This window comes from Microbacterium sp. A93 (genome assembly GCF_051842835.1).
Window position 1 is genome coordinate 519,045 of sequence record NZ_JBPXMT010000003.1, and the last position, 115,039, is coordinate 634,083.

Consider the following 115,039-nt stretch of genomic DNA (forward strand, 5'->3'; position numbering starts at 1 on the left):
TCCCGGCGGACTGGGGCTGGTCCGGCATGGACCGCTACGTCACCCACCAGGTCTCCCGGCTGCACACCGATTCCATCACCGAGGCGACGGGGTTGGACCCGGCCCGATTCCCCGTCACCTACCCCGAACTGGGCAATGTGGGGCCCGCCTCCCTGCCGATCACCCTGGCCCGGGAGGCGGACACGCTGTCGCCCGGGGACAAGGTGTTGTGCATGGGCGTCGGCTCCGGCCTGAACACGGCCATGCTGGAGCTCGCCTGGTGAGGATCCCGGCCGCTCCCGCCACCCTTCCCACCGAGTCCTCACCGGTCCCCCTGCCCGGCTGGGACTCCGCCTGGAGCCGGCTCGTGCCGATCCAGACGGCCGGCGCCACCCGGACCCTGCACGTGCTGGACACCTCCGCGGTGTTGGCCGGCGAGGGGTTTCAGCCGGACGGCACCATCCTGGCGGTCCACGGCAACCCCACCTGGTCCTACCTGTGGCGTTCCCTCGCCAGCGCCACCCTGGACCTGGCCCGCGCCGGCGGGCCCGTATGGCGCCTGCTCGCCCCGGACCAGCTGGACATGGGCTTCTCCGAGCGGATCGCCCACCCCGCCCTGCCGCACCCGGACCGGTTGGACGACGCCGGCTACCGCACCCTGGGCGGGCGGCTCGCCGACCTCGACGCGTTGGTCTCCGCCCTCGGACTGGACACCGCGGCCCGCGCCGGCCACCCCCTGCTGACCCTCGGTCACGACTGGGGCGGCGTGGTCTCCCTGGGCTGGGCCGGACGGAACGAGGACCTCGTGGCGGGTGCCATCACGCTGAACACCGCGGTGCACCACCCCGGCTCAGCGGCGCTGCCCGTCCCCCTGCAGGCGGCCCTGGCCGGGCCCCTGCTGCCCGGGTCCACCGTGCTGACCGACGCCTTCCTGCGGGTCACCACGGCCCTGGGCCACCCCGGGCTCGCACCGGAGCTCAAGGCCGCCTACCGCGCGCCCTACCGCTCGGCGACCCGCCGCGGTGGGATCGGCGGCTTCGTGGCGGACATCCCCGTGGGCCCGGACCACGCCTCCCACCCCGAATTGCTGCGCGTGTCCTCCGCCCTGTCCGGGTTCAGCAAGCCCGCGCTGCTGCTGTGGGGACCGAAGGACCCGGTGTTCCTCGATACCTACCTGGCCGATCTGCTGCAGCGGCTGCCCCAGGCCGACCTGCACCGGTTCGAGACGGCCGGACACCTGCTGGCCGAGGACGTGGACATCGCCGAACCCATCCTCCAGTGGGCCGGACGGATCCTGGACGGCACCGCTCGGGACCGGGCCGCCGCATCGACTGCGCCCACGGACCGCGGCGGTTGGGAGGCCACCGGCCCGCAGCCCCTGTGGTCCTTCCTCGATACCTGGCGGGACAGCCCGGAACCGGCCCTGGTGGACATGGCCGGGCCGGACCGGGCGCCGTTGGGCTGGAACCGGTTGGCCGCCGTCGTGGACGCCATCGCCACCGGTCTGGTGGACCGCGGGGTACGCCCCGGGGACCGGATCTCGATGATGGTCACCCCCGGACGGGACCTGACCGCGGCGCTCTACGCGGCCCTGAAGATCGGCGCCGTCGTGGTCGTCGCCGATGCCGGCCTCGGCGTGGCGGGCATGACCCGCGCCGTCCGGGCGGCCCGCCCCGACTGGGTGATCGGCAAGGTCCCCGGGCTGACGGTGGCCCGCACCCAGGGCTGGCCGGGGCGGCGGCTGTCCGTCGAGACCCTGCCCGCGCCCTTGGCCCGGGCCCTCGGGGTCCAGGACAGCCTGTACCGGATGGCCCTCACCTTTGACGGGGAGGCCTTCACGGCCGTCCCCGGCCCCTCCGACCCGGCGGCGATCCTCTATACCTCCGGCTCCACCGGGCCGGCCAAGGGCGTGCTCTACACCCATGGGCGGCTGGCGGCGCTGGCGGGACTACTGCAGGAGGTCTTCGAGGTCCGCCCCGGGTCCTCCCTGCTGGCCGGGTTCGCGCCCTTCGCGCTGCTGGGTCCGGCCATCGGAGCCACCTCGATCACCCCGGACATGTCCGTGACCCGACCGGCCACCCTGACGGCCACCGCGGTCGCCGACGCCGCACGGACCGGACGCGCGACCATCCTCTTCGCCTCCCCGGCAGCCCTGCGGAACGTGGTGGAGACCGCTGCGGACCTCGGAGCCGAGGACCACACCGTCCTGGCGGGCATCGAGCTGGTGCTGTCCGCCGGGGCCCCCGTCCACCCACAGCTCATGAGAGAGGTCTCAGCGATCTTCCCGGCAGCGCGGTTCCACTCGCCCTACGGCATGACGGAGGCCCTGCTGCTGGCCGACATCGACGGCCAGACGGTCCTGGACCTCGATGAACGGGACGCAGCCGAGGACGGGGTCTGTGTGGGCCGGCCCGTCGGCCCCGTGCGTCTGGCCATCGCCCCGTTGGGCACCGACGGCACCGCCTCCGCCACCCTCCTCGAAGGGCCCGAGGCCTCGGGTGTCCTCGGTGAGGTCGTGGTCTCGGCGCCACACCAGAAGGCAGGCTACGACCGCCTCTGGCTCACGGACGTGCACAGCAAGCGGGACACCCTGCACGGCCGGCAGTGGCACCGCACGCAGGACGTGGGGCACCTCGATGCCGACGGCCGCCTATGGATCGAGGGGCGGCTGCAGCACGTGGCCACCACCCCGGACGGCCCGGTGGCCCCCGGCGGGCCGGAGGCACGCATCGATGCCATGCAGTCCGTCTCCCGGTCTGCCGTGGTGGGCGTGGGACCGCGGGGCACGCAGGCCGTGGTGGCCGTGGTCGAGGCCGCGCCGCAGCCCGGGACCCGCACTCCGCGTGCCGGGCTGGCCCCGACGGAGCTGACGGCACAGGTGCGCCGGGCGGCGGCACCGGTGCCCGTCGCCGCCGTGCTCGTGACGGACCGGGTCCCCGTGGACATCCGCCACAACTCGAAGATCGACCGCACCCGGCTGGCCCGCTGGGCGGACGGTGTCCTGTCGGGCGGCGCCGTAGGGACCCCATGAGCGCCCGGCAGGACCTGCGGGTGCTGGTCACCGGGGCCTCCGGCCTGCTCGGTGCCGGGGTGGCGCGCCGGCTGGTGGCCGAGGGCGCCGACGTCGTGACCTTGCAGCGCCGCCCCTCGCAGGTGCCCGGCGCGCGGGACGTGACCGGATCGGTGACCGATCGGGACGCCGTGGCCCGGGCCATGGCCGGGCGGAACACGGTGGTCCACGTGGCCGCGAAGGTCTCGGTGTCCGGGCCGGCCCCGGCCTACGAACAGGTCAACGTCGCCGGGACACGGCTGGTGCTGGAGGCGGCGCGCCGTGCCGGCGTGGAACGCCTCGTCCACCTCTCCTCCCCGTCCGTGGCCCATGTCGGCACCTCGATCGTCGGGGACGGGGCGGGACCCGCCGATCCGGGCCGGGCCCGCGGACACTACGCCCGGACCAAGGCCGCCGGTGAGCTGCTGGCCCTGGCGGCCGATGCACCGGACCTCCGCGTACTCGTGCTGCGGCCGCACCTGATGTGGGGCCCCGGGGACACCCAGCTGACCGAGCGGGTCATCGAGCGGGCCCGTGCCGGACGGATGCCCCTGCTGGGACCCTCGGCCGCACTCATCGACTCCCTGTACACAGAGAACGCCGTGGCCGCCGTGGTGGCCGCCGTGGACGCGGTGGACCGGGTGCACGGCGAGGCGCTCGTGGTGACCAACGGGGAGCCCCGCCCGGTCGGCGAGCTGGTCCGCGGGCTCGCCCTGGCGGGCGGGGCGCCCGAACCACGGCTGCGGATCCCCGCCGGGCTGGCCCGCGGGGCCGGCTCCCTCATCGAGCGTCTCTGGGAAGGGGGCGGCTTCGGACGGGATGGCGACGAACCTCCGCTGACGCGTTTTCTGGCCGAGCAGCTCTCCACCGCCCACTGGTTCGACCAGCGGCGCACGCGCGAGGTCCTGGACTGGAGGCCGGAGATCTCGATAGACCGTGGCCTGGAACTGCTGGCGGACCACTACCGGAACCGCTAGCCCCGCACCGCGCTGAGATGGCACTCGGGATAGGGGTGCTCGCCGTCAGGGCAGACGATCACCCGCCAGGTCTCGCCGAAGCCGGCCTCGTGCAGGACCCTGGCCAGTGATGAGGGGTTCCAGCGCCAGGCCGGTGCGGCCACGTGCTGGAACTCCTCGACGTCCCGATCGGATTCCAGCAGGGCCTGGAACGCCAGCAGGACCTGACACCCCGGCTCCGTGTGCGCCGCCCAGGAGGCCAGCACCGCAGGGACCTCCTGCGGCGGGACGTGGATCAGGCTGAACCGGGCCAGGATCCCGTGGACGGGTCCGCCCTCGCGGACCGCCGGCTCGGCCGCCGGGTAGTAGGCGTCCCCGGCGATCCAGGTGCGCCGCGGATACCGCCGGCGGGCGATCTGCAGCATCCCGGCCGAGGGATCCACGCCGATGGTGCGGAAGCCCCGGAAGGCCAGCTCCACCGTGACGTGCCCCGTCCCGCAGCCCAGATCGAGGATGGTCCCGCCCCGCGGCAGCCCGTCCATGAAGGCGTCCAGCGCGTGCCGGTCCAGGGGACGCTGCCACGGCCCGGGGAAGGTGCGGTCGTAGAGTTCCGCCAGGGCGTCGTAGCCGGGTTGCCCGGTGGGGGTCCGGTCAGGTGTCAATGCGCTCGAGGTCCAGGTCCTGGGCGCCGGAGATGATGAATTCCTTGCGCGGGGCGACGTTGGAGCCCATCAGCAGGTCGAAGACGTGCTCCGCCCGCTGCAGCGCGTCCTCGGCCTCCGGGATGGTCACCCGGCGCAGCATGCGCTGGCTCGGATCCATGGTGGTGTCCGCCAGCTGATCGGCATCCATCTCCCCCAGGCCTTTGTAACGCTGGATCGGCTCCTTGTAGTTCTTGCCGTCCTTCTCCAGCTTCGCCAGCAGTCGGTGCAGCTCCTGTTCCGAGTAGGTGTAGACCACCTCGTTGGCCTTGGAGCCGGCGTGGACGACCTCGACCCGGTGCAGCGGTGGCACGGCCGCGAAGACCCGTCCCTCCTCGACCATCGGGCGCATGTAGCGGAAGAACAGGGTGAGCAGCAGGGTGCGGATGTGTGCCCCGTCCACGTCCGCGTCCGTCATCAGGATGACTTTGCCGTAGCGCGCCGAGGACAGATCGAAGCTGCGCCCGGCCCCGCCGCCGACCACCTGGATGAGGGCGGCGCACTCGGCGTTGGAGAGCATGTCCCCCACGGAGGCCTTCTGCACATTGAGGATCTTGCCGCGGATCGGGAACAGGGCCTGGAAATCTGAGGAGCGGGCCAGCTTGGCGGTGCCGAGGGCGGAGTCGCCCTCCACGATGAACAGCTCGGAGGAGGCCACGTCCGTGGACCGGCAGTCCGCCAGTTTCGCCGGCATGGTGGAGGTCTCCAGCGCGTTCTTGCGCCGCTGGTTCTCCTTGTGCGTCCGGGCCGAGATGCGGGACTTCATCTCCGCGACGACCTTCTCCAGCAGCACCGAGACCTGCGTCTTGTCCTGCTTCTTGCTGGACTTGAAGATCGCCCCGAGTTGCTGTTCGACCACCTTGGCCACGATCTGGCGGACGGCCGAGGTGCCCAGCACCTCCTTGGTTTGGCCCTCGAACTGCGGCTCGGCCAGGCGCACCGTCAGCACCGCGGTCATGCCGGCCAGCACATCGTCCTTCTCCAGCTTGTCATTGCCGGCCTTGAGCTTGCGGGCGTTGGCCTCCACGGTCTTGCGGAAGGTCTTCAGCACGGACTGTTCGAAACCCGCCTGGTGGGTGCCGCCCTTCGGGGTGGCGATGATGTTCACGAAGGAGCGCAGATGGGTGTCGTAGCCCACGTCCCAGCGCAACGCGATGTCCACCACGCACTCGCGTTCCACGTCCTGCATGGCGGAGCGGCCATCCTCACCCAGGACCGGGACCCGCTCGGTGAAGGTGCCGGCGCCCTGCAGCCGCCACACGTCGGTCACGGGGCTGACGGAGGAGAGGTGGTCCACGAACTCGGAGATGCCGCCGTCATAGTGGAAGACCTCCTCATACGGGCCGGACTCCCCGGGTGTGCCGGGCAGCCCCCGATCGTCCCGCAGGGTGATCTTGAGACCCGGGATGAGGTAGGCCGTCTGGCGGGCCCGTTGCTGCAGGTCCTCATAGGAGAACTTCGCGTCCGGTGTGAAGATCTGCTCGTCGGCCCAGTACCGGACGCGGGTTCCGGTCAGGCCCCGCTTGGCCTTGCCGACGATCTCCATGGGTGACTGGTTGGCCGAGGCGGTGAAGGGCGCATCCGGCCGGGCCACGGTGCCGGTGTCCTGGAACTGTCCGGGCTCGCCCCGGTGGAAGGACAGCTGGTGGATCTTGCCGCCGCGGAAGACCTGGACGTCCAGCCGGGAGGACAGGGCGTTGACCACGGAGGCGCCGACGCCGTGCAGGCCGCCTGAGGCGCCGTAGGAGCCACCGCCGAACTTGCCGCCGGCGTGCAGCTTGGTGAAGACGACCTCGACGCCGGACAGTCCGGTCCTCGGCTCGATGTCCACCGGGATACCGCGGCCGTTGTCCTCCACCTCCACGGCGCCCCCGGCATGCAGGGTGACGGTGATCGACTGGCCGTACCCGCCCAGGGCCTCGTCCACGGAGTTGTCGATGATCTCCCACAGACAGTGCATGAGTCCGCGCGAGTCGGTGGACCCGATGTACATGCCGGGCCTCTTGCGGACGGCTTCGAGCCCTTCCAGCACGGAGAGGTGCCGGGCGTTGTACTCACTGCTGCTGGACATGCGTGTGCCTTACTTCCCTTCATGGCGGGCGATTGTCTTCGCCCCCTGCTCCGTCCCCGGCGCCGAGAGGCGGATCCTCGTCCTTCAGGTTATCGGCCGGGGAGACCAATCCGCCGGAACCCCGCCGGGCGGCCGGGGTGCCGACCACCGGGGCGGTGGTACGCAATCAGCGAACACGACGCACTTGCCCTCGCGGGTGCGAACAAAAATGACAAGATGGTGGTTCTCTAGATATATGCAGTACCCCGAACAGTTACCGACCCCCCGGTCACGAGCTACCGATCCTCAGGGATCAGGGGCGCCAGATGAGGAGGCCATCATGACCACCACCGCCACAACGATTGAATCGCCCGTGTTGACCGGTGCAGACCGTTGCGACCGTTGCGGGGCCCAGGCCTATGTGCGGGCCGTGCTGACGAGCGGCGGGGAGCTGCTCTTCTGCGGTCACCACGCCCGCTCCGTGGAAGACACCCTCCGTCCCCAGACCACCATCTGGCAGGACGAGACGGACAAGCTGCACGAGAAGCAGTCGGTCGACGTCGACTGAGACGTCCCGCAAGCCGAGAAGGCCCGGCCCCCCGCGAGGGGGCCGGGCCTTTGTCGTCCCACCTCGCGGCGGGCGGGCCGGCTCAGTCCAGGTAGTCCCGCAGAACCTGTGACCGGGAGGGGTGGCGCAGCTTCGACATGGTCTTGGACTCGATCTGGCGGATCCGTTCACGCGTCACGCCGTAGACCTTGCCGATCTCGTCCAGGGTCTTCGGCTGGCCATCCGTCAGCCCGTAGCGCATGGCCACCACGCCGGCCTCGCGCTCAGCCAGGGTGTCCAGCACCGAGTGCAGCTGCTCCTGCAGCAGGGTGAAGCTCACCGCGTCCGCGGGAACCACGGCCTCGGAGTCCTCGATCAGGTCGCCGAACTCGGAGTCGCCGTCCTCACCCAGCGGGGTGTGCAGCGAGATGGGCTCGCGGCCGTACTTCTGGACCTCGACCACCTTCTCCGGGGTCATGTCCAGCTCCTTGGCCAGTTCCTCCGGGGTGGGCTCGCGACCCAGGTCCTGGAGCATCTGACGCTGCACGCGGGCCAGTTTGTTGATGACCTCCACCATGTGCACGGGGATACGGATGGTCCGTGCCTGATCCGCCATGGCACGGGTGATGGCCTGACGGATCCACCAGGTCGCATAGGTCGAGAACTTGAAGCCCTTGGTGTAGTCGAACTTCTCCACGGCACGGATCAGACCCAGGTTGCCCTCCTGGATCAGGTCCAGGAACAGCATGCCGCGCCCGGTGTAGCGCTTGGCCAGGGACACCACGAGGCGCAGGTTGGCCTCGAGCAGGTGGTTCTTCGCCCGGCGACCGTCCGCCACCACGAGCTCCATGTCCCGGCGCAGGCGGGCGTCCTTGATGGGATCGTCCTTCATCTTCTGCTCGGCATAGAGTCCGGCCTCGATGCGCAGGGCGAGGTCGACCTCCTGTTCCGCGTTGAGGAGCGCCACCTTGCCGATCTGCTTCAGGTAGTCCTTGACCGGATCGGCGGTCGCCCCGGCCGAGACGACCTGCTGGACCGGTGCGTCGTCTTCGGCATCGGAGACGACGAAGCCACCGGAGGTGGATTCCTCCTCGGCCTTCTCGGCACCGGCTGTGGTCTCGGTGCCTTCCTCGTCCTCAGCCTCCGCCTCGATCTCACTCGAGGCCTTCACAGCCACCGATGGCGTGGCAGCGGCCTTGCCCACGGTCGGGCCGGACTTGGCTGCGGGCTTCTTGGCAGCCGCGGTCTTCTTGGTCGCCGTGGTCTTTGTGGCGCGCGACGTCGGGGTGGACTTCCGAGCGGACGTGGCGGCCGGTGCGACCGCCTGGTCCTCCGCGACGGCGTCCTCGACGACCGTGCTGCCGTGTGTCTCGGTCTTCTTGGAAGAAGTAGTCACTCATTACCTTTCGTACGGGCGTCCCGAGGGACCCCTGACGGTCAACACCACTATGACCCTGTCAAATCCGCGGGAACTGCACCCGGACGGCACGGGAGGTTCTCCCGTGGTTCTCCGGACCCGCGGACGCAGGGTCTTCTCTGTGGTCAACGACCCATCACGCGCATTTGTTCCCGCCTACCCGAGATCCACCGCCCGAAGGAGTACTTCGGTGGCGGCAGGCGGCGGGGCGGGAGACGGCAAGCGTCCGGGTCAGCCTCGCCGATTATGCCACGGACCGGGCCCGCCGGGTCCATCCTGGCCCGCGCGCCGACCACCGGGTGCTCAGCTGGTCCGGCGAGCGGTGGCGGACCATGCGGTTTCCCGCCTGCCCGCCCACCCGGAGAGCATCCCCCGGTCCACGATCTCGCCCAGCAGTTGCCCCAGGGGGTACTCGGGGTCGTCTCGGTGGTTCTCCTCCAGGATCCGTCCCGCGACCGAACCACGCCCCCGGGCCCACTCGACCCAGGCCACCAGACACCGCAGGGCGGCAGCCACCGGTCCGGCCGCCTCCGCCAACAGCTCGGTACACGCGGTCCGCAGGTGGGCGATCCGCTCCCAGTCCGGTCCGCGCTGACTGGCCGCCAGGATCACTGAGGTGAACAGCACGCCGTTGACCTCCCGCGGCACGGTGCCCAGCAGCTCGGCCACGGCCGGCGGGACGGTGCCCAGCCAGGCGGCGCCGGAGGCCGCTCGGTCCAGGGAGAAGCTGGCCGCGGCGAGGAGGCAGTCCCGCCACTGGACCCGTATCAGGCCCGCGGCCAACAGGGCCCGGGCAGAGGGGTCCTCCGGCAGGACACCGCAGCCCAGGACGTGGTCCCATCCCGACAGCCAGTCCACGAGGGCCATCGCCACCTCGTCCTGGAGTTCCTCCGCCGTGGACTGGTCATCGCCACCCCCACCGCCCCACCGGGGGCCGGCCACTCCCAGTTCGGCGATCTGCAGCACGGCGGCCAGGAGATCATGGGAGAAGTCCGTCGCGGGGGTCGGCAGGCCGCTGCCCACCGGTTCCTCCGAGACGAGGGAACCCTCCAGGATGAGGGAGGCGTTGATCACGGACGTCTCCACCCGGGATGCCGGTGAACCGTGACCGGAGCACGCGGTCGGGCGGGGACAGTCCACGTGCCACAGCCTCCCGCGGGCGACCAGCCACATCTCCATCAGCGGCAGTCCGGCCTCGGCGAACTCACGGCCCAGGGCCGTCGCGAGCAACCGGTCTGATTCCGTGATGGGCTCCGCGCCGGCCGGGTCAGCCAGGCCGGCACCGGCGTCCCGGAACAGCACGGCGACGCATCCATCCGCCCGACGATCGTTGGCCAGGTGCCCGGCGAACTGCCGGGCATAGGAGGTGTGCGCCGGCCAGGTGAGTACCGCGGCCGGGTCCCAGTCGCAGCGCAGGACCGCGCCGAGGCTGCGGCCCGCCAGACTGATCGCTGTGAGGCTGTTGCGGGGCGGGAAGCCCAGGGTGTGCTGGATGTAGCTGATCAGGTCCGCCACGTCCACGGCCCTGACCGTGGGACGGGTGGACGGGCTCGGAAGGACGGCGTCGCCGGGGAGATCTCTCTGCATGACCCCACGGTTCCGCCTCCGGTGCGGCCGCGGTACCGTCCAGTCCTCCGGCTGTGGGGCCGCAGACCCATCGGGTCACCTGTGGAGGAGGCCACCTCCCCCGATCCGCCCCCGGGGCTATCGGGCGTCCGGGTGCTCCCCGGAGTCCTCCGGTGCCTCGCCGGACTCGCCCTCAGCCGTCTCGTCGGTGGCCGTCTCGTCTGTGGAGGCTGCGCCGTCACTGCCGGCATCCAGCGCGTGCCGCGGTTGGCTCTGCAGGTATTCCTCGACGGCGGCACCCAGCTCCTCGGCGTCGGGCACCTGGTCGTCGGGCCCCACCAACAGGGACCTGCCGGCACCCGGGGAGTTCTGGTCGAAGTTCTTCTCCAGCCCTTCCACCATGGCGGTGACCTCGTGTGAGGCGCCGGTCTGGCGGTCCAGCTCACGGTCCACCTCACGGCCACGCTCCCGCAGCTCGTCGGTGGGCAGCATCAGACCGAGCGCGGCGCCCACGTATTCCAGGGCGGCGACGGCGGCCTGCGGGTAGGCGGCTTCGGCCAGGTAGTGCGGCACGTGCAGCGTGTAGCCGCTGGTTCCGTGGCCCTTCTCGTCCAGGCGCAGCTCCAGCAGTTGGCTGACACCGGAGACCATCCGTGCCCGCGGGCTCCACGTGGACAGGCCGGCGACCAGCTCCTCGCGGTTGCCGTGGGCGGTCACGCCCAGGGGGCGGGTGTGGGGCACGGGCATGGGCACGGCATCCACCAAGGCCACGAGCTTGACGTCGAGCTTCTCCACGAGGAACAGCACGGAGGCCACGAAACGCTCCCATTGGTAGTCCGGCTCGGGTCCGGACAGCAGGAGGAAGGGCCGGCCCAGGGAGTCGGAGACCAGGTGGAGCTGAAGGTGCGGGGACTGGTAGTCGCGGAAGCGTTCACCATCGAAGGTGATCTGTGGACGGCGGGCGCGGTAGTCGATCAGCTGGTCCGCGTCGAAGCTGGCCAGCAGTTTGTGTTCCAGCGAGTCGACCAGGGTGTCTCGGACCTGCTCGGCCAGATGCCCGGCATTCAGATGTCCGCCGAAGACCGCCAGCATGCCCAGTCCACGCAACGCGGTGGCGCCGTCGAATCCTCCGGCCAAGAGGTCACGGCCAGCCGGCTCGAGGGTGAACAGCGTGGTGGGGTCCTGCATGAAACGTCCTTCCGTGCCTTGCGGTGCTACCTGTCTTAGACAGTCCAACGTACTGTGGCCGCGGGCTATTCCATGGGAGGTCGGCAGGGGACGGCCCGCGGAGCCCACATGGATAGGATCGTGGCAGAGCGACAACGACCACGCACCACCCCGATCGAGGAGAACCACGCCCGTGCCCATGATCAATGACTTCAGCCCCGTCCTGACCGCTGTCAGCCAGACCCAGTCCCAGCACCGCAGTCAGACCTCCGCGGCCCTGGTGATCGGCGTCAGTTCCACGGACGATGGTCCCGTGCTGTTGCCCAACCCGCTGCCCGCGGCCGGCGCCCGCGCCCTGGCCGATTCCCTCGAGGCCTTGGGGGTCACCGGGGCCGCCGACGAGGTGGTGCGGATTCCGGGGCTGGATCCCCTGCCGTTCCCGCTCCTGGTGCTCACGGGAGTCGGGAAGATCACGGGTGAGCCCGGGGCCGGCGTCTCCCACGAGGCCTTGCGCCGTGCCGCCGGCGCGGCCGTGCGGCAGCTCTCCGGTACGCCGACCGTGACCCTCGGCCTGCCGGCCGAGACGCCCGAGCTGCTGGCCGCGGTCGCTGAAGGTGCCGCCCTGGCCGCCTACTCCTTCACCGCCTTCCGCTCAGCCGACGCCCGACAGAAGGCGAAGAACCCGGTCGAGGGCGCCGCCGTCGTGACCTCCCTGAAACCCAAGGTGACCGGGCCGGTCCTGAAGCGGGCCGCGGCCGTGGCCCGCGCGGTGCGGGCCACCCGGGACCTCGTCAACACGCCTCCGTCCCACCTGTTCCCCGCGTCCTTCGCCGAGGAGGTCACCCACACCATGCAGCCGCTGGCCGTGAAGGTCACCGTCTGGGATGAGAAGCGGTTGGAGAAGGACGGGTTCGGCGGCCTCCTCAACGTGGGCATGGGTTCCTCCCGTCCCCCGCGCCTGGTCAAGCTGGAGTACACGCCCGCCAAGGGTGGACGGCGCGCCCCGCACGTGGCGTTGGTCGGCAAGGGCATCACCTTCGACTCGGGAGGGCTCTCGCTGAAGCCGCCGACGTCCATGACCACGATGAAGTCGGACATGGCCGGTGCGGCCACCGTGGCCTCCGTGGTCGCGGCCGCAGCCGAGCTCGAGCTCCCCGTCAAGGTCACCGGCTGGTTGTGCATGGCCGAGAACATGCCCTCCGCCACGGCCCAGCGCCCCTCGGACGTCATCACGATCTACGGCGGCAAGACGGTCGAGGTCATGAACACGGATGCCGAGGGCCGGCTCGTCCTGGCCGACGGACTGGTCGCCGCCACAGACGAGATCCCTGATGCCGTCATCGACGTGGCCACCCTGACGGGGGCGCAGATGATCGCGCTGGGCAGCCGGACCACCGGGGTCATGGGCACCGAGGCCTTGCGGGACGAGCTCGTGAGCGCCTCGGACGCCAGCGGGGAGGCCGCGTGGGCCATGCCGATCCCCGAGAACCAGCGCGCCTCCCTGGACTCGTCCATCGCGGATATCTCCAACGTGGGCGACCGGTTCGGAGGCATGCTGACGGCTGCCGCCTTCCTGCGGGACTTCGTCGACGCCGGCCGCGCACCCGCCGAGGTCAAGGAGACACCGACGCCGTGGGCCCACCTGGACATCGCCGGTCCGTCCTTCAACGAGTCCGGCGCCTACGGGTACACGCCGAAGGACGCCACCGGCGTCATGGTCCGGACCCTGGTGACCTATCTGGAGGGCCGCGCTGACGAGACGCGCACAAAGTAGAAGCCAGCGGTGCCGTACGGCTAAGGTAAAACCGAGGCATCACCACCAACCCCCAGGGTGACGGAGAACCCGGCACCCGACTGTGAGGAGCACCATCGTGGCCGACACGGCAACCGCCCAGGAATTCGACGTACTCATCCTCGGCGGTGGATCCGCCGGATACGCAGCCGCCCTCCGCTCGGTCCAGTACGGGATGAGTGTCGGGTTGGTGGAGAAGGCCAAGCTGGGAGGCACCTGCCTGCACACCGGCTGCATCCCCACCAAGGCCTACCTGCACGCCGCCGAACTGGCCGACGAGGCCCGGACCTCCTCGAAGTACGGGATCCACACCACCCTCGACTCCATCGACATGGCCGGTGTCCGGGACTTCAAGGACGGCGTCGTCGCCGGCAAGTTCAAGGGCCTGACCGGCCTGCTCAAGATGAAGAAGGTCAACGTCATCGCGGGCGAGGGCAAGCTGGTCTCCCAGAACGAGATCGAGGTGGACGGGACCCGCTACACCGGTAAGAACATCATCCTGGCCTCCGGTTCCGAGTCCAAGACCTTCGGCCTGCCGATCGGCGGCAACATCATGACCTCCACGGAGGCCCTGCAGCTGGACCGCACCCCGAAGTCCGCGATCATCCTGGGCGGCGGGGTCATCGGCTCCGAGTTCGCCTCGGCCTGGCACTCCTTCGGCGTGGAGGTCACCATCATCGAGGGGCTCGACCACCTCGTGCCGAACGAGGATCCGGAGATCATCAAGGTCTTGGAGCGCGAGTTCAAGAAGAAGGGCATCAAGTCCAACCTCGGCACCTTCTTCGAGAAGGTCGAGGACACCGGGGACGGCGTCAAGGTCACCCTGGCCGACGGCAAGGAGTTCACGGCGGAGATCTGCCTCGTGGCCGTGGGCCGCGGGCCGGTCACCGCCGGACTGGGCTATGAGGAACAGGGCATCCCCCTGGACCGGGGCTTCGTGATCACCAACGAGCGCCTGCACACCGGGGTCGGCAACATCTACGCGATCGGCGACATCGTCCCCGGCGTGCAGTTGGCCCACCGCGGCTACCAGCAGGGGCACTTCGTGGCGGAGGAGATCGCCGGGAACAACCCCCTCATCGTCGAGGACATCAACATCCCGAAGGTCACCTTCACCGATCCGGAGATCATGTCCGTGGGCTACTCGGAGCCGAAGGCCAAGGAGAAGTTCGGCGAGTCCAACGTGGAGACCGTCACGTACAACCTCGCCGGCAACGGCAAGTCCTCCATCCTGGGCACGGGCGGCATCATCAAGATGGTGCGCCAGAAGAACGGCCCCATCGTCGGCGTGCACGGCGTCGGCAAGCGCATCAGCGAACAGATCGGCGAATCCCAGCTGATCGTCAATTGGGAGGCCTACCCGGAGGACGTGGCCGCCTTCGTCCACGCCCACCCCACCCAGAACGAGTCCCTCGGCGAAGCCGCGATGGCCCTCAACGGCCACCCGCTGCACGGCTGAGACCACCGAGACCACTACACAACCGTCAGGCCGGCGGGAAGCCGGCACGCACTTGAGGAGAAACGGGACGCCATGTCTGAAACCGTGAACCTGCCGGCCCTGGGTGAATCCGTCACCGAGGGCACCGTCACCCGCTGGCTGAAGGAGGTCGGCGACGAGGTCGCCGTCGACGAACCTTTGGTGGAGGTCTCCACCGACAAGGTGGACACCGAGATCCCGTCCCCCGTGGCCGGCATTCTCGAGGAGATCCTGGTCCAGGAGGATGAGACCGTCGAGGTCGACGCCCCTCTGGCCAGGATCGGCTCCGGCTCCGGAGGCTCGTCCGACGACGCCCCGGCTGCCGCCGAGGATGAGGCCGAAGCCGAGGAGGAACCGGCTGACGAGGAGCCCGCCGAGGCCTCGGCCAACGACGAGGCCGGCGACAGCAGCACGGACGGCCAGGAGCTGTCCTCCGAACAGGTGGCCGCCGAGGATGCCGAGGAGCAGGGCTCCGGCGAGTCCACCGAGGTCACCCTCCCGGCACTGGGTGAATCCGTGACCGAGGGGACTGTCACCCGCTGGCTCAAGGAGGTCGGCGACGACGTGGAGGTCGATGAGCCGCTGCTCGAGGTCTCCACGGACAAGGTCGACACCGAGATCCCGTCCCCCGTGGCCGGCAAGCTCGTGGAGATCAAGGTCCAGGAGGACGAGACCGTCGAGGTCGGCGCCGTGCTGGCCCTCGTCGGATCCGGTGCGGCTGCTCCGGCGAGCGAGGACCAGCCCGCCGAGAAGCCGGCAGAGAAGGCAGAGAAGAAGGACGAGCCGGCGGAGAAGCCGGCGGCCGAGGATCAGCCGGCTCAGGAGCCCGCAGAGAAGCCGTCTGAGAAGCCGGCTGAGAAGGCTGAGGAGGAGCCGGCCGCCGAGCAGCCGTCCTCCGCGCCGGCCCCCGCTCCCGCAGGAGCGGCCCCGGGCGAGGGCTATGTCACCCCGCTCGTGCGCCGTCTGGCCCAGCAGAACGACGTGGACCTGTCCACGGTGGTGGGCACCGGCGTCGGTGGCCGCATCCGCAAGCAGGACGTCCTGGTGGCCGCCGAAGCCGCCAAGGCGCGCCAGTCCGGCTCCGCCGCCCCGGCCGCGTCCGCCCCCGCAGCGGCTGCTACCCCCACGCCGGCCCCCACCTCCACGGTGGACCCGGGTAAGCGTGGCACCACGGAGAAGGCGCCGCGCATCCGGCAGACCATCGCCCGGCGCATGCGCGAGTCCCTGGACGTCTCGGCCCAGCTGACCCAGGTGCACGAGATCGACATGACCCGCGTGGTCGCACTGCGGGGCAAGGCCAAGACCGGCTTCCAGCAGAAGAACGGCGTCAAGCTGACCTACCTGCCGTTCATCACCCTCGCCGTGACCGAGGCCTTGAAGCAGCACCCGAAGCTGAACGCCGAGTTCAACGCCGAGACCTCGGAGATCACGTACCACGACTCCGAGGACATCGCGATCGCGGTGGACACCGAGAAGGGCCTGTTCGTCCCGGTCATCAAGGACACCGGTTCGCTGAACCTGTCCGGGATCGCCGCGAAGATCGCCGACGTGGCGGACCGGACCCGCAACAACAAGATCTCCCCGGACGAGCTGTCCGGTGGGACCTTCTCGATCACCAACTTCGGTTCGGTCGGTGCCCTGTTCGACACCCCGATCATCAACCAGCCGAATGTGGCGATCCTCGGGGTGGGCACCATCGTCAAGCGGCCCATGGTCATCACGGACCAGGACGGCAATGACACCATCGCCATCCGTCAGATGATGTACCTGAGCCTGACCTACGACCACCGTCTGGTGGACGGCGCGGACGCCGGCCGTTTCCTGCAGACCATCAAGGCGCGCCTGGAAGCCGGCGAGTTCGCACACGAGTTGGGGGTCTGATCCTTGGGAGTCGTCACCGCGATCATCGTTGCCATCCACATCATCTCCGCCGCCGCGATCGTCGGCGGGTGGCTGGCCCACTTCAAGAATCCAACCGTCACCACGTCTCAGTGGTTCGGCACCTGGGGCATGCTGGCCTCCGGTCTGCTGCTAGTCGGCCTCGCCGAGATGGCGGCGGCCAGCAGTGGTGATCCCGTGAATCACGTCAAGATCGGCGTCAAGCTGGTCATCGGCCTGTGCGTCTTCGTGACCGCACTGCTGGGACGACGCAAGGAGAACAAGGGTGAGCCGGTACCCACCGGCCTGGCCCATGCCACGGGCGGGATGGCGTTGGTCAACATCCTCGTGGCCGTGCTGTGGCAGGACTATTCCTGATCATCCTGACCACCCACCGCTGACGGCGGCCGACCGGATTCCGGTCGGCCGCCGTCTGGCGTCACGGCTCGATCTGACGCACCCGCCACCCCTTCCCCGTCTGCTGCAGGTGGACCGTGAAGCGTTCGACCGTGGCTCCCTCGGCGGCCGCCACGGTGTCACCGGCGGCGGTGACGGTCCGGTAGGGACCGATCCGCAGTTCCACCCGCGCCGAGGCCTGCTGCGGGTCCTGACGGGTGATGTCCCCCGTCACCCGGGTCTGCAGGTCGAGCCCCTCGAAGCGGAGGTCCTGGCCAGTCAGCTGCTCCTGCAGTGCCGCATCGGCTGCGAAGGCCGGTGAGTCAGGCAGGCTGTACGCCGCCAGCTGCCGTTGGTCCAGGGACGTGAGGGCCTCGGCGCGGGCCGGTCCCAAGGCCGCGACCGCCGCCCTCACCCGGTCCGCCTCCGGATCAGCCTCCGCATCCGCCGCGGTCGAGGCCACCGGTTCCGGCGTCGCACTGGATTCCCCGCCGGCCTGCTCGGGCGGCGTCGCCGGGTCATCACCGCCCAGGAACTCCAGGCCACCCCAGGCCAGGGCGGCGGCCAGGACAGCCGCTGCCCCGGTCAGCACCCAGCGGCGCCGTCCCGTGCGGCGCTGAGACACAGTGGGGGCCCGACGGCGGGTGGGCAGCTCCCGGGCGACCTCCGGGACGGCAGCGGGGTACAGGTCAAGGGGTTCCGGATCAGCCCAGCGGTAGGCGGCGACCGCGAAGTGCTCGGCGCCGGGCCTGCGTTGCGGATCCTCGTCCAGGCCCGCCTCCAGCAGGTCGATGACCTCACCCGAGATCTCGGGGAGGATCATCGGCAGGGGCGCCCGGGACGCTGTCCGGGACGGCGCCCTCCCGGTCAGGGCGTACCAGCCGACCGCCGCCAGGGAGTACAGGTCAGCCGCCGGGTTCAGACCCGCCGGCCCGCCGGCGTCGTACAGCTCCGGAGCCGAAAATCCCGGGGTCCCGAGCCGGTGCTCCGCGCCACCCAGGACCCGGGATGAGCCCAGATCTGCCAGCGCCGGACGGCCCTGGACCGTGAAGAGGATGTTGCCCGGTGAGACGTCGCCGTGGACCACCCCCCGGGCATGGAGGGCCTGCAGCGCCTGGGCCATCGGGACCAGGACCGTGATCACCTGCCCCAGCGGCAGGGGGCCGGCTGCGCGGACCAGCGAACCCAGGGATCCGCCCGGGTGGTACTCACTGAGCAGGCCGGGCCCGGCATCCGTCTCCACCACCCCCAGGGGGCGCACGACATGCTCATGGCGCAGATCTCCCACGGCCCGCATCTCGGTCTCCAGGACCGCCACCGGCCCCTCAGCCCGCTCCTGCGGGATCTTCAGGGCGGCCTGGGAACCGTGGGCATCGGTCACCAGCCATACGGTGGAGCTGGCGCCCCGGCCCAGTTCCCGCACCACGTCCCACCCCGGAACGACTGGCGGTGCTGCTGGCGTCTCCATCGGAACCCCTTCGGTAGCCTGTCCGTTCTCCCTGCCACCACCATCCTGCCGCTCCCGAGCCCGGGCCGCTGCGATTATCCACAGGCTCCGCCCGCAGGGCTAGAGTGAGGCCATGCCCGAAACGACCATGCCGCCGTTCCGAGTCCTGGGGCTCTCCCCGGACACCGTCAACTACCAAGCGGCGTGGGAACTCCAGCAGGACCTCCACGCCCGGGTCGTCGAGGGGTCCTCCCCGGGCGCGATCCTGTTCCTGGAGCACACGGCCGTGTACACCGCGGGGAAACGCACGGAGCCGGCGGACCTGCCGGACGACGGCTCCCCGGTGGTGAACGTGGACCGCGGTGGCAAGCTCACGTGGCATGGGCCGGGACAGCTGGTCTGCTACCCCGTGGTCCGGCTGGCTGATCCTGCGGCCGTGAAGGAGTACGTCTGGTTCCTGGAGGAGGCCCTCATCCGGACGCTGGTCGGCCTCGGCCTGAGCGGCGCACGCGTGGACGGACGCTCCGGCGTCTGGATCCTCGGCGGCACGGACGCCGAGGGCCGGATCACCCCGGACCGCAAGATCGCCGCCATCGGACTACGCGTCAACCACGGCGTCTCGATGCACGGTTTCGCCCTGAACTGCAGCAACTCCCTGGAGCCCTACGAGCACATCGTGGCCTGCGGCATCTCCGATGCCGGCTCCACCACCATCTCGGCCGAGCTCGGCCGCCTCGTCACCCCGGCTCAGACGCTGGCCTCGGTCCAGGGGCATCTGGCTGCACTGGCCCCGGGCCATCTCGCGCCGGTTGCACCCGCCCTGCTGGCAGCATCCGGCACCGGCTCCCCCACCACGATCCCCCAGCGGAAGGAAACACTTCAGTGAGCGCATCCCCCGACGGCCGCCGACTCCTGCGCGTCGAGGCCCGCAACGCCGAGGTACCGGTCGAACGCAAGCCGGACTGGATCAAGGCCAGGGTGGAGATCGGGCCCGAGTACATCAACCTCAAGAACAAGGTGAAGTCCTCGGGCCTGCACACCGTGTGTGAGGAGGCCGGCTGCCCCAACATCTTCGAATGCTGGGAGGACCGCGAGGCCACCTTCCTCATCGGCGGCGACACCTGTACCCGCCGCTGCGGATTCTGCGACATCGCCACCGGCAAGCCCGAACCCCTGGATCTGGATGAACCACGGCGCGTGGCCGAGAACATCCGGGAGATGAACCTGCGCTACACCACGGTCACGGGGGTGGCCCGGGATGACCAGAAGGACGGGGCGGCCTGGCTCTACGCCGAGACGATCCGCAAGGTCCATGAGCTGAACCCCAACACGGGCATCGAGATCCTGCCTCCGGACTTCGGTGCCGATCCCGAGCTGGTCCAGGTGGTCTTCGATGCCCGCCCCGAGGTCTTCGCGCACAACCTCGAGACCGTCCCGCGGATCTTCAAGGCCATCCGACCCGCCTTCACCTACGAGAAGTCCCTGCGGGTGCTGAACATGGCCAAGGCGGACGGGCTGGTCACGAAGTCCAACCTGATCCTGGGTATGGGTGAAGAGGACCACGAGATCGACCAGGCCCTGGTGGACCTGCACGAGGCCGGGTGCGACATCATCACGGTGACGCAGTACGTGCGTCCCTCCAAACTGCACCACCCGATCGACCGCTGGGTGAAGCCGGAGGAGTTCGTGCACTGGTCCGAGCGCGCCGACCAGATCGGCTTCGCCGGAGTCATGGCCGGACCACTCGTGCGCTCCTCCTACCGTGCCGGGCGCCTCTACGCCACGGCCATGCGCAAACTGGGCCGTGAGATGCCCGAGAACCTGTCCCACATCGAGGAGTCCGGCTCCACCCGGCAGGAGGCGGCCTCGCTGCTCGCTGGCCGGTAGACTGGAGGCACTATGGCCCAGAGTAAAGATTCCGCAGCATCCTCCTCCGCATCGACCCGTGCCAAGCTGAAGGCCGTCAAGGCCGAGCAGCGGGAACGGCGCCTCCAGGACAAGGCCCGGACCAAGGGGACCAAGGCCGAGACCAAGGCCCGTAAGAAGGCCACCAAGAAGCCCGGTGTCTTCAAGCAGCTGCGCGAGGTCTTCACCATGACCCGCGCCCACGACCCGAAGGTCGTGCTGTGGATGGCCTTGGCCTTCGTGGCCACCCTGGTCGTCGGACTCGTCGTCGGCCTGGTGCTGGACAACTGGATCACGTGGCTTCTCATCGCCATCCCGTTCGGGCTGCTGGCCGCGGTGGTCATCATGAACCGCATGGCCGAGAAGGCGGCGTTCGCGCGCATCGACGGGCGCCCCGGCGCCGCCGGTGCCGCCCTGTCCACCCTCCGCCGTGGTTGGATCATCCCCGAGCAGCCGGTGGCCGTCAGCCCCAAGACGCAGGACGCGGTCTTCCGCGCCGTGGGACGCCCCGGCGTCGTGCTGGTCACCGAAGGGCCCATCAGTCGGGTGCGGCCGCTCGTGGAGAAGGAGCGCAGGAACATGCAGCGCTTCCTGCCGAACGTGCCGATCCAGGTGCTCGCCACGGGACACGGCGATGACCAGGTCGAGCTGCATGACCTGTCCAAGACCTTGAAGCGGATGAAGAAGACCCTCACCAAGCAGGAGGTCCAGGCGGTCGACAAGCGGCTGAATTCCCTGGGTTCCACCAAGATGCCGATCCCCAAAGGCATCGACCCCTACCGCGCCCGCCCGGACCGCAAGGCCATGCGCGGCCGCTGAGGACCGCGCTACATCCGGATCAGCACGGTGCCGGCCGCCCGGTCGTGCAGTCCACGGCCGTCCGCGTCGATCATGAAGGGCGTCACCACCAGGCACCACAGGCCGGTGCGGATGAGCGTCTTCACCGGCCCGGCCATGGCACCGCCCACCCGGACCACCTGGATCCCGGCGACCCGCTTGCCGACCGTGGTGCCCAACAGGCTCACCAGCACCACCTGCACCAGGACGTAGACCCCGAGGGTCACGAGCGGATGCCCCTCGAAGAACACGTTGCTGATGAACAGGGCGATGAACCAGTCGATCACGACCGCGAGGACCCGCCGGCCCCATCCGGCCATGGAGGTCGGCCCGCTCTCGGCCAGTCCCAGTCGCTCGCCGGGCCACCGTCCGGCCGTGTCCGGCCGCGGGGTGCCGCCGACCCATCCGGCCATGTCCCGGCGGGTGACCAGGGGCTCCTCGGCCCCCCGCCTCCTGGAGCTGCGAGGGGAGGGGGACGCGCCGTCGTCGTCGGCGCCGGAGGGGTTCTGATGGGTTCGTGCCACCGCTCCACTCTACCGAGTCCGGGCCGGTCCCTTCGGCCGGGGACCGGACACGTTACACGCCGGAAACACGTCCGTCACCATCGGGTTACGGCACCTCGATAGAGTGGTCGCACTACCGAACCCCGAGGAGCACACCCGATGTTCACCACCGCCCAGGACGTCCTGCAGTTCATCAAGGACGAGGATGTCGTCTTCGTCGACGTCCGTTTCACCGACCTGCCAGGCGTCCAGCAGCACTTCAACCTTCCGGCGAAGGCGGTGGACGAGGACTTCTTCGTCGAGGGTCAGCTGTTCGACGGCTCCTCGATCCGCGGCTTCCAGGGGATCGCCGAGTCGGACATGCAGCTGATCCCGGACGTGGCCACCGCCTACCTGGACCCGTTCCGCGTGGAGAAGACGCTCGTCATGAGCTTCTCGATCGTCAACCCGCGGACCGGTGAGCCCTACCACCGCGATCCCCGCGGCGTGGCCCAGAAGGCGGAGGAATACCTCGCCTCCACCGGTATCGCCGACACCGCGAATTTCGCCTCCGAGGCCGAGTTCTTCATCTTCGAGGACGTCCGGTACCAGTCCACGCCGAACCACAGCTTCTACTCGGTCGATTCGGACGAGGCCTGGTGGAACACGGGCCGCGCGGAAGAGGGCGGCAACCTGGGCCACAAGACCCCCGTGAAGGGCGGCTACTTCCCCGTGTCCCCGGTGGACAAGCAGGCCGACCTGCGCGATGCGATCTGCGTGACCCTGGACGAGGTCGGCTTGGAGGTGGAACGCTCCCACCACGAGGTCGGCGCCGCCGGGCAGGCTGAGATCAACTACCGGTTCAACACGCTGACCCACGCGGCGGATGACCTGATGAAGTTCAAGTACGTGGTCAAGAACACCGCGGAGGCCTACGGCAAGACCGCCACCTTCATGCCGAAGCCGGTCTTCGGTGACAACGGCTCCGGCATGCACTGCCACCAGTCGCTGTGGAACGGCGGCGAACCGCTGTTCTATGACGAGAAGGGCTATGCCAACCTCTCGGACACGGCCCGCTGGTACATCGGCGGCCTGCTCAAGCACGCCTCCGCCGTCCTGGCGTTCACCAACCCCACGGTGAACTCCTACAAGCGCCTGGTGAAGCACTACGAGGCGCCGATCAACATGGTGTACTCCCAGGGCAACCGCTCCGCGGCCATCCGCATCCCGATCACCGGCTCGAATCCGAAGGCCAAGCGCCTGGAGTTCCGCGCCCCGGACCCGTCCGGCAACCCCTATCTGGCCTTCGCCGCCCAGCTGATGGCCGGCCTGGACGGTATCCGCAACCGGATCGAGCCGGCCGAGCCGATCGACAAGGACCTGTACGAGCTGCCCGCCGAGGAGGCCGCGTCCATCCAGAAGGCGCCGGCCTCCCTGGAGGAGGCCCTGCGCGCCCTGGAGGCGGACCACGAGTTCCTGCTGGCCGGGGATGTCTTCACCGAGGACCTCATCGAGGCGTGGATCGAGTACAAGCGGGAGAACGAGATCCTGCCGCTGTCCATCCGTCCGAACCCGTACGAGTTCGAGCTCTACTACGGCGTGTGACCGGGGCCGGCCGCACGGTCGGTGAGCACCACGGATTCTCCCGACGGCGGCGCCTCCGGTGACCTTGACAGGTCGCCGGAGGTGCCGCCGTCGTTCTAGGCCCTGCCCGTGCGGTACCACCGGCGAGCCGCCCGCCGGGAATAGAACGGGCCGGTCAGAGGCTGTGTCTGGTGCGAAGATCCCCTGCGTGAAAGGTGCCTTGTGAGCTACCCGTTGTCCGTCCTCGACCTGTCCACCGTGCTGCCGGGACAACCCGTCTCCCAGGCGGTGGCCGCCAGCGTCGAACTGGCCCAGAAGGCGGAGGAGCAGGGCTTCCGCCGGATCTGGTTCGCAGAGCATCACAACTTCCCCTCCATCGCCTCCTCAGCCACCTCGGTGCTGATCGGGCACGTGGCCGATCAGACCTCCACGATCCGGCTGGGCGCGGGCGGCATCATGCTGCCCAACCACTCCCCCCTGGTGATCGCCGAGCAGTTCGGCACGCTGGCCGAGATCCACCCGGGCCGGATCGATCTCGGTCTGGGGCGGGCCCCCGGGACCGACCAGCGCACCATGATGGCCCTGCGCCGGGATCCCTCCGCGGCGGACACCTTCCCACGGGACGTCAAGGAGCTCCAGGGCTACCTCAAGGGCCAGACGCTCATCCCCGGCGTCGAGGCCTTTCCCGGCAGCGGGACGGATGTCCCGCTGTACATACTCGGCTCCTCCCAGTACGGCGCCCAGCTCGCGGCGGCCCTGGGCCTGGGCTACTCCTTCGCCTCCCACTTCGCTCCGCAGATGCTGGAGCACGCCGCGCGCCTCTACCGCGAGTCCTTCGAGCCGTCCGAGGACTACCCGGAGCCCCATTTCATCGCCGCGCTCAACGTGATCGCCGCGGACACCGAGGCGGAGGCACACGCCCAGCTGGAGGTCTCCCGCCGGCACCGCATCCGGCAGATGCTCGGCCGGGGCCGTGATCTCAGCGAGGAGGACGTCACCATGCTGCTGCACTCCGCCGGTGGCGAGCAGGTGCTGTCCATGATGAAGTACACCGCCGTGGGCACCATCGACACGGTCCGGACCTACCTCGATGAATTCCGCGAACGCGTCAACGCGGATGAACTGATCATCACCAACGCCGCGCCGGACCTCGCGGCCCGGCACCGCACCCTCGAGCTGTTGGGCGAGCACGTCATCCGGCGGTGAGGTCGCGGACCGGCAGGTGACGATTCGATGACGATCCTGCTCCCGGCGGCCCGGGTGGTTCTCCGGTCCGGCGTCGCGGGGACAGGGTGGGTGCATGAGCCGTGCCCCGTTGCTGGTCGTGAGCCTGCTGTCCCTGACTGCCCTGTCGCTGGCCGGCTGCGCCGAGGGGCAGTCCCCTGCTGCCGAGAGCCACGTCCCAGCTCAGGGTTCAGAGCCCGGCATCGGAGAGCGGACCGAACCCACAGCGGAACCGGGCTGGGAGACGGTGGATCCGGGCGACTTCGCGCGGTCGGACGACTCCGGGGTCTACGTGTTCGAATCCCCCACCGGTAATCTGGCCTGTGGCATCGATCCGGAGGGGGCCACCGGGTTCCTGGCCGGATGCCACGCCCGTGACGTGGTGGAGAACCTCCCCTCCTGTGATGACCCCGACGCCAACGGGCCGTGGACGGCCATCACGCGTGACGGAACGGCGGAGGCCGGGTGTCAGCGCGAGGGGGTCTTCTTCGCGTCCGGGGCCCGGACGCTCGAGTACGGGCAGGCCCTGGAGGTCGGCGACGTCCACTGCGAGTCCTCCGAGGACGGCATGGCCTGTTCCCTGGCAGACGGCCCGGGTTTCACCGCGTCCCGTGCGGCGTTCACACCCACGCCATGAGGCGAACTGCCAGGGCCGCTCAGGCCCCGTAGAAGTGCTTCTCGAAGACCTGCCGGGCGTGACGGGTGGACCGGAGGTAGTCCTCCTCCAGCTGGGCGGCCTGGCCGAGCTCGTAGCCGCACCAGCGGGCCACCGCCTCGAGGTCCTGCCGCTTGGTCGGCAGCGTGTCCGAGGGCTTGCCGGACCAGACGATGTTCCCGGCGCGGATCCGGGTGGCCAGATGCCAGGCCCGGTCCAGCACCTCGGCGTCCTCGGCCGGCAGGATCCCCTCGTGGGCGAGGGCCTCCAGGGCGTCCATGCTGGAGGGGGTCCGGAGGGATGCATAGTCCGCCGCATGCTGCAGCTGCAGGGTCTGGATCAGCCATTCGACATCCGTCAGCCCGCCGCGGCCCAGTTTCAGATGCCGGGCCGGATCGGCGCCGCGGGGCAGCCGTTCGGCCTCCACCCGGGCCTTGATCCGCCGGATCTCCCGGATGGAGGCCGCCCCGGGGTCTCCCGCGTAGCGCACGGAGTCCGCCCAGGCGGTGAACTCCTCGGCCAGGTCCGCGCTGCCGGCCACTGGGCGAGCCTTCAGGAGGGCCTGGACCTCCCAGATCTCAGCCCAGCGGCGGTAGTACTCCCGGTAGGAGTCCAGCGACCGGACGAGCGGTCCCTTCTTGCCCTCCGGCCTGAGGTCCGCATCCATCACCAGCGGCCGTTCACCCAGCACCGGAGGCCTGCACGGTTTCGTCAGCAACGAGGTGACCAGCTTGGACAGGTCCACGGCCTGACGTTGGGCCGCATCCACGTCTGCTCCCGTCCGGGGCCGGTGCACGAACAGCACGTCCAGGTCGGAGCCGTAGCCGATCTCCCGCCCGCCCTGGCGTCCCATGGCCACCACCAGGACGTCCGTCAGCTCCTCGGCGCGGCCCGCCTCACCGGCTCCGCCCGGGCCCTGCATCCGCTGGTCCGGATGACCGAACAGCGAGTTCTCCGCCACGTGCAAGGCCCCGAGCACGGCGGCGCGGTCCGCATCCGAGAGCGCCCGCCCCACGGCGTCCTGGTCCAGCAGGCCCGCGGCGTCCGCAATGGCCGTGCGCAGGATCTCCCGCTGGCGGATCAACCGGATCTGGCGGATGGCCTCGTCCGGATCGGGGTGCCGCGACATCTTCGCCCGGATCTCCTGCCACTGCGTCTCGAAGGACATCGGCACCAGGTCCCGGTCCCGGCCCAACCACGCGGCCGCCTCCGGAAGGTGCTCCAGCATGTCCGAGATGTAGGAGGACAGGGAGAGGATCTGACAGAGTCGCTCAGCCGCCGCCGAAGAGTCCCGGAGCATGCCCAGGAACCACGGGGAGTTGCCCAGCGATTCCGAGAGCCGCCGGAAACCGAGCAGGCCGCCGTCGGGGTTGGGGCCGCTGGCCAGCCAGCCGAGCATCACCGGCAGCAGCTGGCGCTGCAGCGCAGAACGGCGGGAGACACCGGCGGTGAGCGCCTCGATGTGCTGGATCGCCCCGGCCGGATCGAGGTAGCCCAGGGCGGCGAGTCGCTGGCGGACCGCCTCCGGGGTCAGCCTCGCCTCATCCGCGGAGAGCGCGGCGGTGGTGGACAGCAGCGGGCGGTAGAAGATCCTCTCATGCAGCGAGCGGACCGTCTTGCGGGTGCGCTTCCACAGGGAGGTCAGCCCGGCGGCGTCCGAGGGGCCGAGCTCACCGGGGCCTTTCGCCGCCCGCGCCAGGACCCAGAGTGCCTGGGACGTGTCCGGCATGAGGTGGGTGCGCCGCAGGTGGACGAGCTGGATGCGGTGTTCCAGCAGCCGCAGGTACCGGTAGGCGGCCGAGAGGGTCTCGGCGTCCTTCCTCCCGATGAAGGACCGTTCCTCCAGGGCGCGGATCGCCCGAAGCGTGTTCCTCACCCGCACGGATTCCTCGGTCTTGCCGTGCACCAGTTGCAGCAGCTGGACGGTGAACTCCACGTCCCGCAGTCCGCCGGCCCCGAGCTTGATCTCCCGGTCCCGGTTCTGGTGGGCGATGTTCGCCAGGACCCGCCCGCGCATCTCCTGCACGGAGGCGACGAATCCCTCCCGCTCCGAACTGGTCCACACCAGGGGCCAGATGGTCTCGATGTACTCCGTGCCCAGGTCCGGATCGCCGGCGATGGGACGGGCCTTGAGCAGCGCCTGGAACTCCCAGGTGTGCGCCCAGCGCCGGTAGTACTCGGCGTGGGATTCCACCGTCCGGGACAATGCCCCGTCCTTGCCCTCCGGGCGCAGGTTGGCATCGATCTCCCACAACCCCTGTTCGGGTGCGGCGGCCGTGGCGTACTTCGAGATCCCCGAGGCCAGCGCGGAGGCGATCGACGCCGCCCGGTGGTCGTCTCCGAGGACGGAGTCGTGGACGAAGATGACGTCCACATCCGAGATGTAGTTCAGCTCCCGCGCCCCGCACTTGCCCATCCCGATGACGGACAGTCCCACCCGGTCGGTGTCCGGGCCGAACTGCTCGACGGCGTCCGCACGGGAGGCGGCCAGGCCCGCCTCGATCGCGGCGCCGGCCAGATCGGCCAACCAGGCGGACACCGCCGGCTCAGCCGCCCGCGGATCTGCGGCGGTCACGTCTCGGATGGCCAGCGCCGTGAGTTGGCGGCGGTAGGCGATCCGCAGCGCCGCGGCGGCCTCCTTGCCCCGCAGGGTGGCCACGGGGCGGGCTGCGGAGGGATCCGCGCCGACAGATTCCAACAGCAGCGAACGCAGGGGCGAGGAATCCGCTGCCAGTCCCCCCGGTCCGAGCACGGGGGCGGTGGCGGCGGCCGCGTCCGGATCGGTGAGCAGGTCCACGTGGTCCGGTCGGCGGATGAGGAACTCGCCCAGGGCCTCCGAGGTGCCCAGCAGGCGGGCCAGGGCGAGGGAGCCGTGGGCATCCCCGAGCACCCGGGCCACGGCGGGGGCCCGTTCCAGCAGCCGGATGAGCAGGATCAGCGCCTGGTCGGGGTCCGGTGCATGGGCCAGGGCCTCGACCAGACCGTCCCGGTCCAGGGCGTCGAGCTCAGGGGAGGCCAGGAGCTCGCGGGCCCTGGACCAGTCCGCGAAGCCGGCGCTGACGAGTGTCTTCCGCCCGGGACCGGCCTGATCCGCTGTGGAGGTCATGCCGCCTCAGAGGATGCCGAGGTTACGCTGCAGCTCGAACGGCGTGACCTCGACCCGGTACTCGTCCCACTCCTGGCGCTTGTTCCTCAGGAAGTTCTCGAAGACCGTCTCCCCCAGCACCTCCGCCACGAACTCGGACTCCTCCATGGCCCGCAGGGCGTCGTGGAGGGTTCCCGGCAGGGAATGATGGCCCAGCGCCCGGCGCTCCATGGAGGTCAGCGCGCTGATGTCCTCGGCGGCGGCCTCGGGCAGCTCGTACTCCTCCTCGATCCCCTTCAGCCCCGCGGCCAGGAGCACCGCGTAGGTCAGGTAGGGGTTGGCCGAGGCGTCGATCCCGCGGTATTCCACCCGGGCGGACCCGGCCTTGTCCGGCTTGTACAGGGGCACCCGGACCAGCGCCGAGCGGTTGTTGTGCCCCCAGGACACGTACGAGGGGGCCTCTCCCCCGCCCCAGAGGCGCTTGTAGGAGTTCACGAACTGGTTCGTGATGGCGGTGACCTCCACGCTGTGGTGCAGCAGCCCGGCGATGAACCGGCGGCCCGTCGTGGAGAGGTGGAACTCCGCACTGGGCTCGAAGAAGGCGTTCGAGTCCCCCTCGAACAGGGAGAAGTGGGTGTGCATGCCGGAGCCGGCATGCTGACCGAACGGCTTGGGCATGAAGGTGGCGTAGTTGCCCTGGAGCTGGGCCACCTCCTTGATGACCGTCCGGAAGGTCATGATGTTGTCCGCCGTCTGCAGGGCGTCCGCGTACCGCAGGTCGATCTCGTTCTGGCCCGGGCCGGACTCATGGTGGCTGAACTCCACCGAGATGCCGATGGCCTCCAGCATGTTGACGGCGTGCCGACGGAAGTCCGTGGCCACGCCGCCGGGCTCGTGGTCGAAGTAGCCGGCCTGATCCACGGGGATCGGCTGGCCGTCAGGCCCCAGGTCCTTGGACTTCAGCAGGTAGAACTCGATCTCGGGGTGCGTGTAGAACGTGAAGCCCATCTCCGCGGCCCGGGACAGCTGGCGCCGCAAGACCTGGCGGGGATCGGCCGCGGAGGGTTCACCGTCCGGGGTGAGCACGTCGCAGAACATCCGGGAGGTCGGTTCCTCCTCGCCACGCCACGGCAGGATCTGGAACGTCGAGGGATCGGGCTGCAGCAGCATGTCGGATTCGAAGATGCGGGTGTACCCGTCGATCGAGGACCCGTCGAACCCCAACCCCTCGGCAAAGGCCCCCTCGACTTCTGCCGGAGCCAGCGCCACGGACTTCAGGGTCCCGGTGACGTCGGTGAACCACAGTCGGACGAAGCGCACGTCCCGGTCCTCGATGGTCCTGAGGACAAACTCCTGTTGGCGATCCATGGTCTCTGGCGGCCTCCTGTTGGAACGTCTGGGCAACCGCATCGGAACTCGGCACCACCTGCGGTTGGCTCCACTGTAGTGCGACCGGCCCGGTCAGGGCTCCCGACGGGCCGCTAGACTGCGGCCATGGCTGAGAATGAAATCGCGCCCTACGCCGCCCCCGCCCCGGCCCGTTACCGCACCGTGCACCTGCAGCAGGCCAAGGACGAGGGCCGGAGGTTCGCCATGCTGACCGCCTACGATTTCCAGATGGCCCAGATCTTCGATGAGGCCGGCCTCGAGACCATCCTCGTGGGCGACTCGGCGGCCAACAACGTGATGGGTCACGCCACCACCCTGCCGATCACCATGGACGAGATGATCGTCTTCGCCGGCTCCGTGGTCCGCGGGACCCGCCGGGCCATGGTGCTGGCCGATCTGCCGTTCGGCTCCTACGAGCTCTCCGCCCAGCAGGCGACCGAGAGTGCCATCCGGCTGGTCAAGGAGGCCGGGGTGCACGCCGTGAAGATGGAGGGCGGGGAACGCTACGCCGAGCACGTGGGGATGATGACGGATGCCGGGGTACCCGTGATGGCGCACATCGGCTTCACCCCCCAATCGGAGAACGTCCTGGGCGGCTACCGCGTCCAGGGCCGTGGCGGTGACGCGGCCGAGTCCATGATCCACGAGGCCACCGTCCTCCAGGATGCCGGGGCCTTCGCGGTCCTGATGGAGATGGTCCCCGCCGACATCGCCCGCCGGGTGGATGAGGCCCTGCACGTGCCCACCGTGGGGATCGGCGCCGGGGGCGCCACCACGGGACAGGTCCTGGTGTGGCAGGACATGCTGGGGCTGCGGGCGGGGAAGATGCCGCGTTTCGTCAAGCAGTACGCCGATCTGCGCAGCGAGGTGTCCCAGGCCGTCACCGCCTACCGACGCGATGTCCTCGAGGGGACCTTCCCCGCCCCGGAGCACGGCTTCGAGTCCTGAGCCGGCAGCTCAGTCGTTGGCGTCCTCGTCGGCCTCGTCCCAGCGCTCGTTGTTGGCCTGGACCTGGGCGATCGCCTGTTCGGCCTCCACCCGGGAGGCATAGGGACCCAGCAGCTTCGACCAATCCGACTGCGGGCCCTCCTCGACCTGGTGGCTGATGACGTTGTACCAGTATTCGCTCATGGGCCCACCCTAACGGGAGGGGCCCACTGCGGCGATAGGATCGGACTATGTCCCAGAACGTCCAGCAGCAGTCCACCGTCCGTCCCACCAGCCACAACGGGCCGACCCCCGAAGGCCCGTCCCGCGGCGAGCCCGGCTCGAAGGCACCGCTGGGCACCCTGGTGCCGGGCGTCGTCGCCCCCCAGCTGTCGGTCCCCGCCCACATTCAGCGTCCGGAGTATGTCGGCCGGGCCACGGCCGATGAGGGCAACGGCTCTGATTTCTATGATGCCGAAGGCATCGAGAAGATCCGGGCGGCAGGGCGCATCGCGGCCCAGGCCATGGAGGAGGCGGCCCGGCACATCGCACCGGGCGTCACGACGGCGACCCTGGACCGGATCGCCCACGAGTTCATCTGCGACCACGGGGCGTACCCGTCCTGCCTGGGCTACAAGGGCTTCCCCAAGGCCATCTGCACCTCGCTGAACGAGGTGATCTGCCACGGCATCCCGGATGACACGGTCCTCGAGGACGGGGACATCATCAACCTGGACATCACCGCCTATCTGGACGGCCACCACGGCGACCACAACATGACCTACCTGGTCGGCACGGTGGACGAGGAGTCCCGCCTGCTGGTGGAACGCACCCACGAGGCCATGATGCGCGGGATCAAGGCGGTCAAGCCGGGGCGCGAGATCAACGTGATCGGCCGCGCGATCGAGTCCTACGCCAAGCGGTTCGGCTACGGCGTGGTCCGCGACTTCATCGGTCACGGCGTGGGCCGCGAGTTCCACTCCGGCCTGGTCATCCCGCACTACGACGCCGCGCCCGCGCACAACACGGTGATGGCCCCCGGCATGGTCTTCACGATCGAGCCGATGATCACCCTTGGCACCATCCGGTGGGACATGTGGGACGACGACTGGACCGTGGTGACGCGGGACCGCAAACGCACCGCCCAGTTCGAACACACCTTGGTGGTCACCGACGACGGCGCCGAGATCCTGACGCTGCCCTGATCCCGGCACCGAACCCACCCACCGACCCCATAACCCCGACCCCACACCCCGACCCCAGATCCCCGGAGCGCACCATGGCGAAGAAGACCACCGACCCGGCCACCGGCCTGTTCACGACCATCGGTGTGGACATCGGCGGCACCGGGATGAAGGGCGGGATCGTCCAGCTGGGAGAGGGCCCGAAGACCGGCCGCCTGGTGGGCGACCGCTTCCGCATCCCCACCCCGCAACCGGCCGTCCCCGAGGCCGTGGCCTCCGTGCTGACCGAGATCGTGGGGGAACTGGACCCCCGTCCGGGCGCCCCGTCCCGGACCCTGCCCGTGGGCATCGACTTCCCGGCCGTCATCCACCAGGGGGTCTGTCTGACGGCCACCAACATGGACGCCTCCTGGATCGACACCGACGTGGACGGCTTGTTCTCCGAGGCGTTGAAGCGCCCGGTGTCCACCGTGAACGACGCGGATGCGGCCGGCTTGGCCGAGGTGCGTCATGGCGCCGGCCGGGGCGTACAGGGAACGGTCCTGGTCATCACCCTGGGCACGGGCATCGGGGCTGGGCTGTTCCGAGACGGCGAACTGGTCCCCAACCTCGAGCTCGGCACGATCGAACTCGACGGGGCGGTCGCCGAGACCCGTGCCTCGGCCGCGGCGCGGGAACGGGATGGGTTGGACTGGCCGGCCTACGCCGAACGGCTCCAGCGGTACTTCTCCTACGTGGAGCGCATCTTCTACCCGGACCTGATCATCGTGGGCGGCGGCATCTCCAAGCGACCGGACGACTACCTGCCGCTCCTGGACCTCCGAGCCCCGATCGTCCCGGCCGCGTTGAAGAACAATGCCGGCATCGTGGGGGCCGCACTCTGGGCCACCGACACCTCGGCCGGCGCCGCGACCCGGCAGGCCCTGCTCGGCACCGCCCGGAAGGCCGCCGACCAGGCGATGGCGCAACGGTCGGTGGACGGTGGGATGGATCCGGTCGCGACCGAGAAGCAGTCCGACCAGAAGGCGGACCATCAGGCGGGCAAGAAGACTGACAAGAAGGCTGAGAAGAAGGCGGAGAAGGCTGGGAGGAAAGCGGCCCGGTAGGCCGCCCAGTTGGTAGACCACGCTGGAGTGGTGACCGATGGCGGCTCCGGCTTCCCCTCCGGAGCCGCCATCGGCAGTCTCAATGCCCCGTGGGGCCTTCCGCCTCAGCGGGTGAAGAGCCTCGGCTGCAGGGCTCTGACCGCGGCCTCCGGCTGGTTTCCAGCCGACCGCAGGTCCTCGACGGCACGCGCGAAGTCGTCCAGGGACTCGAACGCCTGGTAGACGGACGCGAACCGCAGGTAGGCCACCTGGTCCAGGCGGCGCAGCGGATCCAGGATCGCCAACCCCACCTCGTGGGCGTCCACCTCGGCATTACCCGTGGCCCGGATGGTCTCCTCGACCTCCTGCGCCAGCATGGCCAGGTCGTCGCTGGTGACCGGCCGGCCCTGACACGCCTTCCGGACGCCGTTGATGACCTTCGACCGCTCGAAGGGTTCTGCCACCCCGGAGCGCTTGACGACCGTCAACGCCGTGGTCTCCATGGTGGTGAAGCGCTTCCCGCAGGACTGGCACTGGCGGCGCCGGCGGATGGCCGAACCGTCATCCAGCGAGCGGGAGTCCACCACCCGGGAGTCCTCGTGCCGACAGAAGGGACAGTGCATCAGTCTCTGACGCTCCCTTCAGCCGATGTGCTCACGGTTCATCATAAACCCACATATGGCGTAATGACAATCGTGTGATTACCAGATGTAGTGGTTGCTCACTCCAGACAGGCCGGGCCCAGCAGCACCTTGAGATCACCGAAGAGCGCGGGGTTCGGGCTGACCCGGAAGTCCGCGCCCAACTGGATGATGTCCTTGGTCCGGGCCTTGGTGAGTTGGAGGCGCACCTCCGTGGTGCCGGGGTGCGTCTTGAGCACGTCGCCCAACGCGGTGACCATGGCCTCGGTGGCCTTGAACTCCGCCATGGTGAGGGAGACCGGACCGGAGTGGCCGTCCGAGAGGTCCGGGATGGTCAGCTCCTGGGCACTCAGGGAGATCGAACCGTCGTCGCGCCGCTGCACCCTGCCCTTGACGGCCACCACGAGGTCCTGGGCCAGCATCGTGGCGATCGGCGCATAGGCCTTGCCGAAGAACATCACGTCCATCGACGCCCCCAGGTCCTCGATCTCCGTCCGCGCATAGGCGTTGCCGGAACTCTTGGCGATGCGCCGCTCGAGGCTGGTGATGAGCCCCGCGATGGTGACCATGGCACCATCGGAGGGGCCGTCGTCGGACAGGATATGCGTGATGGAGATGTCCGCGTGCTGGGCCAGCACACCGTCCAGCCCCTGCAGCGGGTGGTCGGAGACGTAGAGGCCGAGCATCTCGCGTTCGAAGGTGAGCTTGTCGTTCTTGTCCCACTCCGGCATGTCCGGGACCTCGATGCCGAAGCCGGCGTCCCCGGCGTCTCCCCCTTCCTCCTCGAGCAGGGAGAAGAAGTCGAACTGGTTGTTGGCCTCCTGGCGCTTCTGCGCCACCGCCGCGTCCACGGCCTCCTCGTGCACCGCCAGCAACGCCCGGCGGGCGTCACCCAGGGAGTCGAAGCCGCCGGCCTTGATGAGCGACTCGATGGTGCGCTTGTTGCACACCACCGCCGGGACCTTCTTGAAGAAGTCCTGGAAGGAGGCGAAGGCCCCCTTCTCCTCGCGGGCGGCGACCATCCCGGCCACGGCGTTCGAGCCGACGTTGCGGACCGCGCCCATGCCGAAGCGGATGTCCTTGCCGACCGAGGTGAAGTACAGGGAGGACTCGTTGACGTCCGGCGGCAGCACGGAGATGCCCATCCGGCGGCACTCGTTCAGGTACAGGGCCATCTTGTCCTTGTCATCACCCACGGAGGTGAGCAGGGCGGCCATGTACTCGGCCGGGTAGTGGGCCTTTAGGTAGGCGGTCCAGTAGGACACGAGCCCGTAGGCGGCCGAGTGTGCCTTGTTGAAGGCATAGTCGGAGAACGGCAGCAGGATGTCCCAGAGTGCCTTGACGGCGGCCTCCGAGTACCCGTGGTCCACCATGCCCTGGTGGAACCCCGCGTACTGCTTGTCCAGCTCGGACTTCTTCTTCTTGCCCATGGCGCGGCGCAGGATGTCCGCCTGGCCCAGCGAGAATCCGGCGACCTTCTGGGCGATGGCCATGACCTGTTCCTGGTACACGATCAGGCCGTAGGTGGTGCCCAGGATCTCGGCCAGCGGCTCCTCGAGCTCCGGGTGGATCGGGGTGATCTCCTGCTGCCCGTTCTTGCGCAGCGCGTAGTTCGTGTGCGAGTTCGCGCCCATGGGCCCCGGCCGGTAGAGCGCGATGGTGGCCGAGATGTCCTCGAAGTTGTCCGGCTTCATCATCTTCAGCAGCGCCCGCATGGGGCCGCCGTCCAGCTGGAACACGCCCAGGGTGTCGCCCCGGGCCAGCAGTTCGTAGGAGGGCCTGTCATCGAACGTCAGCGATTCCAAGTCCAAGGTGAAGTCCTGGTTCATCTGGATGTTCTCGATGGCATCCGAGATGATCGTCAGGTTCCTCAACCCGAGGAAGTCCATCTTGATCAGCCCGAGCCCCTCGGCGGTGGGGTAGTCGAACTGGGTGATGACCTGCCCGTCCTGGAGGCGGCGCATGATCGGGATGACGTCGATGATCGGCTCGGAGGACATGATCACGCCGGCGGCGTGCACGCCCCACTGCCGCTTCAGCCCCTCCACGCCCTTGGCGGTCTCGAAGACCTTCCCGGCGTCTGGATCGGTGGAGACCAGCTCGCGGAACTCCCCGGCCTCGCCGTAGCGGGAGGACTTCTTGTCCTCGATCTCGTTGAGCGGGATGTCCTTGGCCATCACGGCCGGCGGCAGCGCCTTGGTGAGCGTCTCCCCCATGGAGAACGGGAAGCCCATCACCCGGGCGGAGTCCTTCAGTGCCTGCTTGGTCTTGATGGTGCCGTAGGTGACGATCATGGCCACGCGCTCATCGCCGTACTTCTCGGTGACGTAGTCGATCACCTCGGAGCGGCGGCGATCATCGAAGTCGACGTCGAAGTCAGGCATGGACACGCGGTCCGGGTTCAGGAACCGCTCGAAGATCAGCCCGTGCGCCAGGGGGTCCAACTCGGTGATCTTCAGGGCGTAGGCGACCATGGAGCCGGCGCCCGAGCCACGGCCGGGCCCTACTCGGATGCCGTGGTCCTTGGCCCAGTTGATGAAGTCGGCCACCACCAGGAAGTAGCCGGGGAACCCCATCGAGATGATGACGTCCAGCTCGTAGTCGGCCTGCTTGCGCACGTGGGAGGGGACGCCGTCCGGGTAGCGGAAGGCCAACCCGGTGGCGACCTCCTTGGTCAGCCAGCTCGTCTCGTCCTCGCCCGGCGGGCAGGGGAACTTCGGCATGTAGTTGGCCTGGGTGTCGAAGGACACCTCGCACTGCTCCGCGATCAGCAGCGTGTTGTCACAGGCCTCCGGGAACTCGGAGAACAGGTCCCGCATCTGCCGCGGGGACTTCAGGTAGAACTCGGTGCCGGAGAAGGCGAAGCGCGAGCCGCCCTGGTCATAGGTGGGCTCCAGCAGCGTGGAGCCGGACTGGATGGCCAGCAGCGCCTCGTGCGGCTTGGCGTCATGCTCATGGGTGTAGTGCAGGTCGTTGGTGGCCAGCAACGGCAGGTTCAGGTCCTTGGAGAGCTTGAGCAGGTCGTTCACCACCCGCTTCTCCAGGTCCAGGCCGTGGAACATCAGCTCGCAGTAGAAGTTCTCCTTGCCGAAGATGTCCTGGAACTCGGCCGCGGCCTGGCGTGCCTCGTTGTACTGGCCCAGCCGCAGACGGGTCTGGACCTCCCCCGAGGGGCAGCCCGTGGTGCCGATCAGCCCTTCGGAGTACGTGGAGAGCAGTTCCCGGTCGATCCGCGGCCACTTGGCGTACGCGGCGTCCAGGGAGGCGATGGACCCGGCCCGGAACAGGTTGTGCATGCCCGTGTTGTTCTTGGACAGCAAGGTCATGTGGGTGATGGCGCCGCCGCCCGAGACGTCGTCTCCACGCTGGTTCTGCTCACCCCACCGGACCTTGGTCTTGTCCGTGCGGTGCTGGTGTCCGGGGGCCAGGTAGGCCTCGAGACCGATGATCGGCTTGATGCCGGCGTCGGTGGCCTTCTTCCAGAAGTCGAAGGCCCCGAAGAGGTAGCCGTGGTCCGTGATGGCGATGGAGTCCATGCCAAGCCGCTCGGTCTCGTCGAACAACTCGGTCAGCTTGGCCGCGCCGTCCAGCATGGAATATTCCGTGTGGGTGTGGAGGTGGGCGAATCCGCCGTCCTTGGCTGCGTCCCGGGTACTCTGCGCTGTGGCGGTCATGCTCTGTTCTTCCCTACTGCTCGTTCTGCCGGTCAACCACCCTAGTCACTCGCCGCGCAACACGCCCAGCGCATAGACCAGGTCCTGCGGGTAGGGGCTCTCGTAGTGCACCCACTGCCCGGTGACCGGGTGGGGGAAGCCGAGGCGGTGGGCGTGCAGCCACTGCCGCGTCAGTCCGAGTTCGGCCGCCAGCCTCGGGTCGGCACCGTAGGTCAGGTCCCCGGCACAGGGGTGGCGCAGGGCGGAGAAGTGCACGCGGATCTGGTGCGTCCGCCCGGTCTCCAAGGTGACCTCCACCAGGGTCGCCCGGCCGAAGGCCTCCAGCGTCTGGTAATGGGTCACGGAGTTGCGGCCGCCGTCCAGGACCGCGAACCTCCAGTCGTGTCCCGGGTGACGGCCGATCGGCGCGTCGATGGTCCCGTTCAGTGGATCCGGCAGGCCCTGCACCACGGCGTGGTAGGTCTTCTGCGGGGTCCGGTCCCGGAAGGCGTCCTTAAGCGCGGTGTAGGCCCGTTCGGACTTGGCCACCACCATGATGCCGGAGGTCCCCACGTCCAGACGGTGCACGATCCCCTGCCGTTCGGCGGCGCCCGAGGTGGAGATCCGGTAGCCGGCGCCGGCCAGTCCCCCGACCACGGTGGGCCCGACCCACCCCGGTGACGGGTGCGCCGCCACCCCAACCGGTTTGTCCACGACTACGTAGTCCGGCTCATCGGCCAGGATTCTCAGGTCCTCCACGATCTCCACCTTCACGTCCAGCGGGTTGGGTTCCTCGGGGATGTCGACCACGAGTTCCGTGCCGGCCGCCACCCTTGCGGACTTCGCCACGGGCCGCCCGGGTGAGAGTGCGCCGGCCGGTCGCTGGCTCACCTGTCCCGCCGCACACCACGCCGCGGCCTTGGTACGGGAGACGCCGAGGGCGGTCGCCACCACGGCGTCCACTCGCCGGCCCAGGTCCGGGGGCTGGGGTACGACGACGGCCAGGCCGGGTTCAGGAGTCGAGGTCACGGCCCTGCCCGGTGGCTTGTCCGGCGGTCCTCTCCGTCACCTCTCGGGTGCCGTCGAGCCGGTATCCGGTGAACATGAGCAGCACGATGCCGCTCATGGAGCAGACGATCAGCGAGTCCGCGATGTTGAAGATGGCGAAGTTCGGCAGCGCGATGAAGTCCACCACGTGTCCCACGCCGAAGCCGGGCGGGCGGAAGAGCCGGTCCGTGAGGTTCCCGAGGACGCCGCCGAGGAGTCCGCCCAGGGCCACGGCCCAGACGGCGGAGCGGACCCGGAAGAGCAGGACCACCACGAAGATCCCGACGGCCGCCTGGATGATGGTGAAGACCCAGGTGTGTTCCTCGCCGATGGAGAAGGCCGCACCGGGGTTGCGGATGAAGTGCCAGCGCAGCACCGGCGCCAGGACATCCGTGATCTGCCCCTCCGTCATGGTGGTCTCCACCCAGCGCTTGGTCAGCTGGTCCGCGATGTATCCCACCGCGAACACCAGTCCGGCGATCCACGCCCGATGCCGTCTGCGTGCCGGACGGGGACCCGCGGGCTGCGCGTCGGGTCGGCTGGGCTCGGTAGGGATCACGCAGGCAGTCCTTCGGTGCAGTCCGGCTCCGGGCCGGGGTCGGTGGTAACAGCCCGGGCCGGCCATGGTGTCTCACCATGGCCGGCCCGGTTCTGTGATCGTGGGGTGTCGCGCGGCCCGCAGGCCGGTAACGATCAGTGCGAGGCGGTGGCCTCGTCCTGGATCGGACCCTGGTTCTGCAGGTCACGCAGCTGACCCTCGATGTAGGCCTTCAGACGGGCGCGGTAGTCACGCTCGAAGCCCTTGAGCTGCTCAACCTTGCGCTCGAGCACCGACTTCTTCTCCTCGAGCTCCGCCAGGGTCTTGCGGGACTTCTCCTGGGCGTCGTTGACCAGCCCGGTGGCCTCGCTCTCGGCCTCCTGGATGATGTGTTCCCGCTTGGTCTGACCCTCAGCCACATAGTCGTCATGCAGCTTCTGTGCCATGGCCAGCACACCGGCGGCCGAGGTGGCGGTGGCGCCGTGGGCGGCTCCGGGCTCCGGCGCGCCGGTTGCAGCCGGCTGGGTGACGGGCTGGGCCCCGGTGGCCGCTGCGGCCGGCGCGGGCTCGGTCACGACCGGCTCGGACTTCGCGGCCGGGACGGTGGTTCCAGCGGCGGTGGCCGGGGCCTGATCCGCCTCCTCCTCGTCCACGGGGGCCTCGGTGACGGAAGCAGACTCAGCGTCAGCCGCCACCGTCACGTCCTCCTGCGAGGCCGTGGACGGATCCCCGGAACCGTCGGCGGACACGGGTGCCGGGACGGCGGACTGACCGGTCTCACCGGACTGCAGCTCCGAGACCTTGCGGCGCAGTTCGTCGTTCTCCTGGTTCAGGCGACGCAGCTCGACCACGATTTCGTCGAGGAAATCGTCCACCTCGTCCTGATCGTAGCCTTCACGGAACTTGGTCGGCTGGAACCGCTTGTTGACAACATCTTCCGGCGTCAGAGCCATGTGGTCACCCCAATACGTATTCGATCTGCCCTTGACGGGCAACGGTCTTCTTTATGGCTCGGACCGGCCGAACGGCAGGCCCGGACCACACTGGTGATCAGGCTACCATCAGCCCAACGCGCCGACGGCAAGGGCCGCGACCACGGACTTGAGCAGAACGACCACGACGAACAGGATGAGGAACGCCACGTCGATGCCGATCCCCCCGAGGTTCACGGGGGGGATCTTGGAACGCAGCCACCGCAGGGGTGGGTCGGTGACGGTGTAGACGGTGGAGGCCACCATCAGCAGGATCCCCTGGGGGCGCCACGAGCGGGCGAAGGACTGCACCACATCGAAGACGATCCGGATCAGCAGCAGGAACTGGACCAGGGCCAGCACGAGGTAGATGAGGGAGAAGATCAGGGTCACGGCAGCCTATTCCACACCGGGTCCCGGGCGGGCTCTGCCCCGCCCGTCCGGTATCAGCTCTGGTTGAAGAAGTGCGCCTGGTCCTCGGCGCCCGAGGTGTCCTCGCCCAGGACCTGGACGGTGGCGGGGGTCAGCAGGAACACCTTGTTCGTGACGCGCTCGATGGCGCCGTGGAGCCCGAACACCAGGCCGGCGGAGAAGTCGACCAAGCGCTTGGCATCGGATTCACTCATGTCCGTCACGTTCATGATGACGGGGATGCCCCCGCGGAACGACTCACCGATGAGCTTGGCGTCGTTGTAGGAACGCGGGTGGACGGTGGTGATCTGGCGCACGGCGGAGGCCTCTTCCCGGGACTGGGTGGCCCGCTTGATGGGGGTGACGGGCGCACGGTACTCGCGCTCGGCAGACTGGGGCTGGGCCGCGCGCACCGGTTGGGGGCGCTCGTCTCGCGCCTCGTCCTCCCACTCGCCGGCCGGCTCGTCCGGCTCGGCTGCAGCGTGCCGTTCAGCGCGCTCCTGCCGGCGGTCGTGTTCAGCGACCCGCTGCTCTTCCTCGTACTGCTCATCGCCATCGGCGAGCCCGAGGTAGATCATGGTCTTCTTCAGTGCACCAGCCATCGAAAATCCTCACCGTGTGGAAAGCGCCCGGGGAACTCCCGGCCCTGCGTCATCCGCCTCGAAGCAGACACCTTCGAGGTTAACCCACGTCGGGGCGCGGCCCGAGGACATCGGTTCCGACCCGAAGGTGTGTCGCCCCCGCCGCCACCGCTTCCTCCAGGTCATGGCTCATACCCGCCGAGATCGAGGTGGCCTCCGGGTGCCGGGCCACCAGGGCGGCGGAGATCCCGCGGAGCCGCTGGAAGGCGGGCGCCGGCTCCAGCCCCAGGGGTGCAACGGCCATGAGGCCCCGTAGGTTCAGTCCCTCAGCACCGGCGATCTGCTCCGCCAGGGCCAGCACCCCGTCCGGCTGCACCCCTCCCCGGGCGCCGATGCCGTCCGGGCGCTCCTGCGGAGGACGGGTATCCAGGTCCACCTGGATGAGACAGTCCAGGTCCTGGCGGGCGGGACGTCCGGTCTCCTGGCGACGCGCCTGTTCACGGACCATGGCCGTTGACAGGGCCGTCACGAGCTGCTCCCGATCCACCGAGTGCACTGCGGTGGCGTAACGCACCACGTACTTGGCCTTGTTGGACTGCAGCTGGCCGATGAAATGCCAGTTCAGACCGGAGGCGTCGTCCACCTCGGCTGCCTTGGCACGCGCCTCCTGGTCTCGGTTCTCGCCGACGTCCTGGACGCCGAGCCCGACCAGCCGGCGTACATCTGCGGCCGGGTGGAACTTGGTGACGACCACGAGTCGTGGAGTGGTGGATCGTCCTGCCGCGGAGACGGCCCGGTCGATACGCTGCCGGACCTCCCCGAGCCGGCGCCCGAGTTCGGTCGTACGCTCGTCACCCATCGGTTCCTCCATCCCATCCATTCTCATCATTGACGCCACACCAGTCCCACGAACCGGCCGCGGCCGGGGTCCCGGCGGTGGGAGAACACGCGGTGGTCCTCCCGGGTGCAGACTCCGCTGAGGTGGACCGTGGCACCGAGCCCCGTCAGGACGGAGGCGGCACCGGCGGGCAGGTCCAGCGCCGGGGTACCCCACGAGGTGGTCGAGCCGGCGGCCGGGATCCGGGCGACCCCGTCCGCACGCATCTGCTCGGGCACCTCGTAGCAGCGGCCACAGATGCCGGGACCGATCCACGCCTGCAGGTCTCCGGGGCCGTCGCCCGCGCCGTCCTGCCGCAACCGGTACACCGTGTTCTGCAGCACCCCGTCCAGCAGTCCCTGCCGTCCGGCATGGGCCACGGCCGTGGGGCCGGTGTACTCCCGCTGCCCCTTTCGCCGGGAGACCATCACCACGGGGAGGCAGTCCGCCACCATGATGGCCAGAGGCTCCCGCCCCGAGGCGCTCACGAGCGCGTCGGCCTCTCGCGGTGCCTGGTCCACGTCCCAGCCGCGGCCCAGTGCCGGGACCACCCGCGCCGAATGGACCTGGGTCAGGTACTCGGTGCTGCCGCGTCGGACGCCCATGGCGTCCTCCAGGCCGTACCGCGCCGAGGAGGTGGCAGCGGCCCCTCCAGATCGGCCGCCGGTGACATGGAAGGCGAGGTTGCCGGCGTCGATCCCGGTGAAGGCCACGTTCAGGCCCGGGCCGGGGTCGGTGCGCCACAGGAACGGGGACTCCCCCGCCGGCTGGTTCAGCACGGGAGTGGTCCTGACCGCTACTTCAGGAAGTCCGGCACATCGAGATCATCCCTGCCGTCACGGCCGGGGCCGGAGCCGTCCGGCTCCACCACGGTCGGCAGGTCCTGCTGACCCGACTCGGCCTGGTAGCCCGAGGCCTCGGCGGCAGGTGCGGTCTCCGGACGCGCGGGGACCAGACGGTTCGGCACCGGCTGGTTCGGGATCTGCTGGTTCGGCACCTGCGCACCGCCCTGCTGTGAACCCGGCAGGCTGGCCTGCTGACCCTGCTGGCCCTGCGGCTTCGTACCGGTGTTGAACCCACCGGCCGGGGCCGAGGTCGCGTCCACCTGGTCGAAGCCAGCCGCGATCACGGTGATGCGGGCCTCGTCCCCGAGTGCGTCGTCGATGACCGCACCGAAGATGATGTTCGCCTCCGGGTGCGCCACCTCCTGGACGAGCCGGGCCGCCTCGTTGATCTCGAACAGGCCGAGGTCGGAGCCGCCCTGAATGGACAGCAGCACGCCATGGGCGCCGTCGATGGAGGCCTCCAGCAAGGGCGAGGCGATGGCGAGCTCGGCGGCCTTGACGGCGCGGTCCTCACCCTGTGCCGAGCCGATGCCCATCAGGGCCGAGCCCGCACCCTGCATGACGGACTTCACGTCCGCGAAGTCCAGGTTGATCAGGCCCGGGGTGGTGATCAGGTCGGTGATGCCCTGCACGCCGGACAGCAGCACCTGGTCCGCGGACTTGAAGGCATCCAGCACGGACACATTGCGGTCCGAGATGGACAGCAGACGGTCGTTCGGGATGACGATCAGGGTGTCGACCTCGTCGCGCAGGCCGTCGATGCCGGATTCGGCAGAGCTCGCGCGGCGGCGGCCCTCGAAGGTGAACGGACGGGTCACCACGCCGATGGTCAGCGCACCCAGCGAGCGGGCGATGCGGGCGACGACGGGCGCGCCGCCGGTGCCGGTGCCGCCACCCTCGCCCGCGGTCACGAAGACCATGTCCGCTCCGCGCAGGACCTCCTCGATCTCCTCGGCGTGGTCCTCGGCGGCCTGCCGCCCGACCTCGGGGTTCGCCCCGGCGCCCAGGCCGCGGGTGAGCTCGCGGCCCACGTCCAGCTTGACGTCGGCATCACTCATGAGCAGGGCTTGGGCGTCGGTGTTGATGGCGATGAACTCCACGCCACGCAGTCCGACGTCGATCATGCGGTTGACGGCGTTCACGCCGGCTCCGCCGATGCCGACGACCTTGATGACGGCCAGGTAGTTCTGGGGTGCTGCCACAGTAGATGTCCCTTGCTCGGTTGGCTTAACGTTCAGGTTGAAGGTTAGTGTTATGTCAACCTGTCTTCTGGATCAAACGTTATGGTGCCGGCGGCGATCGTGCAAAGACCCGCCCGGGGTGTGTCGCTTTTCAGCGTGTCACGGGGCGATCCGGGGTGGAGACATCGAACTCCCGCACCGGTGCCTCCTCGTTCTCCGGCACCTTCAACAGGGCCTCCAGGACCTGCGCCTTCCGCGGTCCATGCTCCGGGTTGCCCCACAGCACCGTCCGGCCGTCCGTCAGGGTCAGCGTGACCGAGTCGATCGTCTCGGCCGAGGCCGACTCCATCAGCGTCCGGATCGATTCCGGCAGGGTGCCCAGCACCGAGGTGATGGCATCGAACACCTCCGGGTCCTTCACGTCCTCGGCGCTCGCGACGCTGGGCAGGTGATAGGCGCCCGCCCGGTCCTCCGGCAGGGTCGCCAGCGCCGTGCCGGCGGCCGAATACAGGATGCGGTCCGCGCCGTCGTGGACCATGGCCACCGGTTGGTGCTCCACCACCTCCACGGACAGTCCATGGGGCGGCTCGGCCTGGACCCGGACGGTGTCCACCGCGGGTTCGCCCGCCAGCAGGTCCTCCACGGTCCGTTGGCCGACCTGCGGCAGAGGTCGGTCACGGACCGGCTGCAGCAGTTCGACCGCCCGGCCCTGGGCGAGCAGTTCGGTGCCGGAGACCGTGACGGTGGTGATCGCCAGCACGGGTGAGAAGTACAGGACCGCGCTGAGCACGGCCAGCAGCGTCACCAGTGCGGCCCCGCTGATCCACCACACCCTGCGGTGCCGCCTGCGGGCCTGGCGGTGGGTCTCGGGGAATTCGAGGATGTTGTCGGCGGCGGGGGCACCCTGTTGCTGTTCCGTCTCGGTCATGCACCCTCCGCCCGTTCCGCCAGGGCGTCCAGGATCGCCCGGCCCTGGGCGGTGACGTCGCCGGCCCCCATGGTCAGGATGACGTCGCCGGGCCGTACCGGCTCCAGGAGGGAGGCCACGGCCGCCGCCGCGTCCTGCGGGATGAGCGTGGATCCGGGCAGCGCCGTGCGCACGTGGCGGGCGATGAGGGCGGAGTCCACCCCCGGGATCGGTTCCTCACGGGCGGCGTAGACGGGCAGGACCTGGACGCCGTCCGCCGCGGAGAGCGCCTCGGCGAACCCCTGCGCGAAGTCCCGCGTCCGGGAGAACAGGTGTGGCTGGAACAGGACGTGCAGCCGGTGTTGACCGGCCACCGACCGGCCGGCGGCGATCGCCGCGGCCACCTCAGTCGGGTGGTGGGCGTAGTCGTCGAAGACGCGCACCCCCGCCACCTGACCGCGGTACTCGAAGCGGCGTGCGGTGCCGCGGAAGCCCTCGAGCCCGCGGGCCGCGGCGGCGCCGTCCAGGCCGGCGTGGTGGGCGGCCAGCAGCACGGCCGCGGCGTTGAGCGCATTGTGCAGTCCGGGCACGGCCAGGGTGAGGGCCGTGGTCGTGCCGTCCAGCCAGCGGTAGGTGACCCGTTGGCCGGTACCACCGTCCAGGCCGGACAGCGTGCTGTCCACCAGCACCAGGTCGTCGGCTCGGGTGGGGTCCGATCCGTAGGTGGCCACCCGGGGGGCCGGCGCACCGTCTGTGCGGGCCGCCCGGGCCCAGTCAGCGGCATCGCGCGCGCCGGCATCATCCGCGCAGGCCACCAGGACGCCGTCCCGCGGCAGCAGTCCGATGAAGTCCCGGAACACCTGGGTGACGGCGTCCTCGGACCCGTAGAAGTCCAGGTGGTCCGCCTCCACGTTGGTCAGGACGGCGATCTCGGGGCGGTAGTTCAGCAGGGTGCCGTCCGATTCGTCGGCCTCGGCGATGAACCACTCCCCCGCCCCCGCGGAGGCGTTCGTCCCGAGGCCGGCAACGGCGGCACCCACGGCGAAGGCGGGCTCGGCTCCGGCCTGGGTGAAGGTCATGGCGGCCATGGAGGAGGTGGTGGTCTTGCCGTGGGTGCCGGCGACCGCCAGGACCCGGTGCCCGGTCATGGCGGCGGCCAGCCCTTGGGAGCGGTGGAGGACGGGCAGACCGCGGTCCACCGCCGCGTCATACTCGGGATTGCCCGGCCCGGCGATCGAGGAGGCGATCACGGTGTCCACGGCTCCGCCGCCGTCTTCTGCGAGCCGGTCCAGGTGGTCGGCGTCGTAGCCCACGAAGACCGTGGCCCCCGCAGCCTCGAGTTCACGCATGACCGGCAGGTCCTTGGCATCACTGCCGGAGATGCGGATGCCCCGCTGCTGCATGATCCGCGCGATGCCGGAGACGCCCACTCCACCCAGCCCGAGGAAGTGCACGCGGCCCAGGCGCGCCAGGTCCTCGGCCCCAGCTGCCGCGGCGGTGGCGGACGCGTCCGTCAGGTCCCCTCCGGTCTCGCCGGATCCGGTGTTCTCTGGACGGTTCACTGGTGCTCTCCCGAGGGGTCGTGGGTGGGCTGGGGGCGGCCGGCGGCCTGCAGCACCAGGTGGGCCATGGTGCGGTCGGCCCCGCGGATGCCGAGCCCGGAGGCGGCGGTGGACATGGCCTGCAGCCGATCCGCGTCAACGGCCAGGGGGATCAGCCGGCGGCCGATCCACTCGGCGGTGAACTCCTCGTCCCGGACGGTCAACGCACCACCGGCCTCCACGAGTCCCCGTGCGTTCAGTGCCTGTTCGCCGTTGCCGATGGGAAGGGGGACCAGGACGGCGGGCAGCCCGACGGCGGCCAACTCGTGGACCGTGCCGGATCCAGCCCGGGCCACGATGAGGTCGGCGGCCGCGTAGGCCTGTTCCATCCCGTCCAGGTACTCCAGCTGGTGGTACCCGGGTGAGGTCACCGCGGTGCCGTCCGGGCCGAGCACCTGCTTGTCCCGTCCGGTCAGGTGGAGCACCTGCAGGCCGGCCGCAGCGAAGTCCGCCAGGGCCCCGGCGAGGGCGCGGTTGAGGTTCAGCGCCCCGGAGGAGCCTCCGGTCACCACCACGGTGGTGGCGGACTCGTCCAGTCCGAGGGCGCGGCGGGCCGTGTTGCGGGCGGCGGCCCGGTCCAGGGTGGAGATCTCCCGGCGCATGGGCATGCCGACGCACTGGGCGTGCGGCAGCTCGGTCTCCGGGAAGGCGGTGGCCACCACGGCGGCACGGCGCGCTCCGAGCCGGTTGGCCAGTCCGGCTCGGACGTTGGCCTCGTGGATCACCAGCGGCAGGCCGCGGCGCAGGGCAGCCAGGTAGACGGGGGTGGAGACATATCCGCCCACCCCCACCACGACGTCGGCGCGCCGGCGGTCGAGGATGGCCCGGGCCTGGGTGACGGCCCGGCGCAGCCTCACGGGCAGCCGCACCAGGTCCATGGTGGGCCGGCGGGGCATGGGGACCCGGTCGATGGTGTCCAGCTCGAAGCCGGCGGCCGGCACGAGCCGGGTCTCCAGTCCCGTGGTGGTGCCGACCATGGTGCACCGCACCGCCGGATGCAGCTCCTGCAACGCGCGGGCGATGGCCAGCATCGGGCTGACGTGACCGGCGGTGCCGCCCCCGGCGAGGACCACACGCAGGGGTTCTGTCTCGGTCATGCGGTGCCTCCTGGGGCCTGGAAGGGCTGATCGACTGGGGGGAGGCTGTCCCTGCGCTCGGCTCGGGACTCAAGACTCTGCTGGCGGGCGAAGGAGAGGACGATCCCCACGCCGGCCAGCACCAGGGTCAGCGCGGAGCCGCCGTAGGAGATGAACGGCAACGGTACGCCGATCACAGGCAGCAGTCCGGTGACCATGGCGATGTTGATGAAGGCCTGGCCGATGATCCAGGCCAGGATGCCGCCGGTGGTGATCTTCACGTACAGCGAGGTGGAACGGCGGGCCACCCGGAACATGCCGATGGCCAGCCCGGCGAAGAGCCCGACCACGAGCAACGTGCCGACCAGGCCCAGTTCCTCGCCCAGGATGGTGAAGATGAAGTCGTTCTCGGCCTCCGGGATGTAGCTCCACTTCTGGCGGGACTGGCCCAGGCCCGCCCCCCACCACCCACCGGAGGCGAGGGCGAACATGCCGTGGTCAGGCTGGTAGCAGGGCTCCGTGGGGAAGTCGCAGTTCCCGAGCCAGGCTTGGATGCGCACCGCCCGGTTGGCGGAGGTCAGGGCCAGGACCACCGCCACCACGGTCCCGAGGCCGCCGGCGACCAGGAAGTACCGCAGCCTGGTCCCGGCCAGGAAGAGCACTGCGGCCATGATGACCATCATCACCATGGCGGTGCCGAGGTCCCGGCCCAGCATGATCAACCCGAGCAGGACGGCGCCCACCGGGAACAGCACCGGGACGATGGCGTGCTTCAGCTGGCCGATCAGCGCGGCCTTGCGCTCGAGCACCACGCCGGCCCACAGGGCCAGCGCCAGCTTGGCCGCCTCGGAGGGCTGGGCCGTGAAGCCGCCGATCTTGAGCCAGTTCCGGTTGCCGTTGACCTCGTGCCCGAGGGGCGTCAGCACGAGCGCCAGCAGGATCACGGCGGTGATGATGGCGGGCCAGGCGAGGGCGCGCAGCCGCTCGGGCCCCAGCCTGGACAGCAGGAGCATCACGCCGAGGCCGAGGACGCCGAAGATCGCCTGCCGGATGAACAGGTCATAGGACCCGGAGGTCTCCCCGATGTTCTCCACCGAGGAGGAGGACAACACCATGACCAGCCCGATCACCGTCAGGGCCGCCGCGCAGCCCAGGATCAGGAAGAACGAGGTGCCGGGGGAATCCCTGCCCTCCAGGAACGCCCAGCCCCGTTGCCACCACCGGGCCACGCGTGAGGATCCGGGCTGGGAGCGGGGGTGCTGCGGCGCGGATCCGGTCCTGGCTGGACCCCGGGTGCGGCTCGATGGCCGGATGGGGGTGGTCACCATACTCGGGCTCCTTAGCTGCCCAGCCCCTTGGTGTCCATGAGGCGGGCGACGGCGTTGATAAAGGCATCTCCACGGTCGGCGTAGGAGACGAACTGGTCCATGGACGCCGCTGCCGGCGCCATCAACACGACGTCTCCGGGCCGGGCCACCGCATCGGCCTCACGGACCGCCGCAGCCATGGCCAGATGGCCGTCCGAGGGGTCCCCTCCAGTGTCCCGCACCGCCGTCGGCAGAACCGGGACGTCCGGCGCGTGTCGCTGAAGCGCACCTGTGAGTTCACTGGGATCGGCACCGATCAGCACGACCGCCCGCAGCCGGGCGGCGTGCCGGGCGACGAGCTCGTCATAGCTCACGCCCTTCGGCAGGCCACCGGCGATCCACACCACGTGGCTGAAGGATCCCAGGGAGGCGTCGGCGGCGTGCGGGTTCGTGGCCTTCGAGTCGTTGATCCACATCACGTCCTCGGCCCGCGCCACGAGCTGGATCCGGTGGTCTCCGGGCTGGTAGGCGCGCAGCCCGTCCCGCACGGCCTCAGGTGGGACGCCGATCGCCCGGACCAGGCCGGCCGCGGCGAGGGCGTTGGCCACCTGGTGTTGCGGGGCGATCGGGCCGAGGTCCTCGAGGTGGCCCAGTTCCAGCGCCTGGTGGGCCCGGTTCTGCAGGAAGGCCCGGTCCACCAGGATCCCGTCCACCACCCCCAGCATGGACAGTCCGGGCGTGTCCGTGGCGAACGAGACCGCCCGGCAGCCCTCCTGGACGTCCGCCTGCTGAACCATCCGCAGGGTCAGCGGCTGGTCCTCGTTGAAGAGACACGCCACCCGGGTGTGCTCATAGATCTTGGCCTTGTCCGCGCAGTACGCCTCGAAGGACCCGTGCCAGTCCACGTGGTCCTCAGCGATGTTGAGCACTGCAGAGGCCGCTGGCTCGATGTGGTGGGTCCAGTGCAGCTGGAAGCTGGAGAGTTCCACCGCGATGGTGTCCCAGCCCTCCGGGTCGCGGATCGCGTCCAGGATGGGGGTGCCGACGTTGCCGCAGGCGATGGCGCGCTGTCCGGCCGCCAGCAGCATGGACTCGACCATGCCGACCGTGGTGGTCTTGCCGTTCGTCCCGGTCACCACGAGCCAGTCGGCGGTCTTACGCCCGGCCCGCTCGCGGACCCGCCAGGCCAGCTCCACATCGCCCCAGATGGGGATCCCCGCGGCCGCGGCCGCGGCCAGCAGGGGCTGATCGGGCCGCCACCCCGGGGAGGTGACGATCAATTCGGGAGCCGCGCCGCCGACGTCGGGCACCGTGGCCGTGTGCTGCTCGCCCAGGAGCACGTCCTGAACGCCGACGATCTTCAGGGTGTCCGCCTTGGCCCGGGTGTCCGGGGTGTCCTGCCCGTCCACCGCCACCACCTCGGCGCCGAGTTCGGCCAGGGTGTCCGCCGCGGAGAACCCGGAGAGACCGAGCCCGGTGACGACCACGCGCAGTCCGGACCAGTCGGCATCCCACGAGGTGAGCTGGGCCAGACGATCGGTCCCGGTCACTGGGAGAGCACCCAACCGCCGTAGAACAGGGCGACGCCGGTGCCCACGCAGAGCAGTCCGATGAGCCAGAACCGGACGACCACGGTCACCTCGGCCCAGCCCTTGAGCTCGAAATGGTGTTGCAACGGGGCCATCAGGAAGACCCTCTTGCCGCCGGAGAACTTGAAGTAGCCGACCTGGATGATCACCGAGAGGGTGATCATCACCATGAGCCCGGCCAGGATGATGACCAGCAGCTCCGTACGGGACAGGATGGCGAAACCGGCCAGCGCGCCGCCGAGGGCCAGGGAACCGGTGTCCCCCATGAAGATCTTGGCCGGCGAGGTGTTCCACCACAGGAAGCCCATGAGGGCACCGGTGAGGATGGCGGCCAACACGGCCAGGTCCATGGGATCGCGGACCTCATAGCAGCCCGCTCCCCCGCTGGTGACACCGCACTGCTGATTGGCCTGGAACACGGTGATCAGCATGTAGGCACCGGTGATCATGGCGGTGGCGCCCGTGGCCAGGCCGTCCAGGCCGTCCGTCAGGTTGACGGCGTTGGTGGTGGCCGTGGTGATCACATTGGACCAGATGACGAACAGGATGATGCCGAGCACCGGCCCGGCGAACGCCAGGTCCAGCGGCAGGTCCCGGACGAAGGAGATGGCCGTGGAGGCGGGTGTCAGCCCGCGCTCGTTCGGGAAGTTCAACGCCAGCACCGCGAAGGCCGTGCCCACCACGGCCTGCAGGATGATCTTGGCCCAGGGCGTCAGCCCCAGGGACCGCTGGTTGGAGATCTTGGTGAAGTCGTCCAGGAAACCGACGAACCCCATGCCGACCATGAGCAGCAGCAGCACCATGGCCGAGGGGGTGGGGCCGGCGTTCGCCAGCTGCATCCCGCCCATGATCCAGTGGGTGAGGAAGTACGCGAGCACGGTGGCGACCACGAACACGGTGCCGCCCATGGTGGGGGTGCCGCGCTTGGTCTTGTGGCTGGTGGGTCCGTCGTCCCGGATGAACTGCCCATAGCCCTGACGCACCAGGAACTTGATGAACAGCGGGGTCCCGATGAGGGTCAACACGAGCCCGAGGAGGGCACCGATCAACAGGCCTATCACTGGCTCTGCTCCTTCCGGTCCCCGGGGGCGGGGACATCCGCTGGTCCCGGCCCGGCCGGTCCACATGCTATCCGATCGCCCAAGCCACCCAGGCCGGCGCCGTTCGAGGACTTGAACAGCACGATGTCACCGGGAGCCATCTTGCGCTCCAGCAGTTGCGCGGCCGCGTCGAGGTCTTCGGCGAAATCGACTTCCTCGCCCCAGGAGCCCTCGTTGATCGCGGAGGTGTAGAGGGGGCGGGCCCCGCGGCCGACGACGAGTAGCTGGCCGATGTTCAAACGCACCACGGCGGTGCCGATCGCCGTGTGTTCGCGGATGCGGTCCTCGCCGAGTTCGAGCATCTCGCCCAGGACCGCCCACGTGCGCCGCCCGGTGGAGCGGCCCATCATGGCCAGGGTCTGCAGGGCGGCGCGCATGGACTCGGGGTTCGCGTTGTAGGCGTCGTTGATGACGGTGATGCCGTCCGAACGGTCGGTGCGCTCCATCCGGCGGCGGCTGGTGGCCCCGGCGCCGTTCAGGACGGCGGCGATGGACTCGGTGTCCAGGCCGGCGGCGGCTGCTGCTGCGGCGGCGGCCGCGATGTTGGAGGCGTGGTGGCGGCCGATCAGCCCCGAGGTGATGGGGTGGGACGCGGCGTCGGTGCCGGCGCCGACCTTCAGGCCGAACACGGGGTGCTCCTCGCCGTCCGTGGTCAGGGAGTCGGCGAGGGCGGAGAAGGTGACCGCGCCCTCGGCCAGCTCGGCGTCCACCAGGGGGAAGGTGCCCTCCTCCACGGAGAACCACACCACCCTGCCCCGGGTGCGTCCGGCCATCGCGGACACGCGGGGGTCGTCGCGGTTGAGCACCGCCACCCCGTCCGGGGACAGCGCCTCCACGAGCTCGCCCTTGGTCCGGGCGATGTTCTCCACGCCGCCGAACTTGCCCGAGTGCGCCGAGCCGACCATCAGGACCACACCGATGTCCGGTTCGACCATGGAGGAGAGGTACTCGATGTTGCCGATCTCGTCCGCACCCATCTCGATGACGAGGTACCGGGTGTCGAGGGCGGCCCGGAAGACCGTCAGCGGCACGCCCACCTCTCCGTTGTAGGAGTTCTGCGGCGCCACGGTGGGGCCGGCGGTGGCCAGGATCGACGCCAGCAGGTCCTTGGTGGTGGTCTTGCCGGCCGAGCCGGTGATCCCGATGACCGTGGTGGGCGAGTGCTTGCGGATCCGTTCCACGATGTAGGCGGCGAGCCGGCCCATGGCCGACACCACGTCGTCCACGATGATCGCTGGGTCCGGCCGTCCCTGCGCATCCAGGGTCTCGCGCTCGGCGAGCACCAGCGTGGCACCCGAGGTGCGGGCCGCGGCGATGAAGTCGTGCCCATCGGCGCGCTCCCCCGGTTTCGCGATGAACAGGGTCCCGGCGGAGACCTCTCGGGAGTCGGTGGTGGCGGCGTCGACCGTGACCGCGGGGCTGACGGTGGCGGTGGGGACGCCGCCCGTGGCCTCGGCGACGGCTGCTGCGGAAAGTTCGATCATGACCCGTCAACTTTACGTCGACGGCCATGAGAATCAGATGAGGAGGCGTTGTCATGCCGCGCCACGGCGGCGCGCAGCTCCACCCGGTCGTCCAGGGGCACGTCCACGCCGCCCATGTCCTGCACGGTCTCGTGGCCCCGGCCGGCCAGCATGATGGTGTCCTCCGGTGTGGCCAAGGACACGGCCAGCTCGATGGCGTCCTGGCGCGGCGCGGACTCGTGGACCTGGACCGTCCTGCCGGCGGCGGCCGCCTGGGCCGCTCCCTCGTGGACTCCTGCGAGGACCTGCGCGCGGATCCCGGCGGGCTCCTCCTGGTGGGCGTCGTCATCCGTGACGATCACGACGTCGGCCCACTGGGCCGCGATGCGTCCCATCACCGGGCGCTTGGCCCGGTCCCGGTCCCCCGTGGCCCCGAACACGAGGATGGTCCGTCCCGCGGTGTTCCCGGCGGCCAGGCGGGCGTCCTGGACCGACTCCAGGGCGCGTTCCATCCCGTCCGGGTTGTGGGCGAAGTCCACGATGGCGTCCGGCGCGTGTCCGACCACCTCCATGCGCCCGGGCACGGCGGTGGCGAAAGGCCCCTGGCCCACCGGGGCGTCCAGCAGCGAGGCCAGCGCGTCCCAGTCGGAATAGGGCAGGGATTCCAGGACCATCACGGCGGCCAGGGCCGCGTTGGCCACGTTGAAGCGCCCCGGCAGTCCCGTGGAGGTCCGGATGATGCGACCGGTGGGGGCATGGCGCAGGGCGAAACGGTGCCCGAGCCCGACGGCTTCCAGCTCCGAGACGGCCCAGTCCGTGCCGGTCACGGGATCCCCGCCGTGGTCAGCAGCCGGGCCCAGTGACAGGGTGGACACGGGGCAGCCAGCGGCGGCCGCCATCCGTGTCCCCCAGGTGGCGCCGTCCGCGTCCGGTGCGTCCGGCCCACCGTCGACCGTGATGACGGCCCGTCCGGACCGGCGGGCGCTGAACAGGCCGGCCTTGGCGGCGAAGTACTCCTCCATGGAGCCGTGCAGGTCCAGGTGGTCCTGGGTCAGGTTGGTGAACCCTGACACGGCGAAGTGCAGTCCGGCGATCCTCCGGTAGGTGATGGCGTGGGACGAGACCTCCATGGCGGCCGCTCCCACCTGTTCCTGGCGCATCAGGGCCATCAGTGCGTGCAGCTGGGTGGATTCCGGGGTGGTCAGTGTGCTGGGGACCGTGCGACGCCCGGCCCGGATCTCGATGGTGCCGATCAGGCCCGTCGTCTCGCCCCAGGCCTGGAGGAGCGAGGTGATGAAGTAACTGGTGGTCGTCTTGCCGTTCGTCCCGGTGACACCGTACATCCGCGGGCCGACCCCAGCGTTGCGGTAGATGGCGGCGGCAGCCGGCCCGACGGCGTCGCGCACCTGGTGGACCACCAGCACCGGGGTGCCGGGCGGCAGGTCCGTGGCCAACGCGGCGCCCTGGGGGTCCGTCAACAGGCCGGCGGCACCGGCTGCGACAACGGCCCCCGCGAACTCCGCCCCGTGCCGGTTGGCTCCGGGCACGCCCACATAGAGGTCTCCCGGCTGGACCGCCCGAGAGTCCATGGCGATGCCCAGCGGTCCGGCCCCGGTGGGCCATCCCCCGGAGGTGCCGGTGAGATCGACGGGCTGTCCGGCGCGGTTCAGCGCCTCGACCAGGTCGTTCCAATCCAGCGGTTCCGTATGGTCCGGCCTGAAAGCGGCGTCCTGCTCGGCGGGTGACAGGGGGGCGTCGGATGTGCCCGGCGTGGTCATGGTGCGGTGATCCCCTTCTACCAGGGCCGCTTCTGCGGTTCATCCGCGAAGACATCGTAGTTCTGGGGTTCCTCGTCCTTCGGAGGCACGTTGTACTTGGTCAACAGGTAGCTCATCATCTCTGCAGCGATGTCCTCGACCTGCCAGTTCTTCCAGTTCCCCTGGGGGCGGTGGACGGAGATCGCCACCACGAACCGCGGGTCGTCCAGGGGCGCGACACCGGCGAACGAGGTCGTGTAGCCGTTGTAGCCGCCCAAGCCGGCAGCCTCACCGGTGCCGGTCTTGCCGCCCACCCGATAACCGGGGACCTTACCGGTCTGTGCGGTGCCCTGCTGGACCACGCCCTCCATCAGCCGAAGCATCTGATCGGAGGTCTCCTCCGAGTAGACCCGCGTGCCCTCCGTCTCCGGGACCACGTTCTCGGAACCGTCGGCATCCACGTAGGCGTCGATCAGCTGGGGGTCCCGGGACACGCCTCCGTTGGCCACGGTCTGCAGGATCTGCGCCAGGTGCAGCGTGGTCTGGGTGTACCCCTGACCGAACATGGTGGTGAAGCGCTGGCGGCTGTCCCACTGGGAGGGCTCTACGAGGATGCCCTTGTTGCTGCCCGGCAGGCCGATGTCCATGTGCTCGCCGATCCCCAGTCGCTTCATGTAGTCGTAGCGGACCTGGTCCCCCACGGTCTCGGCCACCTGTACCGTGCCGGTGTTGTACGAGCGGGTGAAGATGCCGGCGGTCGTCATGTCATAGGTGTCGTGGGGAGTCGAGTCGTTGATGACCTGCCCGTCGAACTCCTGTTTGCTCGGCACAGTCCACCGGTCGGTGGGAGACAGGCCCCCCTCGAGCGCGGTCGCGAAGGTGGGGATCTTGCCCGTGGAACCCGGCTCATAGGACTGGGTCAGGGACGTGGGCCGCCAGAACAGGGGGTCTGTGGCGGTGGGATCGGCCGGGTCCACGGTGGTCGAATCGGCCATCGCCAGGATCTCACCGGTCTTGGCGTTCATCACCGTCATGTTGCCCCATGCCGCATCATAGGATTCGGTCTTCTCGGCGATCATCTCCTGCGCGAACCACTGGACGTCCTGGTCGATGGTCAGCCGGACGTCCTGGCCGTCCACGGCCGGGGTCTCGGAGAACTCGGCATTCGGGATGCGGACGCCGTCCGCGGCGATCTCGTAGGACCGTTCGCCCTCGGTTCCGGAGAGGTGTTCGTCCTGACTGAGTTCGAGGCCTTCCAGGGGGGTACCGTCACCGCCAAGGAACCCGAGGATGGACCCGGCCACCGAACCGTTCGGATAGGAGCGCTCGGACACGGGCTCGGCGAGCAGGCCGGGGATCCCGATCTCCAACGCCTTCTCCTTGATCTCCGGGGTGACCCGCTTGACGATCACCTTGTAGGGCCGCTCCCCGATCATGCGGTCCTTCAGCTCACCCGCGTCGATGCCCAGCACCGTGGACAGTTCCCGCAACGAGTCGTCCAGGGAGATGTCCTCCATCTCGCTGGTCTCGTCATTCCACGCCCGGTAGTCCTTGACCAGGCGCTGGTCCGCCACGAGGTCGTAGCGGTCCACGGACGCGGCGAGGACGCGGCCCTGGGAATCCAGGATGGAACCGCGTTCCGGGGTGATCGTGACGGAACGCAACCGCTCCTGCATGGCGACCGTGGCATGGCCGGAGGCGTCGACGCCCTGGATGACCACCAGACGCAGGCCGAGCACCGCCAGAAGGGCCAGGGCGATCAGCACCCCGAACCGCAATCGCCGCCCGCTGGCGTCCAAGGCGGCTCCGTGGCCGGGTGTCTTGGCCATCTACGGTGTCCTTCCTGCCCGGGGGGCGGTGCGCGGTGGGTCTTGCCTGGAGTAGGAGGTCAGCGGTGGGACGGGGTCTCAGTGTCCGCGGGCGGAGAATTGCGGAGCCGGGATGGTGCCACCGTTCAAGTCCTGGGCTGGCCCGTCGGTGGCGCCCTCGGTGCCTGCGGCGGCGGTCTCCTGCTCCGACTGCTCACCGGATGGGCTTGCCGGGGCCGCCGCGCCTTCGGGCTGCGCGGTGTCCTCGGCCTCCGGATCGGCGGCTTTCGCGGCTTCCTGCTTCTCCTCCGGGCTCACCGGGGTGGCCACGTGACCACCCGGCTGGTCCTCCGCATCGGCAGCGGTGGCCGTCCCGGTCACCGCGCCGGAGGCCAGATCGATGGAGGCGATGTCCCCGGGGTTCACCATCCCCAGCTTGCGGGCCTCGGCCGAGAGGTTCTGCGGGGCCTCGAGGTGTTCGACCTGCTGGCGCAGCACCTCGTTGGACTGGCTGAGGTCCAGCTGTTCGTTCTTGAGGGAGACCAGCTCGTACTGCCGGTTGGACACGGTGATGTTGGTGATCAGCACGGCCATGAGGGCGGCGACCAGTATGGAGATGCAGAGTGCAGCGAAACCCCGGCCGGACTTCCGGATCGGTGCCGGGACGAGTGCGAGCGGGGTACGCCGCCTCGTCTCGACATCACGGACGGCGTCGCCGGCTGGCCGTCCGGTGGTCTGAATAGCGGGTTGCCAAGGAGCAGCCTGTCCGATCTGCGGAGCGGAGCTCTCGCGGATCTGGGCAGGCTGCATGGCGAATCGCTGCTGCGTGGCTGTCATGCTGTGCTCCTTGATGCTCTGATCTTCTCAACTGCCCGCACTTTTGCTGAGGAGGCGCGAGGGTTTTCTTTGATTTCTTTTTCTGTGGGCTTGTCCACACCCCGGGTCAGGACCTTGACCACCGGGGCATGCTCCTCCAGTTCGACGGGAAATCCGGGTGGCGTCAGGGAGGAGGCGTCCGCCATGATGGCCCTCTTGGTGATGCGGTCCTCCAAGGAGTGGTAGCTCATCACCACGAGTCGGCCGCCGATGCTCAGGCCCCGCAGGGCTGCCGGGACGGCCTCCTCGAGGACGTCGAGTTCCTCGTTGACCTCGATGCGCAGCGCCTGGAAGGTCCGCTTGGCCGGATGCCCTCCCGTCTTGCCGGCTGCCACCGGCACCGCGCCACGGATGACCTCGACGAGCTGACCGGTGGTTTGAAACGGGGTGCCCGAACGGGCCCGGACCAAGGCGGAGGCGATCCGCCCGGCGAACTTCTCCTCACCCCAGGTGCGGATGATCCGGCGCAGACGGTCCTCGTCGTATTCATTGACCACATCCGCTGCCGTCAGGGGCGCCGTGGTGTCCATCCGCATATCGAGCGGGGCATCGTAGGAATAGGCGAAGCCGCGTTCACGCTCATCCAGCTGGTAGGAGGACACCCCGAGGTCATACAACATGGCATCAGCCTGCTGGAACCCGGCCGCCGCGAGGGCCTCCCCCACACGGTCATACGTCCCGTGCCAGGGCCGGAGGCGGTCACCGGCCCAGGAGAGTCGCTCCCCGGCCAGACGCAAGGCCTCGGTGTCGCGGTCGATGCCCACCACCACGGTGTCCGGGTGACGCGTCAACACGGCCTCCGCGTGGCCGCCCATGCCGAGGGTGCCATCGAGGTATACGGGGATGCGCCCGGCGTTCCGGGCCGCCTCAAGCCCCGGGGACAGCAGGTCCAGGACACGGTCCTGCATGACGGGCACATGCCGGTCCTGTGCAGGAGTCTCGTCCGTAGCCACGCTGCGCTGCCCCTCTCCGCCGTTGGGATGATCCGGTGATTCGATCGCTTAAGTGACAGGCGGACCCTTGGATCAGATCCCCATCCGCGCAGGGTCCGTGCCTGGCCCGGGGGAAGTCGGGTCAGGTCCGGCCTAGGGCGGCTGGAGGTCTCATTCAAGAGTCCGCACTGTGTGGTTGTGCTCCGGGATCTCCTAGAAGATCCCGGGAAGTACTTCCTCGTCTGTCTCCGAGAAGGCGTTCTCCTGTGCCTCCAGGTAGGAGGTCCAGGATCCGGCATCCCAGATCTCGGCCCGGGTGCCGGCGCCGATCACCGCCAGTTCCCGGTCCAGTCCCGCATAGCTGCGCAACGGTGCCGGGATGGTGATCCGCCCCTGCTTGTCCGGAGTCTCATCCGAGGCGCCGGACAGGAACACACGGATGTAATCCCTGGCCTGGCGCGAGGACAGCGGCGCCGCCCTCATCTGCTCGTGAACCCGCTCGAACTCACGCGCACTGAAGACGTAGATGCACCGCTCCTGCCCTCGGGTGAGGACCAGACCGTCCGCCAGTTCCTCCCGGAACTTGGCCGGCAGGATCAGCCGCGCCTTCTCATCCAACCGCGGCGAGTAGGTCCCTAGGAACACGACCCACCGCCTTTGCCGTCCGAGAGGCTTGTCCGATCCCCCTGATGCACCACCATCCTCTGATGTCCTCCACTTTACCCCACAACCCCCCACCGTCAAGCCACAACACGCCTCCGGGGCGAGCAGGGCGGGGCATTCCTCAGCGCTCAGGCCTCAGCGCCCCCGATCCTTCCTCCCCCGCCAACACAGGGATCCGAGAGGATGCAGGGCCCTCACGGCGCGACGGCGGGCCGCCGGGGAGGGCGGTGGAGGGGTGGTGGAGGGAGACGCGCCCCGTAGAGCCCCGGAAGTCGCTCCCCACCCTGTTCCGTGCGGCGAACAGAGGCCACGGGCGGGCCTGCAGGGGCACGGAGACGCCCAGGGGAGGGAAGTGGGGAGGGAAGTGGGGAGGGAAGTGGGGAGGGAGGTGGAGCTCAGGGGCAGCAGGACCCGCACACGAAAAAACCCCGTCGCTCAGCGACGGGGTATGGCCGGTGACGGACCCCAGCTGGGTCCGGACACGGCCGACTCAACGGCTCCGGGTCAGTGGTTGCGACGTCAGTGGTTGCGGCGTTCTTCCCACCGCTGTTCCAGGTTGGCCATGAACGGGGAGTTCTTCTTGGAGGTGGCTGCGGCGCCGGCAGGCCCGCCTCGCGACCTCCTGGGCCGACTCGTCGCCACGTAGACACCGGCGGCCATGATGACGAAGCCGAGGATGCCCAACCAGATGAACTGTTGGGAGACACCCCAGAGGAGCGCACCCAGACCCACCACAGCCGTCACCACGCCCGCTACCAACCGCGTGGTGGACAGACGAGAGGTCCCCGCCTCACTCATGCTCGTGGCAAAGTGCGGGTCCTCAGCATTCAGCTGCTGTTCCAGCTGTTCCAGGAGCTTTTGCTCCCGCTCAGACAACGGCATCGCTGCCTCCTCTTCCGGCCCGGTCTTCCCGTCCACCCAGCATACGACTCCCGGCCACCGCCACGCCATATCAGTGACCCCTCTTGACCCTTGATGACGGCCAGTTCCGCGATCAGCGAAGATCCTGACGGTTGTCATGGCCGTTCTGGCCGTTCTGGCCGTCGGCCGGTGGCCTCGGATCAACCAGGGTGGCCGGCCTCAGGGCGGCCTGGGGGAATTTCTGCCGGATGTCGTCCGCCACCCGGTCCGCCTGTGACCAGTCTGCCGGTGGCCGTTCATCCTCCCAGAGCAGGGACCCCTGCACCGACTCTCCGGCCCCGGACAGCCGCTCTGCGCGGATGCCCAACAGCCGCACCGGAACCCGGTGGGCGTCCAGAAGCCCCCGCAGGAGGGTCCCGGCCGCGTCGGCGATCGGCCCCGCCGAGCCCGTGGGGGTGGCCAGTGTCACGGTGCGGGTCCGGACGGACAGGTCCGGGGCCTTGACCTTGACACTGATCGCGCCGGCTCGGAACCCCGCGCGCCTCAGCCGGATGGCCCCCTCATGGGAGAGACCGACGAGGTGGCGGTGGAGCTGGGAGGGATCGAGGACGTCTCGGTCGAAGGTCCGTTCCACCCCCAGGCTCTTGGTGTCATGTTCCGGGGTCACGGGCCGGGGGTCGATGCCCTGGGCCAGCTTGACCAGGGCGGGGCCCTGGACCCCCAGCCACCGCTCCATACGTTGCGGCGGCTGGGCCGCCAGGTCCCCCACGGTGGTCAGGCCGGCCGCGACGAGCCGCTGTCCCAAGACGGGCCCCACACCCCACAAGGCCTGCACCGGCAGCGGGTCCAGATAGTCCCGGGTGCCCGCCGGCGGCACGACGGCCAGGCCGTCGGGCTTCGCTCGGGTGGAGACGATCTTCGCCACGGACTTCGTCGCAGCCGCCCCCACGGTGCACGGCAACCCGGTCCGTTCTCGGACCTGCTCCCGGATCAAGGCGCCGATCCGCGCGGGCGAACCGAGCCGGCGTCGTGCCCCGGAGACGTCAAGGAAAGCCTCGTCAACGCTGAGTTGCTCCAGGACGGGGGTGAATCCACCGAGGATCCCCATGATCTGCCGTGAGGCCTCCTTATACCGGTCATGGTGGGGCTCGATGACGGCCACACCGGGGCACAACGCCATCGCGTGGGCCAGCGGCATGGCCGAACGGATACCGAACCTCCGGGCCTCATAGGACGCGGACAGCACCACCGAGCGGCCACCATGCTGTGCCACGAGTGCCGGCCGGCCGGCCAGGTGGGGAAGGTCGAGCAACTCCACGGACAGGAAGAAGGCGTCCATATCCACGTGGAGCACCACCGCGTCCCAGGAATCGTCCATCCCACCAGCCTAGGGCTAGGGCGCGCGAGGCCCGGTAGGCTGGAACGGCCGCCGATCCAGACCCAAGGAGCATCGTGTCCCATCCCCCGTCAGTTCCTCCGGTCCTCGCTGAGGAGGCGGAGTTCATCAGCGCCGTCGAGCGTCGCATGGAGGAGCTGCTGACCGGCTATCGCGATCGGGCCGCCGCCATCTCCGAGTCGGCGGTCCCCCTGGTGGACGCGATCACCGGCCTCGTACGCGGCGGCAAGAGGATGCGAGCGGTGCTGGCCTGGTGGGGATGGCGGGGAACCGGTGCCGCAGCGGACGATGCCTGCATCCGGGACGCGGCCGTGGCACTGGAGCTGTTCCAGGCTGCGGCCCTGATCCACGACGACATCCTGGACCGATCAGACACCCGCCGAGGCGCCCCGAGTATCCACCGGTCCTTCGAGGCGCGGCACCGTCAAGCCGGCTGGCGTCAGGACGCGGAACACTTCGGCGTCTCCGCCGCCGTGCTGACGGGTGACCTCTGCCTGTCCCTCAGCGAAGAGGTCTTCGCCGCCGCAGCCGAGGCCTCCGCCCATCCAGCCGGGGCGCGGGCCATGTTCAACGAGATGCGCTTCGAAGTCATGGCGGGACAGTATCTGGACGTCCTGGACGAGGTGGAGGTCCCCGGAAAGGACCCGGCGGCCGCACTGGAGCGCGCCCGCACTGTGCTGCGCTTCAAGTCCGCCCGGTACTCCGTGGTCCATCCGCTGGGCCTGGGTGGCACCCTGGCCGGGGCGGACGCGAGCATGCTGGAGCACTATGAGCGGCTGTCCTCCCCCCTGGGCGAGGCCTTCCAGCTGCAGGACGACCTGCTGGGTGTCTTCGGTGACCCAGCCGTGACCGGGAAGCCCACGGGAGACGATCTGCGCGAGGGCAAGCGCACCGCGCTCGTGGCCCACGCCCTGGACCTGTTCACCGGGGATCAGGTGGACCGGCTCGAGGCAGCCCTCGGCGATCCGGACCTCGACCGCGAGACCGTGGAGCAGATCCAGCACCTGTTGGAGTCAAGCGGCGCCCGCGCCCGAGTCGAGGAGGATGTCGCCGCATTGGGCGAGGCCTCCCTGGCCGCCCTGGCGCAGGCACCGATGCGTGAGGATGCACGGAGCGGACTGGACCACCTCGCCCGGCGGATCCTGGGACCGCTGCGTTAGGAGCGGCCTCAGGCCGTCCTTACCATGCGAGGGCCTGAGCCCTGCGGCGGATCTCCGTCTTGCGGCCTTCCCGCAGCGCGTCCACCGGACGGCCCGGCAGGGTCTCGTCGTCGGTGAAGAGCCACCGGATGGCCTGTTCGTCGGTGAAGGCGGCGTCCCTGAGGACCGAGAGGGTGCCCTTGAGGGACTCCAGCGGGCCGGCCTCCGTCACGAACAGGGAGGGGACGGCCCGGGCCTGGCGGTCGCCGATCCTCGCGGCCAGAAGGCGGCCCTCGCCGACCATGTTGTGGACCCGGGTCACGGGGATGTCCCATTTCTCGGCCAGGTCTGGGAGGAAGTCCCATTCCCCCACCAAGTCCTCGAGGGCGGGTTCCTGCGGTGCGTCGTGGCTGCGTGCGGCGGTATTCACGCGTACAGCCTAGCGACTGCCGAGCCATCTGGCACCGCCATCCGTACAGACACCCCTGAATGCCGTGTCCACGCGCAACGCGCCGTAGTTATCGAATCGTTACCATTTGGATTCCGTTCTGTAACTACCTTCAGGTACGTTTACATCTGTCACATTTTCATTACAGGCACCATCTGACTTGGTCCGTCATTCTGTTCACTCGAGTAGACAGTAGGACCAGATGGTGCAGCACCTTGAGAGCCTCTAGAGGAAACCCACATGACTGAACGCCGCTCAGCCGCGCCGCGCCTGCTGAAGTCCGCTCTGGCCACCACGACCCTGCCCCTCGTGGTGTTCGGGTCCGGCGCCCTGGCTGCTCCCGCCCTGGCCGATGCCCCTCGTCAGGCGCTCACGCCACGCTCCGCGTCTCCCCTCAACATCGAGACGGCCCAGGTGCGCCTCGCCTCGGCACACCTGGCCAGCAGCGTGCCCACGTCCCTCACCGGGCCCACCACCGTCGTGGCCGCCAAGACGCCGGCCACGTACACGGTCGCCTCCGGTGACACCCTGTCCCACATCGCCGTGCGCCATGACGTCTCCCTGTCCACGTTGCTGGCGGCCAACGGGCTCAAGGCCTCTGCGGTCATCCACCCGGGCCAGACCCTCAGGCTCTCCGGCTCCGCGGGAGCCTCGCCCACCTCCGCCACCGGCTCCTCCACGGCTTCGACGCACACCGTCAAGTCCGGGGACACCCTCTACGGCATCTCCTCCCGCAACGGCATCAGCCTGTCCACCCTGCTCAGCGCCAACGGGCTCTCCGCCACCTCCACGATCTACCCGGGCCAGACCCTCAAGCTCTCCGGCTCCGCGGCCTCCGCACCCACCTCCTCCACCGGCTCCACCGGCACGGCCTCGACCCACACCGTCAAGTCCGGGGACACCCTCTACGGCATCTCCTCCCGCAACGGCATCAGCCTGTCCACCCTGCTCAGCGCCAACGGGCTCTCCGCCACCTCCACGATCTACCCGGGCCAGACGCTCAAGCTCTCCGGGTCCGCGGCCGCCGCCCCCACCTCCACCACCGGCACCTCCACCGGCACGGCCTCGACCTACACCGTCAAATCCGGAGACACCCTCTCGGGGATCGCCGCACGCAACGGCGTGGGCCTGTCCACCCTGCTCAACGCGAACGGCCTGTCCGCCACCGCGATCATCCGCCCGGGTCAGACGCTCAAGCTCTCCGGGTCCGCGGTCGCCCCGGCCGGCACGCCCGCCCAGGATGACCTGGTGCCGAACACCTTCCTGCATTACACGTACCCGGACCACATCGTCCGCGACGCCAATGCGAACAAGCGCGCCCTGCTCAGCGCCGGGGTGCCGTCCCGGTCCCAGATGCAGGCCATCGTGGCGGATACGGCCCGGAAGATGGGGGTGGACCCCTCGTTGGCGCTGGCGCATGCCTTCACCGAGTCGAGCTTCAACCACGCCTCCGTGTCCCCGGCCAATGCCATCGGCACCATGCAGGTCATCCCGTCCTCGGGCGACTGGGCCTCGGACCTGGTGGGCCGCAAGCTCAACCTGCTGGACCCGCATGACAACGCGGTGGCCGGTGTCGCGATCATCCGCCAGCTGCAGCGTACGGCCGGTTCCTTCGACATCGGCGTGGCCGCCTACTACCAGGGCCTGGGTGGCGTACAGCGCAACGGCATGAAGCCGGACACCAAGGACTATGTGGCCAAGATCAAGAACTACATGCAGCGGTTCTGAGGCCACCTGGGTCCCGGCAACACGTCCGTTCCCGGTCTAGGCTGTCATGGTGATGGAGTACCGAGCCGACCCCATGAACGGGACCGTCGTCGAAGGACGGTACGAGGTCCGCAGCCGTCTGGCCCGGGGCGGCATGTCCACCGTGTACCTCGCGGTCGACCTGCGCCTGGACCGTGAGGTCGCCCTCAAGGTCCTCTACCCCCATCTGGCCGAGGACCCGGAGTTGGTCGCCCGCTTCGAGCAGGAGGCCAAGACTGCGGCCCGGCTCGCCCATCCGCATGTGGTCAACGTCCTGGATCAGGGCGTGGATGAACTTCCGGACGGGGACTTGGCGTACCTCGTCATGGAGTATGTGCCCGGATACACGCTGCGCACGGTCCTGCAACGCCGCCATGCCATGTCACCGCGCGTGGCCCTGGCCTACCTGGAGGCCATGGTCGACGGCCTCGCGTCCGCGCACCGTGCGGGTCTGGTCCACCGGGACATGAAGCCGGAGAACGTGTTGGTCTCCCGGGACGGGCAGATCAAGGTGGCGGACTTCGGACTGGCCCGGGCCACCACCAACTTCACCGGGACGGGTGCGGCCCTGGTGGGCACCGTGGCCTACATCTCCCCCGAGCTGGTGAGCGGATCCCCCGCGGACGAGCGCAGTGACGTCTACGCGGTGGGCATCATGGCCTACGAGATGCTCACCGGAAGTCAGCCGTTCACCGGCGCCTCTCCCATCCAGGTGGCCTATCAACACCTCAACCACGAGGTGCCGGCACCGTCTGCAGCGGCCCCCGGCCTGGCCGCGGAGCTCGATCACCTGGTGCTGTGGTCCACCGCCCAGAACCCTCGCGACCGGCCAGCGGACGCGAGTGTCCTGCTGGCCGAGATCCGTCAGCTGCGGTCCTCCCTGCCGGACGAGGCCCTGGATCATGAGGTGCCGTCCGCCCCCGGCCCGGACCCCTCCGCCGAACACGCCGAGACCGAGGCCCTGAGGCCCGACGACGGCCCGGCCGGCCCGGAGTCCGGTCCCGGCCCCAGCGGTGAGACCGAGGTGTTGGACCCTGGAGCCACCACGGTGCTGCCCCCGGCCGGCTACCAGCACACCACCGTGTTGCCGCGTCCGGCCGGCGGACAGACCGTTCCGACGGCAGGCGCGGCGGACGACGCAGCGGAGCATGGGGCAGCGGAGGACGGGGCGGGGGGCGCTCCCCTGATCCCGGCGGACCCCTCCGGCGGACAGCGGGCCGCCTCCCCGCGGCAGCTCCGCCGCCGGGCGGCCCGCCGGGCCAAGACCCCCACGGAGGATCTCGGCCGCCAGAACGGCAAGAGGATGTGGTGGTGGGTTGCCGTCGTGGTGATCACCACTGCGCTGCTCGTGCTGGCCGGGTGGTTCTTCGGCACCGGCCCCGGTGGGATGGTCACGGTCCCCGAGATCCAAGGTCACGGCAGGGCCTCGGCTGTCAGCACCCTCGAGGAGACGGGTGTCGGTTACACCCTGGCCAGCGTGCACCATGATGTGGTGGCCCGGGACAGCGTGATCTCCACGGAACCGGCGGCCGGCACGGAGCTCCGGCGCTTCAACACCGTCCTGGTCACCGTGTCTCTCGGCCCGGAACTGTTCGAGGTCCCCCAGGTGACGGGTCTGGAGGAGAGGGAGTCCGCGGACGCGCTCCGCAGCCGTCAGCTCGCCTTGGGTGACGTGACCCGCACGTACTCGGACTCGGTGCCGGAGGGCACCGTGCTCAGCCAGTCCCCCGCGGCCGGCGAGACGTTGCGACGCCACCATCCGGTCGCCGTCGTGGTCTCGGACGGCCCCGCACCGGTGGAGGTGCCGAAGGTGACCGGGATGACGCTGGACGAGGCCACCGCGGAACTCGAGTCGGCAGGCCTGCAGGTGGAGGCCCGCGAGGTCCTGGGCGGCTTCTTCGGTGGCCGGGCCCGGGTCCTGGTCCAGTCACCCGAGCCCGGCTCCGAGGCCGTGCGGGGAGCCACCGTCACGATCGACGTCCTGTAGTGCCACGATAGCCGGGTGATCGTCCCGGTCCTCCCGGCGGCGCCTTTAGGCCTTGCGGCCCCGATGGGACAGCGCCTCGGTGACGAGGAAGGCCATCTCGAGGGACTGCTGATGGTTCAGCCGCGGATCCACGAGCGTCTCGTAGCGGTCCGCGAAGGCTGACTCGTCGATCGGATCCGAACCGCCCAGGCATTCCGCCACGTCGTCGCCGGTCATCTCCACGTGCATGCCGCCCGGGTAGGTCCCCGCGGCACGGTGGACCTCGAAGAAGCCCTGGACCTCGTCCATCACGTCATCGAACCGGCGGGTCTTGTAACCGTTGGCAGCCGTCACGGTGTTGCCGTGCATCGGATCCGTGACCCACAGCGGCTGGGCCCCGGAATCCCGGACGCCTTCCACCACGGCTGGCAGGAGCTCTCGGATCTTCTCCGCGCCCATCCTGGTGATGAAGGTCAGCCGGCCCGGCTCGCGCTCGGGGTCGAGCTTCTCAATCAGGGCCAGCGCATCCTCGGGGCGGGTGGTGGGGCCGAGCTTGACCCCGATCGGGTTACGCACCTTGGACAGGAAGTCCACGTGCGCCCCGTCCAGGTCTCGCGTGCGTTCGCCGATCCACAGGAAGTGCCCCGAGGTGGAGTACGGCAGGCCGGACCTGGAATCGATGCGGGTCAGGGCGCGCTCATAGTCCAGCAGCAGCGCCTCATGGGCCGTGAAGAAGTCCGTCCGGCGCAGGGCACTGAAGTCCACGCCGGCGGCATCCATGAACCGGACGGCACGGTCGATCTGCCCGGCCATCTCCTCGTAGCGGGAGTAGGCCGGGTTCTTCATGAACCCCTGGTTCCAGGCGTGCACGGACCGCAGGTCGGCGAATCCGCCCTGGGTGAAGGCACGGACGAGGTTCAGCGTGGCGGCCGAGGTGTTGTAGGCCTGGACCATGCGCTGCGGGTTGTGCCGGCGGGACTCGGGCGTGAACGCGAACCCGTTGACGATCTCGCCGCGGAAGGACGGGAGCGTGACGCCGTCCCGGGTCTCGGTGTCCGAGGACCGTGGCTTGGCGTACTGCCCGGCCATGCGGCCCATCTTCACCACGGGCAGGGAGGCACCATAGGTCAGGACCACCGCCATCTGCAGGATGGTCTTGACCTTGGCGCTGATCTTGTTGGCCGTGGCACCGGCGAAGGTCTCGGCGCAGTCACCGCCCTGGAGCAGGAAGGCCTCCCCCCGGGCGGCGGCCGCCAGCTGGGTGCGCAGCTGGTCCACCTCGCCGGCGAACACGAGCGGCGGGGCCGAGGACAGCTCGGCCAGGGCGGCCTCGAACTCCGTCGGGTCTTCCCAGGTGGGCTGCTGGGAGATCGGTTTCGACCGCCAGTCATCCAGGCCGGGATAGTCGGCGGCGCCATTGGACTGGGCAGAGCCGAAGGCCGGGAAATCTGTAGTGGGATCCGAAATCATGGTTACAGCGTACGGAACACCATCGCCCCGCGCGCATCTGTGACGGTATCCCCGGTCACGGACCGCTGGCTACTGCGGATCGGAGGTCCGGGTCTTGACGGTGGCGGCATACACATCCACGTATTCCTGGCCTGAGAGGCGCCGGATGGCCTCCACCACCTGATCCGTGACCAACCGCTCCACGCGGTGGTCCCCGGCACGGTCGTAGTACTCGGAGAAGTCCAGGGGTGCACCGAAGATCATGCCCACGCGGCGGATGCTCGGGATCGTCCGTCCGATGGGCTGGACCTTGTCCGTGCCGATCATGGCCACCGGCACCACGGGCACACGGGCGTTCAGGGCCAGTTTGGCCACCCCCAGCTTGCCGCGGTAGAGACGGCCGTCCGGGCTGCGGGTCCCCTCCGGGTAGATCCCGAGGAGCTTGCCATCACGCAGCACGTCCAGACCGGAGTGCAGCGACTCCAGGGAGGCCTTCCCGCCGGCCCGGTCCATGGGCAGCTGGTTCGTGCTCTCGAAGAATTTGCGGGTCAACCAACCCTTGGGGCCGGTCCCCGTGAAGTACTCCTTCTTGGCCAGGAAGTGGACCTGGCGTTCGAGCTGGGCGGGCATGAAGATGGAGTCCGACACCGAGAGGTGGTTGCTGGCCAGGATGGCCGCCCCCTCCTGCGGCACGTTGCCCAGACCCTTCACCCACGGACGGAACAACAGGTTGGTCACGGGGGCCACCACGAAGGTCTTGGCGAACCAATAGAACACGGAAGGGGTTCCTCTCGGGTGGCGGCGCAGCGGTTCGGCACCATTCTAGGCAGTGCCGGCCCGGACGCTGACGCTACTGTAGGACGCATGGATCCCCAGCAGCGACCGCTGTCCCTGAGCGGCGCCCCGGACGGCCCCCTGGCCCGGGGCCGCAACCGCGTCGGCGTGGCCCTGTTCCACGGTTTCACCTCAGGCCCGGTCTCGGTGACCCCCTGGGCGAGGGCTCTGGCGGCAGCCGGTGCCGACGTGGACGTCCCCCTGCTGCCGGGGCACGGCACCCGTTGGGAGGACCTCGAGCACGTGAGTGCCGCCCAGTGGCGCGAGGCGGCCCGCCGGACGGTTGACGCCCTGCTGTCCACCCACGAGCGCGTGTTCGTGGCCGGCCTGTCCATGGGCGGGGCCCTCGCCCTCGACGCCGCAGCACACCGCAGGGTGGCCGGCGCCGTGGTGGTGAACCCGGGACTGCGATTCGCCTCCCCGGCGGCCCCGCTGGCCGGGTGGCTCAAATACATCGTTCGGACCGTGACACCGATTGCCAATGACACGATGCTCCCGGAGGCAGACGAACGCGCCTATCCGCGGACACCGGTCGCGGGCGTGCAGCAGGTCGGCCGCCTCCAGGCCGAGGCCCGTCGGGGGCTTCCGCGCATCACGGCCCCCGTCCTGGCGTTCCGATCCACCACCGACCACGTGGTGCCCGCGTCATCGATCACCACCCTGGCCCGGGGCCTGGCCCCCGAGCTGCTGACCCTGCGTCCGTTGCACCACAGTTACCATGTGGCCACCCTGGACACGGATGCACCGATCATCCATGCGGAGTCGATCGCGTTCCTGACCGGACTGCTCAACGATTCCGACCTGGTGGGCCACCATGGCTGATTCCCCGCATGATCCTCCGGGGGACCACCCGGAGGAGCAGCCAGAGAAGCCGCCAGAGGAACAGCAGCCCGATCAGGCCGAGATCGACCGGCAGTGGGAGGGCATCGTGGCCGGATTCGGCTCCTTCGAGGTGCCCGATTCCACGCGGGAGGACCGGCCGGAGGATGATCCCGGCAGCGGCCCGGCTCCCTCCTCCCCCCTCTCGCGGCACTTCACCGATCCGCCGCACTGGGGTCCGCGTGACTATGCGGTCGAGGACGAGGACGACGGCGCGTTCATCCCACCCGATCCACCGGCCCTGGGATCCGGCCGACCGGCTGTCGTCCTGAGTGCCGCCGGCCTGGCCGGCGCCCCGCTGGCCCTGCTGTTGGCCGCACTGTTCTGGCCGGGGATCCCCGGCATCGTGGTGACGATCCTCATCGCCGTGATGGTGGCCGGAGGAGTCGGCCTGTTCCTGGCACTGCCCCGGGACAAGGACCGCGGCGGGCCGTGGAACGGAGACGGCGCCCAGGTGTGACGGTGGGGTGACCGCGGGGTGAGGGCCGCGGCAGCGGGCGCCTACTCGCTGCTGGCGGTGGTGACGGGCCAGCCGGCGCGCTCCAGGGCGATGCCGGCGGCACCCACCCATCCCGATCTGTTGCCCCATGTGGCCACGGACACCGAGGGCACGGACCGGTGCCGGCCACCGGGCAGGTGGCGCGCCAATTCCTCCCGGGCCGGCTCCAGCAGCAGTTCGCCCGCCACGGCCACCCCACCCCCGATGACGAACCGGGACGGATCCAGCACCGCGGCCAGTGTCGCCAGACCGCGCCCCAGCCAGCGCCCCGTCTCCTCCACCGCTCGTCGGCAGTCGGGATCCCCGGCCATCGCGTCGTCAAGTGCCCTCCGCGCTGAGGCCCGGCCGGCACGGGCGGCCAGGGCCTCCGCGGAGACCAGCAGTTCCCAGCAGCCCGTGTTGCCACAAGGACACGGCACCCCGGACGGATCCACGGTCATGTGCCCGTACTCCCCGGCCATGCCGTGAGCACCGAGGTCCACCTCACCATCACGCACCAGGGCGCCCCCGATGCCGGTGCCGATGGTCACCAGGACCATGCGGTCGGGACGGCGCGGGCCGGCGTCGTCCTCGAGGCGCGGCACCAACCGGGCCTCCGCCCAGGCCGCCGCGTCCGCGTCATTGACCACGGAGGGCGGGGACATCGCCTCCGAGCGCCGCCCACCGGATCCACCGACTGCGCCCGCCCGTCCCGCCTGCTGAGACAGGGCCCGTGCCAAGTCCTGCGGCAGTGGCCGGTTCCGCCACCCCATCAGGTGGGGGCTGAACACGGAACGTCCGGTGCCGGGATCGATCCAGGCGGCGGCGGAGACGCCCCACACCACGGGCAGATCGGGCCAGCGGGAGGTCAGAGAGGACCACAGGTCCCCCGCGGTGGCGGCACACAGTGCGGACAGGGCCTCACCGTCCGCCTCGGCATGGTGGCGGACCCGCAGTTCCCCGGCCGTCGCCTCCGTGCCGGTCGCGGACGAGACTGCGGACACGGCAGACGCGGCAGACAGCGAGCAGAGCGTCGTGGCACGGGTCAACAGGCCGTCGGCCCAGAGGAGGACGGCGCCCGCTTTCACCGCACCGCCGCCCACATCCAGGCCGATGGCGGCGGCCACCGGGGCGGGACGGCACCCGACCGCCGGCATCCCCTGAGCACCCATCACGGCCCCACCCTTCTCCACCGACACCCCCCGCAAAGTTACCGATGAGTAGTATGATCTGGAGTGTGGTGCAGGCCACACTCGGCTCGGGTAGGTCCTGTAAGGTCAAAAGACCCGGGCATCCCCGCCACGAATCCGGCCGACACGCAGGGCCCACGGGGCGCGAGATCGGCACCGTCTACCACCAGGAGCGCACGTTGCAGGAATACATTACCCCTCCCACGGTCGAGGTCCCCCCGGAGATGAACATCACCGACCTCCTCGAACAGCAGGTCCTGTCCGCTCCTCAACGGCCACTGTTCGCCCGCCAGACAGCTCCCGGCCAGTGGACCGATGTCAGCTCCTCCACCTTCCACGATGATGTGCGCACCCTGGCCCGCGGCCTGGCGGCCGCTGGAATAGAGGTGGGGGACCGGGTCGGCATCATGTCCCCCACCCGGTACGAGTGGACGCTCATCGACTTCGCCATCTGGTACGCGGGCGCCGTGACGGTCCCGATCTACGAGACCTCCTCCCCCAGCCAGGTGGCCTGGATCGCCTCCGACTCCTCCATCCGCGCGGTGGTGTGCGAGACCGCCCGCCACCGCGGCGTGGTGGACACGGCGATCCGCCAGGAGCAGCTTGAACCGCTGCTCGGCAGCTGGCTCATCGAGGACGAGGGGCTGGACACGCTGCGAGCCCTGGCCGCCCGGGGCCCGGACGAGACCCAGATGGAATCCCGTCGCTCCGCGGCGAACCTGTCCGATCTGGCCACCATCATCTACACGTCCGGAACCACGGGGAAACCCAAGGGCTGCGAACTGACCCACGGGAACTTCGCCGAGCTGAGCCTGCAGACCTTGGGTTCCGGCCTGGGTGAGATCGTGCACCCGGACAGCACCACCGTGATGTTCATCCCCCTGGCCCACGTCTTCGCGCGCTTCATCTCCGTCCTGGCCGTGGCCGGCGGCGCCAAGGTGGGACACACCGCCGACGTCAAGCAGCTGGTGCCGGACCTGCAGTCCTTCCGTCCCACCTTCCTGTTGGCCGTGCCCCGCGTCTTCGAGAAGGTCTACAACTCAGCCAAGATGAAGGCCGAGGCCGGTGGGAAGGGCAAGATCTTCGCGGCCGGCACCCAGACCGCCATCGACTTCTCCCAGGCCCAGGCCGCGGGGAGGGTCCCGCTGGTCCTGCGTGCCAAGCACGCCCTCTTCGGCAAGCTGCTCTACGGCAAGATCCGGGATGCCATGGGCGGGCGCGTGAAACACGCGGTGTCCGGCGGCGGCCCGCTGGGCGCCCGGTTGGGTCACTACTTCACCGGTATCGGTCTGAACATCATGGAAGGCTACGGCCTCACGGAGACCACCGCACCGGTGACGGTCGGCCGTCCGGGGGAAGTCAAGATCGGCACGGTGGGCAAACCGATCCCGGGCAACGGCGTGCGTATCGCGGACGACGGCGAGATCCTCGCCCGGGGGGTCTGCCTCATGCGGGGCTACCACAACCGGCCGGATGTCACCGAGAAGGAGATCATCGACGGATGGTTCCACACCGGGGACATCGGTTCCCTGGATGATGAGGGCTACCTGACGATCACGGGCCGGAAGAAGGAGCTCATCGTCACCGCCAGTGGCAAGAACGTGGCCCCGGCCCAATTGGAGGACCAGATCCGTGCCGACGCCCTGGTGTCCCAGTGCGTGGTGGTCGGTGACGGCCGCCCCTTCATCGCCGCCCTGGTCACCCTGGACGCCGAGGTGCTCCCGGGTTGGTTGGAGCAGCAGGGGCTCCCCACGGACACCCCGATGGAGGACCTGACCACGAACCAGCAGGTGGTGGACCACATCCAGAAGGCCATCGACCGGGCCAACGCCTCGGTGTCCAAGGCCGAGTCCATCCGCTCGTTCCGGATCGCCCCGGTGGACTTCACCGTCGAGTCGGGGCAGCTGACCCCCTCGCTCAAGCTCAAGAGGAACGTGGTCATGGAGGAGTTCGGAGGCCTCGTCGAGGAGCTGTACTCCGCGCCGAAGCCTGTGTAGCCCGCGCCTCCGGGCGGCTACAGCCGCCCGGAGTCCGGGACGTCCAGGCCCAACAGGGCGTTCTCCACGACCTCGCTCAGGGCCGGGTGGATCCAGTACTGGCCTCGCGCCATGGCATGGGCATCCACTCCGAAGCTCATGGCCTGCACCAGGGGCTGGATCAGGTTCGGTGCCTCGTGACCCATCAGGTGCGCCCCGAGTAGCTGGCCGGTGTGCCGGTCGGCGATCAGCTTGCAGAGTCCCGTGGCGTCCTCCATGGCCCAGCCGTAGGCCACGTCACCGTAGTCCTGGACCTTGACGCTGATCCGGTCATGGCCGTATTCGGCGACGGCCTGTTCCTCCGTCAGCCCGGCGGTGGCGATCTGCGGTCGCGTGAACACCGCCGAGGGTATGGGTCCGAGCGTATTGGCCCTCAGGTCCTCCGGGTGTTCCAGGTTGTGGGCCACGATCCGCTGATCGTGGTTGGCCACGTGCTTGAGCTGTTCGGGGTTCGAGATGTCCCCCAAAGCCCACAGTCCCTGCACCGGTCGGCCGTCGGAGAGCAGCCGCTGGTACTGGTCCACCGAGAGCCGGCCGTCGTCATGGACATCCAATCCCGCGGCCCGGGCATCCAGTCGATCGGTGTTCGGGACCCGGCCCTGGGCTATCAACACGGCGTCCGCGTTGAGCTCCAGCGCGGAGCCGTCCCGGCCGTCCAGGTGGACGGTGACCCCACCGTCCGGCCCGTCCTCGATCCGGGACAGGGTCCAACCCGTCCGCAGGTCCCATTGCCGTGAGGCCAGCTCGGTGAAGCGTTCGGAGATCGTCTGATCATGGGTGCGGAGCAGTTGCGGGGAACGGTTGACCTGGACCACTGAGGAGCCGAGTCCCGAGAAGATCGCGGCGAACTCGGCGGCGATGAATCCGCCGCCGAGCACCACGAGCCGCTCCGGGAGGCGGGCCACCCTCATGATCGTGTCCGAGGTGTGCACCTGCGGCCGGTCCACCCCGGGTACGTCCGGCAACGCCGGTCGGGACCCTGCAGCCACCACGATGGTCTCGGCCTCCAACACCCGGCCACCGGAGGTCGTCAGCTGGTGGGTTCCGGTGAACCGGCTCTCCTCCGTGATCACGGTGGTGTGCTCGAGCTCCGCGTCCCGGTAGTGGAGTCCCCCAGCCGAGATCGCGTCCACCCGGGAGAAGATCCGGTCCCGGATCCCGGGCCAGTCGGCACCGCCGAAGTCCAGGTCCACGCCGAGCCGGGCGGCCTCCTGCGGGGAGGAGGCGAGCATGGCCGGATAGGCGAACATCTTGGTGGGGATGCACCCCCGGTTCAGACACGTCCCCCCGAAGACCCCGGAATCCACGATGGCCACCCGCTGGTCATCCCAGTAGGGGGTGACCAGCGAGTTGCCGGAGCCGGAGCCGAGGATGATCAGGTCAAAATGTTCGGTGGTGTCGGTGCCCATGGGTTCAGACTACGGCCCACGGGCACCGTCCCCGTGCTGTGTCACTGCACGACGAGCAGCAGATCGCCCCCGTCAACGGGCGTGGTTCCGGAGAGCACCACGCGGGAGACCGTTCCGCCGACCGGGGTGGTGATGGCCGCCTCCATCTTCATCGCCTCGATGGTGGCGATGGTGCCGCCGGCCTCCACGGTGTCCCCCTCGGCGACCGTGACCGTGACCGCCCCGGCGAAGGGTGCCGCGACCTGACCCTGGACTGAGGGGTCGGCCTTCTCCGCGGCGCGGACCGTTGATTCCACGGACCGGTCCCGGACGGTGATCTGCCGCGCCTGGCCGTTCAGGGTGACCATGACCGGGCGGATGCCCTTGGCGTCGGGCTCGCCGATCGCCTGGAGTGTGGTCAGGAGGCGGACCCCCTTGCCCAGGGAGATCACGTGCTCCTGCCCCGTCACCATGCCGTACAGCCAGTCGCGGGTGTGCAGCACCGAGGTGTCGCCGAACTCGGCCCGGTTCGCCTCGAACTCCCCGGTGGGCCCGGGGAACAGCAGGCGGTTGAGCGTGGACTGCCGCTCGGTTCCGGGTGCGGACAACGCCGCGCGGTCCTCGGCTGACAGCTCCGCCTCGGGGCGGCGCTGGCCCCGGTTCTGCAAGGCGCGGCCGCGGAACGGCTCCGGCCAGCCACCGGGCGGGTCGCCCAGTTCGCCGGAGAGGAAGCCGATGACGGAATCGGGGACGTCGAAGTCCTGTGGGTTCTCCGCGAACGCCTCCGGGTCCACGTCCATGCCCACCAGCTGGAGGGCCAGATCGCCCACCACCTTGGAGGTCGGCGTGACCTTGACGATGTTGCCGAGCATGGTGTTGGCCGCCTCGTACATCGTCTCGATCTGTTCGAAGCGGTCCCCCAGCCCCAGGGCGATCGCCTGCTGGCGCAGGTTGGAGAGCTGTCCCCCGGGGATCTCGTGCCGGTAGACGCGGCCCGTGGGTGCGGAGAGCCCGGATTCGAAGGGCCGGTAGATCTCCCGGACGGTCTCCCAGTACGGCTCGAGCCCGGCGGCCTGGTCCAGGCCCAGCCCGGTGTCCCGCTCGCCGTGCTCCAACGCTGCCACCAGGGCGGACATGGGCACCTGGCTCGTGGTGCCGGCCATGGAGGCCACCGCGGTGTCCACCGCGTCCACCCCGGCATCGGCCGCAGCCAGCAGGGTTGCCAGCTGGCCGCCGGCCGTGTCATGGGTGTGCAGGTGCACCGGGAGATCGAACTCGCTGCGCAGTGCGCCGACCAGCTCGCGGGCAGCCTGGGGCCGCAGCAGCCCCGCCATGTCCTTGATGGCCAGGATGTGCGCACCGGAATCGACCATCTGCCGGGCCAGCTTGACGTAGTAGTCCAGCGTGTACAGCTTCTCCTCCGGGTCCAGGAGGTTCCCCGTGTAGCACAGGGCCGCCTCGGCCACGGCCGTTCCGGTGGCCCGGACCGCCTCGATGGCCGGGGCGATCTGCTGGACGTCGTTGAGGGCGTCGAAGATGCGGAAGATGTCCACCCCGGTGGCGGCGGCCTCCTCCACGAAGGCGTTGGTCACCTCCACGGGGTAGGGCGTGTAGCCCACGGTGTTGCGGCCCCGCAGGAGCATCTGCAGCGGGATGTTCGGCAGTTCCTCACGCAGCAGGCGCAGGCGAGCCCACGGGTCCTCGGCCAGGAAACGCAGTGCGACGTCATAGGTCGCCCCGCCCCAGGCCTCCACAGAGAACAGCCCCGGCAGGGTGTGCGCGACGGCGGGGGCCGCCGCCAGCAGATCCCGGGTGCGGACGCGGGTGGCCAGCAGGGACTGGTGGGCATCACGGAAGGTCGTGTCCGTCACGGCCAGTTCGGTGCGGGACCGTAGCTCGGCGGCGAAGCCCTCCGGTCCCTTCTGCAGCAGCACCTGCCGCCACCCGGCCGGCGGCTGGCTGGCCGAGGGGCCGTCGAAGGGGCTCCGGTCTGGTTCCTCCGTCTTGTCCCCGGGGAAACGCGGTAGCTTGTCCCGCGGGTCGATCCCGTCGACGCGTGGGCCGTGCGGCTGGTTGACGGTGACGTCCGCCAAGTACTGCAAGGCCTTGGACCCACGGTTCTGGCTCCGGTTGACCTGGGCCAGCTCCGGGTGCGCGTCGATGAAGTCGGTGGCCACATCGCCGGCGATGAACGAGGGGTCGTCCAGCACGTTCATCAGGAACGGGATGTTGGTGGAGACGCCGCGTACGCGGAACTCGGCCAGTGCGCGCCGGGTGCGCCGCACCGCCGTCGGGTAGTCCCGCCCACGGCAGGTGAGCTTCACCAGCATCGAGTCGAAGTGCGGCGAGATCTCGGCGCCCGTGTAGATGGTGCCGCCGTCCAGGCGGACACCGGAACCACCGGCCGAACGGTAGGCGGTGATGGCGCCGGTGTCCGGCCGGAAGCCGTTGGCCGGGTCCTCGGTGGTGATACGGCACTGCATGGCGGCGCCGCGGATGTGCAGCTCCTCCTGGCGGATACCGAGATCCTGAAGGCTGTGCCCCGCGGCGATCCGCAGCTGGGAGGCCACCAGGTCCACGTCCGTGATCTCCTCCGTGACGGTGTGCTCCACCTGGATGCGGGGGTTCATCTCGATGAACACGTGCTGTCCGGCCCGCTCGCCGACGGTGTCCACGAGGAACTCCACCGTGCCCGCGTTGACATAGTTCATCGCGCGGGCGAACTTCACCGCATCCGCATACAGGGCTTCCCGGATGGAATCGTCCAGATTGGGCGCCGGCGCCATCTCGATGACCTTCTGGTGCCGACGCTGCATGGAACAGTCACGCTCGAAGAGGTGCACCGTCTCCCCCGTGGAGTCCGCGAGCACCTGGACCTCGATGTGCCGCGGGCGCAGGACGGCCTGCTCCAGGAAGACGGTGGGATCGCCGAAGGCCGTCCCGGCCTCACGCATCGCCGCGTTCAGGGACTCCTCCAGATCACCGGAGGTCTCCACCCGGCGCATCCCGCGGCCGCCGCCACCGGCCACAGCCTTCACGAAGAGCGGGAAGCCGATCTCCTCGGCCTGAGCGAGGAGCCAGTCCACGTCCGAGCTCGGATCGGAGGACGCCAGGGTCGGGACGCCGGCGGCCTGAGCGGCCCGAAGGGCCTGGACCTTGTTGCCGGTCAGGTCCAGCACGTCCGCCGGCGGACCGACGAAGGCGATGCCGGCCTCCTCGCAGGCCCGGGCCAGGTCCGGGTTCTCCGAGAGGAACCCGTAGCCCGGGTAGATGGCGTCACAGCCCGACTCGCGGGCCACCCGGATGATCTCGTCCACGTCCAGGTAGGCCCGGATGGGGTGCCCCTCCTCACCGATGCGGTAGGCCTCGTCGGCCTTCTGCCGGTGGATCGAGTTCCTGTCCTCATAGGGGAAGACAGCCACGGTGCGGGCACCGAGTTCATAGCAGGCACGGAAGGCACGCACGGCGATCTCGCCGCGGTTGGCCACCAGGACCTTTTTGAACATGCCATCGGTTGTCCGAGTGGACATGGGACCTCCTTGATGACCGGCGGATTCGCCGGTCCACGCTCTGGCGCTGGTTGCGCTCGGATGAGCCACCTCGTTGTGGCTCACGTCACGCGCCAGTTTTGCACATTGACGGGCGACCGCCTATGACGCTAGTCACATGACGGTGCGGCATTAGACTGGGGGCCGGTCTTGAGACCAGACCCCTCGCCGGGGACCGCTCCTAGCCCGCCCACCACAGTCAGGACTCCCACACCGTGCAGATCATCTCCATCTCCAGCCTCAAGGGCGGGGTCGGCAAGACCTCGGTCACCCTCGGACTGGCCTCGGCGGCCCGGGCGCAGGGCATCCCGACGCTGGTGGTGGACATGGATCCCCATGCCGACGCCACCACCGGTCTCGGCGTCAAGCAGGGCCAGCAGACGGACGACATCGGCACCCTGCTGGAACGGCCCCGGCGCATCAGCTTGGCCGACCACGTGATCCCCTCGGGCTGGCCGGACCACAGGCCCGGCACCGCCGAGTCCGGGGCACCGGGCAACGCCAAGGCCTTGGACGTGGTGCGCGGCTCCTCCCGCACCTCCCTCTTTGAACGTCCCACCACCCGTCCGCGGGAGCTACGCCGTCTCGCCACCCTGCTGGAGACCGTCACCAAGTACGCCCTCGTGCTGATCGACTGCCCACCCGCGCTCAACGGCGTGACGCGCATGGCCTGGGCGGCGTCCACGGATGTCCTGCTGGTGGCCGAGCCGAGCCTGTTCTCCGTGGCGGGGACCGAACGGACCCTGAGGGCCCTGGACCTGTTCCGTTCCGAGTATGCCCAGGGCGTGCGCACCACGGGCGTGGTGGCCAACCGGGTGCGCCCCGCCAGCACGGAGCATCAGTTCCGACTCGGCGAGATGGAACGCATGTACGGGGACCGCCTGCTGCCGGTGGCCATCCCCGAACAGAGCAATTGGCAGCAGATCCAGGGCGCCGCCTGGCCGGTCCACGCCTGGCCAGGCGAGACCGCCGCCCAGTCCGCCCTGCTCTTCGAGGAATTGCTCGCCGCACTGCACCGGCCCCAGGGCCGGCGCAGTCAGCGGCGGCACTGAGGACCACACCACCGGACACCCAGCGGCGCGGGCACCGGCGCTGCCGGGTGCCCCGGCCGTCGTCGTGCACCCCACGGCGAGCCCAGCGCACCGTGAGACCAGGACACACTGAGACCAGAACACAGTGAGCCCAGGACACACGGGGGTGTCCTGGGCTCACCGTAGAGCGCTGGGCCTGCTGGTCCTGGTCGGGTCGGGGTGCCTTAGGAGGCCGACTTGCGGCGGGCTGCGCGCCGTTCGGAGAGTTCGTCCCCGGGGAAGTCCTCGGACGCCTCGTCCTGGAGCTGTTCGGAGGGAAGCTCCGCCAGGGAGCCCTCGACCTCCCGCCACACGCGGCCCACGGCGATGCCGAAGACCCCCTGGCCCCCCTGGACCAGGTCGATGACCTCATCCGCGGAGGTGCACTCGTACACGGAGGCGCCATCACTCATCAGGGTGATCTGCGCCAGGTCCTCCACGCCACGCTCCCGCAGGTGCTCCACGGCGGACCGGATCTGCTGCAGCGAGACCCCGGTGTCCAGCAGGCGCTTGACGACCTTGAGCACGAGGATGTCCCGGAAGGAATAGAGGCGTTGGGTGCCGGAGCCCTTGGCGCCCCGCACGGTGGGGACCACCAGGGCGGTACGGGCCCAGTAGTCGAGCTGCCGGTAGGTGATGCCCGCGGCCTTGCAGGCGGTCGGGCCGCGGTAGCCCGCGCTCTCATCCAGCACGGGCAGGTCTTCGGTGAACAGCATGCCCTGCGCTGGGCCGCGCGGGGATGACACGTGATGCACGTCCGGGGACTGCCCGGCCTCGCCCTTCGGACTCACTGGAACCCTCCTGGTCATGGATCCACACTGGGGAAGAAAGGTGCCCGACGGTCCGGATCGACGGACGGCACCGGGCATCGACCCGGCACCAAACCGCCAATCGGTGCGATTGGACCGGCAGGCAATGTGGAACCTCTGCTCCTGACGGTATGCCGGTACGGGTCCGTGGTCAAAGACCCGGCCGCCTTTCGTCCACGCGTGTCGCCCGACTCAGGATTGGCTGGGCCCGCCGTCGGCGAAGTCCTCAGGGTCCACGGTGTCCAGGAATTCCCGGAAACGGTTGAGTTCCGCGTCCCGTTCGGCCGTCCCGGCGACCCCGGTGACGGCCTCGTCGACGCCATCCTCGCCGTCCTCGTCCGGATCCTGGGCCTGCTCCGGATCGAGCCCGGCGGCCTCCAAGACCTCGGGGGCGCACAGCACGGGGGCCTCGGCCCGCAGGGCACAGGCAATGGCGTCCGACGCGCGGGCATCCACCCGCGCTCCATTGCCCAGCACCAGTTCGGCATGGAAGACGGCTTCCTCCACCGCGCTGATACGCGCCGCCTCCACCGTGGTGCCGGCCGCCGCGACGATCTCCACGAGCAGGTCGTGTGTCATGGGCCGCGGCGGGGTGATGCCCTGTTGCCACAGGGCGATGGCACTGGCCTCAGGGGCGCCGATCCAGATGGGCACCAACGTCCCCGTCCCCGGGTCCTGGAGCAGCACCAACGGCTGATTGCCGGGCAACTCGACGCGCACGCCGAGCACGGTCATCTCGATATCCGGCAGGTTCATCGCCATCGCCGCATCCTCACGCGTCCAGTTCGGCCACGGCCGCCGCCACGAGCGCGCTGTGCAGGCCGAGGCAGGCCTCACTGATCTCCCGGGCGGCTTCGGCGCGGCGCGCACTGGCCACTGAGTCCCGGCGCGTGGCCAGTGGGGCCGTGGCCTGTTCGATCAACCCCATCTCGCGGTCCGCCGCCGCACGGAAGGGCCGGAGGTGACGTGGCTCCAGGCCGTGGTCCGCCAGGATGACGGCGGACCGGGCGGCCTTGAGGCTGTGTTCCGAATAGCGTCCGTTCTCGTCGGCCGAGACCATGCCGTACTGCTCCAGGGAATCCAACAGCTTGGATCCGGCACCGGAGATCCCCTGCAGCTCAGCACGCGTGAGGGGCCGCGTATGGCCGGCGAGCTCCTGAGCCAGCTGGTCGGACACCGAACGCGGCGTCAGGGTGAGTCCGCCCGGCAATGACTCGGGATGCTCGCCCCGGTCCACCGCATCCAGATAGTCCTTGATGACCTTCAGGGGCAGGTACTGGTCCCGTTGCAGGGCCAGGATGAAGCGCAGCCGGTCCACGTGGGCGTCGGTGTACTTCCGGTAGCCGGCGGCCGTCCGGCGAGGGGTGATCAGCCCCTTCTCCTCGAGGAAACGGATCTTGGAGGCACTGACCTGGGGAAAGTGGTCCTTCAGCTCGGCCAGCACCTCGCCGATGTTCATGACGGCACGCTGTCCGCCGTGGGTGGCGGCCGATGCGGCGGATAGGGAGCGGCGGGAAGCTGCTGCGGTCACGAGTGTCCTCGGCCTTCTGTTCGGTAGCGGTCGTCGTCGGTTCGGGAGGGTCAGCTGGACCCCGCCGGAACGGATCAGACGGCGGGGCGCTGGGTGCCGGCGTAGAACGTCAGCCGGAACTTGCCGATCTGCACTTCCATCCCAGAGCGCAGCGCCACCGAGTCGACCCGGTCATGGTTGACGTAGGTACCGTTCAGGGAGCCTGAGTCCGCCACCACGAAGCCCTCACCGGAGCGGCGGAACTCCGCGTGCTTCCGGGAGACCGTCACATCATCGAGGAAGATGTCCGCATTGGGGTGACGGCCGGCCGAGGTGGCGTCCTGGTCCAGGAGGAACCGAGCCCCCTGATTCGGGCCCGCATGGGCCACCAGCAGGGCGGAGCCCACGGGCAGGGCGTTGATGGCGGCTCGGTCCTCTGCATCCAGTGAGCGGTCAGACGACGTTCCGAGATCGGGCAGGCCGATGCTGGTGGTTTGCGCCTCCGGTTCGGTCCCCGCGTTCCGGCCGTCCGGTGCTGGGGTCCGGTCCTGTGACATAGCTCCTCCGAGGATGTGTACGACCGGTCGTGTCAGACCCGACGGCCGTGGTGTTTTCGTGACCTGACTAGCCTACCTGCTGGCGGTAGCCGTCCGCATCGAGCAGTCCGTCCACCTGCGAAGCGTCGGTGACCGTCACCTCCATCAGCCAGCCCTCACCGTACGGATCCGTGTTGACTTGGGCCGGGTCGGCCTCCAGGCCTTCATTGCGGGCCTTGACGGTACCGCTCACCGGCGCGTAGAGGTCACTGACGGACTTGGTGGACTCGATCTCACCGACCGTGGACCCGGCGGCGATCTCCGCGCCGAGCTCGGGGAGGTCCACGTAGACCACATCCCCCAGGGCGTCCTGGGCGAAGTCGGTGATGCCGATCCGCACGACGCCGTCGGCGTCCGGTCCGGACACCCACTCATGCTCGGCGCTGTAGCGAAGTCCTTCGGGGATGTTGCTCATGGTTCCTCCAGATCACAGATGAATGGTCCGGCCCCAGTCAGGCCTCGCGGTACACCGTTGAGACTACTGGCGGGCGCCGCACAGTGCCAAGGTCCGCTCACACCCCCTGCGCGACGACGGCCAGCACCTCCACGAGCCGGCGGCGGTCCCCCGGTGGCACCGGTTCCAGGATGCGCTGCTGGACGCGTTCGACCCCGCCGGCGACGGAGTCCACGAGGGTCCGGCCGGCCTCGGTCAACGAGACCAGCAGCGCGCGGCGATCTCCGGGCTCCGGCCGCCGTTCAGTCCAGCCGCGCTCCTCGAGCCGGCGCAGGACCTCTGAGGCGCTGGAGCGGTCCAGCGCCGCACGCTCGGCCACGACGGACTGGTGTGATGGTCCTGCGGTGGCGAGCACGTGGAGCACGGCGAACTGGGGCCCGGTGAGGCGGGCGCCGAGTTCCTCCGCCCAAAGTGCCGTGTGGCGCTGCTGGGCCAGCCGGATCAGGTGCCCGGGCCGGCGGTCGGGAGCTGCGGTCACTGATCGAGGCACTGCGGGGTCGGCGGCGGGGTCGGCGGCGGGGTCGGCGGCGGGGTCGGCGGCGGGGTCGGCGGCGGGGTCGGCGGCGGGGTCGGCGGCGGGGTCGGCAGCGGGGGCCAGCTGCACCAGCGCGTCGCTGAGCCACTGGCGCACCTCTGCCGGCACGGGGGCCAGGATCCGCTCCTGGACGGCCAGCACCGCCGGAGCCAGCCCGCGCAGTGCCACCTCGGACGGCACCGGCAGACCGATGACCCGGCGGCGGGCGTCCCGTGGATCACGCTCCCGACGCAACCACCCCTGCCGCTCGAGGCGGCGGATCACACCGGCGACCGTGGACCGGTCCAGCCCGGCCGCCCGGCCGACGGAGTGCTGGTCCGGCAGACCGCCACCCGCCGCCTGCGCGGCGGCCACGGAGTGCACCACGGAGTACTGCGGTGATGTCAGGATGCCCCCGACCTCCTCGGCCCACACGGCGTTGTGCAGCTGCTGACACCGCCGCAGCACGTGCCCAACCAGCACGGGTTCATCCCCTCCCGCCATGATGTCTTCCCTCCCCTAGGTACACCGTACGCAGATCATCATACTGTGGTCCTGATCACTGGTGTGATGTAGGATATTCGCAGATTAACTCAGTACACGGATGATTTACCGTCCATCGCATCAAGGAGCCCCATGCAATACCACCTGAACGGCTACCGCTACGGCGATCCCACCGTCCACGAGGCCGCGGCCGGTCGCGAGGGCGCGCAGGGACCCCTGCCCGAGTCCGTGGATGTCCTCATCGTCGGCACCGGCCCGGCCGGGACCGTCCTGGCCGCCCAGCTGGCCGAGTTCCCGGAGATCAACACACGGGTGGTGGAGCGCCGCCAGGGCCCGCTTCCGGTGGGCCAGGCCGACGGCGTGTCCTGCCGGACGGTGGAGATGTTCGATGCCTTCGGCCTGGCACCGACCCTGCTGAACGAGGCCTACTGGGTCAACGAGACCACGTTCTGGTCCCCGGCTCCGGAGACGAGCGACGGGATCATCCGTTCCGGCCAGATCCAGGATGTGGCGGACGGGCTGAGTGAATACCCCCACGTGATCGTCAACCAGGCCCGCATGCAGGAGATGCTGCTTCAGAAGGCCGCCCAGTCCGCCTCGCGGCTGGAGGTCGACTACGGATTCAAGGCACTCGGTATCGAGATCCCCGAGGACCCGGACGCCCTGATCACCGTCACCCTCGAGGAGACGGACGAAGAGGGCAAGGGCACCGGCGCCACCCGGACGGTCAAAGCCCGCTACGTGGTGGGCTGCGACGGTGCCCGATCGGTGATCCGCACCTCGATCGGCCGTTCGCTGCACGGCGATGCCCAGAACCACGCCTGGGGCGTCATGGACATCCTGCCGGTGACGGATTTCCCGGATGTCCGCAAGAAGGCCGTCATGCAGTCCGCCTCCGGATCCCTCCTGCAGATCCCCCGTGAGGGCGGCAACCTCGTCCGCTACTACGTGGACCTGGGCGACCTCCCCGAGGGGGACCGCAGCGTGCGCGAGCGCACCACCTTCGAGGACATCCTCACGGCTGCCCAGAAGGCCCTGCACCCCTATTCCCTCGACGCCCGCGATGTGGCCTGGTGGAGCGTCTACGAGGTCGGGCAGCGCGTCACCGACGGCTTCGACGACGTCACCGCCGCACAGACCGGCAGCCTCGACCCCCGGGTCTTCATCGCCGGGGATGCGTGCCACACGCACTCGGCGAAGGCCGGCCAGGGGATGAACGTGTCCATGCAGGACACCTACAACCTCGGCTGGAAGCTGGCCGCCGTGCTGCAGGGCCGTTCCCCGAACTCGCTGTTGGCCACCTACTCGGGCGAGCGGCAGAAGATCGCCGAGGAGCTCATCGAGTTCGACAAGCGGTGGTCCAAGATGATCGGCTCCAAGGCCTCGGACGTCACCGCCCATGACGTGGAGTCCCACTTCGTGGCGGGCGGCCGGTTCACGGCAGGCCTGTCCACCGTGTACGAGTCCTCGCTGCTGACCGGGGGCACGGAGCACCAGGGCCTGGCCACCGGCTTCGAGGTCGGCGCCCGCTTCCACTCGGCCCCGGTGATCCGGGTGGCGGATGCCAAGCCCGAACAGCTGGGGCACGTGCATGAGGCCGACGGCCGCTGGCGCCTCTACGCCTTCGGGGACGCGGCGGATGCCGGGGACCAGGGCTCGGACCTCCGCGCGCTGCTGACGTTCCTGGATGAGTCCCCCGACTCTCCGGTCCGGCGGTTCACCCCGCTCGGTGCCGCTGATGACGCCGTGTTCGATGTCCGGGCGATCCTCCAGCAGGACCACCACGAGGTGGACCTCAACGCGATCCCCCAGTTCCTGTTCCCGATCAAGGGCACGCTCGGACTGCGCGACTACGAGAAGGTGTTCTCCGCGGAGAAGACCAACGGCCGTCTCCTCGGCTCGGTGCCCGGCCTCGAGGCCACCCAGGACATCTACGACCTGCGTGGCATCGACCGCGAGCGCGGCGCCCTGGTGGTGGTTCGCCCGGACCAGTATGTGGCCCGGGTGATGCCGCTGCAGTCACGGGCCGAGCTGACGGAGTACTTCGCCGCCTTCATGCTCGACCAGCAGTAGGAACCACTCGATAGTGCGGGGCCGGTCCGGTCACGGGCCGGCCCCGCCTCATCCCTGCATCCCGAGCACGTACGCAGCCTGGCCCACATGCTGCAGTGCATCGGCGTAGACGCTGATCAGGCGCACCCCACGGGTGACCGGCGGATCCCAGTGGCGGTCGATGACCTCGTCCAGATCTGCCGCAGCCACGCCGGCCAGGTAATCGGCAGACTCCTCGGTCACCGCCCGGAGGTAGCCGCGCAGCAACTCCTGATCCCGCACCACCACGGCGCGAGCCTGTTGCTCCGAATGACCGTAGCCGTGGCCCGGATCCGGCAGCCCGAGGGCGAACCTGGTCTCCCACCCCTGGGCGCTCCAGACCTCCTGTCGGCCGGCGGCCTGGGCCACCTGGGCATCCATCTGCCGGCCCGTGTGCCAGAGCAGCCAGGCGATCGAGTTGGGGTGACCGCCGGGATGGGCGTTGAGGTTCTCCGGACCGATGCGGTCCCAGACCATCTCCACGGCATCCAGCGGACGATGGGCCAAGTCTTTCAGCAGTTCCACAGAGTCCATGGCACTCAGTGTGTCAGGGCGGACCTGCGGACGTCAGGTATCCGATCCGGGTGAATCCGGGGGCGACAACTGGTGTGCTTTCCCAGGCCCGTGGGTAGCGTGTGCCCATGAGCATCGATCTACCCTCAGCTGACGATTTCGCCGAGCTCACGCAACACCGACACGCCTCGAGCGTGAGCGTGTATGTTGCGTCCTCTGGATCAGACGGAAACCACTCCCCGATCGGCCGCCAACCTGAGTCCGCCCAGATCGCCCTGCGAACGGCTGCCGTGGACGCGCTGTCCGGCGGCGCCGCGGCTGATCTGCCGGCGGCCGACCGGGAACGCGTCCTCGGGCTGGTCGACGGCCTCGTGGAGGACCGGGACTTCTGGTCCACCCAGGCCCGCTCCCTGGCGGTGTTCGTCTCCCCGGAAGGCCTGCGGGCCTTCCGGCTGATGAACCGGCTGCGGACCCATTCCAGTCTCGGAGACCGCTTCGACACCGGGCCGTTGATCCGTGCCACGACCTTCGCCCACAGCGGCTTCGTGCTCGCACTGACCAAGGGCTCCGTCCGGTTGCTCTCGCTCGAGTCCGACGCCTCCAGCCATGAGGTCGAGTTGACGGGGCTGCCGGAGGACCTGGGCCTGGAATTGGAGACCTCGGACAACGAGGGCCGCATGGACCGCCAGCGTGCCGATGGGAACCAGCGCCCCAAGGCCCAGCGCCGGGACTACTGTTCGACGGTCCAGGAAGCGGTGCTCCGGCAGATCAACGGGTCCAACCACCCCCTCGTGCTGGCCGCCAGTCCCGACCTGGAACCGGCCTATCGGGAGGTCAACACCTACCGTCGACTCGTCGAGGAGGGCATCCCGGCGAATCCCGCCTCGCTGGGGCGGGACGAGCTCGCCCGGCGGGGGCGCGAGGTGCTGGACCGTAATTACGCCGCCCAGCTGGCCGAATGGCGGGAGCGGTTCGGCACCCTCCGGGCCCACGGTCGGGCCAGCGCCAAGCTCCGGGACATCGCCAAGGCGGCGACGGCCGGACAGGTGGAGGTGCTGCTGTTCGACCTGACTGCCGAACGGGAGGGGACCATCGACGAGTACGGCAACGTCACCCCGGCGGACGAGCCCAGCGCGCGCACCTACGGCCTCGCTGACGAGGTGGCCGCCAGGGTGTTGCGCTCCGGCGGGACCGTCAAGGCCGTTCGGGGTGCCGATCTGCCCGACGGCGCGAAGATCGCCGCGACCTTCCGCTCAGCCGTCTGAGCCGGGCCGGCCTCACGTCAGGTCGGCACCCGCGGCGGGGTAGGTCAGATGATCCCGCGCATCGCCCGGTGCACGGGCTTGGAGATCACCAGCATGATCAGGCCGATCGCGATGGTCACTGCGCCGAGGATCCCGAAGTAGGATCCCTCGGTCTCCTCCGAGTAGAACCCGGCCAGAGAACCGGACAGGGCGGTGCCCAGTGCCACGGAGAGGTTGTAGAGGGCCACCATCAGCACCGGGTAGTTCACCGGGGCCACCTTGGTGGACAGGGACAGCCCCACCGGGGAGACGAGCAGCTCGCCCAGGGTGGCCACCAGCAGGATCATCGCGATCCACAGCACCGGCACGGCCGCCGTGGAGACCATCGGCAGGAAGAGCAGGAAGGCCGAGCCCATCAGGGCGATGCCGAGGCCGAACTTGACGGGCGTGTTGGGCTGGCGCCTGCCCAGCTTGGTCCACAGGACCGCGAAGAGCGGGGCCAGGAGGATGATGAACACGGGGTTGAAGGACTGCACCCACGGGATTGGCATCTCCCAGCCGAAGAGGTCGCGGTCCAGCCGGTTGTCGGAGTACAGGGTGACCACCGTGAACTGCTGCTGGAACAGGGCGAAGAAGGCCGCCGAGCCGATGAACAGCGGGATGAAGGCCACCACGCGGGATCTCTCGTCCCCGGTCACCTTGGACGAGGTCAGCAGGAACGCGAAGATCACGATGGCTGCCACGGCCGCCAGGATGGCCACGAACCCGGCCAGGTTGCCGGGGTTGACCACGCCGGTGGCCAGCAGCACGCCGACCGCCACCAGCGCGGCGACGGCGATGAGGATCCACCGGGGGTATGCGCTCCGCGGCAGGGGGTCCGGGACGGCGTGAACGTCCTCGGGCAGATCCTTGCGGCGCATCCAGTACTGGAGCAGGCCGATGGCCATGCCTACGGCCGCCAGCCCGAAGCCGAGGTGGAAGCCCCAGCTGGCCTGGACCCAACCGGTCAGGAGGGGGCCGACGAGCCCGCCGATGTTGATTCCCATGTAGAAGATGGAGAATCCGGCGTCCCGGCGCGGATCCTCCTTGGTGTAGAGGTGACCCACCAGGTTGGCCACGTTGGCCTTGAGGCCACCGGAGCCGACGGCCACGAGCAGCAGGCCCAGCACCAGCCCGGGGATGCCCGGTACCAGGGCCAGCGAGATATGGCCGGCCATGATGAGGATGGCGCTGTAGAACATGGCGCGTTCTGAGCCGGTGATCCGGTCCGCCACCCACCCGCCGAGGATGCAGAACACGTAGACCATGCCGCCGTAGGCGCCCACGATCCCGGCGGCGACACCCTCATCGATCCCCAGGCCGCCCTCGGCGGTCTGGAAGTACATGTAGATGAGCAGGATGCCCTGCATGCCGTAGAACGAGAACCGCTCCCACATCTCCACGTTGAAGAGGGTGGACAGGGGGCCTGGCTGCCCGAAGAAGGTGCGCCCCGAGGGGTTGCGCTCCTCTGCGGTCAGTTCGTGGGTGCTGGACTCGACCACAGGGGAGAGCCCGGGCTCGCCCGCGCCGCCCCGACCGTGCGGCTCGTGGGAAGGTGGATTTTTCACCCACTTACTCTGCGCTTCTTCGGCCGTCAAGGCAAATCCCACCGCACGGAGGGCCCAGCGAGCGGCGGGCTCAGGACCGCCGGACGCGGACCACCACGTCCTGCAGAGTCAGGTCCCGGTCGCCGCGCTGGATCGACCGCTCGTTCTCGTAGGCGGCCTCCACGCTCCAGGCGGGCCCGGCGAACAGCCCGGTGATGCCCTCCAGGCTGGCCGTAGCCCCCTCGGGGTGGCCACCCCCGGATCCTCCGCCGTGACTGCCGTGGCCGGCAGGCCCCCCGTGGCCGCTATGGCCACTATGACCGCCATGCCGGTGTCCCACGATCAGCAGGGTGCCGGCCGGGGCGACCAGGCCGCCGAGATGCTCGTAGAAGTCGAGCTGTCCGGAGTCTGGATGCGCGTAGTGGGTCGCCACCAGGTCCCACGTCCGGCCTGATCCCCATCGGGTCAGATCGGCCTCCACCCATTCCACCCGGTCATCCAGTCCGGCGGCGTGGGCCCGGCGGGCCGCCTGGGCCAGCGCGGTGGCGGAGAGATCCGCACCGGTGACCTGCCAGCCCCGGTCGGCCAGCCACAGCGCCTCGGTGCCCACTCCACAACCGGCGTCCAACGCGGTCCCCGGGGCCAGCGACCCGGCCTCGGCCGGAAGGTAGGGACTCACGGGAAGGTCCTGGCCGGCGTCGTCCTCGCCCGTACCTCCGGCCGCCCAGTGGCTCTCCCAATAGGCATGGTCGAAGTCGTGCGTGCCGGCCGGCTCGTGGTGCGTGTTCACAGCGATGCCCTTCGTGGAGTCTGATACCCTCCTAGCGTCCCGCCGATCCTCCCGTTATGCAAACTGCTGTGCCGAATGGCAAACTGGTGTCATGAACGAGACACCGGACGAGACCCTGGACGCCGTAGGCCCCCGTCTGAAACGGCTGCGGCTGCGCCGGGACATCACCCTGACCGAGCTCGCCGCCGAGACCGGGGTCTCCGCGAGCACCCTGTCCCGGCTGGAGGCCGGGTTGCGCCGCCCCACCCTGGAGCAGCTCCTGCCGCTGGCCCGGTATCACGGAGTGACGCTCGACTCCCTGGTGGACGCCCCGCGCACCGCAGACCCCCGGGTGGACCTGCGGCCCCTGGACGCGGGCGACGGCTCGGTGGTCATCCCGCTGACCCGGCGTCCCGGCGGGATCCAGGCCTACAAGTTCGTCCGGCCGACCGGCAACGACGACGTCCTCCCGGAGCCACGCACGCATGAAGGCCACGACTGGGTCTATGTCCTCAACGGGACGCTGCGCCTGGTCCTCGGGGACCAGGACCTCCGACTGACCGCTGGGGAGGCCGCCGAGTTCGACACCCGCACCCCGCACTGGTTCGGAGCCACCAGCGCCGGCCCCGTGGAATACCTCAGCCTCATCGGCCGGCAGGGCGAGCGGGCCCACATCCGGGCCATCGCCTCCCCGGAGGTGTAGCTTCGAGGCCATGACCCTGCCGTTCTTCACCGTCGGGCACTCCACCCGCAGCCTCGAGGAGTTCATCCAGCTGCTCCAGGCAGCCGAGGTCGGCGTGGTGGTGGATGTGCGCCGCCTGCCCGGGTCCCGCCGGTATCCGCACTTCGACCAGGATCCCCTCACGGCCTCGCTGGCCGGGGTCGAGATCGGCTACGAGCATCTGGTGGCCCTCACCGGGCGGCGCCCCCGGAACCACGACGTGGACGCGGAGGTCAATGGGTTCTGGGAGAACCGCAGCTTCCACAACTACGCCGATCACGCCCTCACCGAGGAGTTCGCCGAGGGATTGGCGCGGCTGCGCGGCTGGGGCACGGAGCGGAGGGCGGCGATCATGTGCTCGGAGGCCGTGTGGTGGCGCTGTCACCGGCGGATCATCGCCGACCACCTGCTCGCCCGGGGCGAGCAGGTGCGGCATCTGATGGAGGTCGGTTCCATGCCGCCCGCCCAGCTCACCTCGGGAGCGGTGGTGGATCCCGACGACGGCCAGGTCACCTACCTGTCGACCCCCACCGGAACCTGAGCGCGGGCCACGATCAGGCCGGTCCCTCCATGGCAGGGGCTACTCGGGGGCAGGGGCTACCCGGGCTGCTGTGCCCAGAGGTCCGGACCGAACACCTCGTAGTGGATGTTGTCGCTGTCCACACCCTGCTCCATCAACGAGCGCCGCGCGATCTGCATGAACGGCAGCGGTCCGCACATGAACACCGTTGCCTCGCCGGGCAGCTCCACATCGGAGAGGTCCATGAAACCCGCCCGGGCCGGGTAGAGGGTCGGAGCGGTCTCGGCACCCTCCTCGTACCAGTTCTGGGCGCGGGCATCCGGCATCGCGAGCACCTGGCGCCGCAGGCCGTCATAGAGGGCGTGGTGCGCGTGCGAGCGGTCTGCATGGAAGAGCCGTACGGTCCGTCCCGGCTGCCGCCGCGAGAGATCCTCCATGATCGCCGCGACCGGGGTGATGCCGATGCCGGCCGAGACCAGCACCAGGGGTGTCTCGGAATCGTCCAACACCACGTCCCCGGCTGGCTGGGACACGTCCAGGACGGTGCCGGGCTGGGCGTGCTCGTGCAGCCATCCTGACACCTGGCCGTCGGGCGCTCCCCGCAGGCCGTGGACCCGTTTGATGGTCACGCGCAGCGAGTCCCCCCGAGGTCCCGAGGAGATCGTGTACTGCCGCGGCTGGCGCAACCCCTCGGGAAGGTCCACGGCGATGGCCACGTACTGACCGGTGTGGTGGGACGGCACCGATCCCTCGACCGGGGACAGCAGCAGCGAGAAGACCTCGTCGGATTCCTCAAAACGTTCGACCACGCGGTAGGGCCGCCACGGCTGTTGCGGATCGGTCCCCGCCTGCGCGTACAGGCGACCCTCCTCCGCGATCAGTGCGGTGCCGAACAGCCAGTAGACCTCGTCCCAGGCAGCGGCGACCTCGGCAGTGACGGCCTCCCCCAGGACCTTCTTCACCGCGCCCAGCAGATAGCGTCCCACGATCGTGTACTCGGAGGCCTGGATGCCCAGGGAGACGTGCTTGTGGGCGATGCGCCGCATCACGGGTGTGAAGTCCGGCGACTCGGGATCCACCAGGTGCACGGCGAAGGCCACGACCGAGGCCGCCAGCGCCTTGGGTTGTTCACCGATCTCCTGATTGGCCCGGTTGAACACGTTCAGCAACCCGGGGTGCGCCTCGAACATGTCCGCGTAGAAGACCGTCGTGATCTCCTCGGCGTGCTCGGCCACCACGCCGGCGGTCTGGGCCACGATCACTGCGTAATCGGGTGAGAGCTTCATGATGGACCTCGTTGTCGATCGAAACCTGATGTGAGTCCCCTGATGGTCCCCCATCCGGCGACACCCGACCAGCGTCCATGGCCGCGGCACGAAAAAAGCCCGGGCCCCTTGTCGGGGCCCGGGCTTTCAGCGGCTTCTACACCGTGCATCGGTCGGGCTAGCGGGATTTGAACCCACGACCTCTTCACCCCCAGTGAAGCGCGCTACCAAGCTGCGCCATAGCCCGTGAAACCGGTCCGCACCGGACCAATCCACCAGATCACTGTACAGCATCGCGGGGGTCAGGACGGACGCCTGCTGGGAGGAGGCGTCCACCCTCGACCGCGCCTGTACCACCGCTCAGTCGAGCCTGACCACCATCTTCCCCGTATTGCCGCCGCGCATCATGTCCAGGAACGCCTCCACGGTGTTCTCGAACCCCTCGGTGACGGTCTCCTCGTAGGTGACCTGCCCCGTCGACAACCAGCCGCTCATCCGCTCCCGGAACTCTTCGGCCACCTCCGGGTGATCGGCGACCACCTCGTGGACGATGAATCCCTGCATCCGCAGCCTGCGGGTGACCACGTTGCCCATGTTGTCCGGCCCGGCCGGCGGCCGGGTGGCGTTGTAACCGGAGATCGCCCCGCACAGTGCCAACCGGCCGAAGTCGTTCATGACCTCCAACGCGGCCTCCAGGTGGTCTCCGCCCACGTTGTCGTAGAACACGTCCACGCCGCCGCTGCCCACGGCGCGCACCAACTGTTCGCGGATCGGCGCCTCCCGGTAGTCCAGCGCCACGTCATAGCCGTACCGGTCCCTCAGCACCCGGGTCTTCTCCGCAGACCCGGCGGAACCGATCAGCTGGGCGACACCCAGCTGCCGGGCGATCTGCCCGACGGCGGTGCCCACCGCACCGGCGGCACCGGAGACGAACAGAGCATCACCCTCACGCAGCCGGGCGACCCGGGTCAGCCCCACATAGGCGGTCAGTCCCGGCATGCCGAGGATGCCCAGGTACAGCGAGAGCGGCAGCCCGTCCAGTGCGGGCACGGCCCGGAACGTCGAGGCCTCAGCCTGGACCCGGTCCATCCACCCGTGCTGGTGCAGGACCGCGGTGCCCTCGGGCAGGGACTCGGCAGCGGACTCCACCACCCGGCCGACGGCACCCCCGGTGATCGCCTCCCCCAGCGCATAGGGTTGCACGTAGCTGCGGGCCGCACGCATCCGGCCGCGCATGTACGGGTCCACCGAGATGAACTCGTTGGACACGCGCACCTGGCCGGGACGCAGTGGGCCGTGGTCTACCCGTTCGACGGAGAAGTCCTCCGGCACCGGCCACCCCTGTGGGCGCGAGGCCAGACGGATCTCGGTACTGGTGAACTCGGACATGTGCACTCCTTCGCGGCTGGTCGTCCTCTGCGGCCGACCCTACGCCACGCCCTGTGGCCCCGGTGGTCAGCGGCGCGAGCGCTTCTCCCGTACGCGCATCCCGAGCTCGATGGGCGATCCCTCGAAGCCGAAGGTCTCCCGCAGCCGGCGGATGATGAACCGCCGGTACCCGGGGTCGAGGAACCCGGTGGTGAACAGCACGAAGCGCGGCGGCTGCGTGGACGGCTGGGTCGCGAACAGGATGCGGGGCTGCTTGCCGCCACGCACCGGGTGCGGGTGGGCCGAGACGAGCTCACCGAGGAAGGCGTTGAGCCGGCCCGTGGGGATCCGGGTGTCCCAGGAGGCCAGGGACTTGTCCAGGGCGGGCACCAGGCGGTCCTTGTGCCACCCCGTCTTGGCCGAGAGGTTGACGCGCGGCGCCCACTCCACGTGGGCCAGGTCCCGCTCGATCTCCCGCTCCAGGTAGGTGCGGCGGTCCTCATCCATCAGGTCCCACTTGTTGAACGCCAGCACCAGGGCACGGCCTGAGTCCAGCACCAGCTGGAGGATCCGCACGTCCTGCTCGGAGACCACCTCGGAGGATTCCAGCAGCACCACGGCCACCTCGGCCTTGTCCAGGGCGGACTGGGTCCGCAAGGAGGCGTAGTAGTCGGAGCCGTGCGCCATGTGCTGACGGCGGCGGATACCGGCAGTGTCCACGAAGCGCCACATGCGTCCGCCGAGCTCTACGAGCTCGTCCACCGGGTCACGGGTGGTGCCGGCCGTGTCATCCACGACCACACGGTCGGAGCCGGCCAGCTGGTTCAGCAGGGAGGACTTGCCCACGTTCGGCCGGCCCAGCAGTGCCACCCGGCGCGGGCCGCCGCGTGGGATGAGGCCTCCGTACTTGGTGACCTCCGGCAGGACGTCCATGGCGGCGTCGAGCAGGTCACCGGTGCCCCGTCCGTGGACGGCGGAGACGGGGAACGGCTGACCCAGCCCCAGCCCCCACAGGGTGGCGGCGTCGGCCTCCTGCGAGATGTCATCCACCTTGTTGGCCACGAGCAGCACGGGGCGGCCCTTGCGGCGCAGCAGCTTGACCACTGCTTCGTCCGTGGACGTGGCGCCCACCGTGGCGTCCACCACGAACAGCACGGCGTCGGCCACATCCACGGCGAGTTCGGCCTGCTCGGCCACCCGCTGGTGGAGGCCCTTGGCGTCATGCTCCCAGCCGCCGGTGTCCACCACGGTGAAGACCTTGCCGCCCCATTCGGCCTCGTAGCTGACGCGGTCCCGGGTCACCCCGGGAACGTCCTCCACCACGGCCTCACGGCGGCCGATGATGCGGTTGACCAGGGTGGACTTGCCCACATTCGGGCGGCCGACCACGGCCAGGACCGGTGGCGGAGACTGGTCCTGCGGTTCGACCAGGTCCTGGTCCCAGCCACCCAGCAGGGCGGCGTCCTCGTCGTCGAGCTCGTAGTCCTCCAGCCCGGCGAGCAGGGCCTCGGCCCGCTGTTGGGCCTCCTCGTCCGAGATGGCGGCGAGCCGCTCATCGATCTGGTCGTCTCCTGAGGGGACGTATTCGGTGCCCTCCTCAGACGTGGATGCTCCGGTGTCGCGTCCTGCACGGTCCTCGGTGCTCATGCGCGGTCCCCTTCCGGGTGGTTTGGATGAATAGCGGTCTGTTGGCGGTCCACCTCGGCCAGCATGGCCTCGACGGTCGCCGGGAAGTCGAGTTCGGTGGAGTCCACGAGGCCGACCCCGTCGGCCGGTGTCATGAAGTCCACCACGGTGGAGTCCTTGGCGTCCCGCCCGGAGACCTGTTCGGCCAGGGCGGCGGCCTGTACGGTGCCGCCCAGCTGGGCGGAGCGGCGGGCCGTGCGGGCCTCGGCGGAGGCCGTCAGCAGGATCCGGGCGTCGGCGTCCGGGGCCACCACGGTGGTGATGTCCCGGCCCTCGGCCACGATCCGACGGTGCGCCTCGATCTCTGCGCGCTGGCGGGCCACGAGCAGCTCGCGCACCGCCCGGTTGGTGGCCACCACGGAGACGACGGCGGAGATCCCGGGCTCGCGGATGGCCTCGGTGATGTCCCGCGTGCCGACCACCACACGTTCGAGGTCGGGGTCCACGGAGAGGGCCAGGTCGATGTCCTGCACGGCGGCCACCACCGCCTCCGGATCGTCCAGGACACCCTGGTGCCGGCAGTGCCAGGCCACGGCCCGGTACATGGCACCGGTGTCCAGGTAGACGGCGCCGAGCCGGCGGGCGATCTCACGGGAGACAGAGGACTTCCCGGACCCGGACGGCCCGTCCACGGCGATCACCAGTCGTGCGTCCCGGTCCTGATGCGTCGCCTGCGGTGTCTGCTGTGGTGTCGCCTGCGGTGTCGAGTTGCCGGCCATTCAGACCACCTTCCATCCCTGCGCGCTCAGCGCATCCGTCAGTTCCTGTTTGCGTCCCGGCAGCACGGAGATCTCCAGCATGCCGACCTCGTAGCCGGCGGAGTGGTCCATGCGCAGGTCCTCCACGTTGACCCCGGCTCGACCCACGTCCTGCAGGACGGCGGAGATCTGACCGGGGGTGTCGTCCACGATCACGGTGACCACCGCGAAGGCCTGCGGGGGGGCGCCGTGCTTGCCCGGGATCCGGGCATGGCCGGCGTTGCCCTCGGCCATCAGCTGGGCGATGTCCAGGCGGGCGCCGGGGGCGGAGGGATCCTCCATGGTGGAGATCAGCCGGTCCAGGTCCTGGCGCACCCCGTACAGGATCTGCAGGATGTCCGGGGCGTTGGCCGCCAGGATCTGGACCCACAACTGGGGGTCGGAGGCGGCGATCCGGGTGGTGTCCCGCAGCCCGTTGCCGGACAGCGCCAGGGACGCGGCCGGGGTCTCCTGCAGGCGCGAGGAGACCAGCGAGGCAGCGATCTGCGGCAGGTGGGAGATCAGGGCCACGGAGGCGTCATGGTCCGCGGCGCCCATCCGGTGCACGGTGGCACCGAGGGTACGGGCCATCTCCTCGGCGGCAGCCACCGCCTCCGGGGCGGTGTCCTCCCCCGCGCACACCACCCAGGGGGCGGCGGTGAACAGCTGACCCCGTGCGGCCACCGGGCCGGAACGTTCCCGCCCGGCCATGGGGTGGGTGCCCACGTACTGTGCGGCCTGCCCCTGGCTCAGCGTCCCGTCCACGACGCCGGCCCGCACCTGACGCTGGATCTCGCCCTTCACGGAGGCGATGTCCAGCACCACGGCCCCGGGGAACCTCAGCAGCGAGTCGATGACGACCTGGCCGGTCACGTCCGGGGGTGAGGCCACCACGACGGTGCCGGGCACCGTGCCGCCCGTGTCACCCGGTGTGCCGGCGGCGCCGGGCGCGCCGGTGAGATCACCGCGGTAGGGACGGCCGGCCCCGATGTCCTCGGCCACGGCCTGGGCCGAGGGTGAGGGGTCAGCCAGGTACACCTCCGCGCCGGCGGCGCGCAGGCCGAGGCCGATGGAGGTGCCGAGCAGACCCGTGCCGCGGATCAGGACGGGCTCCGGTAGACCTCGAGGGGCCATCACCGGCGCATCAGAGCCCCACCGCTGACATGATGTGGCCCATCTCCTGGTGGCTGAGCTGGCGGATGGTGCCCTGCTTCTGGTCGCCCAATCCGAGGGGGCCGAACTTCACACGCACCAGTCGCTCCACCGGGTAGCCGACCTCCTTGAACATGCGGCGCACGATCCGGTTCCGGCCGGAGTGCAGGACCACCTCGACCAGCACATGGCCCGGGGTCGAGTCCACCAGTTTGAAGGAATCGACCTGGGCGAAGCCGTCCTCGAGCTGCATGCCCTCCTTGAGCTGCGCACCCACGCCCTTGGCCATGGGTCCGGGGACCTGGACCAGGTAGGTCTTGGGAATCTCGAAACTCGGGTGGGTCAGCCGGTTGGCGAGTTCGCCGTCATTGGTCAACAGCAACAGGCCCTCGGTCTCGCTGTCCAGGCGTCCCACGTGGAAGAGGCGGGCGGAGTCGTACTTGCCCTTCTTCAGGTAGTCCGAGATGCAGGTGCGCCCCTCCGGGTCGTCCATGGTCGAGACCACGCCGCGCGGCTTGTTGAAGGCGTAGTACCGCAGGGTGGTGTCCAGCTGCAGCCGGATGCCGTCCACGTGGATGACGACCTGTTCCGGATCGACCCTCACACCGGTCTCGGTGACGACCTTGCCGTCCACCTCCACGCGGCCTTCGGCGATGAGGTCCTCGCACACGCGGCGGGAGGCCACGCCGGCCGAGGCCATGACCTTCTGCAGACGTACGCCCTCGGGGTCGTGGACTGAGGAGAAGTTCTGTTCGCGCTTGGCGCGGTTGGGACGCTGGGGGGTCCGAGCCGCACCGAGGTTGCGGTCGTAGCCCTCCTTGGCGTCGGAGCGGAAGGGACCGCCCTTCTGGCCGGGACGAGGTGTCCCGTACTGGCGGGCAGGCTTCTGGCCGCCCTTGCCCTGTGGCTTGTTTCCCTGCGGCTTGCGTCCTGCCGGCTTCCTGCCCTGCGGATTGCGATCGCTCATACAACATCAACCTTCCAGCGCCTCACGGCATGTGTCGGGGGTAAAGGGTGCTGGCCGGCGCCCTCCGGGTCTGGAGGAGGGCCTGACCGGGACGTCAGCAACAGTCCATCATATCCGATGTGTCAAGGCGAGGATTCCCCGCAGCCCCGGTTCCTGCTAGGCCTCACAGTCCGCTGGCGCGGAAGGCCTCGTCCGTGCTGGCCAGGTCCCCCAGTTCGGACAGCCCCGGCAGGTGGGCGGAGAGTTTGGGCAGCTCCTGGAGGCTGCCGAGGCCCAGGGTCTGCAGCAGGTAACCGGTGGTCTCGTACAGCACGGCCCCGGTCTGGGGGTCCGTGCCGGCCTCCGCCGCGAGTCCCCTGCTGACCAGCGTGCGCATGACAGAGTCCGAGTTCACGCCGCGGATGCCCGCCACCCGGGACCGGGTCACTGGCTGCAGATAGGCCACCACGGCCAGGGTCTCCAGGGCCGCCTGGGTCAACCGTGCCGTCTGGCCCTCCATGACGAACCGCTCCACCACGTCGGCGTGGGCCGGCCGGGAGTAGATGCGCCACCCACCCGCCAACTCGCGCAGCTCGAAACCCCGGCGCGGGGCGCCGGCCAGGCCGTCAAAGTCCCGGGCCAGGGCCGAGAGCTCTGCGGCCACGGCGCCGTGGTCTGCGCCGGTCGCCTCGGCCAGTTGCGCCACGGTCACCGGCTCGTCCACCACCATCAGTACGGCCTCCAGCTGCTCGCGCAGCGGTTCCATGGTGCCCGGCAGCTGCTCCCGTCCCTCGCTCATACCCCGTCCTCCGCGTCGTTGCGGTGTCCCGCCCGGTGTTCGTCCACGTCCTCATCCCACTCGGCTCCAGAATCCGGCAGCTGGTCCGGGGCCGTCGGATCCCAGCGGACCACCAGCTCCCCCAACGGGACCTGTTGGTCAAAGGTGACCGCCCGATCCCGGAACATCTCCAACAGCGCCAGGAAACGGGCCACGACCACCGAGGTGGAGCCGGCGTCGGACACCAATTCCCGGAAGGTGAGATGGCCTGCCCGGCGCAGCCTCGCAGCCAGCAGGCCGCTCTGCTCCCGGACCGAGACGGGCGGGGCGTGCAGGTGGGCCAGACCGATCTGCTCCGGCTGCCGCGGGGGCCGGGCCAGCACGTCCTCGGCCAACGCGCCGAACTGCTCGGGACTCAGCGTCCACACCAGTTCCGGCAGCACCGAGGCGAACCGGGGATCCAGGGTGGTCTGACGCGGGAAGCGGCGGGCCTCGGCCTGCATCCTCTGGCTCATGAGCGCGGAGATGTCCCGGAAGGCCTTGTACTGGAGCAGGCGGGCGAAGAGCAGGTCACGTGCCTCGAGCAGGGCCACGTCCTCCTCGGCGTCGGTGGTCCCGGCCGGCAGCAGGCGGGCCGTCTTGAGATCGAGCAGGGTGGCCGCCACCACCAGGAAGGCGCTGGAGGCCTCCAAGGCGTCGAGGTCATGACCGTCCCCCGCGCCCTCCTGGTCTTTCAGGCCCGTGACGTAGGCGATGAACTCATCCGTGACATCGGCCAGGGCCACCTCGGTGATGTCCATCTGCCGGCGGGCGATCAGGGACAGCAGCAGGTCGAAGGGGCCGGCGAAGTTCTTCAGCGAGACGGTGAAGCCGGAGGGGACGCCCTCCTGCCCGTCCAGGACAACACCCAGGTCCGCGTCCGACACACCCTTCGGAGCCCGACCGACCGCCGGGGCTGGCGCCCCGGCGCCTGGGGTCACGGCGCTCCGCCGCGCCAGATCAGCTCGCGGGCCAGCGTGCGGTAGGCCTTGGCACCCTCGTGGTTCTGGGCGAACGTCGTCATGGGCTCGGCCGCCACGGTGGCGTCGGCGAACTTGATGGAACGCTTGATCACGGTCTCGAAGACGCGGTCCCCGAAGGCCTCCACGAGGCGTCCGACGACCTCCTTGGAGTGCAGGGTGCGGGCGTCGAACATGGTGGCCAGGACACCGTCGATCTGCAGGTCGGGGTTGATCCGGTCCTGGATCTTCTCGATGGTCTCCACCAGCAGGGCCACCGCGCGCAGGGCGAAGAACTCCGCGGTCAGGGGGATGATCACCCCGTGCGAAGCCGTCAGCGCATTGACCGTGAGCAGGCCCAGAGAGGGCTGGCAGTCCACCAGGATGACGTCATAGTCGTCCCGCACCTGCCGCAGTGAGCGTTCCAGGACCTGTTCGCGGGCCACCTCGTTGACGAGCTGCACCTCGGCGGCGGAGAGGTCGATGTTCGCCGGCAGCAGGTCGATGTTCTCGAACTCGGTGGCCACGATGGCGTCCCGGGCCGTCACGGGCCGCTCCATCAACACGTTGTAGACGGTGGTGTCCAGCTCATGGGGGCTCACCCCGAGCCCGGCGGACAGGGCCCCCTGGGGATCGAAGTCCACCATGAGCACCTTGCGTCCATAACTGGCCAGCGCCGCCCCGAGGTTGATGGTGGAGGTGGTCTTGCCCACCCCGCCCTTCTGGTTGACCATCGAGATCACCCGGGCGGGACCGTGGGTCTGCAACTGCACCGGCTCCGGGAAATCATGCTTGGGCCGTCCCGTGGGTCCGATGACCGGGTCTCCGGTGATCATGAGGACTGGCGTGGGCTTTTCCTGGTTCACGATGCTGCCGTCTCCTGCCGTTGGTCCATGTGTCCGCCGTACCGTGAGCTCACCCACGCTGAACAACGCAAGCTGCTGCGGCATGGATACACCCTAGTCCGGATCGGTGGCTGCGTAGAAAATTCCCCGCCGCCCACGGCGAGCCTTGACGTTCAACCGCAGGCTGAAGGTGTAGGGCGGATTCCCGCTACTGCTGTGACCGCAGCACCGGCCCCAGGGCGTCCAACACGGAGCGGTCCTCGATGGTGGAGGGGACCGTGTGCTGAAGGCCGTCCGCCATCTGCCGCATGGTCTTGCGCAGGATCTTGCCGGAACGGGTCTTCGGCAGCGCCTCGACCACGGCCACCTGTTTGAAGTCCGCCACGGCACCCACCGTGGATCGCACGGTGGCACGCAACTCGGCCAGCAGTTCCTCCATCCCCTGCTCACCCTCCACCACCACCCCGGATTTCAGCACCACGTAGCCGGCCGCCCGCTGCCCCTTGAGGGGATCGGCCAGGCCGATCACGGCACACTCGGCCACCGCCGGATGGGTCGCGAGCGCCTGTTCCAGCGCCCCGGTGGACAGCCGGTGCCCGGCCACGTTGATCACGTCGTCCGTACGGCCCATCACGAACAGGTAGCCGTCCTCGTCGATCAACCCGGAGTCGCCGGTGGCGTAGTACCCCTCGAAGGCACTGAGGTAGGAGTCGATGTAGCGCTGGTCGTCCCCCCACAGGGTGGTCAGGGTCCCCGGCGGCAGGGGGAGCCTCAGGGCGATGTTGCCCTCGGTCCCCGCCTCCACGGGCTGGCCGGCTCCGTCCAGGATCTGCACCGCGTAGCCCGGTGACGGGGTCGTGCAGGAGCCGGTCTTGACCGGCAGGGCGGCCAGTCCCACGGGATTGGCGCCGATCGGCCATCCGGTCTCGGTCTGCCACCAGTTGTCCACCACGGGCACCCCCAACAGGTCCCCGATCCATCCCTGGGTCTCCGGGTCGAGCCGCTCCCCCGCCGCGAACAACGTCTTCAGGGCGGACAGGTCGTGCTCGCGCACCAGTGCACCCTCCGGGTCCATCTTCCGGATGGCGCGCAGTGCGGTGGGGGCCGTGAACAACGAGCGCACCCCGTGCTGGGCGGCCACCCTCCAGAAGGCGCCGGCGTCCGGCGTGCCCACGGGTTTGCCCTCGTACAGCACGGTGGTGGCCCCCACGAGCAGCGGCGCATAGACGATGTAGGAGTGCCCCACCACCCAGCCGACGTCCGAGGCGGTGAACATCGTCTGGCCGGGGCCGACGTCGTAGATGTTGGCCATGGTCCAGGCCAGTGCGACCGCATGCCCGCCATGGTCCCGGACCACACCTTTGGGGATGCCGGTGGTCCCGGAGGTGTACAGGATGTACAGCGGGTCGGTGGCTGCCACCGGCACCGGATCGGCCGGTTCGGCCTGGGCCACGGCCTCGTCCCAGTCCAGCCATTCCGTCCCACTCCCGGCCCCACTCCCGACGCCGGCGCGCACGTCCAGCAGTGAGGTCTCGAATCCGTCGCGGAGCTTGACCACGATCGCCCGGACGGGGTGTTCGGCCAGGGCGACGGCCTCCGCCACGGCGGGCAGGTACTCGACGCGGCGGCTCGGTTCAATCCCCCCGGAGGAGGTGACGATCACCGTGGGCTTGGCATCGTCGATCCGGACGGCCAGCTCGCGGGCGGCGAACCCGCCGAACACCACCGAGTGCACGGCGCCGATCCGCGCACACGCCAGCATGGCCACATGCGCCTCCGGGGTCATCGGCAGGTAGATCACCACCCGGTCCCCGGGGCCCACCCCCTGGGCCCGCAGCATGCCGGCGAAACGGGCCACCCGATCGGTCAACTCGGCGTAGCTGATGTGCTCCACCGTGCCCAGCACCGCCGAGTCGTAGATGATGGCCGTGCGCGCGCCGTGGCCGGCGGCCACGTGCCGGTCCAGGCAGTTGGCCGCCGTGTTCATCCGGCCGTCCGGGAACCACCGGTAGATCGGGGCACCGGTGTCATCGAGGGCGCGGGTGGGCGCCTCGATCCAGTCGATGGCCGAGGCCGCCTCCAACCAGAACCCCTCCGGGTCCTGCACCGAGCGCCGGTAGACGGCCGCGTAGTCGCCTGCGGCGCCGGCATGACCGGTGGCTCCGCCGGAGGTGCTGTTCGCCGGGGTGGTGAACGGGGTGGACGTGGTGGACGGCAAGGGGTGCTCAGGCATGTGTCCAACCTAATGAGCGACGCCACCCCGCGTCTACCCCAATCGCCGACTGTGTATACGCTCCAGCGTCCACATTGCGCCAGAAGGCAAATTTATACGAGCAGTTGGCGTGGATCCGCCCACATTCTCCGATCTGTGTATACACTGATCCTGTGAGAGCCAGTGAACGTGCCTACCGGACACTGCGTCAGGACATCATCGATGGACACCTGCCGCCGGGGTCCGTGCTGGGCGAAGTCGAGCAGTCCGAACGCCTCGGACTGTCCAGGACCCCCCTGCGCGAGGCCATCGGCCGGTTGGTCGCCGAAGGTCTGGCGGCCCCGTCCAGCGGACGCGGCACCGTGGTCACCGAGGTGTCCCTGGCTGAAGCCGACGCCCTCTTCGACCTGCGCACGGTGCTGGAGGTGCTGGCCGCGCGTCGGGCCGCCGAGCATGCGGACCCCCAGGTCTTCTCGGACCTGGCTGCCCGGTTCGACTCCGCGGTGGAGCCGCTGCGCGGTGGTCAGGACCCTGCGGACTACTACCGGCTGACCGCCGAACTCGACGCCGCCGTGGACGCCGCCTGTGCCAACGCCTATCTGGCCCAGCACCTGAAGTCGGTCCGGGTCCACCTGGACCGGCTGCGCCGCTTCTCCCGCAACGACCCGGTGCGGCTCTCCACCTCGGCCACGGAGCACAGTGCCATTGCCCGGGCCCTGGCCCAGCGCAACCCCGAACTGGCCACGGCCACCACCACGCTGCACCTGCACCACGCCCTGGACCACCTGCAGTCCCATCAGGTCCCGGAGCAGACAACAGACCAGACAGACCAGAAATCAGACCCGAGTACCCACCCTTTGGAGAGGACCCCATGATCAACCACGACGTCCGCGTCTACCGTTCCGAGGAAAACCTGCCCCGCCAGGACCAGCTGGCCTGGAAGATGGCCGAGGTGGCCACCGACCCGGTGGCCGTCGAGCCGGCTGTCGAGGAGATGATCATCAACCGGATCATCGACAACGCCTCGGTGGCCCTGGCCTCCCTGAACCGCGGCCCCATCATCTCGGCCCGTGCCCAGGCCCTCACCCACGGCCCCACCCCGGGCGGCCAGGGGTCCGGCGTCTTCGGCGTCGCCGAGAAGGTCTCCCCCGAGTGGGCGGCCTGGGCCAACGGTGTGGCCGTGCGCGAGCTCGACTACCACGACACCTTCCTGGCGGCCGAGTACTCGCACCCCGGTGACAACATCCCGGCCATCCTGGCCGTGGCCCAGCACCGCGGCTCCACCGGTGCGGACCTGATCCGCGGCATCGCAACCGGCTACGAACTGCAGGTGGACCTGGTCAAGGCCATCTCCCTGCACGCCCACAAGATCGACCACGTGGCCCACCTGGGCCCCTCGGCGGCGGCCGGCATCGGCACCCTGCTGGGTCTGGACACCGAGACCATCTTCCAGGCCATCGGCCAGGGGCTGCACACGACGACGGCCACCCGGCAGTCCCGGAAGGGCGAGATCTCCACGTGGAAGGCCCACGCCCCCGCCTTCGCCGCCAAGATGGCGGTCGAGGCCGCGGACCGCGCGATGCGCGGCCAGACCTCCCCCGTGCCGATCTACGAGGGTGAGGACGGCGTCATCGCCTGGCTGCTGGACGGACCGGACGCCCGCTACTCCGTGCCGCTGCCGGCCCAGGGCGAGGCCAAACGCGCCATCCTGGACACCTACACCAAGGAGCACTCCGCGGAGTACCAGGCGCAGGCCCTGATCGACCTGGCTCGCAAGCTGAACCGCGAGCACCCCGAGCTGCGGGATGTGGACAGCATCGAGTCGATCGTCATCCACACCTCACACCACACCCACTACGTGATCGGATCCGGCGCCAACGACCCGCAGAAGTACGATCCGACGGCCTCCCGGGAGACCCTGGACCACTCGATCCCCTACATCTTCACGGTCGCCCTGCAGGACGGCGCCTGGCACCACGTGGACTCCTACGCCCCGGAGCGCGCCGGCCGCCCGGACACGGTGAAGCTGTGGCAGAAGGTCACCACGCAGGAGGACCCGGAGTGGACGCGCCGCTACCACTCCTTGGACATCGCGGAGAAGGCCTTCGGCGGCCGCGTGGTCATCAACACCCGTGACGGCGGGCAGATCGTGGATGAGATCGCCGTGGCGGACGCCCACCCGCTGGGTGCCCGTCCGTTCGGCCGGGACCAGTACATCCACAAGTTCTGCACGCTGGCCGAGGGCGTGGTCTCCGGCGAGGAGATGGAGCGCTTCCTGGATGCCGCCCGTCGCACCGCGTCCCTGGGCGCCGGCGAGTTGGACCAGCTGAACCTGATCGCCAAGCCCGGCGTCATCAACCTGGCCGATTCCCCGGCGGGACTGTTCTGATGTTGTACTCGACGCTGACCGCGGCCGAGAAGCGGGTGCAGCTGCGCGGACTCCTGCAGCCGGGTGCCGCCGTCCAGTTCCCGGGGGCCTACACCCCGATCTCAGCGAAGCTCGTGGCGGAGCAGGGCTTCAAGGGCCTGTACATCTCCGGCGCGGTGCTGGCCAATGAACTGGCCCTGCCGGACATCGGGCTCACCACGCTGACCGAGGTGGCGCAGCGGGCCGGCCAGATCGCCCGGGTCACGGACCTGCCGGCGATCGTGGACGCCGACACCGGGTTCGGTGAGTCCATGAACGTGGCCCGCACCATCCAGGAGCTTGAGGAGGCCGGCCTGGCCGGCTGCCACCTCGAGGACCAGGTCAATCCCAAGAGGTGCGGCCACCTGGACAACAAGTCCGTGGTGGACCTGGCCACGGCCACCCAGCGGGTGGCGGCGGCCGCGAGCGCCCGCCGGGATGAGAACTTCCTGATCATGGCGCGCACCGACATCCGTGGGGTGGAGGGTGCCGGAGGCCTGCGGGCCGCCGTGGACCGCGCCAAGGCCCTCGTGGACGCCGGGGCGGATGCCATCTTCCCGGAGGCCATGAAGGACCTGTCCGAGTTCGAGGCGGTCTGCGCCGCCGTGGACGTGCCCGTGCTGGCGAACATGACCGAGTTCGGCAAGTCCGAACTGTTCACCCGGGACCAGCTGGCGGCCACCGGCGTGGCGCTGGTGATCTACCCGGTCACCCTGTTGCGCTCGGCCCTGGGTGCCATGGAACGGACCCTGTCCACGATCCGCGCCGAGGGTACCCAGCAGGGTGCCGTCAATGAGATGCTGACCAGGGCACGCCTCTATGAGCTCGTGGACTACGAGGGCTACAACGGCTTCGATTCCTCCGTGTTCAACTTTCCCGTCCCGGGGTTGGAAGCCCCGTCCGGTGGCGTAGGCCGCTGAAGGCCTGCTGCCGGAGAAGACCCCCGTCCCGAAAGGACACCCCATGACTGACACTGAGATCAAGAAGGGACTCGCCGGAGTGGTGGCGGACTACACCGCCGTCTCCAAGGTCAATCCCGAATCCAACTCCCTGCTCTACCGCGGCTACCCCGTGCAGGAGCTGGCCGCGTCCCTGCCGTTCGAGGCGGTGGCCTACCTGCTGTGGAACGCCGAGTTGCCCACGGACGCCCAGCTGGCCGAGTTCACCGCCCACGAGCGGGCCAACCGCGCACTGAGTGCGGATGTGAAGACCGCACTGGACCTGCTGCCCGTCACCTGTCACCCGATGGACTCGGTGCGCACGGCGGTGTCCATCCTGGGGGCCCAGCACCCGAAGTCGGAGGACTCCTCGCCCGAGGCGGAGATGGAGAAGTCCCGGACCCTGTTCGCCCAGCTGCCCGCCGTCGTCGCCTATGAGCAGCGCCGGCGCACCGCCGGGGGGCCCACCGAGCCGGTGGCTCCGCGTGATGACCTGGACTACTCCCAGAACTTCCTGTGGATGACCTTCGGCGAGGAGGCCGATCCGGCCGTGGTGGAGGCCTTCCGCGTCTCGATGATCCTCTACGCCGAGCACTCCTTCAATGCCTCCACGTTCACGGCGAGGGTGATCACCTCCACGCTGGCGGACCTGCACTCGGCCGTGACCGGGGCCATCGGTGCGCTCAAGGGCTCGCTGCACGGCGGCGCCAACGAGGCCGTCATGCACACCTTCGACGAGATCGGCATCCGGCAGGAGGAGTCCCAGGAGGAGGCCAAGGACCGGGCCAAGGCCTGGATGGAGGACGCCCTGGCCCAGAAGAAGAAGGTCATGGGCTTCGGGCACCGCGTCTACAAGCACGGCGACTCCCGCGTGCCGACCATGAAGAAGGCGCTCGACGCGATGATCGAGCACTTCGGCCGCCACGAGATCCTGGGGCTCTACAACGGCCTGGAGCAGGCCATGGACGAGGCCAAGCAGATCAAGCCGAACCTGGACTACCCGGCCGGCCCCACGTACCACCTGATGGGCTTCGACACCGAGCTGTTCACCCCGCTGTTCATCGCGGCACGGGTGACGGGATGGACCGCGCACATCATGGAGCAGCGCGCGTCCAACTCGCTGATCCGCCCGCTCTCCGCGTACAACGGGCCGGACGAGCGGCACGTCCCCGGCGCCTAGCGGGGACGGTCCCGCCACCGGACGCACGATGCGGGCAGAGATCACTGGTGATCTCTGCCCGCATCGTTGCTTCCAGCAGTCGTCCGAGTGCCTTCTGGCAGTGAGGAGAACGACGGCGGCGCTCACCTCACGCCGCCGGCGTCACCTCGGGCGCGGGCCGGGTTCAGGGTGCGGTGACCTCCATCGAGGTCGCCACCAGCCGCAGCTCCTGGTACTGGCCGGTCTCCACGACGGCGCGCAAGGCGTCCTCACCCTCCTCACCGGTGAGCTCCTCGGCGTCCGCCTGCGTGATGTGGCCCTGCAGGGTGGTGCCGGTGCCCTGGTCCGTCCCCTCGGCCGGTGGCAGGACATAGGTCCAGGCGTCCCAGTAGTCCTCGGTGGACTCGGGGTCATCGCCTTCGGGCACGGTCGTCACCTGGACGGCCAACCGGTAGTCCTCGCCGTCGAAGAAGCCCTGTTCCCCGGCCAGCCCGTTGTCCTCGAGGATCGCCGCGCGGTAGTACACGTCGCCGCCGGTGGAGGAATCCTCGGGGATGTCCTCGAGTTCCTCGGTCTCCAGGACCTCGACGACGTCCGGCTTCACGCCGTCACCGTCCATGGGGCCCTGGCCCGTGTCCGCCGTGAACAGCGCCTTCTCGTCGGGGTCCTGGAAGACCCAGCGCTCGTTCTTCACCCCGTACTCATCGGTGGTGTCCGGACCGGCCAGTTCCTCGCTGACGGTCCAGCTGGCCGGCAGGGTCCACTGGAAGTGACCCCCCTCCGTGCTGTGCGTCTGGGTGGGGCCGTCCATATCCGTGCCACCGGCTCCCTCGGACTCCCCCGCGTCCGGCTCGGAGGTCGCCGACGGGGTGGCGCTCTCGGACGGGGCCTCGGAAGCGGTGGCCGATGCGGTCACGGTCGCCGACTCGGTCACGGTCGCCGACTCAGCCGACTCAGTGGACGTCTGGGTGGCGGAGGCCTCCGGAGATCCCCCGCAGGCCGAGAGGGCGAGGGCCGCTGCGAGCCCCAGTCCGAGGGCGGCTGGCAGCTGCTTCCAGTGGCGGCGTCCATGGCCGGCCGGGCTGTGTGGTGGGGTGCCCTGCTGGGGTTGGTCCGGGTTCGGGTTCGGGTTCTGGTCCATGGTGGTGTCACGCACGGTAGGTTCCTCCTCTGTGGTGGCGTTCGATGGCCACTGCCCAGTGGATCAGGCTCGGCCGCTTCACGACACCCGGACACCTCACCGAAGCTCGAATCGTGATGGCTTCGTAGCCCCCTTCCCAGCCGCCGCTCAGGTCTGAACGCCAGCTCACCGGCGCACCGGTTCAGGGGGCGGTGACCTCCATGGACGTGGCCACGTCCCGCAGCTGGGCGTACTCCTCGGTCTCGAGGAAGGCCCGCAGCGCCTCCTCTCCGTCCAGGCCGGTGGCCTCCTGGGCCGCCTCCTGGGTGACGCGGCCGGAGAGAATGGCCGCCGCCCCGTAGTCATGCCCCTCGGCCGGTGGCTGCTCGTAGAACCAGGAGGACCAGAACGCATCGCCCGTGTCCTCGGGGTCACGGTCTTCCGAGACGTTGACCACCTGCACGGTCAGCAGGAACTCCCCGCCCTCGAACGATCCCAGGTCTCCGATCTCCTCGGTGGCCTTCAAGAGGGTGGCGCGGTACCAGACGGGTCCCGATCCCACGGCATCCGCACCCTCGCTGACGGGGACCTCCGGCAGCTCCTCCGTGTCCAGGACCGCCACCACCTCCGGCTTGGGACCGTCATTGTCCGTGGCACCCATGCCCGTGGTGGCCCGGTATTCCACCCCGAGGTCGGGGTGGTGGAAGAGCGTCACCTCGTAGGGCTCCCCCACAAAGTCCAGGGAGTCCTCGCTGTACTCCTCCTGGCTCGCCGTCCACGTCTGCGGGAACGTCCAGGTGAATGCCCCTGACTCGGTGGTGTAGGTCTCCGTGGCGCCGGCCGGTGTCTCCCCGCCCGCGCCGCCGCTGCCGCTGCCTGACGGTGTGGCGGAGGCGGTCTGGGTGACGGTCGCAGTGGCCGTGGGGCTCGGGGCCTGCGTGACGGTCTCCACCGGTGTGGAGGAGCCGGCGGTCTCCGAGGGATCGGCGCCGTTGCCCGTGCCGCAGCCGGCCAGCGCCAGCGCCAAGCCCAGCCCCAGGGCGGCGGTCACCGGCCGTCGTCGCCGGACCGGCGGGGCCATGGGCGGTGTGGTGCTGTTCCTGGTCATGATCATGCTGCTCCCCCTGCCGCCCGCCCCGTGGTCCGATCGCCCGGACCCGGGCAGGACGGTCATCGTGCGCTACTCTGGCGTTCGGATAGCCTCCATCAGACCACCCGGTGAGCGCACTGTCACGACCGTCCGCCCGGATGTTGTGGGATCGTCATCGCCCCGCGCACCACCCGGCAGGCCGCCCCGCCGGTCAGAGCGGAGGCCCCCCGGCCGGTCAGTGCCGGCTCTGGGCCCGCGGGTGCGCGGCGGCGTACACCTCGCGCAAGGTGTCCGCCGTGACGAGCGTGTAGACCTGCGTGGTGGTGACGGAGGCATGGCCCAGCAGCTCCTGCACCACCCGGACGTCCGCCCCGCCCTCCAGCAGGTGGGTGGCGAAGGAGTGGCGCAGCGTGTGCGGTGAGACCTCCACGTCCAGCTGCGCCCGATCGGCGGCGGCCTTCAGGATGGTCCAGGCGGATTGGCGGGACAGCCGCCCGCCGCGCTGGTTGAGGAACAGCGCGGGGCCACCGCTCCCCGACCGTACGGACAGCGCCGGCCGGCCGCGGACCAGCCAGGCCTCGAGTGCGGCAGCCGCGTACGAACCCAGCGGGACCACCCGTTCCTTGGACCCCTTGCCGAACAGGCGCACGACGGCGGGGCCCGGCTCCCCCGGCCCGGCCAGCTCCGCGCCGCCCGGCTCACCGACAGGCCGACCGGCGGGCTCACGGGCCGGGCCCCGAACGGCCCCGATGACATCGTCCACGTCCAGGCCGACGGCCTCCGAGATCCTGGCCCCGGTGGCATAGAGGAATTCGAGCAGCGCCCGGTCCCGCAGCCCGGCGGGCGTGTCCGTGGGGGCCGCTTCCAGCAGGGCGGTGACCTGGTCCACCCGGATGGCCTTGGGCAACTCCTGTGCTGGCCGCGGCGGGGTGACGTCCTGGGCGGGGTCTGTCTGCGTGAGCTGCTCCAGCGTCCAGAAACGGTGCATCCCGCGCACGGCCACGATGGTCCGGGCGGCCGAGCGTGGTGCGAGCGGGTGGCCGCCGTCCGCCCCGGTCCCCAAAGCCTGGAGGAAGCCGGTCACATGGTGACGCGTGACCTGCTGCGGCTCCGTCACGTCCTGGGAGTGCAGCCACCCCAGGTAACGGTTCACGTCCCGGCGGTACGCCGCCAGCGTGTTCACGGACATGCCGCGCTCCACGGCGAGGTGGTCCAGGTAGGCCTCGGCCGGACGCACCAGAGCCCGAGCGGCTCCTGCTGCGGCGTCGGCACCCTGCGTCGCGCTCATGCCCGGCTCGGACGGCCGTGCCAGGGCGAGTCCGCCGGCCGCAGGGCCGTGTTGCCCCGGGCCCGGTGCGCGCTCAGCGCCAGCAGTCCCACCACCAGGGAGGGATTGTGCAGGCGGCCGTCCAGCACCGCCTGCACGGCCTCCTCCACGGGGACCCAGGCCAGGGGCATGCCGGCCTCCTCGCCGGTGCGTTCGTGGCGTTCGTCGGCGGGGACCTCGGAGAGCCCACGGGCCAGGAACACGCGGATCCCCTCCGAGGAGGAGCCGGGGGTGGTGTAGAAGTCCGTCAGCACCTCCCAGCGCTCGGCCCGCAGATCGGTCTCCTCGGCCAGTTCCCTCCGGGCTGCGTCCACCCACGCCTCTCCCGGCACGTCCAGCAGGCCGGCGGGGATCTCCCAGAGCTCCTCCCCCACCGGGTGCCGGTACTGCCGGATCATCCGGACCCGGTCCTGGCCGTCCAGGGCCACCACGGCCACGGCGCCCGGATGCCGGATGAACTCCCGCACGAGCAGGTCAGCACCATCAGTATCCCCAGCACCGTCAGTACCCCGAGCACCGTCAGTACCCCCAGCATCACCGGCATCACCGAGGCCGGCCACCTCCGGGGCCGCTCCGGCGGCCGGCGCCATCCTGAAGGACTCGCGCGTGACGTCCCAGATCGCCCCGGAGAACGCCGTCTCGCTGCGGACCACGGGACGGGGGGCGGGCACATCGGCGACCGGGCCGCCGTCGTGCCCGGTATAGGGGGCCGGCCCCGGGCCGGACCGCTCAGGACGGCGCGTCATGGGGTGGCCGTCCGGCCGGCCAGGGCGGCCGCCACCAGCGCGGCGAACAGGGGGTGCGGGGCGGTGGGGCGGGACGAGAACTCCGGGTGGGCCTGGGTGGCGACGTAGTACGGGTGCGTATCCCGCGGAAGCTCCACGAACTCCACCAGGGCGCCGTCCGGTGAGGTGCCGGAGATAACCAGGCCCGCCTCCTCAAGACGGGAGCGGTACTCGTTGTTGACCTCGTAACGGTGGCGGTGGCGTTCGCTGACCTCGGTGCGGCCATAGGCCTCGGCCACCACGGAGCCCGGCACCAGGGTGGCCGGGTACGAGCCCAGGCGCATGGTGCCGCCGAGGTCCCCGCCCCCGGCGACGATCTCCTCCTGCTCCGCCAGGGTCGCGATCACCGGGTGCTGGGTGTCCGGCTCGAACTCCGTGGAGGAGGCGTCCGCCAGACCCAGTACGTTGCGGGCGTATTCCATGACCATCGTCTGCAGCCCCAGGCACAGGCCCAGGGTGGGGATGCCGTGCTCGCGCGCGTGGCGCAGGGCGCCGATCTTGCCGTCGAGCCCCCGCACCCCGAAGCCACCCGGGACACAGATCGCGTCCACCCCGTCCAGGGCGCGGCGGGCTCCCTGGACGGTCTCGCATTCGTCCGAGGCCACCCAGCGCAAGGACACCCGGGCGTCGTGGCCGAAACCGCCGGCCCGCAGGGCCTCCGTCACGGAGAGGTAGGAGTCCGGCAGGTCGATGTACTTTCCCACCAGGGCGATCTCCACCTCGTGGGCCGGATGGTGGACCACCCGGATCAGGCGGTCCCAGGTGGACCAGTCCACGTCCGTGGACGTCAGGTCCAGCGCCTGCACCACGTAGGCGTCCAGTCCCTGGGCGTGGATGACCTTCGGGATGTCGTAGATCGAGGGGGCGTCGGCGCAGTTGATGACGGCGTCCGTGTCCACGTCACACATCCGGGCGATCTTGTCCCGGACGTGCTGGGGCACCTCCCGGTCCGAGCGGAGGACGATGCCGTCCGGCTGGATGCCGAGGGACCGCAGCGCGGCCACCGAGTGCTGGGTCGGCTTGGTCTTCAGTTCGTGGGAGGGGCCGATGTATGGAACGAGGGAGACATGGACGAAGAAGACGTTGTCCCGGCCGATGTCCTGGCGCACCTGGCGCGCGGCCTCCAGGAACGGCTGTGACTCGATGTCACCGACCGTGCCGCCGATCTCGGTGATGATGACGTCTGGCGCCGTGCGGCCGGTGGTCCGCGCCGCCGTCTGGTCCTGGCTTTCGCCCTGGTCCTGGCTGTCTCCCCACGTGGCGGGAAGGCGCATGCGCCGCTTGATCTCGTCCGTGATGTGCGGGATGACCTGGACGGTGTCCCCCAGGTAGTCGCCGCGGCGTTCCCTCTCGATGACGGTCGAGTAGACCTGCCCGGTGGTGACGTTGTTCAGGCCGTCCAGGTCCTCGTCCAGGAAACGCTCGTAGTGACCCAGGTCCAGGTCGGTCTCGGCTCCGTCCCCGGTGACGAAGACCTCGCCGTGCTGGAAGGGGTTCATGGTGCCGGGGTCCACGTTCAGATACGGGTCCAGCTTCTGCATGGTCACGGTGAGACCGCGGGCCTTGAGCAGGTGGCCCAAGGACGATGCCGTCAGACCCTTCCCGAGGGAGGACGCCACCCCACCGGTCACGAAGATCTGGCGGGTCGCGTTGGGCGATTTCTGGAATCGAGAGGTTCTTTGCACCACGGAGTTCGATCGTAGCACCCGGCTCAGGCGTGCGAGGCCTCGAGCAGTTCACGGGCATGGTCCCGCGCGGCGTCTGAACCCGACCGGCCGGCGAGCATCCTGGCCAGCTCCCCGACCCGGTCCTCACCGTCCAGGACCGCCACATCGGAGGTGGTGAATCCGGCCTCGCGGTCCGAGTCCTTGGTGACCTTCACATGCCGGTCGGCGAAGGCCGCCACCTGGGGCAAGTGGGTCACCACGATGACCTGCACGTGCTGGGCCAACCGTGCGAGCCGACGACCGATCTGGACGGCTGCCTCGCCGCCCACCCCGGCGTCGACCTCGTCGAACACGAAGGTGGGCACCGGATCCGTGGCGGCCAGCACCACCTCCAGCGCCAGCATGACACGGGACAGCTCACCGCCGGAGGCGCCCTTGCCCAGCGGGCGTGGCGCCGCGCCGGCATGGGGTTGCAGCAACAATCGGATCTCATCCGCGCCGTGGGGGCCGGGGTCCCCGCCGGTGGTGACGGTCGCGTGGAACGAGGCGTCCGGCATGGACAGGGCCCGCAGTTCCGCACTGACCAGGCCGGAGAGCTCCTGTGCTGCCGCGGTGCGCAGCCGGGTCAGCTCGGCGGCTCCGGCCGTGACCTGCTGACCGAGCCGGGCGACCTCACCGGTCAACTCCTCGATCCGGCCGGAATCTCCCTGCAGCTCCTCCAACCGGGGCCGGTGGTCCTCTGCCCAGGCGATCACGTCGGACAGCTCGGGCCCGTAGAGACGCATCAGTCGGGTCAGTTCGGCCAGCCGGGACTGGGCGGTGTCCAGGTCGGAGGCGGCGTCGTCGTCCAACCGCGCCGCGTACCCGGCCAGGTCCCCGGCGATGTCCGCCAGCAGGATTCCCGCCTCGGCCAGTCTCTGGGCCATCCCGGTCAGGTCATCGTCCTGGCCCGGTGCCGCCAGCAGCGACTGCCGGGCGGACTCGATGAGGGCCTCGGCCGAGGGGATCTCGACCGCATCCGCGGCGTCTGCCCCGGCCAGATGCGCGTGGGCCCCCAGCGAGGCGGCCCGGAGTTCCTCGACGTTCTCGAGCCGCTCGATCAGCGCCCGGACGGCCAGGTCCTCTCCGTCCTCGACGGCGGCGAGGTCGATCTCCTCGAGCGAGCGTTGCAGGTTCTCGGCCTCGCGGGCACGGTCCTGCTCATGCGTGGTGATCTCGGCCAGTACTGCGGCCGCCTGCTTCCACGCCTCGTAGTCGCGGCGATAGGCCGCCAGGGCCTCGGTCACCTCGGAGCCGGCGAAGGCATCCAGTGCGTGGCGTTGGGCGGCCGGAGACTTCAGGCGCAGTTGGTCGGTCTGGCCGTGGACGGCCACGAGGTGTTCACCCAGTTCACTCAGCAGGGCCACCGGCACGCCCCGGCCCCCGGCTGATGCCCGCGACCGACCCGAGGACCCTGCGGCCCCCACGGATCGGGTGACCACGAGCGCCAGGTCCGCGGTGTCGCCCGGATCCGCGCCGCCGTCCGGATCCGCCTCGCCGTCCAGGACGGCCCCGGCCTCGGTGGCCAGACCGACGGCGGCATGGCCGGGGGTGAGCCGGAAGCCGGCTTCCACGGTGGCCCGGGAGGCCCCGTGGCGGACCGCCCCGGCATCCGCCCGGGCCCCCAGCAGCAGGTTCAGCGCCGTCACGACCATGGT

Annotated in this window: 96 protein-coding genes, 1 tRNA gene and 1 pseudogene (2 of these 98 only partly in view); 32 read left to right on the top strand and 66 right to left on the bottom strand. The window is 69.7% G+C overall.

Annotation, left to right across the window (positions count from 1 at the left end):
- The 3 genes in view from ACSU1G_RS10405 to ACSU1G_RS10415 are tightly spaced (each overlapping or abutting the next) and all read left to right on the top strand, a layout consistent with a single transcriptional unit that may run on beyond the window.
- A protein-coding gene (locus ACSU1G_RS10405; protein WP_439279845.1) for a 3-oxoacyl-ACP synthase III crosses the window boundary here: on the top strand, positions 1 to 263 show its final stretch. The gene continues 760 nt to the left of window position 1, outside the view; only the last 263 of its 1,023 coding nucleotides appear in the window; the start codon falls outside the window, past its left edge; its stop codon occupies positions 261 to 263.
- The gene (locus ACSU1G_RS10410) at positions 260 to 3,010 is read left to right on the top strand and encodes an alpha/beta fold hydrolase (protein ID WP_439279846.1); all 2,751 of its coding nucleotides are present in this window, start codon (positions 260 to 262) and stop codon (positions 3,008 to 3,010) included. Before ACSU1G_RS10405 ends, ACSU1G_RS10410 begins: the two co-directional genes overlap by 4 nt.
- A complete protein-coding gene (locus ACSU1G_RS10415) occupies positions 3,007 to 4,005 on the top strand; it encodes an NAD-dependent epimerase/dehydratase family protein (protein WP_439279847.1) in 999 nt (332 codons plus the stop codon). The genes ACSU1G_RS10410 and ACSU1G_RS10415 overlap by 4 nt, the downstream gene beginning before the upstream one ends.
- Here the strand turns inward: ACSU1G_RS10415 and ACSU1G_RS10420 are convergent.
- Both ACSU1G_RS10420 and ACSU1G_RS10425 read right to left on the bottom strand, forming a co-directional pair.
- On the bottom strand, positions 4,002 to 4,646 hold the full coding sequence (locus ACSU1G_RS10420; protein ID WP_439279848.1) for a class I SAM-dependent DNA methyltransferase: 645 nt from the start codon (positions 4,644 to 4,646) through the stop codon (positions 4,002 to 4,004). The two genes, ACSU1G_RS10415 and ACSU1G_RS10420, sit on opposite strands and share 4 nt — an antisense overlap.
- Positions 4,636 to 6,756 carry a DNA gyrase/topoisomerase IV subunit B gene (locus tag ACSU1G_RS10425; RefSeq protein WP_439279849.1) on the bottom strand — a complete coding sequence of 707 codons (2,121 nt, stop codon included), beginning with the start codon at positions 6,754 to 6,756 and terminating at the stop codon, positions 4,636 to 4,638. Before ACSU1G_RS10425 ends, ACSU1G_RS10420 begins: the two co-directional genes overlap by 11 nt.
- Before the next feature lie 319 nt (positions 6,757 to 7,075).
- Between ACSU1G_RS10425 and ACSU1G_RS10430 the strand changes: the two genes are divergently transcribed.
- Positions 7,076 to 7,303, top strand: coding sequence for a DUF7455 domain-containing protein (locus ACSU1G_RS10430; RefSeq protein WP_439279850.1), 228 nt, complete (start codon positions 7,076 to 7,078; stop codon positions 7,301 to 7,303).
- Positions 7,304 to 7,385: 82 nt separating this feature from the next.
- Here the strand turns inward: ACSU1G_RS10430 and ACSU1G_RS10435 are convergent, their stop codons facing one another.
- From ACSU1G_RS10435 to ACSU1G_RS10445, 3 genes are all read right to left on the bottom strand, one after another.
- Positions 7,386 to 8,678 carry an RNA polymerase sigma factor gene (locus ACSU1G_RS10435; RefSeq protein ID WP_439279851.1) on the bottom strand — a complete coding sequence of 431 codons (1,293 nt, stop codon included), beginning with the start codon at positions 8,676 to 8,678 and terminating at the stop codon, positions 7,386 to 7,388.
- Positions 8,679 to 9,002: 324 nt separating this feature from the next.
- On the bottom strand, positions 9,003 to 10,286 hold the full coding sequence (locus tag ACSU1G_RS10440) for a DUF4192 family protein (RefSeq protein WP_439279852.1): 1,284 nt from the start codon (positions 10,284 to 10,286) through the stop codon (positions 9,003 to 9,005).
- 117 nt (positions 10,287 to 10,403) lie between these two features.
- A complete protein-coding gene (locus tag ACSU1G_RS10445) occupies positions 10,404 to 11,453 on the bottom strand; it encodes a proteasome assembly chaperone family protein (protein ID WP_439279853.1) in 1,050 nt (349 codons plus the stop codon).
- A gap of 178 nt (positions 11,454 to 11,631) precedes the next feature.
- Between ACSU1G_RS10445 and ACSU1G_RS10450 the strand changes: the two genes are divergently transcribed.
- From ACSU1G_RS10450 to ACSU1G_RS10465, 4 genes are all read left to right on the top strand, one after another.
- A complete protein-coding gene (locus ACSU1G_RS10450) occupies positions 11,632 to 13,206 on the top strand; it encodes a leucyl aminopeptidase (protein WP_439279961.1) in 1,575 nt (524 codons plus the stop codon).
- Positions 13,207 to 13,303: 97 nt separating this feature from the next.
- On the top strand, positions 13,304 to 14,683 hold the full coding sequence (gene lpdA / locus ACSU1G_RS10455; protein ID WP_439279854.1) for a dihydrolipoyl dehydrogenase: 1,380 nt from the start codon (positions 13,304 to 13,306) through the stop codon (positions 14,681 to 14,683).
- A 72-nt stretch (positions 14,684 to 14,755) separates the two neighbouring features.
- On the top strand, positions 14,756 to 16,582 hold the full coding sequence (sucB, locus tag ACSU1G_RS10460) for a 2-oxoglutarate dehydrogenase, E2 component, dihydrolipoamide succinyltransferase (RefSeq protein WP_439279855.1): 1,827 nt from the start codon (positions 14,756 to 14,758) through the stop codon (positions 16,580 to 16,582).
- Between the two features lie 3 nt (positions 16,583 to 16,585).
- Complete coding sequence (locus ACSU1G_RS10465) at positions 16,586 to 16,957, top strand: hypothetical protein (protein ID WP_439279856.1); 372 nt, start codon at positions 16,586 to 16,588, stop codon at positions 16,955 to 16,957.
- A 61-nt stretch (positions 16,958 to 17,018) separates the two neighbouring features.
- Here ACSU1G_RS10465 and ACSU1G_RS10470 read toward each other — a convergent pair whose 3' ends face one another.
- Positions 17,019 to 18,443: a protein kinase domain-containing protein gene (locus ACSU1G_RS10470; RefSeq protein WP_439279857.1), complete on the bottom strand. Its 1,425-nt coding sequence runs from the start codon at positions 18,441 to 18,443 to the stop codon at positions 17,019 to 17,021.
- Positions 18,444 to 18,555: 112 nt separating this feature from the next.
- On the opposite strand from ACSU1G_RS10470, the gene lipB reads away from it, so the two are divergent.
- Genes lipB through ACSU1G_RS10485 form a run of 3 tightly spaced genes read left to right on the top strand, consistent with a single transcriptional unit; the run spans position 18,556 to position 21,146 of the window.
- Positions 18,556 to 19,308, top strand: coding sequence for a lipoyl(octanoyl) transferase LipB (lipB, locus tag ACSU1G_RS10475; RefSeq protein ID WP_439279858.1), 753 nt, complete (start codon positions 18,556 to 18,558; stop codon positions 19,306 to 19,308).
- Positions 19,305 to 20,309 (top strand): lipoyl synthase, encoded by a 1,005-nt coding sequence (lipA, locus tag ACSU1G_RS10480; protein WP_439279859.1) that lies wholly within the window; start codon positions 19,305 to 19,307, stop codon positions 20,307 to 20,309. The genes lipB and lipA overlap by 4 nt, the downstream gene beginning before the upstream one ends.
- A 12-nt stretch (positions 20,310 to 20,321) precedes the next feature.
- The gene (locus ACSU1G_RS10485) at positions 20,322 to 21,146 is read left to right on the top strand and encodes a DUF4191 domain-containing protein (protein ID WP_439279860.1); all 825 of its coding nucleotides are present in this window, start codon (positions 20,322 to 20,324) and stop codon (positions 21,144 to 21,146) included.
- An 8-nt stretch (positions 21,147 to 21,154) separates the two neighbouring features.
- Here ACSU1G_RS10485 and ACSU1G_RS10490 read toward each other — a convergent pair whose 3' ends face one another.
- Positions 21,155 to 21,595: an RDD family protein gene (locus ACSU1G_RS10490; protein ID WP_439279962.1), complete on the bottom strand. Its 441-nt coding sequence runs from the start codon at positions 21,593 to 21,595 to the stop codon at positions 21,155 to 21,157.
- A 231-nt stretch (positions 21,596 to 21,826) separates the two neighbouring features.
- On the opposite strand from ACSU1G_RS10490, the gene glnA (ACSU1G_RS10495) reads away from it, so the two are divergent.
- The 3 genes from glnA (ACSU1G_RS10495) (at position 21,827) to ACSU1G_RS10505 (ending at position 25,091) form a co-directional block, all read left to right on the top strand.
- The gene (gene glnA / locus ACSU1G_RS10495) at positions 21,827 to 23,251 is read left to right on the top strand and encodes a type I glutamate--ammonia ligase (protein ID WP_439279861.1); all 1,425 of its coding nucleotides are present in this window, start codon (positions 21,827 to 21,829) and stop codon (positions 23,249 to 23,251) included.
- A 201-nt stretch (positions 23,252 to 23,452) separates the two neighbouring features.
- Positions 23,453 to 24,436, top strand: coding sequence for an LLM class flavin-dependent oxidoreductase (locus ACSU1G_RS10500; RefSeq protein WP_439279862.1), 984 nt, complete (start codon positions 23,453 to 23,455; stop codon positions 24,434 to 24,436).
- 94 nt (positions 24,437 to 24,530) lie between these two features.
- On the top strand, positions 24,531 to 25,091 hold the full coding sequence (locus tag ACSU1G_RS10505) for a hypothetical protein (protein ID WP_439279863.1): 561 nt from the start codon (positions 24,531 to 24,533) through the stop codon (positions 25,089 to 25,091).
- A gap of 19 nt (positions 25,092 to 25,110) precedes the next feature.
- Here the strand turns inward: ACSU1G_RS10505 and ACSU1G_RS10510 are convergent, their stop codons facing one another.
- Both ACSU1G_RS10510 and glnA (ACSU1G_RS10515) read right to left on the bottom strand, forming a co-directional pair.
- A complete protein-coding gene (locus ACSU1G_RS10510) occupies positions 25,111 to 28,215 on the bottom strand; it encodes a bifunctional [glutamine synthetase] adenylyltransferase/[glutamine synthetase]-adenylyl-L-tyrosine phosphorylase (protein WP_439279864.1) in 3,105 nt (1,034 codons plus the stop codon).
- Between the two features lie 6 nt (positions 28,216 to 28,221).
- On the bottom strand, positions 28,222 to 29,562 hold the full coding sequence (gene glnA, locus ACSU1G_RS10515; RefSeq protein WP_439279865.1) for a type I glutamate--ammonia ligase: 1,341 nt from the start codon (positions 29,560 to 29,562) through the stop codon (positions 28,222 to 28,224).
- A gap of 126 nt (positions 29,563 to 29,688) precedes the next feature.
- On the opposite strand from glnA (ACSU1G_RS10515), the gene panB reads away from it, so the two are divergent.
- Complete coding sequence (gene panB / locus ACSU1G_RS10520) at positions 29,689 to 30,531, top strand: 3-methyl-2-oxobutanoate hydroxymethyltransferase (protein ID WP_439279866.1); 843 nt, start codon at positions 29,689 to 29,691, stop codon at positions 30,529 to 30,531.
- 9 nt (positions 30,532 to 30,540) lie between these two features.
- Here panB and ACSU1G_RS10525 read toward each other — a convergent pair whose 3' ends face one another.
- Positions 30,541 to 30,714, bottom strand: a complete 174-nt coding sequence (locus ACSU1G_RS10525) for an SPOR domain-containing protein (protein WP_439279867.1) — start codon at positions 30,712 to 30,714, stop codon at positions 30,541 to 30,543.
- 47 nt (positions 30,715 to 30,761) lie between these two features.
- On the opposite strand from ACSU1G_RS10525, the gene map reads away from it, so the two are divergent.
- Both map and ppgK read left to right on the top strand, forming a co-directional pair.
- On the top strand, positions 30,762 to 31,715 hold the full coding sequence (gene map, locus ACSU1G_RS10530) for a type I methionyl aminopeptidase (protein ID WP_439279868.1): 954 nt from the start codon (positions 30,762 to 30,764) through the stop codon (positions 31,713 to 31,715).
- Positions 31,716 to 31,789: 74 nt separating this feature from the next.
- A pseudogene (gene ppgK, locus ACSU1G_RS10535) lies at positions 31,790 to 32,575 on the top strand (polyphosphate--glucose phosphotransferase); the annotation flags it as partial.
- A gap of 329 nt (positions 32,576 to 32,904) precedes the next feature.
- Here the strand turns inward: ppgK and nrdR are convergent.
- The 24 genes from nrdR to dinB all read right to left on the bottom strand — a co-directional run bounded on the left by nrdR (position 32,905) and on the right by dinB (position 60,842).
- Positions 32,905 to 33,402 (bottom strand): transcriptional regulator NrdR, encoded by a 498-nt coding sequence (gene nrdR, locus ACSU1G_RS10540; RefSeq protein WP_439279869.1) that lies wholly within the window; start codon positions 33,400 to 33,402, stop codon positions 32,905 to 32,907.
- A 98-nt stretch (positions 33,403 to 33,500) separates the two neighbouring features.
- Positions 33,501 to 37,094 (bottom strand): DNA polymerase III subunit alpha, encoded by a 3,594-nt coding sequence (gene dnaE, locus ACSU1G_RS10545; protein WP_439279870.1) that lies wholly within the window; start codon positions 37,092 to 37,094, stop codon positions 33,501 to 33,503.
- A gap of 45 nt (positions 37,095 to 37,139) precedes the next feature.
- Complete coding sequence (locus tag ACSU1G_RS10550) at positions 37,140 to 38,102, bottom strand: RluA family pseudouridine synthase (RefSeq protein WP_439279871.1); 963 nt, start codon at positions 38,100 to 38,102, stop codon at positions 37,140 to 37,142.
- A complete protein-coding gene (gene lspA / locus ACSU1G_RS10555; RefSeq protein WP_439279872.1) occupies positions 38,086 to 38,679 on the bottom strand; it encodes a signal peptidase II in 594 nt (197 codons plus the stop codon). Before lspA ends, ACSU1G_RS10550 begins: the two co-directional genes overlap by 17 nt.
- Positions 38,680 to 38,813: 134 nt before the next feature.
- Positions 38,814 to 39,611, bottom strand: coding sequence for a DivIVA domain-containing protein (locus ACSU1G_RS10560; protein WP_439279873.1), 798 nt, complete (start codon positions 39,609 to 39,611; stop codon positions 38,814 to 38,816).
- A 108-nt stretch (positions 39,612 to 39,719) separates the two neighbouring features.
- Positions 39,720 to 40,022 (bottom strand): YggT family protein, encoded by a 303-nt coding sequence (locus ACSU1G_RS10565; protein WP_439279874.1) that lies wholly within the window; start codon positions 40,020 to 40,022, stop codon positions 39,720 to 39,722.
- 53 nt (positions 40,023 to 40,075) lie between these two features.
- Positions 40,076 to 40,642, bottom strand: a complete 567-nt coding sequence (locus ACSU1G_RS10570) for a cell division protein SepF (protein WP_439279875.1) — start codon at positions 40,640 to 40,642, stop codon at positions 40,076 to 40,078.
- A gap of 79 nt (positions 40,643 to 40,721) precedes the next feature.
- Entirely contained in the window at positions 40,722 to 41,480 is a 759-nt protein-coding gene (locus ACSU1G_RS10575; RefSeq protein WP_439279876.1) for a YggS family pyridoxal phosphate-dependent enzyme, read from the bottom strand.
- A gap of 26 nt (positions 41,481 to 41,506) precedes the next feature.
- On the bottom strand, positions 41,507 to 42,277 hold the full coding sequence (locus ACSU1G_RS10580; RefSeq protein WP_439279877.1) for a polyphenol oxidase family protein: 771 nt from the start codon (positions 42,275 to 42,277) through the stop codon (positions 41,507 to 41,509).
- Between the two features lie 17 nt (positions 42,278 to 42,294).
- Positions 42,295 to 43,545 (bottom strand): cell division protein FtsZ, encoded by a 1,251-nt coding sequence (gene ftsZ, locus ACSU1G_RS10585; protein ID WP_439279878.1) that lies wholly within the window; start codon positions 43,543 to 43,545, stop codon positions 42,295 to 42,297.
- A gap of 130 nt (positions 43,546 to 43,675) precedes the next feature.
- A complete protein-coding gene (locus tag ACSU1G_RS10590; RefSeq protein WP_439279879.1) occupies positions 43,676 to 44,452 on the bottom strand; it encodes a cell division protein FtsQ/DivIB in 777 nt (258 codons plus the stop codon).
- Positions 44,449 to 45,948 carry a UDP-N-acetylmuramate--L-alanine ligase gene (murC, locus tag ACSU1G_RS10595; protein ID WP_439279963.1) on the bottom strand — a complete coding sequence of 500 codons (1,500 nt, stop codon included), beginning with the start codon at positions 45,946 to 45,948 and terminating at the stop codon, positions 44,449 to 44,451. The genes ACSU1G_RS10590 and murC overlap by 4 nt, the downstream gene beginning before the upstream one ends.
- A 41-nt stretch (positions 45,949 to 45,989) precedes the next feature.
- Positions 45,990 to 47,129, bottom strand: coding sequence for an undecaprenyldiphospho-muramoylpentapeptide beta-N-acetylglucosaminyltransferase (gene murG, locus ACSU1G_RS10600; RefSeq protein ID WP_439279880.1), 1,140 nt, complete (start codon positions 47,127 to 47,129; stop codon positions 45,990 to 45,992).
- Positions 47,126 to 48,436, bottom strand: a complete 1,311-nt coding sequence (ftsW, locus tag ACSU1G_RS10605; protein WP_439279881.1) for a putative lipid II flippase FtsW — start codon at positions 48,434 to 48,436, stop codon at positions 47,126 to 47,128. Before ftsW ends, murG begins: the two co-directional genes overlap by 4 nt.
- Positions 48,437 to 48,447: 11 nt before the next feature.
- Positions 48,448 to 49,965, bottom strand: coding sequence for a UDP-N-acetylmuramoyl-L-alanine--D-glutamate ligase (gene murD, locus ACSU1G_RS10610; protein WP_439279882.1), 1,518 nt, complete (start codon positions 49,963 to 49,965; stop codon positions 48,448 to 48,450).
- Complete coding sequence (gene mraY / locus ACSU1G_RS10615) at positions 49,962 to 51,065, bottom strand: phospho-N-acetylmuramoyl-pentapeptide-transferase (RefSeq protein ID WP_439279883.1); 1,104 nt, start codon at positions 51,063 to 51,065, stop codon at positions 49,962 to 49,964. The genes murD and mraY overlap by 4 nt, the downstream gene beginning before the upstream one ends.
- Positions 51,062 to 52,588, bottom strand: coding sequence for a UDP-N-acetylmuramoyl-tripeptide--D-alanyl-D-alanine ligase (locus tag ACSU1G_RS10620; RefSeq protein ID WP_439279884.1), 1,527 nt, complete (start codon positions 52,586 to 52,588; stop codon positions 51,062 to 51,064). Before ACSU1G_RS10620 ends, mraY begins: the two co-directional genes overlap by 4 nt.
- Positions 52,585 to 54,345, bottom strand: coding sequence for a Mur ligase family protein (locus ACSU1G_RS10625; RefSeq protein ID WP_439279885.1), 1,761 nt, complete (start codon positions 54,343 to 54,345; stop codon positions 52,585 to 52,587). The genes ACSU1G_RS10620 and ACSU1G_RS10625 overlap by 4 nt, the downstream gene beginning before the upstream one ends.
- Positions 54,346 to 54,362: 17 nt before the next feature.
- Positions 54,363 to 56,153 carry a peptidoglycan D,D-transpeptidase FtsI family protein gene (locus tag ACSU1G_RS10630; protein ID WP_439279886.1) on the bottom strand — a complete coding sequence of 597 codons (1,791 nt, stop codon included), beginning with the start codon at positions 56,151 to 56,153 and terminating at the stop codon, positions 54,363 to 54,365.
- 78 nt (positions 56,154 to 56,231) lie between these two features.
- Entirely contained in the window at positions 56,232 to 56,969 is a 738-nt protein-coding gene (locus ACSU1G_RS10635; RefSeq protein ID WP_439279887.1) for a hypothetical protein, read from the bottom strand.
- On the bottom strand, positions 56,966 to 57,916 hold the full coding sequence (rsmH, locus tag ACSU1G_RS10640) for a 16S rRNA (cytosine(1402)-N(4))-methyltransferase RsmH (protein WP_439279964.1): 951 nt from the start codon (positions 57,914 to 57,916) through the stop codon (positions 56,966 to 56,968). The genes ACSU1G_RS10635 and rsmH overlap by 4 nt, the downstream gene beginning before the upstream one ends.
- Before the next feature lie 237 nt (positions 57,917 to 58,153).
- Positions 58,154 to 58,585, bottom strand: coding sequence for a division/cell wall cluster transcriptional repressor MraZ (gene mraZ / locus ACSU1G_RS10645; RefSeq protein ID WP_439279888.1), 432 nt, complete (start codon positions 58,583 to 58,585; stop codon positions 58,154 to 58,156).
- Positions 58,586 to 59,122: 537 nt separating this feature from the next.
- The gene (locus ACSU1G_RS10650) at positions 59,123 to 59,485 is read right to left on the bottom strand and encodes a DUF3040 domain-containing protein (RefSeq protein WP_439279889.1); all 363 of its coding nucleotides are present in this window, start codon (positions 59,483 to 59,485) and stop codon (positions 59,123 to 59,125) included.
- A 112-nt stretch (positions 59,486 to 59,597) separates the two neighbouring features.
- The gene (gene dinB, locus ACSU1G_RS10655) at positions 59,598 to 60,842 is read right to left on the bottom strand and encodes a DNA polymerase IV (protein WP_439279890.1); all 1,245 of its coding nucleotides are present in this window, start codon (positions 60,840 to 60,842) and stop codon (positions 59,598 to 59,600) included.
- 74 nt (positions 60,843 to 60,916) lie between these two features.
- Here dinB and ACSU1G_RS10660 point away from each other — a divergent pair, with 74 nt between their 5' ends.
- A complete protein-coding gene (locus tag ACSU1G_RS10660; RefSeq protein WP_439279891.1) occupies positions 60,917 to 62,020 on the top strand; it encodes a polyprenyl synthetase family protein in 1,104 nt (367 codons plus the stop codon).
- Between the two features lie 19 nt (positions 62,021 to 62,039).
- On the opposite strand, the gene ACSU1G_RS10665 is transcribed toward ACSU1G_RS10660, so the two are convergent.
- On the bottom strand, positions 62,040 to 62,429 hold the full coding sequence (locus ACSU1G_RS10665) for an Rv2175c family DNA-binding protein (RefSeq protein WP_439279892.1): 390 nt from the start codon (positions 62,427 to 62,429) through the stop codon (positions 62,040 to 62,042).
- Positions 62,430 to 62,687: 258 nt separating this feature from the next.
- Between ACSU1G_RS10665 and ACSU1G_RS10670 the strand changes: the two genes are divergently transcribed.
- Positions 62,688 to 64,175 carry a LysM peptidoglycan-binding domain-containing protein gene (locus ACSU1G_RS10670; protein ID WP_439279893.1) on the top strand — a complete coding sequence of 496 codons (1,488 nt, stop codon included), beginning with the start codon at positions 62,688 to 62,690 and terminating at the stop codon, positions 64,173 to 64,175.
- Positions 64,176 to 64,227: 52 nt separating this feature from the next.
- Positions 64,228 to 66,180 (top strand): protein kinase domain-containing protein, encoded by a 1,953-nt coding sequence (locus ACSU1G_RS10675; protein ID WP_439279965.1) that lies wholly within the window; start codon positions 64,228 to 64,230, stop codon positions 66,178 to 66,180.
- Positions 66,181 to 66,225: 45 nt separating this feature from the next.
- Here the strand turns inward: ACSU1G_RS10675 and ACSU1G_RS10680 are convergent, their stop codons facing one another.
- Both ACSU1G_RS10680 and ACSU1G_RS10685 read right to left on the bottom strand, forming a co-directional pair.
- On the bottom strand, positions 66,226 to 67,629 hold the full coding sequence (locus ACSU1G_RS10680) for a class II 3-deoxy-7-phosphoheptulonate synthase (RefSeq protein ID WP_439279894.1): 1,404 nt from the start codon (positions 67,627 to 67,629) through the stop codon (positions 66,226 to 66,228).
- Between the two features lie 69 nt (positions 67,630 to 67,698).
- A complete protein-coding gene (locus ACSU1G_RS10685) occupies positions 67,699 to 68,385 on the bottom strand; it encodes a lysophospholipid acyltransferase family protein (RefSeq protein ID WP_439279895.1) in 687 nt (228 codons plus the stop codon).
- An 87-nt stretch (positions 68,386 to 68,472) separates the two neighbouring features.
- Between ACSU1G_RS10685 and ACSU1G_RS10690 the strand changes: the two genes are divergently transcribed.
- Together ACSU1G_RS10690 and ACSU1G_RS10695 are read left to right on the top strand one after the other, a co-directional pair.
- Positions 68,473 to 69,264: an alpha/beta hydrolase gene (locus ACSU1G_RS10690; protein WP_439279896.1), complete on the top strand. Its 792-nt coding sequence runs from the start codon at positions 68,473 to 68,475 to the stop codon at positions 69,262 to 69,264.
- Positions 69,257 to 69,781 (top strand): hypothetical protein, encoded by a 525-nt coding sequence (locus ACSU1G_RS10695; RefSeq protein WP_439279897.1) that lies wholly within the window; start codon positions 69,257 to 69,259, stop codon positions 69,779 to 69,781. Before ACSU1G_RS10690 ends, ACSU1G_RS10695 begins: the two co-directional genes overlap by 8 nt.
- A gap of 41 nt (positions 69,782 to 69,822) precedes the next feature.
- On the opposite strand, the gene ACSU1G_RS10700 is transcribed toward ACSU1G_RS10695, so the two are convergent.
- Positions 69,823 to 70,971 carry an ROK family protein gene (locus ACSU1G_RS10700; RefSeq protein WP_439279966.1) on the bottom strand — a complete coding sequence of 383 codons (1,149 nt, stop codon included), beginning with the start codon at positions 70,969 to 70,971 and terminating at the stop codon, positions 69,823 to 69,825.
- Positions 70,972 to 71,168: 197 nt separating this feature from the next.
- On the opposite strand from ACSU1G_RS10700, the gene ACSU1G_RS10705 reads away from it, so the two are divergent.
- Positions 71,169 to 72,986, top strand: a complete 1,818-nt coding sequence (locus tag ACSU1G_RS10705; RefSeq protein WP_439279898.1) for an AMP-dependent synthetase/ligase — start codon at positions 71,169 to 71,171, stop codon at positions 72,984 to 72,986.
- A 17-nt stretch (positions 72,987 to 73,003) separates the two neighbouring features.
- Here the strand turns inward: ACSU1G_RS10705 and ACSU1G_RS10710 are convergent, their stop codons facing one another.
- Together ACSU1G_RS10710 and ACSU1G_RS10715 are read right to left on the bottom strand one after the other, a co-directional pair.
- The gene (locus tag ACSU1G_RS10710) at positions 73,004 to 74,434 is read right to left on the bottom strand and encodes a mycothione reductase (protein ID WP_439279899.1); all 1,431 of its coding nucleotides are present in this window, start codon (positions 74,432 to 74,434) and stop codon (positions 73,004 to 73,006) included.
- A gap of 41 nt (positions 74,435 to 74,475) precedes the next feature.
- Positions 74,476 to 77,919 carry a pyruvate carboxylase gene (locus tag ACSU1G_RS10715; protein WP_439279967.1) on the bottom strand — a complete coding sequence of 1,148 codons (3,444 nt, stop codon included), beginning with the start codon at positions 77,917 to 77,919 and terminating at the stop codon, positions 74,476 to 74,478.
- 257 nt (positions 77,920 to 78,176) lie between these two features.
- Between ACSU1G_RS10715 and ACSU1G_RS10720 the strand changes: the two genes are divergently transcribed.
- Positions 78,177 to 79,013: a ParA family protein gene (locus ACSU1G_RS10720; protein ID WP_439279900.1), complete on the top strand. Its 837-nt coding sequence runs from the start codon at positions 78,177 to 78,179 to the stop codon at positions 79,011 to 79,013.
- A gap of 203 nt (positions 79,014 to 79,216) precedes the next feature.
- Here the strand turns inward: ACSU1G_RS10720 and ACSU1G_RS10725 are convergent, their stop codons facing one another.
- The 6 genes from ACSU1G_RS10725 to ACSU1G_RS10750 form a co-directional block, all read right to left on the bottom strand.
- Positions 79,217 to 79,822 (bottom strand): MerR family transcriptional regulator, encoded by a 606-nt coding sequence (locus ACSU1G_RS10725; RefSeq protein ID WP_439279901.1) that lies wholly within the window; start codon positions 79,820 to 79,822, stop codon positions 79,217 to 79,219.
- 210 nt (positions 79,823 to 80,032) lie between these two features.
- Positions 80,033 to 80,596 (bottom strand): bifunctional nuclease family protein, encoded by a 564-nt coding sequence (locus ACSU1G_RS10730; RefSeq protein ID WP_439279968.1) that lies wholly within the window; start codon positions 80,594 to 80,596, stop codon positions 80,033 to 80,035.
- 16 nt (positions 80,597 to 80,612) lie between these two features.
- Positions 80,613 to 81,299, bottom strand: a complete 687-nt coding sequence (gene ftsR, locus ACSU1G_RS10735) for a transcriptional regulator FtsR (protein ID WP_439279969.1) — start codon at positions 81,297 to 81,299, stop codon at positions 80,613 to 80,615.
- 146 nt (positions 81,300 to 81,445) lie between these two features.
- A complete protein-coding gene (locus ACSU1G_RS10740) occupies positions 81,446 to 81,907 on the bottom strand; it encodes an FHA domain-containing protein (protein ID WP_439279902.1) in 462 nt (153 codons plus the stop codon).
- A 67-nt stretch (positions 81,908 to 81,974) separates the two neighbouring features.
- Positions 81,975 to 82,361, bottom strand: coding sequence for a glycine cleavage system protein GcvH (gene gcvH, locus ACSU1G_RS10745; RefSeq protein WP_439279903.1), 387 nt, complete (start codon positions 82,359 to 82,361; stop codon positions 81,975 to 81,977).
- Between the two features lie 97 nt (positions 82,362 to 82,458).
- Complete coding sequence (locus tag ACSU1G_RS10750; protein WP_439279904.1) at positions 82,459 to 83,418, bottom strand: MarR family winged helix-turn-helix transcriptional regulator; 960 nt, start codon at positions 83,416 to 83,418, stop codon at positions 82,459 to 82,461.
- 132 nt (positions 83,419 to 83,550) lie between these two features.
- On the opposite strand from ACSU1G_RS10750, the gene ACSU1G_RS10755 reads away from it, so the two are divergent.
- The gene (locus ACSU1G_RS10755; RefSeq protein ID WP_439279905.1) at positions 83,551 to 85,491 is read left to right on the top strand and encodes an FAD-dependent monooxygenase; all 1,941 of its coding nucleotides are present in this window, start codon (positions 83,551 to 83,553) and stop codon (positions 85,489 to 85,491) included.
- 48 nt (positions 85,492 to 85,539) lie between these two features.
- Here the strand turns inward: ACSU1G_RS10755 and ACSU1G_RS10760 are convergent, their stop codons facing one another.
- The gene (locus ACSU1G_RS10760; RefSeq protein ID WP_439279906.1) at positions 85,540 to 86,043 is read right to left on the bottom strand and encodes a mycothiol transferase; all 504 of its coding nucleotides are present in this window, start codon (positions 86,041 to 86,043) and stop codon (positions 85,540 to 85,542) included.
- 107 nt (positions 86,044 to 86,150) lie between these two features.
- Between ACSU1G_RS10760 and ACSU1G_RS10765 the strand changes: the two genes are divergently transcribed.
- Complete coding sequence (locus ACSU1G_RS10765; protein ID WP_439279907.1) at positions 86,151 to 87,287, top strand: baeRF11 domain-containing protein; 1,137 nt, start codon at positions 86,151 to 86,153, stop codon at positions 87,285 to 87,287.
- Positions 87,288 to 87,331: 44 nt separating this feature from the next.
- On the opposite strand, the gene ACSU1G_RS10770 is transcribed toward ACSU1G_RS10765, so the two are convergent.
- Both ACSU1G_RS10770 and ACSU1G_RS10775 read right to left on the bottom strand, forming a co-directional pair.
- Positions 87,332 to 88,807 carry a peptide MFS transporter gene (locus tag ACSU1G_RS10770; protein ID WP_439279970.1) on the bottom strand — a complete coding sequence of 492 codons (1,476 nt, stop codon included), beginning with the start codon at positions 88,805 to 88,807 and terminating at the stop codon, positions 87,332 to 87,334.
- Between the two features lie 136 nt (positions 88,808 to 88,943).
- Positions 88,944 to 89,642 carry an SAM-dependent methyltransferase gene (locus ACSU1G_RS10775; protein WP_439279908.1) on the bottom strand — a complete coding sequence of 233 codons (699 nt, stop codon included), beginning with the start codon at positions 89,640 to 89,642 and terminating at the stop codon, positions 88,944 to 88,946.
- A gap of 91 nt (positions 89,643 to 89,733) precedes the next feature.
- Between ACSU1G_RS10775 and ACSU1G_RS10780 the strand changes: the two genes are divergently transcribed.
- Both ACSU1G_RS10780 and ACSU1G_RS10785 read left to right on the top strand, forming a co-directional pair.
- Positions 89,734 to 90,324, top strand: coding sequence for a helix-turn-helix domain-containing protein (locus tag ACSU1G_RS10780; RefSeq protein ID WP_439279909.1), 591 nt, complete (start codon positions 89,734 to 89,736; stop codon positions 90,322 to 90,324).
- 10 nt (positions 90,325 to 90,334) lie between these two features.
- The gene (locus tag ACSU1G_RS10785) at positions 90,335 to 90,883 is read left to right on the top strand and encodes a DUF488 domain-containing protein (protein ID WP_439279910.1); all 549 of its coding nucleotides are present in this window, start codon (positions 90,335 to 90,337) and stop codon (positions 90,881 to 90,883) included.
- Positions 90,884 to 90,939: 56 nt separating this feature from the next.
- Here ACSU1G_RS10785 and ACSU1G_RS10790 read toward each other — a convergent pair whose 3' ends face one another.
- The 11 genes from ACSU1G_RS10790 to ACSU1G_RS10840 all read right to left on the bottom strand — a co-directional run bounded on the left by ACSU1G_RS10790 (position 90,940) and on the right by ACSU1G_RS10840 (position 102,870).
- Positions 90,940 to 92,148, bottom strand: coding sequence for a globin domain-containing protein (locus tag ACSU1G_RS10790; protein ID WP_439279911.1), 1,209 nt, complete (start codon positions 92,146 to 92,148; stop codon positions 90,940 to 90,942).
- Positions 92,149 to 92,300: 152 nt separating this feature from the next.
- A tRNA-Pro gene (locus ACSU1G_RS10795) sits at positions 92,301 to 92,374 on the bottom strand.
- Positions 92,375 to 92,487: 113 nt separating this feature from the next.
- Positions 92,488 to 93,516, bottom strand: a complete 1,029-nt coding sequence (locus tag ACSU1G_RS10800; protein ID WP_439279912.1) for an NADP-dependent oxidoreductase — start codon at positions 93,514 to 93,516, stop codon at positions 92,488 to 92,490.
- A 66-nt stretch (positions 93,517 to 93,582) separates the two neighbouring features.
- Positions 93,583 to 95,142: a ribosome biogenesis GTPase Der gene (gene der, locus ACSU1G_RS10805; protein ID WP_439279913.1), complete on the bottom strand. Its 1,560-nt coding sequence runs from the start codon at positions 95,140 to 95,142 to the stop codon at positions 93,583 to 93,585.
- Positions 95,139 to 95,900: a (d)CMP kinase gene (gene cmk / locus ACSU1G_RS10810; protein WP_439279914.1), complete on the bottom strand. Its 762-nt coding sequence runs from the start codon at positions 95,898 to 95,900 to the stop codon at positions 95,139 to 95,141. Before cmk ends, der begins: the two co-directional genes overlap by 4 nt.
- Positions 95,901 to 97,052 (bottom strand): prephenate dehydrogenase, encoded by a 1,152-nt coding sequence (locus ACSU1G_RS10815; protein ID WP_439279971.1) that lies wholly within the window; start codon positions 97,050 to 97,052, stop codon positions 95,901 to 95,903. It abuts the gene before it with no gap.
- A gap of 10 nt (positions 97,053 to 97,062) precedes the next feature.
- Positions 97,063 to 98,037 carry a pseudouridine synthase gene (locus ACSU1G_RS10820; protein ID WP_439279915.1) on the bottom strand — a complete coding sequence of 325 codons (975 nt, stop codon included), beginning with the start codon at positions 98,035 to 98,037 and terminating at the stop codon, positions 97,063 to 97,065.
- Positions 98,038 to 98,200: 163 nt separating this feature from the next.
- Positions 98,201 to 98,815: an SMC-Scp complex subunit ScpB gene (scpB, locus tag ACSU1G_RS10825; RefSeq protein ID WP_439279916.1), complete on the bottom strand. Its 615-nt coding sequence runs from the start codon at positions 98,813 to 98,815 to the stop codon at positions 98,201 to 98,203.
- Positions 98,812 to 99,774 (bottom strand): segregation and condensation protein A, encoded by a 963-nt coding sequence (locus tag ACSU1G_RS10830; protein ID WP_439279917.1) that lies wholly within the window; start codon positions 99,772 to 99,774, stop codon positions 98,812 to 98,814. Before ACSU1G_RS10830 ends, scpB begins: the two co-directional genes overlap by 4 nt.
- Positions 99,771 to 100,628, bottom strand: a complete 858-nt coding sequence (locus ACSU1G_RS10835) for a ParA family protein (RefSeq protein ID WP_439279972.1) — start codon at positions 100,626 to 100,628, stop codon at positions 99,771 to 99,773. The genes ACSU1G_RS10830 and ACSU1G_RS10835 overlap by 4 nt, the downstream gene beginning before the upstream one ends.
- Before the next feature lie 217 nt (positions 100,629 to 100,845).
- On the bottom strand, positions 100,846 to 102,870 hold the full coding sequence (locus tag ACSU1G_RS10840; protein ID WP_439279918.1) for an AMP-binding protein: 2,025 nt from the start codon (positions 102,868 to 102,870) through the stop codon (positions 100,846 to 100,848).
- A 152-nt stretch (positions 102,871 to 103,022) separates the two neighbouring features.
- Here ACSU1G_RS10840 and ACSU1G_RS10845 point away from each other — a divergent pair, with 152 nt between their 5' ends.
- From ACSU1G_RS10845 to ACSU1G_RS10860, 4 genes are read left to right on the top strand one after another with little or no spacing between them, the layout of a single operon-like run.
- Positions 103,023 to 103,724 (top strand): GntR family transcriptional regulator, encoded by a 702-nt coding sequence (locus ACSU1G_RS10845; RefSeq protein ID WP_439279919.1) that lies wholly within the window; start codon positions 103,023 to 103,025, stop codon positions 103,722 to 103,724.
- Positions 103,721 to 105,238, top strand: a complete 1,518-nt coding sequence (locus ACSU1G_RS10850) for an MmgE/PrpD family protein (RefSeq protein ID WP_439279920.1) — start codon at positions 103,721 to 103,723, stop codon at positions 105,236 to 105,238. Before ACSU1G_RS10845 ends, ACSU1G_RS10850 begins: the two co-directional genes overlap by 4 nt.
- Positions 105,238 to 106,176, top strand: a complete 939-nt coding sequence (gene prpB, locus ACSU1G_RS10855) for a methylisocitrate lyase (RefSeq protein ID WP_439279921.1) — start codon at positions 105,238 to 105,240, stop codon at positions 106,174 to 106,176. Before ACSU1G_RS10850 ends, prpB begins: the two co-directional genes overlap by 1 nt.
- Before the next feature lie 43 nt (positions 106,177 to 106,219).
- Positions 106,220 to 107,374, top strand: coding sequence for a bifunctional 2-methylcitrate synthase/citrate synthase (locus ACSU1G_RS10860; protein WP_439279922.1), 1,155 nt, complete (start codon positions 106,220 to 106,222; stop codon positions 107,372 to 107,374).
- A gap of 163 nt (positions 107,375 to 107,537) precedes the next feature.
- Here the strand turns inward: ACSU1G_RS10860 and ACSU1G_RS10865 are convergent, their stop codons facing one another.
- The 6 genes from ACSU1G_RS10865 to recN form a co-directional block, all read right to left on the bottom strand.
- Positions 107,538 to 108,509, bottom strand: coding sequence for a hypothetical protein (locus ACSU1G_RS10865; RefSeq protein WP_439279923.1), 972 nt, complete (start codon positions 108,507 to 108,509; stop codon positions 107,538 to 107,540).
- 166 nt (positions 108,510 to 108,675) lie between these two features.
- Positions 108,676 to 109,581, bottom strand: a complete 906-nt coding sequence (locus ACSU1G_RS10870; RefSeq protein ID WP_439279924.1) for a hypothetical protein — start codon at positions 109,579 to 109,581, stop codon at positions 108,676 to 108,678.
- Between the two features lie 217 nt (positions 109,582 to 109,798).
- The gene (locus tag ACSU1G_RS10875) at positions 109,799 to 110,851 is read right to left on the bottom strand and encodes a site-specific tyrosine recombinase XerD (RefSeq protein ID WP_439279925.1); all 1,053 of its coding nucleotides are present in this window, start codon (positions 110,849 to 110,851) and stop codon (positions 109,799 to 109,801) included.
- Entirely contained in the window at positions 110,848 to 111,636 is a 789-nt protein-coding gene (locus ACSU1G_RS10880) for an NUDIX domain-containing protein (RefSeq protein WP_439279926.1), read from the bottom strand. Before ACSU1G_RS10880 ends, ACSU1G_RS10875 begins: the two co-directional genes overlap by 4 nt.
- Positions 111,633 to 113,381, bottom strand: coding sequence for a CTP synthase (locus ACSU1G_RS10885; protein ID WP_439279927.1), 1,749 nt, complete (start codon positions 113,379 to 113,381; stop codon positions 111,633 to 111,635). The genes ACSU1G_RS10880 and ACSU1G_RS10885 overlap by 4 nt, the downstream gene beginning before the upstream one ends.
- Before the next feature lie 5 nt (positions 113,382 to 113,386).
- Positions 113,387 to 115,039 carry the 3' portion of a DNA repair protein RecN gene (gene recN, locus ACSU1G_RS10890; RefSeq protein ID WP_439279928.1) on the bottom strand. 105 nt of this gene lie beyond the right edge of the window, so only the last 1,653 of its 1,758 coding nucleotides appear in the window; its start codon lies beyond the right edge, outside the window — the gene reads right to left on this strand; its stop codon occupies positions 113,387 to 113,389.

Coding starts and splice junctions, on each gene's coding strand:
- ACSU1G_RS10415 (WP_439279847.1), top strand. CDS start 3,007: ATGAGCGCCCGGCAGGACCTGCGGGTGCTGGTCACCGGGGCCTCCGGC.
- ACSU1G_RS10425 (WP_439279849.1), bottom strand. CDS start 6,756: ATGTCCAGCAGCAGTGAGTACAACGCCCGGCACCTCTCCGTGCTGGAA.
- ACSU1G_RS10430 (WP_439279850.1), top strand. CDS start 7,076: ATGACCACCACCGCCACAACGATTGAATCGCCCGTGTTGACCGGTGCA.
- ACSU1G_RS10440 (WP_439279852.1), bottom strand. CDS start 10,286: ATGCAGAGAGATCTCCCCGGCGACGCCGTCCTTCCGAGCCCGTCCACC.
- ACSU1G_RS10445 (WP_439279853.1), bottom strand. CDS start 11,453: ATGCAGGACCCCACCACGCTGTTCACCCTCGAGCCGGCTGGCCGTGAC.
- ACSU1G_RS10450 (WP_439279961.1), top strand. CDS start 11,632: ATGATCAATGACTTCAGCCCCGTCCTGACCGCTGTCAGCCAGACCCAG.
- sucB (WP_439279855.1), top strand. CDS start 14,756: ATGTCTGAAACCGTGAACCTGCCGGCCCTGGGTGAATCCGTCACCGAG.
- ACSU1G_RS10470 (WP_439279857.1), bottom strand. CDS start 18,443: ATGGAGACGCCAGCAGCACCGCCAGTCGTTCCGGGGTGGGACGTGGTG.
- lipB (WP_439279858.1), top strand. CDS start 18,556: ATGCCCGAAACGACCATGCCGCCGTTCCGAGTCCTGGGGCTCTCCCCG.
- ACSU1G_RS10485 (WP_439279860.1), top strand. CDS start 20,322: ATGGCCCAGAGTAAAGATTCCGCAGCATCCTCCTCCGCATCGACCCGT.
- glnA (WP_439279861.1), top strand. CDS start 21,827: ATGTTCACCACCGCCCAGGACGTCCTGCAGTTCATCAAGGACGAGGAT.
- ACSU1G_RS10505 (WP_439279863.1), top strand. CDS start 24,531: ATGAGCCGTGCCCCGTTGCTGGTCGTGAGCCTGCTGTCCCTGACTGCC.
- ACSU1G_RS10510 (WP_439279864.1), bottom strand. CDS start 28,215: ATGACCTCCACAGCGGATCAGGCCGGTCCCGGGCGGAAGACACTCGTC.
- glnA (WP_439279865.1), bottom strand. CDS start 29,562: ATGGATCGCCAACAGGAGTTTGTCCTCAGGACCATCGAGGACCGGGAC.
- panB (WP_439279866.1), top strand. CDS start 29,689: ATGGCTGAGAATGAAATCGCGCCCTACGCCGCCCCCGCCCCGGCCCGT.
- ACSU1G_RS10525 (WP_439279867.1), bottom strand. CDS start 30,714: ATGAGCGAATACTGGTACAACGTCATCAGCCACCAGGTCGAGGAGGGC.
- map (WP_439279868.1), top strand. CDS start 30,762: ATGTCCCAGAACGTCCAGCAGCAGTCCACCGTCCGTCCCACCAGCCAC.
- nrdR (WP_439279869.1), bottom strand. CDS start 33,402: ATGCACTGTCCCTTCTGTCGGCACGAGGACTCCCGGGTGGTGGACTCC.
- dnaE (WP_439279870.1), bottom strand. CDS start 37,094: ATGACCGCCACAGCGCAGAGTACCCGGGACGCAGCCAAGGACGGCGGA.
- ACSU1G_RS10560 (WP_439279873.1), bottom strand. CDS start 39,611: ATGGCTCTGACGCCGGAAGATGTTGTCAACAAGCGGTTCCAGCCGACC.
- ACSU1G_RS10570 (WP_439279875.1), bottom strand. CDS start 40,642: ATGGCTGGTGCACTGAAGAAGACCATGATCTACCTCGGGCTCGCCGAT.
- ACSU1G_RS10575 (WP_439279876.1), bottom strand. CDS start 41,480: ATGGGTGACGAGCGTACGACCGAACTCGGGCGCCGGCTCGGGGAGGTC.
- ACSU1G_RS10590 (WP_439279879.1), bottom strand. CDS start 44,452: ATGACCGAGACGGAACAGCAACAGGGTGCCCCCGCCGCCGACAACATC.
- murG (WP_439279880.1), bottom strand. CDS start 47,129: ATGACCGAGACAGAACCCCTGCGTGTGGTCCTCGCCGGGGGCGGCACC.
- ftsW (WP_439279881.1), bottom strand. CDS start 48,436: ATGGTGACCACCCCCATCCGGCCATCGAGCCGCACCCGGGGTCCAGCC.
- ACSU1G_RS10620 (WP_439279884.1), bottom strand. CDS start 52,588: ATGATCGAACTTTCCGCAGCAGCCGTCGCCGAGGCCACGGGCGGCGTC.
- ACSU1G_RS10625 (WP_439279885.1), bottom strand. CDS start 54,345: ATGACCACGCCGGGCACATCCGACGCCCCCCTGTCACCCGCCGAGCAG.
- ACSU1G_RS10630 (WP_439279886.1), bottom strand. CDS start 56,153: ATGGCCAAGACACCCGGCCACGGAGCCGCCTTGGACGCCAGCGGGCGG.
- ACSU1G_RS10635 (WP_439279887.1), bottom strand. CDS start 56,969: ATGACAGCCACGCAGCAGCGATTCGCCATGCAGCCTGCCCAGATCCGC.
- rsmH (WP_439279964.1), bottom strand. CDS start 57,916: ATGCAGGACCGTGTCCTGGACCTGCTGTCCCCGGGGCTTGAGGCGGCC.
- ACSU1G_RS10650 (WP_439279889.1), bottom strand. CDS start 59,485: ATGCCGTTGTCTGAGCGGGAGCAAAAGCTCCTGGAACAGCTGGAACAG.
- dinB (WP_439279890.1), bottom strand. CDS start 60,842: ATGGACGATTCCTGGGACGCGGTGGTGCTCCACGTGGATATGGACGCC.
- ACSU1G_RS10670 (WP_439279893.1), top strand. CDS start 62,688: ATGACTGAACGCCGCTCAGCCGCGCCGCGCCTGCTGAAGTCCGCTCTG.
- ACSU1G_RS10675 (WP_439279965.1), top strand. CDS start 64,228: ATGGAGTACCGAGCCGACCCCATGAACGGGACCGTCGTCGAAGGACGG.
- ACSU1G_RS10680 (WP_439279894.1), bottom strand. CDS start 67,629: ATGATTTCGGATCCCACTACAGATTTCCCGGCCTTCGGCTCTGCCCAG.
- ACSU1G_RS10690 (WP_439279896.1), top strand. CDS start 68,473: ATGGATCCCCAGCAGCGACCGCTGTCCCTGAGCGGCGCCCCGGACGGC.
- ACSU1G_RS10695 (WP_439279897.1), top strand. CDS start 69,257: ATGGCTGATTCCCCGCATGATCCTCCGGGGGACCACCCGGAGGAGCAG.
- ACSU1G_RS10700 (WP_439279966.1), bottom strand. CDS start 70,971: ATGGGTGCTCAGGGGATGCCGGCGGTCGGGTGCCGTCCCGCCCCGGTG.
- ACSU1G_RS10710 (WP_439279899.1), bottom strand. CDS start 74,434: ATGGGCACCGACACCACCGAACATTTTGACCTGATCATCCTCGGCTCC.
- ACSU1G_RS10715 (WP_439279967.1), bottom strand. CDS start 77,919: ATGTTCAAAAAGGTCCTGGTGGCCAACCGCGGCGAGATCGCCGTGCGT.
- ACSU1G_RS10730 (WP_439279968.1), bottom strand. CDS start 80,596: ATGAACCTGCCGGATATCGAGATGACCGTGCTCGGCGTGCGCGTCGAG.
- ftsR (WP_439279969.1), bottom strand. CDS start 81,299: ATGAACATCGGCGAGGTGCTGGCCGAGCTGAAGGACCACTTTCCCCAG.
- ACSU1G_RS10740 (WP_439279902.1), bottom strand. CDS start 81,907: ATGTCACAGGACCGGACCCCAGCACCGGACGGCCGGAACGCGGGGACC.
- gcvH (WP_439279903.1), bottom strand. CDS start 82,361: ATGAGCAACATCCCCGAAGGACTTCGCTACAGCGCCGAGCATGAGTGG.
- ACSU1G_RS10750 (WP_439279904.1), bottom strand. CDS start 83,418: ATGGCGGGAGGGGATGAACCCGTGCTGGTTGGGCACGTGCTGCGGCGG.
- ACSU1G_RS10755 (WP_439279905.1), top strand. CDS start 83,551: ATGCAATACCACCTGAACGGCTACCGCTACGGCGATCCCACCGTCCAC.
- ACSU1G_RS10760 (WP_439279906.1), bottom strand. CDS start 86,043: ATGGACTCTGTGGAACTGCTGAAAGACTTGGCCCATCGTCCGCTGGAT.
- ACSU1G_RS10765 (WP_439279907.1), top strand. CDS start 86,151: ATGAGCATCGATCTACCCTCAGCTGACGATTTCGCCGAGCTCACGCAA.
- ACSU1G_RS10780 (WP_439279909.1), top strand. CDS start 89,734: ATGAACGAGACACCGGACGAGACCCTGGACGCCGTAGGCCCCCGTCTG.
- ACSU1G_RS10785 (WP_439279910.1), top strand. CDS start 90,335: ATGACCCTGCCGTTCTTCACCGTCGGGCACTCCACCCGCAGCCTCGAG.
- ACSU1G_RS10790 (WP_439279911.1), bottom strand. CDS start 92,148: ATGAAGCTCTCACCCGATTACGCAGTGATCGTGGCCCAGACCGCCGGC.
- ACSU1G_RS10800 (WP_439279912.1), bottom strand. CDS start 93,516: ATGTCCGAGTTCACCAGTACCGAGATCCGTCTGGCCTCGCGCCCACAG.
- der (WP_439279913.1), bottom strand. CDS start 95,142: ATGAGCACCGAGGACCGTGCAGGACGCGACACCGGAGCATCCACGTCT.
- cmk (WP_439279914.1), bottom strand. CDS start 95,900: ATGGCCGGCAACTCGACACCGCAGGCGACACCACAGCAGACACCGCAG.
- ACSU1G_RS10815 (WP_439279971.1), bottom strand. CDS start 97,052: ATGGCCCCTCGAGGTCTACCGGAGCCCGTCCTGATCCGCGGCACGGGT.
- ACSU1G_RS10820 (WP_439279915.1), bottom strand. CDS start 98,037: ATGAGCGATCGCAATCCGCAGGGCAGGAAGCCGGCAGGACGCAAGCCG.
- scpB (WP_439279916.1), bottom strand. CDS start 98,815: ATGAGCGAGGGACGGGAGCAGCTGCCGGGCACCATGGAACCGCTGCGC.
- ACSU1G_RS10835 (WP_439279972.1), bottom strand. CDS start 100,628: ATGATCACCGGAGACCCGGTCATCGGACCCACGGGACGGCCCAAGCAT.
- ACSU1G_RS10840 (WP_439279918.1), bottom strand. CDS start 102,870: ATGCCTGAGCACCCCTTGCCGTCCACCACGTCCACCCCGTTCACCACC.
- ACSU1G_RS10850 (WP_439279920.1), top strand. CDS start 103,721: ATGATCAACCACGACGTCCGCGTCTACCGTTCCGAGGAAAACCTGCCC.
- prpB (WP_439279921.1), top strand. CDS start 105,238: ATGTTGTACTCGACGCTGACCGCGGCCGAGAAGCGGGTGCAGCTGCGC.
- ACSU1G_RS10860 (WP_439279922.1), top strand. CDS start 106,220: ATGACTGACACTGAGATCAAGAAGGGACTCGCCGGAGTGGTGGCGGAC.
- ACSU1G_RS10870 (WP_439279924.1), bottom strand. CDS start 109,581: ATGACCAGGAACAGCACCACACCGCCCATGGCCCCGCCGGTCCGGCGA.
- ACSU1G_RS10875 (WP_439279925.1), bottom strand. CDS start 110,851: ATGAGCGCGACGCAGGGTGCCGACGCCGCAGCAGGAGCCGCTCGGGCT.
- ACSU1G_RS10880 (WP_439279926.1), bottom strand. CDS start 111,636: ATGACGCGCCGTCCTGAGCGGTCCGGCCCGGGGCCGGCCCCCTATACC.